Here is a 115,343-nt window from a genome sequence, read left to right on the forward strand (position 1 = left end):
TCGCAATTGTCTCCTGAACGCGCTGATAGTAAAACGGCTTGATAACCGTTTCGGACAGGCGCAGCAGATCGTTACGTTTAATCATCTCGCACATCATCGCCGGTCCCATCCCGCCAGGTGCAAGGCTGATGATGCCGTTCATATTGGTAATCGCAGTGATGATTTTTTCATTCGCGATAATGATACCGCAGCGGGAACCTGGCAGACCCAGCTTGGAAAGGCTCATGCACAACACAATGTTGGGGTTCCACAACGGGCGTGCTTCGCTAAAGATAATGCCTGGGAATGGTACGCCATAGGCGTTATCAATCACCAGCGGGATCCCATGCTGGTTGGCCAGCCGGTCCAGCTTCATCAGCTCGTCGTCGGTGATCACGTTGCCTGTCGGGTTAGTGGGGCGCGATACGCAGATCATCCCTGTCTCTTCACCGATGTGCAGGTGTTCAAAATCAACGTGATACTTAAACTGGCCTTCCGGTAGCAGCTCAATGTTCGGACGTGCTGAGACGAAGAGATCTTCTTCTAGCCCGGAATCTGCATAGCCAATGTATTCCGGCGCTAACGGGAATAACACTTTTTGCGTTGTTCCGTCAGCGCGGCGTCCGGCGAACAAATTGAATAAGTAGAAAAACGCGCTCTGACTGCCATTTGTCAGTGCAATATTTTGTGGCTCGATATCCCAACCCTGCTTCTCACGTAGCAGTTTCGCCAGTTCAGACAGTAGCTCGGTTTTCCCTTGCGGACCGTCATAATTACAAAGCGCATCAGTGGCTTTGCCGTTTGCCAGCATATCTGTCAGCAGAGACTGGAAGTAATTTTGCATCTCTGGAATTTGCGCCGGATTACCACCGCCGAGCATGATGGCGCCTGGGGTGCGTAAACCGTCGTTGAGGTCCTCCATCAGGCGGGTGATGCCTGAATGGCGGGTAAATTTGTCGCCAAAAAGTGAGAATGTCATAGCAGGGGGTCTGTCGAACTGAGTAGTAAAGTGGCTAACCATAGCGCTACCTATGGCAGGGTGCAAATCAGGGGGAGCGGGCTGGATTGATGTTTTGTGCTACAGATGTTTGCCTGGCTGGTTTTTTATTTTGTGTTGGGCTTCCCGCTGTATGCACAGCGAGAAGCCTGTTGGGATCAGGGCTGACCGGCCCACACCACCATCACCTTATCGTCGCCATGCTCGCGGATAAATCCGTATCCCTGCTTCAATGTCAGCGTGGTCTGTTTACCAGCACCGATGGCGGGATGTCTGGCCCGGAACTGACTGATGCGCTGCCAGTGAGTGACGCTGGCGGCAGATTCCCCGGCCACATCCGGCCAGTTCATTTCTGAGCGCGTACCCTGCAATGGGTCTGAACCTGTTGGTCCAAAGGGCCGGGCCGACTCGTCTCCGTAAAAGAGTTGTACCGCGCCTGGCGCCAGCAGCAATAGCTCGGCGGCTTTGTCTCCACCTTCGCGGAACAGACGCGTATCGTGCGAGGAAAGATAGCTCAGAACGTTGAAATCCTGTAGTTTTTCAGCCATTTGTTGCCAGATGACATCCATATTTGCCAGACAATCGACGGCCTTTGCCGCCTGCTCCTGATAGTCGAAATTGATCATCGCATCAAAGCCGTGAAGGTAATAGTCGCTTTGCATCACGCCGTGACCCCAGGCCTCGCCGGTCATCCAGAAAGGTTTGTCATCCAGCGCTTTATCCGGGTTCGCTTTCTTCCATTCAACCAGCGCCGCGCTGGCCTGTGTTTTTAACTGCTGCCAGGCGGGAAGTTCGACGTGTTTGGCGGTATCGACCCGAAATCCGTCAATCCCGTAATCACGCACCCACTGGCTGAGCCAGTGGGTCAGATAATCTCGGGGCGTGTAACCAGCAATAGCTTTAGCGTGCGTATCTGGTTTGTGTAGATAAAAGTTTGGCAGCCCGGAAGGCGTGGTGGATTCGGTTTTCAGATCGGGCAGGAAAGCCAGTGACATGGTCAGGTCGTCAAAACCCGGATTGTCGTAATCGCCAATATCGGTGCGGATCCAGTTTTTCCCCCACCATTTTTCCCAGCCTGCTTTATCGCTGAAGTTGATGTAATCATTAAAGCTGTGCCAGCTTTGCCCGGCGGCTGGCTTCCAGTCCGTCCAGCGTTCACCGAGCGTGTTTTTCAGTTCATCGCCCGACAAGTACAGGGCCCCAAACTGATACTCCTGCATATCCGCCAGCGTGGCGTAGCCGGTATGATTCATGACGACATCAAACAGGATGCGAATGCCGCGCTGGTGCGCGCCGTCAACCAGCGCACGCAGGTCAGCTTCATTACCCATATTCGCGTCGAGGGTGGTCCAGTCCTGAGTGTAATAGCCGTGGTAAGCATAATGGGGGAAATCACCTTTGGTGCCACCGCCGACCCAGCCGTGAATTTGCTCAAACGGCGCACTGATCCACAGGGCGTTGATGCCTAACTGTTGTAGATAGTCGAGTTTGCTGACCAGACCGCGCAAATCGCCCCCGTGGAAAGTACCAATTTCCTGCATGCCGTCGTTGCGACGCCCGTAGCTGTGGTCGTTGCTTGGGTCACCATTTACAAAGCGATCCGTCAGGACGAAATACACCGTAGCGTTATGCCAGTCGAAAGCGGCCGGGGCATCGGTTTCCGCCCGTTCCAGCAGCAACAGTCCGTTACTGGCTGCGGCAGGCTGTAGGGTAATCGACCCATTTTTTACCGTTGCCGTTTGCTGGCTGTAGAAATCACGCACCACGGCACCTTCCGGAAAGGTCTGGCTCACATCCAGTGTTAACGGCGAACCATCCCATTTCGGGCACTGGCGAATCTGGGTCGTGACAGGGTCTGCGGCGCTTTTTACCGAGAGCATCAACGTTGGCGTTCCGGAGCGGGTATCCACTTCCAGCGTGTAATCGCCGTCTTTGAATAAGCGCCATTGCGGCGGGGCGCCTTCACACGGTTTTAGCGACAGCATCTGGTTGAGTTTTATCGCATCAGCAGGCTGCCAGCACTGTTGGTCAAAATTTAGGATTAAAGGACGCGTACCCTTCGTCAACGCTGCATGGCTGACGAATTTACCCGTACCTTCCGCTTCGAAGATGGGGAGTCCCTGAGAAGTCCATGATGAGGCGATGGCAATGCCGGGCATGAGCGCCAGCGCAACGGCGGCAAGTTTCATAATGCTGTCCTTGGTGCTGCGATTTTCGCCAGTTTGCCAGTGAAATCAGGCCGGAAACTCCTCCTTTGAGTCGATTCCGCCAGGAGGAGAAGTGAGGGTGAGCGATCGCGCGCAAAAAATGAACTTATTTTGCGATAACCTCCACATTTTCTTCGAATTAATAGCATCCTGAACCGTTAATGCGTGACATAGTTTCAGAATTGGACTATTCCTTTGGGTGCTCTTGACGGCTATTTTTGATATGATTTGAGATTCATCTCTCATTTTTGTGAAAAATATAAGGTGTTGGAATGTATAAATCCGACCAGGAGACCTAATGATATTGACTCCCATTCGACGATATGGGGCAATGATTCTTATGTTACTCACCGTTGCATTTTCGGGTGAGGTGCTGGCAAAGACACACACGGCGACAACGAGTCACAAGCCCCAGGTAATCAAGACAAGTAATACACAGGTAAGCAGTAAACAAGAGTATTCTCGCAATAGTGCAAAGAGTAGTTCACTTCCTGATTTGCGAAAATACCCTTCCGGAACACCAAGGAAAAAAGCGTTTCTCCGGACGGTTATGCCTTATATTACCAGTCAAAATGCTGCCATTACGGCGGATCGTAACTGGCTGATTTCAAAACAGTACCAGAACCGCTGGTCACCGACTGAGCGTACGCGTATGAAAGACATCGCGAAGCGCTACAAGGTGAGCTGGTCTGGCAACACGCGTAAAATCCCATGGAATACGCTGCTTGAGCGCGTAGACATTATCCCGACCAGTATGGTGGCAACCATGGCTGCGGCTGAAAGTGGCTGGGGTACGTCGAAGCTGGCGCGTAGCAACAACAACCTGTTTGGCATGAAATGTGGCAAAGGTCGTTGTAACAATGCCCCGGGTAAGGTGAAAGGCTACTCACAGTTTGAATCGGTGAAAGAGTCGGTGAATGCTTACGTCATCAACCTGAACACGCATCCGGCTTACTCTTCATTCCGTAAGTCACGTGCGCAGCTGCGTAAAGCCGATCAGGAAGTCACCGCTACCGCGATGATTCATAAGCTGAAGGGTTATTCCACTAAAGGACAGAGCTACAACAACTATCTGTTCGCAATGTATCAGGATAACCAGCGTTTAATCGCCGCGCATATGTAATTCTGTGTGCCGGATGGCGGCTTCGCCGCATCCGGCAATAATCCTCACAGCAACACTTCGCTGTTCACATCGCGATACTCTTTGGGCGTCGTGTCATACTCTTTCTTAAAGACCGAATAAAAGTATTGCAGAGATGGATAGCCGCACATCTGTGAGATTTCGTTGATTGAAAGCGTGGTAGATATCAACAGGCTGCGCGCTTTTTCCAGCTTTTCGGCATGAATCACGGCGTGGATAGTCTCTCCAACTTCTTCTTTAAAACGCTTCTCCAGATTCGAACGAGAAATCCCCACTGAATCCAGCACTTGTTCAACCTTAATACCTTTACAGGCATGGTTGCGGATAAAGTGCATCGCCTGAATCACCGCCGGATCGGTTAATGAACGGTAGTCGGTTGAGCGGCGTTCAATGACGCGCACCGGAGGAACCAGTGTACGTTGCAGCGGCAGCTCTTCATTTGCCAGTAAACGATGTAAGAGCTTAGCGGCCTGATACCCCATCTGCCTGGCTCCCTGAGCCACGGATGAAAGCGCCACCCGCGACAGATAGCGGGTCAGTTCTTCGTTGTCGATCCCAATCACACACAGCTTTTCCGGAACCGGAATATGCAGGTGTTCGCAAACTTGCAGGACGTGTCGTGCCCGTGCATCGGTAACGGCGATAATACCGGTTTGCGGCGGTAGTGTTTGTAGCCAGTCCGCCAGACGATTTTGCGCGTGCTGCCAGTTTTCCGGTGCGGTTTCCAGCCCCTGATAGACAACGCCGCGGTACTTCTCTTTGGCAACCAACTGGCAAAACGCATATTCACGTTCCGCGGCCCAGCGTTTGCCGCTTGACGATGGCAGACCATAGAATGCAAAGCGGTTAACCCCTTTTTCCTTCAGGTGCAGGAAAGCGCTTTCTACCAACGCATGGTTGTCGGTGGCGATGTAATGTACCGGTGGATAATCTTGCTCCAGATGGTAGGAGCCTCCAACGCCGATGATGGGAACTTCAACATCGGCAAGTAATTGCGCAATATCATCATCGTCATAATCAGCAATAACGCCGTCGCCTAACCAGTCTTTAATATTATCGATACGGGCGCGGAAATCTTCCTCAATGAATATATCCCACTCGGATTGCGATGCCTGTAAATATTCACCCACACCTTCTACCACCTGGCGGTCGTAGGCTTTATTGGCATTAAATAGCAGAGTGATGCGGTGACGTTTATCAAACATAAGAACCTGTCCTGGAAAGGTTAACGTGGGCCTGTCGATACTAGCAAAACCGCAGGTACGACTGCTTGATGAAGCGTGACAAAATTCCTGATTGCCTGAGGCTACGCAAAATTTACATACTGGTCGCGGGATGACAATTGTCATTTTTTATCTGCGCATTACGGTTTTTTGTTTAATGACTAACCTTCGATCGCGATCGCTTTTTTATTTCTTTATTTAGCGCGTTTTTTTGGGAGCCAGCGCACGTTTGGGTATTCTCTTAATGGCGGTGTGAAATAACGTAATTGAGCAATAAATCAGGAAATTCCAGTATAGCCATATCGCAGTTTACTTGCCGTATTACCTGATTATGGAGCTTATTATGCCGGCTTATTTTGACCAACTCGATCGTGTTCGTTTCGAAGGCACTCAATCCACCAACCCGCTCGCATTTCGCCATTACAACCCTGACGAAATCGTATTGGGCAAGCGCATGGAAGATCATCTGCGTTTTGCGGCCTGCTACTGGCATACCTTCTGCTGGAACGGGGCGGATATGTTCGGTATGGGCGCTTTCGATCGTCCATGGCAGCAGCCTGGTGAAGCTCTGGCACTGGCGAAACGCAAAGCGGATGTGGCATTTGAGTTTTTCCACAAGCTGAACGTGCCTTACTACTGCTTCCATGACGTGGATGTTTCGCCGGAAGGCGCGTCTTTGAAAGAGTACAAAAACAACTTTGCGCAGATGGTTGATGTGCTGGCGGCAAAACAGGAACAGAGCGGCGTGAAGCTGCTGTGGGGTACAGCAAACTGCTTCACTAACCCACGCTACGGTGCGGGTGCGGCCACAAACCCAGATCCAGAAGTGTTCAGCTGGGCCGCCACGCAGGTGGTTACGGCCATGGATGCCACGCACAAGTTAGGTGGTGAAAACTACGTTCTGTGGGGCGGCCGTGAAGGTTATGAAACACTGCTGAATACCGATCTGCGTCAGGAACGTGAGCAGATTGGTCGTTTCATGCAATTAGTCGTGGAACACAAACACAAAACCGGTTTCCAGGGCACTTTGCTTATCGAGCCGAAACCGCAGGAACCGACCAAGCACCAGTACGACTACGATGCGGCAACCGTGTACGGATTCCTCAAGCAGTTCGGTCTGGAAAAAGAGATCAAACTGAATATCGAAGCCAACCACGCTACGCTTGCAGGCCATTCGTTCCATCACGAAATCGCCACCGCTATCGCGCTGGGTCTGTTTGGCTCTGTCGATGCCAACCGCGGCGACGCACAGCTGGGCTGGGATACCGACCAGTTCCCGAACAGCGTAGAAGAGAATGCCTTGGTGATGTACGAAATCCTTAAAGCGGGCGGCTTCACTACCGGCGGTCTGAACTTTGATGCCAAAGTACGTCGCCAGAGTACCGATAAATACGATCTGTTCTATGGTCATATTGGCGCGATGGATACCATGGCGCTGTCCCTGAAAATTGCGGCCCGTATGATTGAAGACGGTGGCCTGGATCAGCGTGTGGCTAAACGTTATGCCGGTTGGAATGGTGAGCTGGGCCAGCAAATTCTGAAAGGCCAGATGACGCTGACAGAAATTGCGCAGTACGCTGAACAACACAATCTGGCGCCAGTGCACCAGAGCGGTCATCAGGAATTGCTGGAAAATCTGGTAAACCATTATTTGTTCGACAAATAACGGGTCTCTGAGAACGTCCGTAAGCCCGGTCAGCTAGCGCTACCGGGCCTTTCTTTAAGGAACGATGCCTTATGTATATCGGGATAGATCTTGGCACATCAGGCGTAAAGGCCATTCTGCTCAATGAGCAGGGCGATGTGGTGGCTTCAAAAACGGAGAAACTCACCGTCTCGCGCCCGCACCCGTTATGGTCAGAACAAGACCCAGAGCAGTGGTGGCTGGCAACGGATCGCGCGGTAAAAGCACTGGGTCAGCAGCATTCACTCCGCGAGGTGAAAGCGTTAGGGATTGCCGGGCAGATGCACGGCGCTACGCTACTGGATGAACAACAGAAGGTATTGCGTCCGGCTATCTTATGGAACGACGGTCGCTGTGCTGAAGAGTGCGTGATGCTGGAGAGTCAGGTTCCGCAGTCTCGTGCCATCACCGGCAACCTGATGATGCCTGGCTTTACCGCGCCAAAACTGCTGTGGGTGCAACGCCACGAGCCGGAGATTTTCAACAAGATTGATAAAGTCCTGCTGCCGAAAGATTACCTGCGTTTGCGCATGACCGGTGATTTTGCCAGCGATATGTCTGATGCGGCAGGGACAATGTGGCTGGATGTCGCGAAGCGTGACTGGAGCGATGTCATGCTGGCTGCCTGTAAACTGGCTCGCGCACATATGCCTGCGCTCTATGAAGGCAGCGAGATTACCGGAACCTTATTGCCAGACGTCGCTAAAGCCTGGGGAATGCAGGAGGTTGCGGTTGTTGCCGGAGGTGGTGATAACGCGGCGGGCGCGGTTGGCGTAGGCATGATGAATGCCGGTCAGGCGATGCTTTCGCTGGGGACATCCGGCGTCTATTTTGCGGTGAGTGATGGTTTCCTTAGCAAACCGGAAAGTGCGGTTCACAGTTTTTGCCATGCTTTGCCTGAGCGATGGCATCTGATGTCTGTAATGTTAAGTGCGGCATCGTGTCTGGACTGGGCGGCAAAATTAACCGGACTGGCGAGCGTTCCTGCGTTGATTGACGCTGCGCAACAGGCGGATGAACACGCGGAGCCGGTCTGGTTTTTACCTTATTTGTCCGGCGAGCGTACGCCGCACAACAATCCGCAGGCCAAGGGCGTATTTTTCGGTCTGACGCATCAGCATGGTCCGGCAGAACTGGCACAGGCGGTGCTGGAAGGTGTGGGGTTTGCGCTGGCTGACGGTATGGACGTGGTACATGCCTGTGGCATTCAGCCCGCCAGCATTACGCTGATCGGCGGTGGGGCGCGTAGTGAATACTGGCGTCAGATGCTATCTGACATCAGCGGATTGCAGCTGGATTACCGTACCGGCGGTGACGTTGGTCCTGCACTCGGCGCGGCGCGCCTGGCGCAAGTTGCCATGAATCTGCAAACGTCGTTATCAGAGTTACTGCCTCAGCTTACGCTGGAGCAGGCGCATTATCCTGACGCGGAGCGTCATGCTCGTTATCAACAGCGTCGAGAAACTTTCCGTCGTATCTATCAGCAATTACAACCGCTGATGTCCTGACCACTTTCCCCTCTGGCTAGCAGAGGGGAATTTGCCGAATATATATATCCACGAAAATAATAAGTTACACGTATGGATGTATTCTGAAAGTCCTGTGTAGTCGCTTTTTTCTGTGTTGTCTTTAGCGGGTTATTCATATTGTATCCATGATGGATAAGGAGATCCCAATGAAGACAACCAGGCTGTTGCCATGGATATTATTCCTCTCAGGCATACTGACTTACAGTATCGGTTTATGGCGCGCATGCCCGTTATTGAGCGGCAAGGGGTATTTTTTGGGGGCGCTGATGACGGGGATGTTCGTAACGTATGCCTATCAGCGCGCAGTAAATCTCAATCAAAACGATGAACGCTTCGCTTCCGTTTGTCAGATGGTGGCGCTCATCACGGCAGGGCTGTTGCTGGTGGGGGTGTGGAATGCCCCGTTGGCGCCCTTCGAAATAGGGTTATACCCGGCAGCATTCTTCGTGTGTTTGGCCGGACAAGTTTTACTCCTGCGTCCAGGGCCGAATGAACAAAAGGGTGAGTCTTAACTCACCAACCTGCGCGTATCGATACGCTGCAAGAGTATGGACAACAGCAGGCTACCCGCCAGCGTGGCGCTGAAAATCCACAGTATATCCAGCGGTGGCCAGTTTTTGAGTTCAATTCCGTTGGTACGTAGTGCGTGAATGATCAGCGCATGAAAACCATAAATGCCCAATGAATGGCGAGAAATAAGGCCCAGTAGCGGCAGAGTACGTGCGCTGAGCGTATTTTTGACCAGCGTCAGGAGCGAGGCGGCGCAAATAAATACCGCTGGGCCGCAGTAGAGGTACCAGGTGTCGGCAAAATTGCCTCGCCAGCGCAGTTCATGCAATGTGCCACGAGAAATAATAAATACTGCGGTAATGAATAACGCCGCACAGAGCCAGCTGAGTGCACGCTTTTGCGTATCCATCATGCCAATCGCCCGGCCCAGCATGCCGTACAGGATGTAATAGAAAGTATCGCCACTGATGTACAGGTTGACTGGGAGCCACTCAAAGCCGCCGATTTTTTGCGAGACGGTGTTGGGATTGGCAATCACCCCAATGACAACCATGAGCGCCAGTAGCATCTTGCCGCTGATATTTTTCACCTGTATCAGCGGAGAAACCAGGTAGATGACGGCGATCGCGAAGAAAAACCACAGGTGATAGAACACCGGCTTTTGCAGCAGGTTCTTCAGCGACAGCTCAGCGTTGATCGAGGTAAACAGCAGGATATAGGCCAGCGCCACGCTGCTGTAAAACAGAATGCAAAGTGCGATGCGCAGGAAATGGCGCGGTTTGGCGCTACGCTCACCAAAGAACAGATAGCCCGAAATCATAAAGAACAGCGGAACGCTGACGCGAGAGGCTGAATTGAGCACGTTAGCCAGATCCCAATTCAACGGGCTGACGCTTTGCGCATTGGTGATGTACCAGGTTGTGGTGTGGATCATCACGACCATTAAACAGGCTATCCCGCGCAGGTTATCAATCCAGAAAATTTTGGGCTGCATCAGTTCCTCTGTGTCCATTAAAAAAAGTCTGACCGATATTTTGCGAACGTAGCTCACTGGAATAATCCGAGTTCTTACGCTAAAGCTTGAGATGGTCTGATGAGATTCTCAAAATAGGATCTGTTTCCAGACACTAATAATAAGACTGACCAGCAAACCAGGCGGTAATAAAATGATGATGAAGTATTTCTTTCCCGCGATCGCTGCCCTTTTGCTGGTAGCGTGCGCTGACACACAATCGTCTGCACCTGCGCAGAAAGCGCAAAAGGTTAAGGTCAGTGCCACACGTTCGCTGGATATGGAGTCATTGTGCAAAAATGAGGCGGCGCAACGCTACAACACTGGCGCGCAGAAAATTGATATCTCCGGCCTGGAGCAATTCCAGGGTAGCTATGAGATGCGTGGTTCTACCTTCCGTAAAGAGAGTTTTGTCTGCTCTTTTGATGCAGACGGGCAGTTTTTGCACCTTTCCATGCGCTAAGTTCCCCCTTTTTCCCGTTTCGTACTGTATATCTTGCAGCCAGCGGGTATACTGACCGCTTCCTTTAAATCCACACGTATCCAGCACGAAATAATATGCAAAAGTTTGATACCAGGACCTTCCAGGGCTTGATCCTGACCTTACAGGATTACTGGGCTCGCCAGGGCTGCACCATCGTTCAACCATTGGACATGGAAGTCGGCGCGGGAACATCTCACCCAATGACCTGCCTGCGTGCGCTGGGGCCGGAGCCGATGGCGACTGCTTATGTGCAGCCTTCTCGTCGTCCGACCGATGGCCGCTATGGCGAAAACCCGAACCGCTTACAGCACTACTATCAGTTCCAGGTAGTGATTAAGCCGTCTCCGGACAACATTCAGGAGCTGTACCTGGGTTCTCTGAAAGAACTGGGTATGGACCCGACCATTCACGATATCCGTTTCGTGGAAGATAACTGGGAAAACCCGACGCTGGGTGCCTGGGGTCTGGGTTGGGAAGTGTGGCTGAACGGCATGGAAGTGACGCAGTTCACCTACTTCCAGCAGGTTGGTGGCCTGGAATGTAAACCAGTAACCGGGGAAATTACTTACGGTCTGGAACGTCTGGCCATGTACATTCAGGGCGTAGACAGCGTTTACGACCTGGTCTGGAGCGACGGCCCGCTGGGTAAAACCACTTACGGCGACGTGTTCCATCAGAACGAAGTGGAGCAATCCACCTACAACTTTGAATACGCCGACGTGGACTTCCTGTTCACCTGCTTCGAGCAGTACGAGAAAGAGGCGCAGCAGCTGCTGGCGCTGGAAAATCCGCTGCCGCTGCCTGCGTATGAACGCATTCTGAAAGCCGCCCATAGCTTCAACCTGCTGGATGCGCGTAAAGCCATCTCCGTCACTGAGCGTCAGCGCTATATCCTGCGAATTCGCACCCTGACCAAAGCAGTGGCAGAAGCTTACTACGCTTCCCGTGAAGCCCTTGGCTTCCCGATGTGCAACAAAGACAAATAAGAGGCGGCCATGTCTGAGAAAACTTTTCTGGTGGAAATCGGCACTGAAGAGCTGCCACCAAAAGCACTGCGCAGCCTGGCTGAGTCCTTTGCTGCAAACTTTACCGCGGAGCTGGATAACGCTGGCATCGCGCACGGCAACGTTGAGTGGTTCGCCGCGCCGCGTCGTCTGGCGCTGAAAGTCGCGAATCTGGCGGAATCTCAACCCGATCGCGAAGTTGAAAAACGCGGTCCGGCCATTGCCCAGGCGTTTGACGCTGAAGGTAAACCGAGCAAAGCGGCAGAAGGTTGGGCACGTGGCTGCGGCATCACGGTTGATCAGGCTGAGCGTCTGACTACCGACAAAGGCGAATGGCTGTTGTACCGTGCGCATGTGAAAGGCGAAAGCGCTGAAACGCTGCTGCCGAACATGATCGCCACGTCACTGGCGAAGCTGCCGATCCCGAAACTGATGCGCTGGGGCGCGTCTGACGTCCACTTCGTGCGTCCGGTTCACACCGTGACTCTGTTGCTGGGAGACAAAGTGATTCCGGCAACGATTCTGGGCATTCAGTCCGATCGCGTGATCCGCGGACACCGCTTTATGGGCGAGCCGGAATTCACCATCGATTCTGCCGATCAGTACCCGGAAATCCTGCGTGAGCGCGGCAAAGTAATTGCGGATTACGCTGAGCGTAAAGCGAAAATCAAAGCCGATGCTGAAGAAGCGGCGCGTAAGATTGGCGGTAACGCTGACCTGAGCGAAAGCCTGCTGGAAGAAGTTACCTCGCTGGTGGAATGGCCGGTAGTGCTGACTGCGAAGTTCGAAGAGAAATTCCTCGCTGTTCCGTCTGAAGCGCTGGTACACACCATGAAAGGTGACCAGAAGTACTTCCCGGTATACGCGAACGACGGCAAACTGCTGCCGAACTTTATCTTCGTTGCCAACATCGAATCGAAAGATCCGATCCAGATTATCTCTGGTAACGAGAAAGTCGTTCGTCCGCGTCTGGCGGATGCCGAGTTCTTCTTCAATACCGACCGTAAAAAACGTCTGGAAGACCATCTGCCGCGTCTGCAAACCGTGCTGTTCCAACAGCAACTGGGTACGCTGCGCGACAAGACTGATCGTATCCAGGCGCTGGCGGGCTGGATTGCTGGTCAGATTGGCGCTGATGTTAACCACGCAACGCGTGCTGGCCTGCTGTCCAAGTGCGATCTGATGACCAACATGGTCTTCGAATTCACCGACACCCAGGGTGTGATGGGCATGCACTATGCGCGTCACGATGGCGAAGCGGAAGATGTAGCTGTTGCGCTGAACGAGCAGTATCAGCCGCGTTTTGCTGGTGATGACCTGCCGTCGAACCCGGTAGCTTGTGCCGTGGCGATTGCTGACAAGATGGACACCCTGGCGGGTATCTTCGGTATCGGTCAGCATCCGAAAGGCGACAAAGACCCGTTTGCGCTGCGTCGTGCTGCGCTGGGTGTGCTGCGTATTATCGTTGAGAAGAACCTGAATCTGGATCTGCAAACGCTGACCGAAGAAGCGGTTCGTCTGTATGGTGACAAGCTGACCAACGCCAACGTGGTGGATGACGTTATCGACTTTATGCTCGGTCGCTTCCGCGCCTGGTATCAGGACGAAGGTTATACCGTCGACACCATTCAGGCCGTACTGGCACGTCGTCCGACTCGTCCGGCTGATTTTGACGCACGTATGAAGGCGGTTTCGCACTTCCGTACGCTGGAAGCCGCGTCCGCGTTGGCTGCCGCGAACAAGCGTGTATCGAACATCCTGGCGAAGTCTGAAGAGACGCTGAATGACCGCGTGAATGCGGCAACGCTGAAAGAGCCGGAAGAAATTGCGCTGGCGATGCAGGTGGTTGTGCTGCGCGATAAGCTGGAGCCTGTCTTCGCTGCCGGTCGTTACCAGGAAGCGCTGGTTGAGTTGGCGGAACTGCGTGAACCGGTTGATGCGTTCTTCGAGAAAGTGATGGTCAACGTAGAAGATAAAGATCTGCGTATTAACCGTCTGTCTATGCTCGAAAAACTGCGCGAGCTGTTCTTGCGCGTGGCTGATATTTCTCTGCTGCAGTAACGACCCTGCGCTGACTTAGAAAATGCCGGATGGCGGCTTCGCCTTATCCGGCATTTTTTTATGTTGTTAGCGCAACTGCAATTTTGTCAGACAGGTCTGGCTGTCTTCCATCGTCTTAATAGGATACTCCGCTGTTTTACCGTTGTAGCTCACTGCGATGGTGCCTTCCATATTGCGCGGTAGCCATACCCCGACAAAGCCATTTCGGCCGCTCTTCATCGCTTTTTGTACCACCACATCACCCTTGTTATCCGTCACTTTGACATTGAATGTCTTCTCCGGCATTTCGCCCTGGCAGCCAGAAAGGCTGTGGTTGAAACAAGGATGTGTTTGCCATTCATACGGGGCAAACGACAGATAGAACTTGTCACCGAGCGGCAGGGTATAAACCTGATCGCCCGAAGAGAGCTTCAACGCGGTGCTGGTGATGGACGCTGAGTACGGCAGCGGGCGGCTCTGCGGTGATTGATCAATCGTCTCTACGATTTGTTCGACGGATTTCCCGCTAAGCCCGTGTTCGGCCAGAAAAGTAGCTTCCGGCGTTGCCGCGAACGCAGTACCAGTGGTGAGCAAACCTAAAATCAGCAGCAGTGAGGATTTCGACATAGCTTCAATTCCTTGTGAAAATTGTGGAATATAGACTGGCTCACTATAAAGCTTGCCCTTAGGGAAAGGTCAAAGGGACGACGGGTAAAGTAATGCAAAGAAGCGTTGGGGAGGGGAGACTTACAAAATACAGATAAAAAAATCCCCGCCGTTTGGCAGGGATTCAGAATTTTGAGCTTTTTAAGCTTACAGGCTGGTTACGTTGCCAGCTGCCGGGCCTTTAGCGCCGCTTTCGATGGTGAAGGAAACTTTCTGACCTTCGTCCAGAGATTTGTAGCCATCGTTCTGGATAGCAGAGAAGTGTACGAACACGTCTTTAGAGCCATCGTCAGGAGTGATGAAGCCGAAACCTTTGTCAGCGTTGAACCATTTTACGATACCAGTCATTTTACCGGACATAGTGTATTACCTTTTAAAAAATAAGTGTGCCTTTCGGCGATATGGCGTGCTTTACAGATTTTTTAACAGTAAAGGAAATGCTCACTACGAAGGGTATCAACGATAACTCTTGAAGGGACTTGCCTTACTAACTGCTGTAATGGTCTGTACGTCAAACCGTTGAGGGCATTAACTCATTTTACGCATGTGGATGCAACTACTATTTTCTTTTTTGTGGATAACCTTCGTAAGAGAACGGCCCTGTTACAGGACCGTTCTTGAGCAAAATTGAAAAATAGTTCAATCCATCAGTTGCTTACTTAACCTAGGGTCTGCCTGAATCAGGCGCATTAACTTCAATTCGGTAGTGGAAGGCTTTACGCGTTTAGACTCCCATTCATGAACCATCGCGACCGTCACGCCCATCACTCGGGCAAAATCGTCTGTTTTTAAACCTGTCCCTCGTCGTAGCTGTTCAAATTCGGTGAAAGGGTTGGTTTTTTGCGGCAGAGTGACCGTCTGCGATACATCTTTAAAAACAATCTGCTCCAGACTGCTTAGCAGTTCAAACATAGGATCTTTGTATTCCATTGAGAACTCCTACAAATCACACAGCGGGATCGTGAATTTCTTCGAAGCTCATTAAGAGTAGTCGGAAAAAATGAAGCCGGATTTAAGGTTTGCGTGATGGATTCGTTTCAGCGGATCGCAGGTGACAATCTATTGCTGGCTAACGAACTGATAAAGGTCAGGATCTCCGAACGATCGATTCCGATTGTAAAGATGACTAAAATATGACGCCGAGTGGTAAATGCAGCATTGTTTAGCAAAACGAACGGTGGCGGGAACGGTTATTTTCCCCCACAAGATTACGCGGAAAGGGTATCTTGCGGGGCTGACCTGGACTATCCTTGTCAACGTCAGGCACGCGGGTGTCGTTGTGCGCATTTTTGGGTGAAAGGAGTATTAAAATGGCGACAGGTAAGTCCTGCTCTCGCTGGTTTGCGCCTGTTTTGGCGCTCTTAATGGTAGTTGGCCTGAGTGGGTGTTTTGATAAAGAAGGCGATCAACGCAAAGCGTTTATCGATTTTCTGCAGAATACTGCAATGCGTAGCGGAGAGCGTTTACCAACGCTGACCGCCGATCAGAAAAAACAGTTTGGCCCGTTTGTGTCCGATTACGCGATTCTGTATGGCTATTCGCAGCAGGTTAATCAGGCGATGGACTCCGGTCTGCGCCCGGTGGTTGATAGCGTAAATGCGATTCGTGTTCCTCAGGATTATGTGACTCAGCGTGAGCCGCTGCGTCAGGCAAATGGTGCGCTAGGTGTATTAGGGCAACAGTTGCAGAATGCGAAACTACAGGCAGATGCTGCGCATGGCGCGCTGAAGCAGGGCGAAGATCTGAAGCCGGTCTTTGATCAGGTGTACAACAAAGTTGTTACTGCACCAGCAGAGGCCTTACAGCCGCTGATCCCTGCCGCGCAAATTTTCACGCAGCAGTTGGTGCAGGTTGGTGATTTTGTGGCGCAGCAGGATACACAGGTGAGCTTTGTCGCCAACGGTATCCAGTTCCCAACGTCACAGCAGGCAAGTCAGTACAATACGCTGATTGGCCCGTTGGCTGCTCAGCATCAGGCATTTAATCAGGCCTGGACTGCTGCGGTGAATGCCGCTCAGTAATTAAGATACGGTAATGCATGAAAGGCCGGGTGAGCGTAAGCGCTACCCGGCCTTTTGTTTATGATGCGACCTGCGGGTTTACGCAGTTCTTCTCAACGCGTCCTTGCAGCGCATCGATTAAGTTATCCACCGCACAGGCCGCCATGTTGTAGCGCGTTTCGTGTGTGGCTGAACCAATGTGCGGTACGGCCACCACGTTGGGCAGTGACAGTAGCGGTGAGTCTACCGATAATGGCTCTTGCTCAAATACATCCAGGCCAGCGGCATGAATCTCGCCTTTTTGCAGGGCAGCAATCAACGCTTTTTCATCGACCACCGGGCCACGTCCGGCGTTAATAAAAATGGCGGAAGACTTCATTTTGGCAAACTGCTCGGTGCTGAACAGATGATGCGTTTCGTCGGTTAACGGCAGGATCAGGCAGACAAAATCAGACTCCTGCAACAGCGTATCGAGGTCGCAGTAACGTGCATTGAAGCGTTCTTCTGCTTCCTGATGGTGACGGCGCGCATTATAGAGAATCGGCATGCTAAAGCCGAAATGCGCACGTTGTGCCAGCGCCAGCCCAATGCGGCCCATACCGACAATCCCCAGCGTTTTGTGGTGTACATCGGTACCAAACCAGTCCGGTCCGATACTTTTGGTCCATTCGCCAACCTTTACCCGTTCGGCAACTTCCACTACGCGGCGTGCGGTGCTTAACACCAGCGCCATTACCGTATCGGCGACGGTTTCCGTCAGCACGGTTGGCGTGTGCATCAACAGCACCTTACGCGCGTTGAGGGCATCGACGTCGAAGTTGTCATAGCCTACGGAAACCGTGGATGTCGCACGCAGCCTGGGCATTTTCTCCAGCAGAGCGGTATTGACGGCTTCACTGGAGCCCAGCAGACCTTCTGCATTGGCAAAAGCGTCGGCGTGCTGTGCGACCGTTTCCGGGCGCAGGTTAGGCACCTGAGTCACAGTAAAATGTTCTTCCAGGCGATGCAGTAAATCGTCAGGTAACGCTTTATAGAGAATAATGGACGGCTTCATGCGAATCTCCGTAAGTTAAAATTTAAGCGTGGCGTGCGCCAACCGGAATTTGGGAATTATTAGCAGGCTTAACAATTAAAGTTAGCCACACTGAGACAAAAAGCGCTACCCCCATAAAAATGTACGAGGCGGACGGGCTGCCGGTAGCGCCATTGAGGTAGCCGACAAACCATGAACCAAAGAATGAACCTAGCGCGCCCATGCTGTTGATCAGCGCCATTGCTCCACCGGCGACGTTGCGCGGCAGCATTTCCGGGATGATGGCGAAGAAGGGACCATAGGGGGCATACATTGCCGCGCCTGCAATAACCAGCAGCGTGTAAGAAATCCAGAAGTGGTCTGCGCCTACGGCCCAGGAGCCGATAAACGCGAAAGCGGCTATTAATAACAGTGGCCAGACAAACAGCTTACGGTTTTGCAGCTTATCGGACGCCCAGGAGACGAGGATCATCGCCGCCGTTGCCGCCAGATACGGTACGGATGACAGCCAACCAACTTCCACCATCCCCAGATTTGCACCGCCGTTGCGGATAATCGACGGCAGCCACAGGACAAAACCATAGACGCCAATACTCCAGGCGAAATACTGCATACACAGCAGGATGACGTTACGTGAGCGGAAAGCCTCGCTATAGTTACGTACGGCTTTGATGCCTTGCTGCTCTTTTTCCAGTTGTGCCTGAAGCGCGGCTTTTTCAGATTCTGACAGCCAACCGACCTGAGACGGTTTGTCTTTTACCAGCACCCACCAGCAGAACGCCCAGATGATGGCCGGGAAGCCCTCGATGATGAACATTTCTCGCCAGCCCAGCGCCTGAATCAGGTAACCGGAAACCACGGACATCCACAGAACGGTGACCGGATTACCGAGGATCAGGAAAGTGTTTGCGCGCGAGCGTTCAGATTTCGTAAACCAGTTGCTGATATAAATCAGCATTGCCGGCATCACGGCGGCTTCAACGACGCCAAGAATAAAGCGGATGGCGGCAAGCATTGGAATATTGCTGACCATGCCGGTTAACGACGCGCATGCGCCCCAGAGGATCAGACAGACAAAAATCAGTTTTCGTACGCTGCGTCGTTCAGCGTAAATTGCGCCCGGGATCTGAAAGAAGAAATAGCCGAGGAAAAACAGCGCGCCCAGCAGGGAAGAGATCCCCTTGGTAATGCCGAGGTCTTCGTTGATACCGGCGGCGGAGGCGAAGCTGAAGTTCGCGCGATCAAGGTACGCCAGGCTATACGTGATAAACACGATTGGCATGATGTACCACCAGCGTTTTGCTGCATTAGTTGAGCTATTCATAGACTGCCCTCTGGTTATGCTGATACGCCGCCTCTGTATGTAGGGTACAGAGTTGGCCGGGAGTTTATTCCCCTAATTGTTCACGTGTGGGTAATCCTTCGCTGTCGCCCTGAACCTGAATGGCCAGTGCGCCAATTTTATTGCCGCGTGTCACCGCCTGATGCACCGAGTGGCCTTCCAGCAGGGCGCTAATAACGCCCACGGCAAAGCCATCGCCTGCGCCGACCGTATCGACCACGTTGTCGACTTTTACCGGTGCCACGCAGCCTTGTTCGCCGCTGGCGGTTTTGTACCAGGCGCCATCAGCCCCGGTTTTGACGATCACAGCCTTCACCCCATGGCGCAGATAAAAGTCGGCGATGGCTTCAGGCGTCTGCTGACCGGTTAAAATCATGCCCTCTTTTAACCCAGGTAAAACCCAGTCAGCCTGAAATGCCAGGCGGTTCAGTTTTTCCACCATTTCGGCTTCGCTTTTCCACAATACCGGGCGCAAATTTGGGTCAAAGGAGATGGTTTTCCCTTGGGCTTTCAGCGTGCGGGCGGTATGCGCCAGAAGTTCATAGGAGCTGGCAGAAAGCGCGGCTGCCACGCCGCTCAGGTGCAAGTGACGTGCGCTGGCAAAATAGTTCTCGTGGTAATCCTCAATGCTGAGGTGGCTGGCAGCGGAACCTTTACGGAAATATTCCACAATGGGATCGGTTCCATTTTCGACCTTAGATTTAAGCTGAAAGCCAGTAGCGTAACGCCCGTCCTGGGTGACTCCCTGCGCATCAATCCCTTCTTTTTCCAGCGACTTAACGATAAAACGTCCAAAACTGTCGTTGCCTACACGGCTCACCCAACCGACCTTCAGGCCCAGACGGGCAAGACCGGTCGCCACGTTGAGCTCCGCGCCTGCAACGCGCTTGATAAACTGCTCCACATCCGCCAGTTCGCCGGTTTGCGTGGCGACAAACATCGCCATCGCTTCACCAATAGTGACCACATCCAGTGAATTTTTCATGTGTTACTCCTCGCGTAACAGCTCGACGTAGCGGCGGGTAACCGCCACCAAATCCTGCCCTTCCAGGGGGAACTCAATGCCGCGTGGGACATCGTTGGGCAGCGTTTTTAGCAGCGCCAGCCAGCGCGGATCGGCGGTATCTGGCGGTACGGCGCGGTAGCTGTCGCGATGTGCAACTGCGGCTTTAACATGGATATACCCAACGGTTGACGCCAGGTTCTGCGCCGCCAGTTCCGGGGAGTCGCCCACCCACAGCCAGTTCCCCATATCGAAGGTTAAAGATATCGGCAGGTTTTGCGCCTGACAGGCTTCGTTAAAGCGCTGCATCGGCTGCAGGCGTCCGCAGTCGGTCTGATCGTTCTCGACAACCAGCTCCATTCCGCTGTTGTCCAGCCATTGGCGTAGAACGTCGAACTGTTCGGTATGGGAAAAATGGCCGAGGGAGACTTTTAACCACAGTGCCTGCAAGGCCTGCGCTTCCTCAAGTAGTTCTGGAAGACGGGGGTTGAGGCTACCGTCCTCAAGGAACAACGGTTCAGGCGCAGAGTAACAGGCCAGCAGGCCGAAGATTTCGATCGCAGAGGCCATCGTGGACAGCGTCTTCAGCTCAACGTCGGTTAATAGCTCGCGGCGGATTTCGACGCCGTCAGCACCGGCTTCAGCGATGATGGGCAGCATTGCCGTTTGCCCGCCTGCGGCCCGTACCTGGTCGTGCCCATAAGCGGCGGTGACCACCATAATTTTTCTTTTCATGGAAACTCCAGACTAGCGTTCTTGTTATAACGCTAGATGGAACCGGTTCCAAAGAAAAGCCTATGATGTCGAATTTATGATCACCATCACGAAGGTAATTTAACGGCAGGTAGAGCCGCGCACGATCAGCTCGCCGGAGAAGACCTGCTCCTGAATGGCCGCAGAGCCGCCATCGATCCGGCGCACAACCTGCTCAACGGCGGTGTAACCAATCTGCCAGGTGGGTTGTTTCAATGTGGTAATACCAACGCCCGCCAGCTCGGCCCATTCCAGCTCGTCAAAACCGAGTAGGCCAATGTCGCTCCCCCAGTTGAGGCCAATGCGTTTCAGGGCGCGGGCTACTTGTAGCGTGAGGGCACCGTTGGCAGAGATAACGGCTTTGCGCATTCCACGATGCTGCTGGTGAAACTGGCGCAGGGTGTCGTCCAGTTGCGTATTGTCCGTGAGCGGGACTTCGGCATTTTGCGCGATCACGCCGGGGTATTGCGCGAGCGTGGCACGAAAAGCGCTCAGGCGTTCGCGGCGGGTATTCACCATGCCGAGTGGTTCGCTGAGGAACAGGATGGCTTCAAAACCTTGTTCGACCAGATGTTCGGTGGCAACCGTTGCCGCCTGGGTGTTATCCAGCCCGACCATATCACAGGCGAAATCGGGAATTTTACGGTCAATCAGCACCATCGGCAGCGCAGACTGTTGCAGGCGGTTCAGCCCCTCTTCGCGCATCCCGACGGCGTTGACCACAATCCCTTCGACCTGGTAGCTGCGCAGCAGGTCGAGATAATGCAGTTCCTGATCCACTTCGTTGTTGGTGTTACACACCAGCGGGGTAAAGCCTTTATCGCGACAGGCAGCTTCAATACCACTTAGCACGTTGACGGAGTAGGGATTAGTAATATCGGCGATGATCAGGCCAATCAGGCGGGTACGACCATGTTTCAGGCCTCTTGCCATCAGGCTGGGACGGTAGTCGAGATCGGCAATGGCTTGTTCAATGCGGGCCAGCAGCGCGTCGGAAAGCAGGTGCTTTTCACCGTTGAGATAACGTGAAATGCTGGTCTTGCCGGTTTTTGCAGCTTTCGCCACATCGCTGATGGTTGCCCGTGTTGATTTGCTCATCGCTGATTTCCCTGAATTTGGTGACAACACCTTAACGCGAAAATCAACGATGGCAAGTGCTTCATGCCGGATGGATACGGTCTGCTTCCATCCGGCACAAAACGTTACTGGATCGGGCTTAAGGTAATTTCTACGCGGCGGTTTTGCGCTTTACCTTCCGTTGTGCTGTTGCTGGCGATCGGATTTGCCGGGCCCATACCCTGAGTGCGGATGCGGTTAGCTGCGACCCCTTGAGTGATCAAGGCGCTGGCTACGGAGTCTGCGCGCTGCTGTGACAGACGCATATTCAGATCCTGGCTGCCGGTGCTGTCGGTGAAGCCCAGCACGTTGACGGCGGTTTTATTGTACTCTTTCAGTACCATCGCCACGCCGGTCAGGGTGTTAGCACCCGCAGGCTTCAGGTTGGCACTGCTGCTGTCGAAGGTGACGTTGTTTGGCATGTTCAGAATGATGTTATCGCCACTGCGCGTCACGCTGACGCCCGTTCCCTGCATTTTTTCGCGCAGTTTCGCTTCCTGCACGTCCATGTAATAGCCGATACCACCGCCAACGGCCGCGCCAGCCGCTGCGCCAATCAGTGCGCCTTTGCCGCGATCTTTCTTCGAAGAAGAGAGTGCGCCAATGCCCGCGCCGACCAGAGAGCCAATACCTGCGCCAATGCCGGATTTACCCGCTTCGCGTTCGCCGGTGTAAGGGTTTGTTGTGCAGCCAGAAACCGCCAGGGCGCCGCTCACGATGGCAGCAATAACAAATACACGTTTCTTCATCTTAATTCCTTAATGACTTTTTCTTCTTTGCCACAGCGACCGTGGCGGTTGATTATGACGTGTGAACATGAAGAAAATTCCAGGGAAGACTCTGAAATTTGTAAGTAACATTGAACGGCATAATAAATAATCCGTCACATCGCATTCAGGAGCGCCATCTTGGCTAATTCACCCGCACATTACTCGGTGTTAACCGCCGCCCACTGGGGACCAATCCTCGTCGACACTGATGGTGAGACGGTTTTCTCCTCGCGTGGCGCGCTGCCCACCGCTCATCCCAACTCTTTGCAAACCGTGGTGCGCGACCAGGTTCACAGTAAAACGCGGGTACGTTTTCCGATGGTGCGTAAAGGGTTTCTCGCCTCGCCGGAAAACCCACAGGGCGTACGTGGGCAGGATGAGTTTGTTCGTGTCAGTTGGGACGACGCGCTGAATCTTATCCATACGCAGCATAAACGCATCCGTGACAGCTACGGCCCGGCCTCAATTTTTGCCGGTTCGTACGGCTGGCGTTCCAACGGCGTGTTACACAAAGCGGCGACCCTGTTACAGCGTTATATGGCGCTGGCGGGCGGTTATACCGGGCATCTGGGGGATTACTCGACGGGGGCTGCGCAAGCGATCATGCCGTACGTGGTGGGCGGGAACGAAGTTTACCAGCAGCAAACCAGCTGGCCGGTGGTGCTGGAGAACAGCGAGGTGGTGGTGTTGTGGAGCGCCAATCCGCTGAATACCCTGAAGATTGCCTGGAACGCGTCCGATGAGCAGGGCCTCGCGTACTTTGAGGCATTGCGCGACAGCGGTAAACGGTTGATCTGTATCGATCCGATGCGATCGGAAAGCGTCGATTTCTTTGGCGATAAGATGGAATGGATTGCCCCGCATATGGGGACCGACGTAGCGCTGATGCTGGGCATCGCGCATACGCTGGTGGAAAACGGCTGGCATGACGAGGACTTTCTCTCCCGGTGTACTACCGGATATGACCGTTTTGCCGACTATCTGCTGGGTAAATCTGACGATGTTGCAAAAACGGCAAAATGGGCGGCAGAGATTTGTGGTATTCCGGCCGCGAAGATACGCGAACTTGCAGCGATATTTCACCAAAATACCACCATGCTGATGGCCGGATGGGGCATGCAGCGCCAACAGTATGGCGAGCAGAAACACTGGATGATTGTCACCCTGGCCGCCATGCTCGGACAAATCGGGACGCCAGGCGGCGGTTTTGGGCTGTCGTACCATTTTGCCAACGGCGGCAACCCAACGCGCCGGGCTGCGGTGCTGGCTTCAATGCAGGGCAGCGTTAAAGGCGGCACCGACGCGGTAGATAAAATCCCGGTGGCGCGAATTGTCGAAGCGCTGGAAAATCCCGGCGGTTTTTACCAGCACAACGGCATGGACCGCCATTTCCCGGACATCCGTATGCTGTGGTGGGCGGGTGGCGCTAACTTCACCCATCATCAGGACACTAACCGTTTAATTCGCGCCTGGCAAAAACCGGAGCTGGTGGTCATCTCGGAGTGTTTCTGGACCGCAGCAGCAAAGCATGCTGATATCGTGCTGCCAGCAACCACCTCCTTTGAGCGTAATGATTTGACCATGACTGGCGATTACAGCAACCAGCACCTGGTGCCGATGAAGCAGGTCGTACCGCCGCAGGACGAAGCGCGAAATGATTTTGATGTCTTTGCCGAGCTGAGTGAGCGCTGGGAAAAGGGCGGATATGAACGGTTCACCGAAGGTAAAAGCGAACTGGCGTGGCTGGAGACTTTTTACAATATTGCCGGGCAACGTGGGGCCAGTCAGCAGGTGACATTGCCGCCTTTCGCCGAGTTTTGGCAGCGCAACGCCCTGATCGAAATGCCGGAAAACGCCGCCAGCGCACAGTTTATCCGTTTTGCGGATTTTCGCCGCGACCCGCAGGCGCATCCGCTGAAAACGGACAGCGGCAAAATTGAAATCTACTCCGCGAGGATTGCAGGTTACGGCTACGCGGACTGCGCGGGACACCCGATGTGGCTGGAGCCGGATGAGTGGTTCGGTAACGCTGAACCGGACCAGCTACAGCTACTTTCCGCCCACCCGGCGCACCGTTTGCATAGTCAGCTTAACTACAGTGCGCTACGGGAGCAGTACGCGGTAGCGGATCGTGAGCCGATAACGATTCATCCGCAGGACGCCCACGCGCGCGGCATTGCGGATGGCGATACGGTCAGGGTGTGGAACCAGCGCGGGCAAGTTCTGGCGGGCGCGGTGGTGACGGCGGGTATTAAACCCGGCGTCATCTGTATTCATGAAGGCGCCTGGCCTGATTTGGATCTCGCAGCGAACGGTATTTGTAAAAATGGCGCCGTCAACGTGCTGACCAAAGATCTCCCCAGCTCGAAGCTGGGGAATGGCTGCGCGGGCAACACCGCGCTGGCGTGGCTTGAAAAATATAGCGGACCAACGTTGGCGCTTACGGCGTTTGATCCGCCTGCCAGCCCATAATCCACGTGGGGTGGTGAGTCTCTTCCTGCCATGCGCCGTCTTCAATACGAAAACCCAGCGCATGGTAGAAGTTCACCGCTGATTGATTCTTCTGGTATACCTCAAGGCTGAGTATTGAAAAGCGCTGCTGGACATGCTGCACCAGCGCTTTGCCGATCCCGCTTCTGATGGCGGCAGGTGCGACAAACAGCGCGCCGAGAAAGCGGTCGTCAATCACGCTGGCAAAGCCTTTGAGCTCGCCTTCTTCTTCCCAAACCCAGGTTTGCGCGGCTGGCAGATAAACATCCCGCACCACGGATTCACTTTCGCGCCAGTAGCGCTCTTCGATAAATGGATGGGCATGGATTGTGCTTTCCATCCACAGCGCCAAAATTGACGGCAGATCTTCAGCCTTGGATTCACGAATCATGTTGTTCTCCCGGATAAAAGATGCAGCTGGTGACATGGTCGTTGACCAGGCCGCACGCCTGCATAAAGGAGTAACAAATGGTGGTGCCGACAAACTTAAATCCGCGTTTTTTTAATGCTTTAGACAGCGCGTCTGACGCAGGCGTGGAGGTGGGAATATCGCTCAGATTGGCGGCGTGAGTCACTTGCGGTTGGTTATCAACAAATGACCAGACGAATTCGCTAAACGACTCTCCGTTTTGCGCCATCGTCAGAAAAGCGCGAGCGTTGCCGATAATGGCCTGAATTTTTCCGCGATGACGAATAATGCCGGCATCCAGTACCAGCCTTTCCACATCCTCTTCGGTCATGGCCGCCACTTTTTCCGGGTCAAAATGGTGGAAGGCGTGGCGATAGTTTTCCCGTTTCTTGAGCACGGTAATCCACGATAACCCGGCCTGCTGGCCCTCAAGGCAGATCATTTCGAACAGCTTTTTACCATCGGTTTCGGGGACGCCCCATTCCTTGTCGTGGTAGGCAATGTAAAGTGGGTCCTGGCTGACCCATCCGCAACGCTGCATATTCTTCCTCGCTGTTTTTACTGGCGTAAAAATTTCATTCGGCCCGCCTTGACGCGCCAGCTAAAAAGACAATATTTAATACAGGGCCTGATGGGCCCAATATCCTTCACTCAATGACAATAATATCGCCGAATTCGGCTCTTTTCTGGAGTCGCGTTGATGATTATAAGAAACAGTAGTGGTCGCCAAAGGTTAACTCTGGCGAGCGTCGTAGTTTGTGCGCTGTCCATCAATACAGCATATGGCTGGCAACAAGAATATATCGTTGATGCGATGTCAGGGCATACGGCTGAACGTTATACATGGGACAGCGATCACCAACCACGTTATAACGACATTCTGGAAGAACGTATTCGTTCCACTCAGAACGTGGCGGGTCCCGTGGTGAATCTGGCGGATGAGACGCCTATGGATGCGACCAGCGGCATGAGTATGGGCTGGAACTTCCCGCTTTCAAGGCAGGTGACAACTGGTCCGGTTGCCGCGCTGCATTATGACGGTTCAACCACATCTACTTACAACGAATTTGGCGATAGCGCGACGTCGGTAACGCAGAACGATCCGCTGTGGCATGCCAGCGTGAGTTCGTTGGGTTGGCGAGTCAATTCGCAGTTCGGTGATGTGCGTCCGTGGGCGCAAATCAGCTATAACCAGCAGTTTGGCGAGAATATCTGGAAGGCGCAGTCGGGTCTCAGTCGCATGTCAGCAGCGGGTCAGGATGGTAACTGGGTGGATGTCACCGTCGGTGCAGATATGCTGTTGAACCCGCACATGGCGGCTTACGCGGCGCTTTCGCAGGCGGAAAACAGTACCAACAACAGCGACTATATGTACACCATGGGAGTGAGCGCCAAATTTTAACGTAAGTAATCAGCATATAAACATCTTGATTACATGTTGAGATCAACAATCACACGCACTCCAGCGATAGCGTGTACTAACTCATGCGATAAAATTCAGTAACCCGACTTTTTGTCTCGTCATTCATTCCGCATTCCAGGCATTTCATTCCGTCCTGGCGGCATTTCATGCCGTTTTCTCCTGCTCATAAAAGCGCTTCGGTATGGTTGTTGGCAGAGAATTTCCCATTTTGTTTATGCAGGAAGACTGCCATGAAAACTTCTGATTATCAGCGTACCCGCTGGCTGACACTGATCGGCACCATCATTACCCAATTTGCTTTAGGTTCTGTTTATACCTGGAGCCTGTTTAACGGTGCGCTCTCTTCTAAGCTTGATGCGCCGGTGAGTCAGGTTGCCTTTTCCTTTGGCCTGCTGAGCCTCGGGCTGGCAATTTCTTCTTCCGTCGCCGGGAAACTGCAGGAACGTTTTGGCGTGAAACGCGTCACCATGGCCTCCGGTATTTTACTGGGTGTCGGCTTCTTCTTAACCGCCCACTCTGACAGCCTGATTATGCTGTGGCTGAGCGCCGGTGTATTGGTCGGTCTGGCGGATGGCGCAGGTTACCTGTTAACACTTTCCAACTGTGTAAAATGGTTCCCTGAGCGTAAAGGGCTGATTTCCGCCTTTGCCATCGGTTCTTACGGTCTTGGCAGCCTCGGTTTTAAATTCATCGACAGCCAACTGTTGAGCACTGTGGGTCTGGAAAAAACCTTCATGATTTGGGGCGCGATTGTGCTGGTGATGATCGTCTTTGGCTCCACGCTGATGAAAGACGCGCCGAATCAGGAAGTGAAAACGAAAAATGGCGTGGTTGAGAATGACTACACCCTGGCGCAGTCCATGCGTAAACCGCAGTACTGGATGCTGGCAGTGATGTTCCTGACGGCGTGTATGAGTGGGCTATATGTGATTGGCGTGGCGAAAGATATTGCACAAAGCCTGGCGCATATGGATGTGGCAACGGCGGCAAATGCGGTTACCGTCATTTCTATCGCTAACCTGTCAGGTCGTCTGGTTCTGGGGATTCTGTCCGACAAAATCTCTCGTATTCGCGTTATCACCATTGGGCAGGTCGTTTCGCTGGTCGGTATGGCGGCACTGCTGTTCGCCCCGCTGAATGATGCGACCTTCTTCGCGGCGATTGCCTGTGTAGCATTTAACTTTGGCGGTACCATCACCGTGTTCCCGTCACTGGTGAGCGAGTTCTTCGGTTTGAACAATCTGGCTAAAAACTATGGTGTCATTTACTTAGGTTTCGGTATCGGCAGCATTTGTGGTTCCATTATCGCCTCGCTGTTCGGCGGTTTCTATGTGACCTTCTGCGTTATCTTTGCGCTGTTAATTATCTCGCTGGCACTCTCCACCACCATCCGCCAGCCACAGCGTAGCGTATATGCCGAGGCGCACGCCTAAACCTATTAGTAGTCTGATTAATACCTGGCGCATATATTTACAAAAATATATGCGTCATTTGCATTCTCTATAAGCACTTTTTCCCCCTCCTGTGGTCTACTTACCCGCGCCCGTAGACATTTCACTTCTGCTGTTGTCGCATTTTCCCCTGCCTGGTCTGTTTGACTACTGCTCAGGGTGTTTTAATCCCGATTCCCAGGGTTTGTTTGCATGAGATATATTAAGTCGATGACGCAGCAGAAACTCAGTTTCCTGCTGGCAATCTATATCGGTTTGTTTATGAACTGTGCTGTATTTTTCCGGCGCTTTAGCGGATATGCACACGAGTTTACCGTCTGGAAAGGACTCTCTGCGGTTGTTGAATTAGCCGGCACTGTGCTGGTGACCTTCTTTTTACTACGACTTCTCTCTTTATTTGGTCGGCGCGCCTGGCGTGTCCTGACAACGTTAGTGGTGCTGTGTTCTGCCGGTGCCAGCTATTACATGACCTTCCTGAACGTGGTAATTGGTTACGGTATTATTGCCTCCGTAATGACCACGGATATTGATTTATCGAAAGAAGTGGTTGGCTGGCATTTTGTCGTGTGGCTGGTTTCGGTCAGCATTTTACCGTTGGTTCTGATTTGGAGTAATCGCTGCCGCTATACCCTGATGAAACAGATCCGTACGCCTGGCATGAGATGGCGTAGCGTGGCGGTGGTATTGTTGGCTGGCTTGATGGTATGGGTGCCGATTCGCCTGCTGAGTATGCAACAGAGAAGCGTTGAGCGAGCAACGGGGATCGATTTGCCCAGCTATGGCGGGGTAGTGGCGAATTCCTATCTGCCGTCAAACTGGCTCTCCGCGCTGGGTCTGTACGCCTGGGCACAGGTGGATGAATCCTCAGACAACAAATCGTTGATGAACCCGGCGAAGAAGTTTACCTATGTTGCCCCCAAAAACCTCGACGACACCTATGTGGTCTTTATTATCGGCGAAACGACCCGCTGGGATCATATGGGGATTTTTGGCTATGAGCGTAATACCACGCCAAGGCTCGCCCAGGAGAAAAATCTGGCCGCCTTCCGTGGATATTCCTGTGATACGGCAACCAAACTTTCGCTGCGTTGCATGTTTGTGCGTGAGGGTGGGGCAGAAGAAAACCCGCAGCGTACTCTGAAAGAACAAAACGTCTTCTCCGTGCTCGGCCAGTTAGGGTTCAAGACCGATCTTTACGCGATGCAAAGCGAGATGTGGTTCTACAGTAACACCATGGCGGAGAACATCGCCTATCGTGAGCAGATTGGCGCAGAGCCGCGCAACCGTGGCAAGAACGTTGACGATATGCTGTTGATTACCGAGATGCAGCAGTCTCTGCAAAATAATGAAGATGGTGGCAAGCATCTAATTATTCTGCATACCAAGGGCTCGCATTTTAACTACACCCAGCGCTATACCCGTGATTATGCGCAGTGGAAGCCGGAATGTGTCAATGTTGATAGCGGTTGCTCGAAAGCTGAGATGATCAACTCATTCGATAACTCGGTAACCTATGTTGATCACTTTATTACCAAAGTATTTGATCAACTACGTGATAAGAAAGCGATCGTGTTTTACGCCGCCGATCACGGTGAGTCGATTAACGAGCGCGAGCACCTGCACGGTACGCCGCGTAAAATGGCGCCACCTGAGCAGTTCCGCGTTCCTATGATGGTGTGGATGTCTGACAAATATCTGGAAGACCCCGACCATGCGAAGGCGTTTGCACACCTTAAGCAAGAAGCTGATATGAAGGTGCCGCGTCGTCATGTGGAACTGTACGACACCATTTTGGGTTGCCTCGGTTATACCTCGCCAAATGGCGGTATTAACGAGAATAATAACTGGTGCCGTATCCCGGACGCGAATAAGGCGACAGCCCAGTAACTGAGCTGCTGACTTTCTCGCCGATCAAATGGCATTTTGATACTAAGGGATTGACGGGCGCGCAGCTGAGCAGTAAGATGCGCCCCGCATTCGGTGATTGGCGCAGCCTGGTAGCGCACTTCGTTCGGGACGAAGGGGTCGGAGGTTCGAATCCTCTATCACCGACCAAATTAGAAAAGCCCGCTCTCTGAGCGGGCTTTTTGCTTTCCGGAATCCACGAGGATGAGAACCTCCGGGGGCAAGGGGGTCGACTCGAGCGTAGCGAGAGAACGTTGCGTCAGCAACGGCCCGCAGGGCGAGCCACGCAGTGGCGAGTAATCCTCTATCACCGACCAAATTAGAAAAGCCCGCTCTCTGAGCGGGTTTTTTGCATTTGTGGCTTTTGTAGGCCTGATAAGCGAAGCGCCATCAGGCAAAACATCACGCTATAACAGACATTGCCGGATGCGGCGCAAGCGCCTTATCCGGCCTACAGGCGAAGCGCTGGCAGGGCGTATTTTTTGTTTTTCCGACCCCACGTTTGACCTTCATTTTATCTGCAAAAATTGTGCACCACTTCCCACTGACTGTTAACGATTCTGTGACATATTCCATTGCCTTTTTTTATATTTGCTTGAAACTTTTTTTGCGCTACTTATGGCTGAAGCTGGCATTTTCCGCTGTGCGCTTTAACGTTCATGGTATTAATCGCTCAGATATGCAGCATTAATTTAGAAAGTTTGAATAAATTGCATAAATGTTAATCACCAAATGTTGCGAAATATGAAGATGTTTATTCTGGCATAGTACGCGTAGCACAAATTTCCCTGCTGAAAATGTCCTTCCGCACTTTTTTTAATCTTTGTTTGTGAATTCTCACCGTTGGCGTAAATCACGGTGACCTGTATTGACGTTTTCACATTCTGTTGACAGATTGTAGGGTATGAGGGGCATTTCATGGAGAATCCGCACTGCAACTCAGTCGCTTATGTGAACGGAATCCCCATCCTCTTAACGCCGACCCGGCCGGGTAAAAAACAAAAAAGGCCAGGCGGTGCAAACCCACTGCAAAGGGTAAAACAACAAACATCACATTGGAGCAGAAGAATGAGTATTTCCTTGAAGAAGTCAGGGATGCTGAAGCTTGGTCTGAGCCTGGTGGCTATGACCGTCGCAGCAAGCGTACAGGCTAAAACTCTGGTTTATTGTTCAGAAGGATCTCCTGAAGGCTTTAACCCGCAGCTTTTCACCTCTGGCACCACCTATGATGCCAGCTCCGTACCGATCTATAACCGCCTGGTCGAGTTCAAAACCGGTACGACTGAAGTGATCCCGGGCCTTGCTGAGAAGTGGGAAATCAGCGAAGACGGCAAAACCTACACCTTCCACCTGCGTCAGGGCGTGAAGTGGCAGGACAACAAAGAATTTAAACCGACGCGCGATTTTAACGCCGATGACGTGGTGTTCTCTTTCGATCGTCAGAAAAATACCCAGAACCCGTACCATAAAGTCTCTGGCGGCAGCTATGAATACTTCGAAGGGATGGGTCTGCCGGATCTGATCTCCGAAGTGAAAAAAGTGGACGATAAAACCGTTCAGTTCGTGCTGACTCGCCCGGAAGCGCCGTTCCTGGCTGACCTGGCGATGGACTTCGCTTCTATTCTTTCCAAAGAATATGCTGACAACATGCTGAAAGCCGGTTCTCCGGAGAAAGTGGATCTGAACCCAATTGGTACCGGTCCGTTCCAGCTGCAGCAGTACCAGAAAGACTCCCGTATTCTGTATAAAGCATTCGAAGGTTACTGGGGCACCAAGCCGCAGATCGACCGTCTGGTCTTCTCCATTACGCCTGACGCTTCCGTGCGTTACGCCAAACTGCAGAAGAACGAGTGCCAGGTGATGCCGTACCCGAACCCGGCAGACATCGCGCGCATGAAGCAGGATAAAAACATCAACCTGATGGAGCAGGCGGGTCTGAACGTGGGCTACCTCTCTTTCAACACCGAGAAGAAACCGTTTGATGACGTGAAAGTCCGTCAGGCGCTGACCTACGCGGTAAACAAAGAAGCGATCATCAAAGCGGTTTATCAGGGCGCTGGCGTTGCCGCGAAAAACCTGATCCCGCCGACCATGTGGGGCTATAACGACGACGTTAAAGACTACACCTACGATCCTGAGAAGGCCAAAGCGCTGCTGAAGGAAGCTGGTCAGGACAAAGGCTTTACCGTTGAGCTGTGGGCTATGCCGGTACAGCGTCCATATAACCCGAACGCACGTCGTATGGCAGAAATGGTTCAGGCTGACTGGGCGAAAATTGGCGTTCAGGCCAAGATTGTGACCTACGAGTGGGGCGAGTATCTGAAACGCGCCAAAGCGGGTGAGCATCAGGCGGTGATGATGGGCTGGACCGGTGATAACGGGGATCCGGACAACTTCTTCGCGACCTTGTTCAGCTGTGCGGCAGCGAAAGACGGTTCCAACTACTCTCGCTGGTGCTACAAGCCGTTTGAAGACCTGATCCAGCCGGCGCGTGCGACCGACGATCACAACAAACGTATTGAACTGTACAAGCAAGCTCAGGTTGTTATGCACGACCAGGCTCCGGCTCTGATTGTTGCTCACTCCACCGTGTACGAACCAGTGCGTAAAGAAGTGAAAGGCTATGTGGTTGATCCATTAGGCAAACACCACTTCGAAAACGTCTCTGTCGAATAATTAAAAGCAATTAAGGAAGCGCTGCGCCCCGGTATTGTGTAGGCCGGATAAGCGCAGCGCCCTCCGGCGTAATGCTTTACCCGCGATGCAGTTTGCGTGGGATAAGATTTGTGAGCAATACAGACTCACGGTTCCAGGCCGTGCGTCATTAGAGAGAATCCGGGTTATGTTGCAGTTCATTCTCCGACGTTTGGGACTCGTCATCCCCACGTTTATCGGTATCACTCTTCTCACCTTTGCCTTTGTCCATATGATCCCCGGCGATCCGGTTATGATCATGGCGGGTGAACGTGGGATCTCCCCTGAGCGTCATGCTCAACTGTTGGCTGAACTCGGTCTGGATAAGCCGATGTGGCAGCAGTACCTCCACTATATCTGGGGGGTTATGCATGGTGATCTAGGTATCTCACTGAAAAGCCGCTTACCGGTGTGGGAAGAGTTCGTACCTCGCTTCAAAGCAACGCTGGAACTCGGCGTCTGCGCGATGATTTTCGCCGTCGCAGTGGGTATCCCAGTGGGTGTACTTGCTGCCGTTAAGCGCGGCTCCATTTTCGATCACACGGCAGTTGGCCTGGCGCTGACCGGTTACTCTATGCCGATTTTCTGGTGGGGCATGATGCTGATCATGCTGGTTTCCGTGCAGTTGAACCTGACGCCAGTTTCTGGGCGGGTGAGCGACATGGTGTTCCTTGATGATTCCAATCCGCTAACCGGCTTTATGCTGATCGACACCGCCATCTGGGGTGAAGAGGGCAACTTTATTGATGCGTTGGCGCATATGATCCTGCCTGCGATGGTGCTGGGTACCATTCCTCTGGCGGTCATTGTGCGTATGACCCGTTCATCGATGCTGGAAGTGCTGGGTGAAGATTACATCCGTACCGCGCGCGCCAAAGGCCTGACCCGTATGCGCGTCATCATTATTCACGCTCTGCGTAACGCGATGCTGCCCGTGGTGACCGTTATCGGCCTGCAGGTTGGTACGCTGCTGGCCGGGGCGATTCTGACCGAGACCATCTTCTCGTGGCCGGGGCTGGGGCGCTGGCTGATCGATGCGCTGCAACGCCGCGATTATCCGGTGGTGCAGGGCGGGGTGCTGCTGGTCGCGACGATGATTATTCTCGTCAACCTGCTGGTAGACCTGCTGTACGGCGTGGTGAACCCGCGTATTCGGCATAAGAAGTAAGGGGCCATCATGTCACAGGTTACTGAAAATAAAGTTATTGCTGCACCGGTGCCGATGACTCCGTTGCAGGAGTTCTGGCACTATTTTAAACGCAACAAAGGTGCGGTTGTTGGGCTGGTGTACGTTGTGGTGATGATCCTGATTGCGGTCTTTGCCAACGTCCTCGCACCCTACAACCCGGCAGACCAGTTCCGCGATACGCTGCTGGCTCCTCCCGCGTGGCAGGACGGCGGTACCATGGCGCATCTGTTTGGTACTGATGATGTAGGCCGCGACGTGTTGTCCCGCCTGATGTACGGTGCGCGTCTGTCGCTGTTGGTCGGCTGTCTGGTGGTAGTACTCTCCCTGCTGATGGGCGTGGTTCTTGGGCTGATCGCCGGTTACTTTGGCGGGATTGTTGATAACGTCATCATGCGTGTGGTCGATATCATGCTGGCATTGCCGAGCCTGTTGCTGGCGCTGGTGCTGGTGGCGGTATTTGGCCCCTCGATTGGCAACGCCGCGCTGGCGCTGACGTTCGTGGCATTGCCGCACTATGTCCGTTTGACGCGCGCCGCCGTGCTGGTGGAGGTTAACCGCGACTACGTCACAGCATCTCGCGTGGCGGGAGCCGGCGCGATGCGCCAGATGTTCGTCAACATTCTTCCTAACTGTCTTGCGCCGCTGATTGTTCAGGCGTCGCTTGGCTTCTCTAACGCCATTCTCGATATGGCTGCCCTCGGCTTCTTGGGGATGGGCGCACAGCCGCCTACGCCGGAATGGGGCACCATGCTCTCTGACGTTCTGCAGTTTGCCCAAAGCGCCTGGTGGGTTGTGACCTTCCCGGGGCTGGCGATCCTGTTGACGGTGCTGGCATTTAACCTGATGGGTGACGGTCTGCGTGACGCGCTCGATCCCAAACTGAAGCAGTAAGAGGTTCGAGATGGCGTTATTAAATGTAGATAAATTATCGGTGCATTTCGGCGACGTAGGTTCCGAATTCCGCGCCGTAGACCGCATTAGCTACAGTGTGAATCAGGGTGAAGTGGTTGGCATTGTAGGAGAGTCCGGCTCTGGTAAGTCCGTCAGTTCGCTGGCGATTATGGGACTGATTGACTACCCAGGCCGCGTTATGGCCGAAAATCTGGAGTTTAATGGTCGCGACCTGAAGCGCATCTCTGAGAAAGAGCGTCGCCAGTTAGTGGGCGCGGAAGTGGCGATGATCTTCCAGGACCCGATGACCAGCCTTAACCCCTGCTACACCGTCGGCTACCAGATTATGGAAGCTATTAAAGTGCACCAGGGCGGCAACAAAAAAACGCGTATTCAGCGGGCAATAGACCTGCTGACGCTGGTGGGTATCCCCGATCCGGCCTCACGTCTGGATGTATATCCTCACCAGTTGTCCGGTGGGATGAGCCAGCGCGTGATGATCGCGATGGCGATAGCCTGTCGTCCGAAACTGCTGATTGCCGACGAACCGACAACGGCGCTGGATGTGACTATTCAGGCGCAGATCATCGAGCTACTGCTGGAATTGCAGCAAAAAGAGAACATGGCGCTGGTCTTAATCACGCACGATCTGGCGCTGGTGGCTGAAGCGGCACACAAAATCATCGTGATGTACGCCGGCCAGGTGGTAGAAACCGGAGCCGCGCAGGATATTTTCCGCGCGCCACGTCATCCTTACACCCAGGCGCTGCTGCGCGCGCTGCCTGAGTTTGCTCAGGATAAAGCACGTCTGGCCTCGCTGCCGGGCGTGGTTCCCGGGAAATATGACCGCCCGAGCGGCTGTTTGCTGAACCCACGCTGCCCCTATGCGACCGACAAATGCCGCGCTGAAGAACCTGAACTGAACCTGCTGGAAGGCGGTCGTCAGTCGAAATGCCACTACCCACTTGATGATGCCGGGAGGCCTGGGCTATGAGTACGCAAAAGGCCGCTTTGCCACAGCCGCTGTTGCAGGCTATTGATCTGAAAAAACACTACCCGGTGAAAAAGGGCATGTTCGCCCCGGAGCGCCTGGTGAAAGCGCTGGACGGCGTCTCCTTTACCTTAGAGCGTGGTAAAACGCTGGCGGTGGTAGGCGAGTCGGGCTGTGGGAAATCCACCCTTGGCCGCCTGCTGACGATGATTGAAGTCCCGACCGGCGGTGAGCTGTATTACCAGGGACAGGATCTGCTTAAGCACGACCCGCAGGCGCAAAAGCTGCGTCGGCAGAAAATCCAGATTGTATTCCAGAACCCGTACGGTTCCCTGAACCCGCGTAAAAAAGTGGGACAGATTCTGGAAGAGCCGCTGCTGATCAACTCCACGCTCAGCAAAGAGGAACGTCGTGAAAAAGCGCTGGCGATGATGGCGAAAGTGGGGCTGAAAACCGAACACTACGACCGCTATCCGCATATGTTCTCCGGCGGTCAGCGTCAGCGTATTGCCATCGCTCGCGGTCTGATGCTTGATCCGGACGTGGTGATTGCCGATGAACCGGTCTCAGCGCTGGACGTTTCGGTGCGTGCGCAGGTGCTGAATCTGATGATGGATTTGCAGCAGGAACTGGGGCTGTCATACGTCTTTATCTCGCACGACCTGTCGGTGGTCGAGCACATTGCCGATGAAGTGATGGTGATGTATTTAGGCCGCTGCGTGGAGAAAGGGACGAAGGACCAAATCTTCAATAATCCGCGTCATCCGTACACGCAAGCGCTGCTCTCCGCAACGCCGCGTCTGAACCCGGACGATCGCCGTGAGCGTATCAAGCTGACCGGTGAACTGCCAAGCCCGCTGAATCCGCCGCCGGGCTGCGCGTTTAACGCCCGCTGCCGTCGTCGCTTTGGTCCGTGTACCCAGCTTCAGCCGCAGTTGAAAGATTACGGCGGTCAACTGGTGGCGTGTTTTGCCGTTGACCAGGATGAGAACCCACAGCAATAAACCTGGGTTATGACCCGATAACCGGAGCCTTGTGCTCCGGTTTTTTTATATTTTCTCTTTACGTCCACAATGTGAGTCCTTTGGCAGAACATTATTCCACAGCGTCTAGAATGTAGTCAGATTCCCTCTAGTCACAGAAATATCTATTTCGCAGTTGCTAACTACCAGGAGCAAATGTGGTCACGATACGCTGGGATATTAAAACAATTGATCGTCTGTCGATGGTTGAGGATGTCCTGAAGGAGTTTTCCTGCTGTGATATCAATATTATCTCCATGAAAGTCACGCCTGGGCGGATCCTGATTAAATCCTGGTGCCGCCAGCTACAGGATATTTCCTGTGTGCAATCCTGTTTAAGCCAGCGCGCCGATATTATTCATGTCGCTTACCTCTGTGAGGAGATAAGTGAGCTGTCAACGCCGGAGCCGGAACGGCCGCGCTATTTCTCTGACATTATTTGCAGCAGCCAGAGCATGCACGCGCTTATCGAAAAGGCGATTAAAATTGCCGACAGCAAATATACCGTTCTGATCCGTGGCGATACGGGGACCGGTAAAGAGCTACTGGCCCGGGCTATCCATAATTCCGGGCAGCGACGTTTTTATCCGTTTATTCCGGTCAACTGCTCTGCGCTACCTGAGTCGCTAATGGAGAGTGAATTCTTTGGCTATGAGAAAGGGGCTTTCAGCGGCGCGGATTGTAAAGGCAAAAAAGGGCTGTTTGAAATGGCCGATAAAGGCACCCTTTTTCTCGATGAGTTTGGCGAAATGTCGCTGAGCTTACAGGCTAAACTCCTGCGCGTGCTTCAGGATGGCGGGATTCGGCGCGTTGGCGGAGCGCATATTATTCCGGTCAATGTGCGCATTATTGTGGCAACCAATGCCAATCTGGAAGAGATGGTGGAACAACGTCTGCTGCGCGCCGATCTCTATTACCGCATCAACGTGCTTTCACTGACCATTCCACCTTTGCGCGAGCGCCCACAGGATATCAGCCTGCTGATTCGCCACTTTGTGCAGAAATACGCGAAGGAATTCCAGCGGCGGATCATTCTGGATAAAGCCTGTTTTGATGCCCTGCACCATCACACCTGGCCGGGAAACGTGCGCGAACTGGAAAATACCATTATTCGCCTGATGCTGATGGCGGAATCCGATGTTATTACGCGGGAAGAATTAGGGATGGTGAATTTGCCTGCCGTTGAGCGGGGCGCGACAGAACGTCCTTTTAAAGAGCAGGTTCTCTGCGCTGAACGCCAGCTCATTGAACAGATGGTGGAAGATAATGTGTCGTCACGGCATATCGCCAAAGCGCTGGGTGTGTCGCACACCACGGTGCTGAATAAAATTCGCGGCTATCAGCTGGAGAGTGTGGGTTAAGCGCCGCCAGCGTCTGACGGCGCGATATACATGGGTTATTCAATCAGCTTCAATAAGGGCGACAGGCACAGCAGAATTCCGTACAGCAGGATCAACCAGGTTTTCAGTCCGCGCAGTTTTTCCAGTTGCGTTACTTTATAGATCAGGAAGAACGGAATAATACACGACACAATCCCGTAAAGCGGGCTACCTAACTGGAAGAACACCAGTACCGATACGCGAAATGACACCCAAATGACCAGGGTGATAACAATAAAGGTGCAAATACCCAGCGTAAGCACCAACGGATTAATTTTCTCAACGTCAATGACGCGGCTCAGAACGTTGAGAATAATACCTTTGATCGCTTCGTGGAATCCCAGATAAATACCAAAGAACGCGGTTAATACGGCGAAGATATTTAATACCGTTGAGGTGATATGAATAATCTGCCCAGGAATGACCTGAGCCGCCAGCGCCAGTGCTGAAATATTTTGTTCGAAAGCCGAAACGGCCTCTTCATGGCTAATGGAAAAGGTAAAAGAGAAGGAGAAAAACAGAATGACAGCAATCAGAGTAATGTAACTGATGCGATGCGTACGGATTGCCATACGCGTAGCCAGCACCCGGTCTGCCACCCGTTTGCGGTAGGCGATGTTCATTGGGTTCAACACCTGAATAAACACCGCTGAGAAGAAGCAAAACGGGATGGTTAGCAGTACATCACGAAAGAAGACCGATGCTTCAGGGAAGGCGCTGATATTAGCGAAGTTCCAGTGCGGAACCATCGCAAAACCAAATACGATGATGATACCCACTTTGACCACCACCATCGGGCCGGAGATTTTGAACAGCAGCTTTTCTCCCCCGGAAGCAATGGCGACCAGCACGGCAAAAATAGCCACTTTGTAGATTATCGATTGTGAAAGATCGGCCTCGGTCAAGCCGAAGGTTTTAATATATGAGGCGCTGTCAAAAACCACGGATAAGGAATAAATAAATATGCCGTGAATAATCATCAGAAAATAGATGACGCCAAGAAATACGCCCCAGTTTTTTCCCAAGTAATGACTTATAATATCCGTGTAGTCATTACAGGTTTCGCTTTCTGATAATGTTTTTAAATAAATATCCTGCACAATATAAGTTGCCGGATAAGCAATAATAAAGGCAACGATAAATACCCAAATGCCTGTTAAGCCAATTTGTACCGGCATCAGTACCGTTCCGGCACCAATGGCCATGCCGATACACAGTAATACCCAGCCAAAATCGTATTTCGTAAACGGTATTTTTTTTGAGAATGGTACGGCGGTTGCTGTATTGTTGCTTAATTGTAATGTGTTGTCCTGCATAGAACCCCCTGCCCAAAATACACGTTCTCCCCGAAAGAGGATCGCGTGTATTGCCAGACTGTTGTGCCTTGATTCTCAACAACCTGAACCGAACGGCGTCGGTTCAGGCCATATTGGTCAGAATGTTGCCTTTCTGATGGCGTGTTCAAGGTCGTTAATAATATCTTCTGGATCTTCAAGACCCACAGAAAGACGGATAAGCCCGTCGGTAATACCTGCTTTGAGCCGTTCCTCAGGTGCAACGGGCGAATGTGTCATAGACGCTGGGTGCTGAATGAGGGTTTCGGTATCACCGAGACTGACCGCGAGGAGGCACAATTCTACAGAATTGATCATCCGCCTACCAGCCTCGAGGCCGCCGGCGATTTCGAAGCTGATAATTCCACCTGGCAGGCTCATTTGCCGCTGGCCCAACTCATACTGTGGATGCGAAGTCAGGCCAGGATAATACACCCGAGTAATAGATGGATGCCCTTCGAGGAAGCGGGCGATTTTCAGCGCATTTTCACAGTGGCGTTCCATACGAATGCCCAGCGTTTTAACGCCGCGCAGTGTTAACCACGCATTGAAAGGACTCATGCAGCCGCCGGTGATATCTTTCAGGCCTACAAACCGCGCCTGGTCGATAAACTCCTGCTTACCAACAATGATGCCGCCAATCACATCCCCGTGACCGTTGATATATTTGGTGACGCTGTGAACCACAATATCCGCACCCAGTTGCAAAGGCTGCTGACAGTACGGCGACATAAAGGTGTTATCCACCACCAGCAATGCGCCCTGTTGATGGGCGATACCGGCCACCGTTTCAATGTCGACCAGCGACAGCGTTGGGTTGGCGGGCGTTTCGATATACACAACTTTGGTTTCTGGTCGCATGGCGGCGCGGATTTCTTCAGGCTTTGCCGCGTCGACAAAGCTGACGTTAATCCCAAACTTCGGCATGCTGTGCGACAAAAACGCGTGGGTGCAGCCGTAAATCGCGCTGGCGGAAACGATATGGTCACCCTGCTGGCAAAGCGTCAACAGCGTTGTGGTGATAGCAGAAATACCGGACGCGGTTGCCAACCCGGCTTCACCTCTTTCCAGTACCGCCAGCTTTTTCTCCAGCGCATCGGTGGTGGGGTTACCCAAGCGGGTGTAAATGTACCCGGACTCTTCGAGCGCAAAGCGAGCGGCACCTTGTTCGGCGCTGTCAAAAACAAACGTTGAGGTCTGGAAAATAGGCGTACTAAGCGCGCCAGTTGAAGGGTCGGGTTGTTGCCCCGCGTGAACGATCTGGGTGTTGAATCCGTAAGTACGACAGTCAGACATGATATCTCCTTTAATTCGGAACAGAACAGCTCACAGTCAAATAGCAATCGCTGTGCCAGAAAATGAACTGATAGATATCAATGTGTTATGTTTTTGTCTGAACTAATGGTCGGCAGAAATGTTGCCAACTGGAAAGAATCTTTCCAGCGTGCTGGTGAGAAAATGGGTGAATTGCGAGGCGCTACGCAGAGCGCAATATTGCGCAGTGATATGGCAAGTGGGCTGCCGTAGAATCAGCGGCAAGCCGGGAATTCCCGGTGAGGCGCAATGTTGCGGGGGCTTGATCCCCGGCGGCATCGGTTGCTGGAAAGAGAAAACCCCCGCACGTTGTTCGGTATAAACCTGGGCAACAAAACGGGGGCTGACTTGAACCTGAACAACTCAAGGATAGCCGTGAACAGTTGCCATTGCAACACAGGCGGCTATATGACGCTCGCACAGTTAGGCGTGACCTTCTGGCACGATTTAGCGGCTCCAATCATCGCTGGCACCATTGCCAGCCTGATTGTGAGCTGGCTGCGTAACAGGAAGTAATGCGCTTTGTGGGCGTCTGCCTGCCGTGATGGCAACATGCGCCCGAACCAGGCCGCAGGGGGCGACCTTGCGGCCTTTTTCGGCTTAAATGCAGATAAATCTCGTCGCCAGGTGCCTATCCTGTCGCGATAATGCACGCTGGGAAGTTTTCAGATACCGCCTCTCTTAATACCGCTACGATCGGGTATACTCTGACGGCAGTTTCGTCTATCCGTGGAGAGTCAGTTTGCGTGTCAGTCGCTCGTTAACAATTAAGCAGATGGCAATGGTTGCGGCCGTTGTTATGGTGTTCGTTTTTATTTTTTGCACCGTTTTGTTGTTCCATCTGGTCCAGCAAAACCGCTATAACACGGCTACGCAACTGGAAAGTATCGCTCGCTCCGTCCGTGAGCCTCTGTCGGACACTATCCTGAAAGGGGATATTCCCGAAGCGGAAGCCATTTTAAAAAGTATTCGGCCAGCGGGCGTGGTAAGTCGCGCCGATGTGGTGCTGCCCAATCAGTTTCAGGCGTTGCGGATGAGCTTTATCCCTGAACGCCCCGTTCCTGTTACGGTGACTCGCCTGTTTGAGCTTCCGGTACAAATTTCGCTGCCGATCTATTCTCTTGAGCGTTCAGCTAACCCGCAACCGCTGGCGTATCTGGTACTGCAGGCGGATTCGTACCGCATGTACAAATTCGTGATGAGTACGCTCTCGACGTTAGTGACCATTTACTTACTTTTGTCGTTAATACTGACCGTCGCCATCTCCTGGTGCATTAACCGCTTGATTGTGCACCCCTTACGTAAAATTGCCCGTGAGCTGAACGACATCCAACAGCAGGATCTGATTGGCTATCAACTGGCATTGCCGCGTCTACATCAGGATGATGAGATTGGTATGCTGGTGCGTAGCTACAATCTTAATCAGCAGTTGATTCAGCGACATAGCGAAGAGCAAAGCGACTTTGCAATGCGTTTCCCGGTTTCCGAACTGCCCAATAAGTCGTTTTTAATGGGGCTGCTGGAGCAGGTTGTTACCCGCCAGCAGACGACGGCGCTGATGATTGTCACCTGCGAAACCCTACGTGACACCGCGGGTGTGTTAACCGAAACTCAGCGGGAAATCCTGCTGCTTACGCTGGTCGAAAAACTCAAGTCGGTATTAGCCCCCAGGATGGTGCTTTCCCAGGTGAGTGGCTATGACTTCGCCATCATCGCCCATGGCGTAAAAGAACCCTGGCACGCTATTACTTTAGGTCAGCAAGTACTTACTATCGTTAACGAGCGATTACCTATTCAGGGTATTCAACTGCGTCCTACCTGCAACATTGGGGTAGCAATGTTCTATGGTGATTTGACCGCAGAGCAGCTATACCGCCGCGCCCTGTCGGCCGTGTTAACCTCGCGCCATAAGGGTAAAAATCAAATTCAGTTCTTTGATCCGTTACAGATGGAAGAGGCGCAGCAGCGTTTGACGGAAGAGAACGATATTCTTACCGCGCTGGATAATCGTCAGTTCGCGCTCTGGATGCAGCCGCAGGTGGAAATGTCCAGCGGTAAGGTATTGAGCGCAGAAGCATTATTGCGGATGCAGCAGCCGGACGGAAGCTGGGAGTTGCCCGAAGGGTTAATCGACAGGATTGAGTCCTGCGGCCTGATGGTGACGGTTGGTTACTGGGTGCTGGAAGAGACGTGCCGCCAGCTGTCAGCGTGGCAGGAACGGGGTCTGATGCTGCCGCTGTCGGTGAATTTGTCCGCACTACAGCTGATGCACCCGAGTATGGTCTCGGACCTGCTGGAGTTGTTAAACCGCTATCGCATCAAGCCTGGTACGTTGATCCTGGAAGTGACTGAAAGCCGACATATCGATGATCCCCACGCCGCGGTGGCCATTTTGCGCCCATTGCGTAATGCGGGAGTACGTATCGCACTGGATGACTTTGGCATGGGGTATGCGGGCCTGCGACAGCTGCAGCACATGAAGTCGCTACCGGTGGATGTCCTCAAAATCGATAAGATGTTTGTCGATGGGGTACCTGAGGATTGCAGCATGATCTCCGCCATCATTCAGTTGGCCCACAGCCTTAATTTGCAGATGATCGCCGAAGGTGTCGAAACCGAAGCGCAGCGTGAATGGCTATCACATGCCGGGGTGGAAGTGGCACAAGGGTTCCTGTTTGCCCGACCGGTTCCGGCAAATATCTTCGAAGAACGTTATCTGGCGCCGGAAAGCGCTGATTACAAAAGTTAAAAAAGGTCTCGCTTGTGCGAGCCAGCTCAAAATTTTTAACATTTTTGTATCAATTATGATCCAGGTACATTTCTGTCAAGTTGTGTGGGTGTTACTTTAAGGCCGCAGGTTAAACAAAACCTTACAAGACCTGTGGTTTTTACTTTAAGGACACCCTATGAAAACCTCTATATTCAAAAGCCTTTACTTTCAGGTCCTGACAGCGATTGCCATTGGTATTCTCCTTGGCCATTACTACCCTGAATTAGGCGCCCAAATGAAACCGCTTGGTGATGCCTTCGTTAAGCTCATCAAGATGGTCATCGCACCTGTCATCTTCTGTACTGTCGTTACCGGCATTGCAGGCATGGAAAGTATGAAAGCTGTAGGCCGCACCGGTGCGGTTGCACTGCTTTATTTTGAAGTGGTCAGTACGATTGCGCTGATCATCGGTCTTATCATTGTTAACGTGGTGCAACCCGGTGCCGGGATGAACGTCGATCCGGCGACGCTGGATGCCAAAGCGGTTGCGATTTACGCCGAACAGGCAAAAGACCAGGGGATCGTAGGTTTCCTGATGGATATTATCCCGGCGAGCGTCATTGGCGCGTTTGCCAGCGGTAACATCCTGCAGGTATTGCTGTTTGCAGTAATGTTTGGTTTTGCGCTGCATCGTCTGGGCAGCAAGGGCCAGATGATTTTCAACGTGATTGAAAGTTTCTCGCAGGTTATTTTCGGCATCATCAATATGATCATGCGCCTGGCGCCTATCGGTGCTTTCGGTGCTATGGCCTTTACCATCGGTAAATATGGCGTCGGAACGCTGGTGCAACTGGGTCAGCTAATCATCTGCTTCTACATCACCTGTATTCTGTTTGTGGTGCTGGTGCTGGGTTCAATTGCGCGCGCAACCGGCTTCAGTATCTTTAAATTCATCCGCTATATCCGTGAAGAGCTGCTGATCGTTCTGGGTACTTCTTCTTCCGAGTCTGCGCTGCCGCGTATGCTCGATAAGATGGAAAAACTGGGCTGTCGGAAGTCGGTTGTCGGATTGGTTATACCCACGGGCTACTCGTTTAACCTTGATGGGACATCAATCTATCTGACGATGGCGGCGGTGTTTATCGCTCAGGCGACCAACAGCCACATGGATATCTTCCATCAGATAACCCTGTTGGTGGTGCTCCTGCTCTCCTCAAAAGGTGCAGCGGGTGTGACCGGGAGTGGCTTCATTGTTCTGGCCGCGACTATCTCTGCGGTGGGGCATTTACCGGTTGCAGGCCTGGCACTGATTCTTGGTATTGACCGCTTCATGTCTGAAGCCCGTGCGCTGACCAACCTGATTGGTAACGGTGTTGCAACTGTCGTTGTGGCTAAATGGGTGAAAGAATTGGATACCAAAAAGCTGGATGACACGCTGAATAATCGTGCGCCGGATGGCAAAACGCACGATTTATCCTCTTAATCTCGTCACTTATGCCCGTAGTCCCTTCCAGGACTGCGGGCGTTTGCGCATAATTACCCCCTGTGCCTGAAACCGTCGATTCGGCGGCTCGGGATTTTTTCACTTCTTCCGTGACATTTTTATGTTCTCGCGGTCTAACACGAAGTGTTTTTAACGTCATATTCAGAGAGTCCTTTCGAGGGCTGTCTTTTTATTTCCAGGATAGTTGATCAGGGGTTCACATGCAGGGCACAAAAATTCGACTTTTAGCGGGCGGCTTGCTGATGATGGCCACTGCCGGCTATGTGCAGGCAGATGCGCTCCAGCCTGATCCAGCGTGGCAACAGGGCACGCTGGCAAATGGTTTACAGTGGCAAGTGTTAGCCACTCCCCAGCGTCCGAGCGACCGTATTGAGGTTCGCCTGCTGGTCAATACCGGTTCACTCACCGAAAGTGCGCAACAGAGTGGTTTCAGCCATGCGATCCCGCGTATCGCGCTGACGCAAAGCGGTGGCCTCGATGCCACGCAAGCCCGTTCACTGTGGCAGCAGGGGTTCGATCCCAAACGTCCCATGCCGCCGGTTATCGTTTCCTATGATTCCACGCTGTATAACCTCAGTCTGCCTAACAGCCGTAACGACCTACTGAAAGAGTCACTTTCTTATCTGGCGAATATCTCCGGTAAACTGAGCATCACCTCTGAAACGGTCAATCATGCGCTGAATAGCGAAGATATGGTTGCAACCTGGCCATCAGATACCAAAGAAGGGTGGTGGCGTTACCGTCTGAAGGGATCGACCCTGTTGGGGCACGATCCCGCCGATCCGCTGAAAACGCCGGTAGACGCGTCGAAAATTCAGTCTTTCTACCAGAAATGGTATACCCCGGACGCGATGACGCTGATCATCGTCGGTAACGTTGATGCACGCAGCGTAGCTGAGCAAATCAATAAAACCTTTGGCGAGTTAAAAGGAAAACGCGAAACGCCTGCACCGGTTCCCACGCTCTCTCCGCTGCGAGCTGAAGCCGTGAGTATTATGACCGATGCGGTACGCCAGGATCGCCTGTCTATTATGTGGGATACGCCGTGGCAGCCGATCCGTGAATCTGCCGCGCTGTTACGTTACTGGCGCGCTGATTTAGCTCGTGAGGCGCTGTTCTGGCACATTCAGCAAGAGCTAACCAAAAACAATGCCAAAGACATTGGCCTCGGATTTGACTGCCGGGTGCTGTTCCTGCGCGCGCAGTGCGCGATTAACGTTGAGTCGCCGAACGATAAGCTGAACGCCAATCTGGGTACGGTTGCGCGTGAGCTGGCGAAAGTGCGTGATAAGGGACTGCCGGAAGAAGAGTTCAATGCGCTGGTAGCGCAAAAGAATCTGGAACTGCAGAAGCTGTTTGCCACCTATGGTCGTACCGATACCGATATTTTGATCAGCCAGCGTTTGCGCTCGCTGCAAAATCAGGTGGTGGATATTGCGCCTGAACAGTACCAGCGTTTACGCCAGAGCTTCCTCAACAGCCTGAGCGTTGAGATGCTGAATCAGGACCTGCGTCAGCAGCTGTCGCAAGATATGGCGTTAATTCTGCTGCAGCCGAAGGGTGAACCTGAATTCAATATGAAGGATCTGCAGGCGACGTGGGATAGCATTATGGCGCCCGTTACCGCAGCGGCAACGTCTGTTGAAACGGATGAATCACACCCTGAAGTGACGGATATCCCGCCTGTACAGTAAAGGGTATCGTAACCTGTAAGCCGGGCAAGTGAAGCGCTCCCGGCTTACCCAGTGCCGGATGCGGCGTTAACGCCTTATCCGGCCTACAGGAACAATAAATTATTGCGGCATGGCGTCGCGGGGGATAATCGCCCCACGATGCTGAATGACGGTGCTTGCCGTCAGGTGGCCGCGTTTTGCGGCTTCGGCGGCATCGCCACCGGTCAGACGGACCGCCAGATACCCGGCGCTGAAGGAGTCTCCGGCCGCAGTGGTATCGATCACTTTCTCTTTCGGCAATTTAACGGCCGGAACGTCGATCAGTTCTTCGCCTGCAATGGAAACCAGGCAAGAGTCTGCGCCGCGCTTCACTACCACTTCCTGAACGCCAGCTGCGTGAGTACGGGCAATCACCTCGGCAACGGGTTTTTCACCCCACAGTGCGTCTTCATCGTCCAGCGTCAGGAATGCGATATTGGTGCATTCCAACATCTGCTGATACACCTGCTGGGTTTCTTCTTTGCTGCTCCACAGACGTGGGCGGTAGTTATTGTCAAAAATGACCTTTCCGCCGTTGGCACGGCATTCACGCAGCAATGACAGCAGCTTGTCACGGCTTGCCGGGCTTAAAATCGCCAGGCTGATTCCGCTCAGATACAAGTAGTCAAATGTCGCCAGCTCTTCGCAAATCACGGCAGACTGATCGCTCTCCAGCCAGAATTTTGCGGCGGCTTCATTACGCCAGTAATAGAAGGTGCGCTCGCCAGTGCTGTCGGTCTCAATGTAGTAGAGACCCGGCAGGCGGTTTTCCATGCGTTGGATTAATGAGGTATCTACGTTTTCACCCTGCCAGGACTCCAGCATTTGTTGGCTAAAACTGTCGGTACCCAGTGCAGTCACATAGTGTACGGAAAGTGCCGCCGCATCGACCTGACGGGCGATATAAACGGATGTATTCAACGTGTCGCCACCGAATCCGCGCTGAACGTCAGCGCCTTTCTGTGACAGCTCAATCATGCATTCGCCAATCACGGCAATCTTTCTGGACATAGTCGTAACCTGCTCTGAAAAAAATTAGCGTTAGTGTGCGCTGTGGGTGTTAAGTGGTCAACTATATTAAAACATCGTTCCATTATTTTTTTGAGCCAGCACGTGTTCTGCGTTGTTTTTGCCGCTTAGTTTTTATTTTTGCGCACAGCTGAACGTAAAGTTCTTCGTCTGAGCGCCGATAACCTTTGACGAGTCCGGTCAGTCACACTCTTATTTACAGGACATCTCAGATGATAAAGCAGGTTACCCAGCAGCTCATTACGCCCGATGCGAGTATTGAAAGCTTGCTGGAAAGACGCTATTGGCTGCAGTGCGAGCGTGCTTACACCTACCAGCCAATTTACCAGACCAACGGACGGCTGATGGCCGTTGAACTGCTGACCGTCGTGAGCCATCCTGATAACCCTTCCCAACGTATTGCACCAGACCGCTATTTTGCTGAAGTGGCTGTACGGCATCGTGTTGATGTAGTGAAAGAGCAACTTCTGCAGCTTGAGCTGAAAGGGGGCTTTTTCAGAGCCAACAACCTGCTGGCTTCAGTGAATGTCGATGGACCAACACTCATTGCGATGCGTCAGGATCCCGAAATCCTGAAAATCATTGAAGGCCTGCCGTGGCTGCGTTTTGAGCTGGTGGAACATATCCGCTTGCCGAAGGGGTCGTCGTTCGCCTCAATGTGCGAGTTCGGCCCGCTCTGGCTGGATGACTTTGGTACCGGAATGGCGAACTTCTCGGCGCTTAGTGAAGTGAGTTATGACTATATCAAAGTGGCGCGGGATCTGTTCGTCATGCTGCGCAAGACGCCGGAGGGACGTAATCTCTTCACACTACTATTGCAGCTCATGAACCGCTATTGCCGCGGTGTCATTGTCGAAGGCGTTGAAACGCTGGAAGAGTGGCGCGATGTGCAAAACTCACCGGCTTTCGCTGCGCAAGGCTATTTTCTCTCTCGTCCAGTGCCTCTGGATACGCTTGAAGAGGTGATCCTGTCGCTTTGATGAGGGCGTAGCGCACCTCCTTTTCATCCTGCTGGACTATCTTTAGGACAGGCAAGGAAGGAAGTAAGGAGGTTAGACATGACGAAAACAGGTAAAATAACCACTTCAGTAATAGGGGTTTTCTTGTTGTTGATCGTCGTACTCATTATTGTGATTGCGACATTTGACTGGAACCGGCTCAAACCGACCATCAACCAGAAAGTCTCTACAGAACTCAACCGGCCCTTTGCTATACGGGGTGACCTGGGCGTGGTTTGGGAACGCCAGAAGCAGGAAACTGGCTGGCGTAGCTGGGTTCCGTGGCCGCATGTTCATGCTGAAGATATCATCCTCGGCAACCCGCCGGACATTCCCGACGTCACCATGGTGCATCTCCCGCGCGTTGAAGCTACGCTCGCCCCGCTGGCACTGCTGACAAAAACCGTCTGGCTCCCGTGGGTCAAGCTGGTCAAACCCGATGCGCGGCTGATCCGCCTGTCGGAGAAAAACAATAACTGGACCTTTAACTTAGCTGGGGACGAAAACCGCGATCCTGATGCGCCGCCATCCGCATGGTCTTTCCGGCTGGATAACATTCTGTTCGACCAGGGACGTATCGCCATTAACGATAAGGTGACGAAGTCGGAGATTGAGATCCTGGTCGATCCGCTGGGTAAACCGTTGCCCTTTAGCGAAGTGACCGGCGCAAAAGGTAAAGAGAGCAACGCCCGCGTCGAGGACTACGTGTTTGGGCTGAAAGCGCAAGGGCGATATAACGGCGAACCGCTGAGTGGTAGCGGAAAAATAGGCGGGATGCTGGCGCTGCGTGGCGAAGATACGCCTTTCCCGATTCAGGCTGATTTCCGTTCGGGCAATACGCGCGTAGCGTTTATCGGCACGATAAACGATCCGATGAATATGGGCGGGGCGGATCTGCGGCTTAAATTCTCGGGAGATTCGCTAGGGGATTTGTACGATTTGACCGGCGTACTGCTCCCGGATACGCCGCCGTTTGAAACCGACGGACGTCTGGTGGCGAAAATTGACCCGGAAAAATCCTCTGTTTTTGATTATCGCGATTTCAATGGTCGTATTGGCGACAGCGATATTCACGGAACGCTGGCCTACACCACCGGTAAGCCGCGACCCATGCTGAAGGGTGATGTGGAATCACGCCAGCTGAGGTTGGCCGATTTGGGGCCGCTGATCGGGGTGGATTCAGGCAAAGGGGCGGAACGGGCAAAACAATCTGAACAACGCAAAGGTGAGAAGAGCGTTCAGCCTGCGGACAAGGTCTTGCCGTATGACCGTTTTGAAACCGATAAATGGAACGTGATGGACGCTGACGTGCGTTTCAAAGGACGGCGTATTGAGCATGGCAGTAGTCTGCCGATCAGCGATCTCTCCACTCATATCATCCTGAAAAATGCCGACCTGCGCCTGCAACCGCTGAAATTTGGTCTTGCGGGAGGCAGCATTGTCTCCAGCATCCATCTGGAAGGGGATAAAAAGCCGATGCGGGGACAGGCGGATATTCAGGCGCGGCGGCTGAAGCTAAAAGCGCTGATGCCCGATGTGGAACTGATGCAGAAAACGCTCGGTGAAATGAACGGGGACGCTCGGTTTAGCGGAAGTGGAAACTCGGTAGCGGCGCTGCTGGGTAACAGCAATGGCAACCTGAAACTGCTGATGAATGACGGCTTGATCAGCCGGAATCTGATGGAAATTGTGGGCTTGAATCTGGGGAACTATCTTGTCGGGCAGATATTTGGTGATGACGAAGTGCGGGTGAACTGCGCGGCGGCGAATCTGGATATTGTTAACGGCGTGGCGCGTCCGCAGATTTTTGCTTTCGACACGGAAAACGCAGTCATTAATGTCACTGGTACGGCGAGCTTTGCGTCGGAGCAACTGGATTTAACCATCGATCCGGAGAGCAAAGGGATTCGTATTATTACTCTGCGTTCGCCGCTGTATGTTCGCGGCACCTTTAAGAATCCGCAGGCTGGCGTGAAGGCCGGACCGCTGATTGCGCGCGGTGCGGTTGCTGCCGCATTAGCCACGTTAGTCACTCCTGCGGCAGCCTTGTTGGCACTGATTTCGCCGTCAGAGGGTGACGCGAATCAGTGCCGGACGATCCTGTCACAGATGAAGAAGTGATGTCTGGCCGGATGTTTATCCGGCCTGGATTTCATGTTCAACCCAGGCCGGATAAGGTGGTTACGCCGCATCCGGCAAAAGAATTACAACGACTGATGGCGGGTTTCGTGGGTCAACAGCAGTGCAATCAGCGTCAATGCCGCCATCGATGCCAGATACGTACCAACAGCCGCCAGACCATAATTTGCCTGCAACCATGCAGCGATGTATGGGGCAACTGATGCGCCGAGAATCGACGAAACGTTGTACGAGAACGACGCCCCCGTGTAGCGCACTTCGGTCGGGAACAGCTCCGGAAGCAGTGCGCCCATTGGGCCAAATGTCAGACCCATCAGGCTTAAGCCCAGCAACAGGAAGGCGAACACCAGCACCGGATTGCCAGAGCCGAGCAGCGGTTTAAAGGCAAACAGCGCAAACAGAATGATCAGCGTGGTGATGATAAGCATGCTCTTGCGGCGACCAAACGCATCGGCCAGCAGGCCCGCCACCGGTACCATGACGCCAAAACCAATAACCGCCATCATCAGCATCCACAACACTTCATTACGCGGCAGGCCAAGCCCTACGGGCGCTGCGGCGGTACTGAACGTCATCGAATAGACGGTCATGATATAGAACAACGTATAGGTCGCCAGCATGATGAACGTGCCGAGGATCGTCACGCGAACATGTTTTGTCAGTAGAGTACCCAGCGGGATTTTCACCTGTTTTTTCGCCGCGGCTACTTTGGCGAAGACCGGGGATTCATGCAACGAAACGCGGACGTACAGACCGATAATCACCAGCACCGCGGAGAAGATGAACGGTACGCGCCAGCCCCAGCTCATGAACTGTTCGTCGGTCAGCAGCCAGGAGAGCAGCAGAAAGGTACCGTTGGCGAAGAAGAAACCGATAGGCGCGCCCAACTGCGGAAATGATCCGTACAGCGCGCGTTTGCGCGGTGGCGCGTTTTCCGTCGCCAGCAACGCTGCGCCGCCCCATTCACCGCCCAGACCTAAACCCTGACCAAAACGCGCCAGCGCCAGCAGCAGTGGGGCGAAAATGCCGATAGTTTCATAGCCCGGCAGCAGGCCAATGACGACTGTTGAGATCCCCATGGTAAGCAGTGAAGCAACCAGCGTGACTTTACGGCCGACGCGATCGCCGAAATGTCCGAACACCGCGGAACCGATTGGTCGGGCCACAAAGGCGATAGCAAAAGTGGCGAGGGACTGTAGCGTAGCCGCGGTCGGATCCCCCTGCGGGAAGAAGATATGCGGGAACACGATCACCGCGGCGGTGGCGTAAATATAGAAGTCGAAGAACTCAATGGCGGTGCCAATGAGCGAGGCGACGACAACTTTATTGCGCGAGTTGACCGGGGTGTGTTCCTGTTCGTTGTCGAGTGTTGTGGCTGTTGCTTGCATAATATTTTCTTATTTTTGGCCGAACGAAAGGTCATATTACGCACAGCAAAAGAGACATTTCAATCTGTAACAAACTTTGAGATTGGTCAAAAACAGAGCAAAAAGGGGATAATTTTTAGGCTTGAGATTTCACTTCCATGAAATGCTTCACACAATTTAAAACTTGGATGATAAAACTGGTTTTTGGTTAAATAAAAGTTACGGGTTGGATTTATTCACTAAATCAGTGAGAGCGGGCGGCATTATAATTGCCGGATGGGGCTGCGCTTATCCGGCCAACAATACTCTCCCGTAGGCCAGATCGGCGCAGCCCAATCCGGCCAGTTAACAAAGATTAGCGGTGTGTTTTCCCCGGCATACGCGGGTCGTCTTTGTATTCCGCCGTGGCAATCCAGGCTGCGCAAAACAGGGTCAGACGAGCGAAGAAGTAGAAGAACGCCATCAGTCCAAGCACGGAACCAAATGCCGCGCCCGACGGCGACTGCACCAGTGATGGCAGCGTATACGTCATGATCATTTTGATGACTTCAAACCCCAGCGCCGCGATAAAGGTACCGCGTATGAGCGCTTTCTTACGCGGTCGGTGACGCGGTAGCCGCCAAAAAATCCAGAAGAACAGCAGGTAGTTGGCGAAAATAGAGATGGTCAGGCCGATCAGTCGCCAGGCGGGCTTCAGCCATTCGATACCGTCGAGATACAGCGCAGAGATAATCATCTGCTGGGCGGAACCGGCGATAGAGGTAATGGACAGAGTAACAATCAGCGCAACCAGTAAGCCAATCAAGGAAACAAAATCACGCAGATATTTGACCCAAATTTTTTCCTGATCCTGCGGCGTACGTTCCCAAACATCCCGCGACTGGGCACGAATCGCTTCGCGCAGGTTCCCCATCCAGTTAATGCCGGAATAGAGCGCGATACCCAGCCCAACCAAACCTACGGTCGTACGCTGCTGAACGGCGGTATTGATGGTGTTTTTAAGCGTAGAGGCGAGCGTCGGATCGCTGACGTTCAGCAGAATCTTGCTGAAGATATCCTGCAACAGCGTAGGGTGCGAAGCGAGAATAAAACCCGCGGCGGCAAACGACACCATCAGGATTGGGATCATCGACAGAAACGAGAAGTAGGTAATGGCGGCGCCAAACTGATTTCCCATACGATCGTTAAACCGCTCTGCGGCACGAATAAGATGGGCGATGATGGGCTGGCGTTGAATTTTATCAGCGAAGGTCAGCGCGGTTTTCAGCGCCTGGTTCGCTTTAGCGTTTTTCTCCGGCGCGGCGGAGGCTGATTTATGTTCTGGCGTAGGGTGTTTTGCGTCTTGTTCCTGCGTCATCCGATCGGTTGTCCTTATTTTGTTCACTCATGACATTATAGCCTGCTCAGGGGCGCATCCTGAAAAATGGACTAATCCACATAGTCTTTCATCACGCCAGTCAGCCATTCCATAAACAGATGTATCCGGCGGGAGAGGTTGCGCCGATGCGGATAAAGCAAAGAGACTGGCATTGGCTCGGCGCGATATTGCGGCAACACTTCGACCAGCGTACCGGCGCGCAGGGCATCACGCACGCCAACGCGCGGCACCTGAATAATGCCCAGACCGGCAAGGCATGCTGCGTGATAGGTTTCGGTACTGTTTACCGTTAGCATGCCGCCGGTTTTAACCCATTGCGTGCCGTTTTCTGTCGCCACTTCGAAACCTTGCGCACGCGTTCCCAAATTGACCGAGTAATGCACCACTGCATGCGAGGCAAGATCCTCCAGATTTTCCGGATAACCAAAGCGGGCGAGGTATTGCGGGCTGGCGCAGTTAATCTGCGTGAGTTTCCCCAGCGGGCGCGCAATCAGCCCTGAATCTTTCAGCGTACCTACGCGTACCACACAGTCGAAACCTTCGCGGACCAAATCCACCAGGCGGTCGCTGCTGCTGAGTTCGAGTTCCAGGCCCGGATACTGATGCAAAAAGCTCGGTAAGCGGGGCATCACCAGGTTTCTTGCTACACCGACCGGCATATCAACGCGCAGCTTGCCGCTGATGCTGGACGGATCGTGATGGAACAGCCCATCCAGCTCATCCAGATTACTCAACAGATCTTTCGCGCGTTCGTAATAGATCATGCCGTCTTGCGTGAGCTGAACGCGGCGTGTTGTGCGGTGCAACAATTGCGTGCCCAGATGATTTTCCAGAGCCTGGATCTGGCGCGATACGCTACCTTTAGGAAGTCCGAGGGTGTCTGCCGCGCGCGAAAAGCTCTCCAGTTCTGCGACGCGGATGAACAACTGCATTGCGTGAATTTTATCCATTCTCATGCCCTATTGTTGTTCTAAATGAAACAGTAATGCGCAGTTAGCAGTATTTATTGTTCTTCTATCACCTAATAAGCTTTGTCTCAATCTTCACAACACCTGAAATGAGGTTTCTTATGACGCAACGTATCGCATTGGTGACTGGCGGCGGCCGTGGACTCGGTAAGAACGCGGCGCTGAAGCTGGCGAGTAAAGGAATCGGTATTATCCTGACGTGGAACAGCAATGAAAAAGAAGCGCAGCAGGTTGTGGATGAAATACGCCAATCTGGCGGTAAAGCGGCGGCATTACCGTTGAATGTCGGTGATATTTCTACATTCCCTCAGTTTGTTCAACAGGTGCAGGGAACGTTACAAACGCAGTGGCAAAGTAACGCATTTGATTATTTATTGAACAATGCCGGGATCGGCATTAACGCACCGTATCCGGCATTTACTGAAGCGCAATTTGACCAACTTTTGAACATCCATTTTAAGGGCCCCTTTTTCCTGACGCAGAGCTTGCTACCGCTGATGAATAAAGGTGGTCGCATCCTCAATGTCTCGACCGGGCTTGCCCGCTTTGCGCTACCGGGTTACAGCGCATACGCAGCCATGAAAGGTGCGATGGAAGTGTTAACCCGTTATCAGGCAAAAGAGCTGGGAGAGCGCGGCATAACGGCGAATATTATTGCGCCAGGCGCAATAGAAACGGATTTTAGCGGCGGAAATGTGCGGGATAATGCGCAATTGAATGCGTACATTGCATCGCAAACGGCGCTGGGACGCGTTGGTTTGCCGGATGATATCGGCGATGCAATTGCTGCGCTGCTTAGCGATGAACTGGCCTGGATGACGGCACAGCGTATCGAGGTATCCGGCGGAATGTTCCTGTAAACCCATAAGGTGCTTATTCAACAGGTCACGGCATGCGTTGAATAAGCACTTAATGCTAGATTGTATTTTGTAACAGATTTATCCATTGTCGTAGATATCTTATTTTTAGCTAAAAATATAAAATCATATTAATTAATATTCATTGTCTTATCATGAGCGTCGAATATTAAGACTTTCCCTAATTTTCGAACCTGTTTTTGTTCCTTTGTATGATCCTTCGGGTTGAGCTGTAACTATTCATAACTTCTGCTTCTTTCTTCCCCATCTATCGGTAAAATGGCCCCCCGCCAAATGGTGACTTCTTATTTTACCCTATGGGTAATACCCTTCCGCATGTTAAGGCTAATATCCTATTCGGATGGAGATAAATAATGCAGGTAGTAATGTTTGACAGGCAGTCAATATTTATTCATGGAATGAATGTAAGTTTGCAGCAACGTATTCCAGGAGTGGATGTTCAGGGTGTCAGTCAGGCAGATGAACTTTGGCTGACGCTGGAAGATAAACCCGAGGCATTAGTTATATTGGATGGCGACCTTGATGCTGAGTTCTGCTGTAGCTTGCTGCAACAGATAGCAGAGCGCTTTGCGATGGTGAAGGTGCTGGTGACCGCAACGGACTGCCGTAAAAAATGGCTGCAAGAGGTCACTAAACTGAACGTGCTGGCCATTGTTCCGCGCGATTCTGACGCGGAAACCTTTACGCTGGCCCTCAATAGCGTCGCGATGGGTATGATGTTTATCCCCAGAGACTGCATAACCGCTACCGAAAGCGGTGGGCAAAATATCAGATTGCTCAGCGCGCGTCAGCGGGAGATTTTGACCATGCTGGCCGCCGGAGAATCTAATAAACAAATTGGTCGACTGTTAAATATCAGTACCGGAACGGTAAAAGCCCATCTTGAATCGTTGTACCAGCGCCTGGAGGTAAAAAACCGTACGCAGGCGGCAATGATGTTAAACAACACCATTTACTAGGAACATATTTCACAGTCAGAATATTTCTGGCTGTGAAATAAACACCGGCCAGATATTTTTAGCGCAAAATTGGGTAATTCCCACACTGAATATCCACGTAATTAATGCTTCCAGCTGAAACCTGTCTTTTATTTGCGTCATTTCCTTATGGATGAATGCCTCGCAGATCCTCATATCTGCGAGCAGCAATGTTTCTGCCTGCATCACCGTAATTGGGGTATCAAAGGATTCATTGGCGGTGATTTCGTGTCCGTAGCCAATGACCCAGATGCCTTTTTTGTCCTGATACTTTTCCAGCGACAGGCCCTGCCATTGCTTAATAAATGCAATACAAGCGGGCGTGAAATGCGTCGAACGCAGCGGCATAATAGTCTCTGTGCAAAGAGACCTATTCTAAAAAAAACACGCCGTTACGCTAGTTGCCTGACAGCCAGTATTTACCGCAAAACGACCTATGCCGTGGGCGGCTGATATTCCTGTTTTAACAGACCAAAAATCCAGTCATCGTGCCAGGTATGATGTAGCCAGTAGCTTGCGCGTAGCGTGCCTTCATGAATGAACCCGACCTTTTCCAACAGACGCCGTGAGGCTTCGTTTCCTGCGGTGACACAGGCGGTCAGTCGCCGCAGACCGCCGCTGGCAAATGCGTATTCACACACGGCATGCAGAGATTCAGCGCCATACCCTTTACCCTGCGCCTCTGGGGCGAGCAGAAAGCCAACCTCGGCACATTCATTGCTCTCCTGAATGTATCCGGTCACGCCAAGCGGTGCTCCCGATGTCTTATCGCACAGGAGCAGACATAGCCAGTGCGGGCTGCCGGGAAACCATTCAGGCAGGCGGGAGTCGAAGGCTGTCCGTATTTCCTCTTCAGTACGTGCGTCAGCGACAAAACGCATCACATCTGGGTTCTGCTGTAGCGTTAAGAAGAACGTCCAGTCATTTTCTGTCAGTGGGCGGCAGAGCAGACGTGATGTTTGCAGTACAGGCACAGGCTTATCTCCAGAATAATTTTCAATGATTGTGCGGAAGTCACTGTAAAACTTATTTATTTGCTATATGAATGTGTTCTAGTCTACATCGGCACAACGTTGCGTTTAAAAAAGATAATTACATACCATTGTGAGGCCGCACGTTTTGGGTCCTTTTAGGGAAGATGATGACCAATAGCGCGTTACAAGCGACATGTACACCCTTTGAACATTGTCTGGGGATTATCCGCCAGGCGTCGGTAGAAATATTACTGCTGCTAGGCGTACATGCAGCAGAAGGCAAAGACCCACGGTGGTTTCTCGAGCAACTGGATCAGGCACGACTGAATCTGGGCGGCTGGGGGGCTGTCGCCAGACGGTTGCAGATGAATGATGCGCAATTGAGCCAGTTCACTCTGCGGCTACGTCATCTTCAACAGAGTGTACCCCAATATGAAAATGGCCAGGACGTCAGTGAAAACCAGCTGATTTCAGCGCTGCGCTTTGTGGCTTCTCTGGAACAATTACGCCAGCAACAGCCCATCCTGAAGTATCAAACCGAAATTGCGCCTGTGGAGCCGGATGCTCAGATGCGGGCGCAGCGTCAACTTCGCGCAATAGAATTAACCCTCAAATCTCTGATTGCACGGGTATGGCCGGATCAACATCCTCTCAACAGCTTTCTGAAACAGCACTTTGGTGGTGAACGTCTGCGTCGCTGGCTAAAGTTGGGCGAAGGACGAGATGCGCTGGACGGTATGATGTTTAGCGAGCTGGCGCTGATGGTCGTCGATAAGAAATTATTCGTTCGCCACTTTACGCAGATTTTTAACGATACCTCAGTGCTCATGTCATTTGTTGAGCCGCGTATCACGCTACGCATGTTTTTGGATGATTGCCGCCTGGCTCGTAACTGCGTTATCGCGCAGCAGCCGCTGACGTCGGTACAACTGATGTTGCTGGACTACCAGTACCGACAGATAACTCATCCTGTGCAACGGGCATTTGAAGAACGGCGTACGCGCATTAATCCTGCGTCGTATCTGGAATCTGATGAGGCCATGGTCCGCCAGTTTTGGGAAACAGCAAAGCAAAAAGACGAGCAAGCGGGAGGCGATAAGCATGAAATCGCAGACAGTATTGATCCGCCGGAAAAGCGGGCCAAGCGCACTGCGGAAGAACGTGAACAGCTGATTTCCGGTATGTTGTGGGTAGCGGTCGGCGTGATGGTGCTGGCGATTTCGCTGGGTGCGTTCTGGTTATTCACTTCGCCAGCGCCACAGGCGTCTTCCGGACAATCCGTTGAAATTGTGCAGGAGGAACCGCGACGTGATGCCCCTAGCGCACGGGAGGCGGTGACCCGAATGGGCATCACCTGGGATGCCTTTAACATGCGGGCGGCTATCGATCGCAATGACACCCGCGTGACGTCACTGTTCCTACAGGGCGGGATGGACTGGAAGCTGGCGTGGACGGAGCAGGCGTTTTCGGCGGGCAATACAGAGGTGTTGAGACTGCTGCTGCGTTACCCTTCGCAGATGGATGAAAGCAAACCATGCCGACAGTTTATGACTACGCTCAGCCATGCGATGTCGAATGGGGCATCGCTCACTTCGCTGCATAAAAGTTATCTGCAAAGTTTTTGTTCCGTGCCTGCGGTCGTTGCGCGTCAGCAATATGATCTTGAGCAGGCCGAGCTGCGTGTTCGCGCCCAGCCAAGCCCTGAGAACAAGAAATGGCAGAAAATTCACGCCGAGCTGTACGATGCGATTAACTAAAAGCCTGATGACTCAGACCGTCAGCTGCTAGGGTTCGCCATACAAACCGATGAGTCGGCGCACCACGCCATTGGTCCAGCCAAAGCCGTCCTGCAACGGATATTCCCCACCGCCGCCTTCGCGCGGCGCTGCGTCGGCTATGTGGTATTTTTCGATAAGTTTGTGGTGTTCCTGATAAAAGAGATTCACCGTTTTCAACCAGTTACGGGCAATTTCATCCCCGAGATGGTCGTCACCGTACAGTTTGAAGCCCTGGATCGCCATCCACTGCAGCGGCGCCCAGCCGTTGGGTTTATCCCATTGTTCCCCGGTTTCATGCTCCGTGGCTAAAATGCCACCGGGCGTGAGCAGGCGACTGCGAACTGCGTTAGCAAGCCGATCGGCTTGTTCATGCGTTGCCATACCGACATACAGCGGCACAATACTGGCGGCAGAAAACAGGGCCATTTGTTCGCGCCGCCAGTCGTAATCGCGATAGCAGCCGTTTTCATCGTCCCAGAGATAGCGGTTTACCGCATCACGACGATCGCTGGCTTTCTGGCGAAACAGCGCTTCCGTTTCTTTGTCACCTTTCAGCGCGGAAATATTGGCGATAGTGCTTTCCAGCTTGTAGAGGAATGCGTTCAGGTCAATTGGGATGAACTGCGTGGTGCGTATGCTGGCAAGGCGGCCTGCGTCGCGCAGCCAGCGCGATGAATAATCCCAGCCAGAAGCCGCGCCCGCGCGTAAATCCCGATACACTTCATTGGGCGGGCGACCCGAATGCTTGGCGGTCTCGACGTCTTCAAGCCATGACTCATCGCGCGGCGTATCACGATCGTCCCAATAGCGGTTAAGTAGAGAGCCGTCCGACATTCTGATCACGTGGCGGTAGGCCTGGTTGAGTACCAGGGAATCGGCGCCATCCATCCAGAACGCGTACTCCATTTTTAGATGATCAAGGTAACGACGCGCGCCGCGTACGCCATCTTCTTCAAACAGCTCCACCATCAGGGCAAAAACGGGTGGCTGTGAGCGGCTCAGATAGTAAGTACGGTTGCCGTTCGGGATGTGACCATAGTTTTCAATCATCCAGGCAAAGTTATCTGCCATACATTTCAGCAGATCTTCGCGGCCGCTCTCTGCCAGACCCAGCATGGTAAAGTAGGAATCCCAGTAGTAGGTTTCGCTAAAACGCCCGCCTGGCACAATGTATGACTGCGGTAACGCCAGCAGCGAGGACCAGGGAATGTGATCCTGCGGCTCGCGCGTCAGCACCGGCCACAGTTGATCAATATGTTCTTTCAGCGAACTTTCCGGGTCAGAAACGTATTCGCTGGAGGGCGTTTCCGGGAGCCAGAAATGGTTCTCGACGAAGCGTCGCAGATCGAAGTCCCGATGGCGTTTAACCTTGCGATAGCGAATTAAAATATCGAGCGGGTCCATTTTGGGCGCACAATCTGGGAAGGTTTTACTATCCGCAAACAGTTTGGATGACTGGACGTGTTCGAACAGTTCGAGATAACGATCGGCAGGAGTTAACGCATCTGAAGCGGGAAGCCCTTCAATCATCTCCGGCTCAGGCTCCGCCTCAATCATTTCATCCAGCTTTAACTCGCACGGATCCATTTCATAAAGCAGATCGATGTCGATCGTCATTTCTTCAGAAGGGGCGTGGGGTAGTTTCTGGTTGAGCATAATGAGAAAGACCTCCGATGGACGTTGAAAGATTAAGGCTATTGCCCGGTCGTCAGTTAAGCGTAGACACTCGCTTCGGTGTCGGGTGAGTAAAGCGTGCGGTTGATCACGTTTTAATGCTGAGCAAAATTTAAAGAATCAGACTATCCCAATGAAAATAATGGATAATTCAAAGTTCTGCATGATCTGAATATATTCCATTTTCAGAGCATTCGATTGCAACGAGGTGTGAACAAAGACAGGTAGCGCCTTATCTCTATAATAGGCGCAGGCTATTCTATTGATAGTTCTCCTCCATGTAATTGCTTGATACTTATCAAAATAGTAATCCCCTTATTTCCTATGATGGTCAGGTCTGACAAAGACTGTGCATTAATTATTCTAATTTTTCTGGGTCACAATAACTCACAACGGTGAGGGTAAAATAATGAAAATCATTACCCGTCTTACCGCGATTGCCATAGCTGGCGTCGTGATTTGTTATTTTGGATTATCCGGTTATGTGTGGTATCACGATAATCAACGTAGCAAACAGGCTGATGTTCAGGCCTCTACGCTGGAAGAAAATAATAAGGTATTAGGATTTTTACGCGAAAAAGGATGCGATTATTGTCACACGCCTTCAGCTGAATTACCTTTCTATTCTTCTTTTCCTGTCGCTAAGCAGTTGATGAATTATGATATTCAACTGGGATACAAATCATTCAATCTTGAAGCCGTTCGTGCGGCGCTGGTCGCAGATAAACCCGTTTCGCAAAGCGACCTGAATAAAATTGAATGGGTGATGCAGTACGACACCATGCCGCCAACGCGATATACCGCGCTGCACTGGGCCGGGAAGGTCAGCGATACGGAGCGAGCCGACATCCTGGGCTGGATTGCGAAACAGCGTGAGCAGTATTACGCCAGTAACGATACCGCCGCGCAGCATCGTAATGAACCGGTACAACCGATACCAGAAAGTATCCCGACTGATGCCCGCAAAGTAGCGCTTGGCTTTACGCTTTACCACGACCCGCGTATTTCAGGCGACAGCACGATTTCTTGCGCGCATTGCCACGCCCTGAATGCAGGCGGCGTGGATGGCCGGAAAACGTCGATCGGCGTAGGCGGCGCCGTTGGCCCGATTAATGCGCCGACGGTGTTTAACTCGGTCTTCAACGTTGAACAATTCTGGGATGGTCGTGCGCCAACATTGCAGGCGCAGGCAGGCGGCCCGCCGTTGAACCCTATCGAAATGGCGTCTAAATCCTGGGATGAAATTATCCAGAAACTGGATAAAGATCCGCAATTGAAGCAAGAGTTTATCGCGGTTTATCCGCAGGGATTCAGCGGGGATAATATTACCGATGCGATTGCTGAGTTTGAGAAAACGCTAATTACGCCAAATTCGCCGTTTGATAAATGGCTACGCGGCGATGAAGCGGCGTTAACTGCTCAGCAGAAACATGGCTATCAATTGTTTAAAGATAATAAGTGTGCGACCTGTCATGGCGGTATTATTTTAGGCGGGCGCTCATTTGAGCCATTGGGTTTGAAAAAGGACTTTAATTTCGGTGAGGTCACTGCCGCAGATATTGGCCGCATGAACGTCACTAATGAATTACGTGACAAGCTGCGTCAAAAAGTCCCGGGCTTGCGTAATGTTGCGCTGACCGCACCTTATTTCCATCGCGGTGATGTGCCTACGCTCGATGGCGCGGTAAAACTGATGCTGCGTTATCAGGTGGGTAAAGAACTGCCGCAGGAAGATATCGACGATATCGTGGCGTTCCTCGAAAGCTTAAACGGCGTGTATACGCCATATATGCAGGGTAAATAACCTCTGGCGTTATCCAGCCTGACGCGTTTTGCAGGCTGGATGATTTTTCTCCATGAACCGGTATAACATGCCTGCTCGGTTACAACAGCACGTCGATATCGGGTGATGAGTTAAGCAATGTATTCCTCTTCTTCCTGCACATAGTTTGCTTGTGCTTGCGCAAATATTTCTTCAGAGGAAACGAGAGCATGGTACCCCTGACCTTCAGGTTGAATAACAATCTTCAACGATTGATAAAGGGGAACGCTGTTGTCTTTTTTGTTCTGGCCGATGACGGCACCGGGCGCAAAAGGCGCAACTGCACAAGCGAAAGCCTGAACCATTTTCTCGCGACTCGCGTAATGTGACTTCTTAATGCTGAGGGCGTTACTGATGATAGCGCTGTCAATCATTGTTCCGGTCAACCAGTCACATGATGAAGAGTAACCTGCACACCAGCGCAAACCACTTCCCTGAGTGTACTCTTTCAACAGCTGAGTTTTGGTTCCTGCAAAACACGATCCCAGCATCAACCCACTGATGTTATTGTCTGCGGCTTTTTCACTGACTGCTTTTAGAATATCTTTCAGCAAAATGCCGCCAATGTGTGATTCGCTACCATGCGCTGCGACGTAAACAATTGTATTGCGAAAAACCTGCATACACAGGCACTCAAGGGCAATTTCGAAACTCTTCTTATTGTAGAAATTCAGAAAATAGACCTCAGTGTCGCCCTGGAGTCTGGCGATTCCTTGAATAAATGGAACGACCGAAGAACGATTGGAATCATGGTCATCCAGTTTCCAAGGGGATTCAATGACCAGGATACAATTACTGCTTTTACTTTTTGGCATGAAATATACACCTAAGTGAAATTATTCTTTTTTGTTTGTGTAATAACTGTGTTTTTGAACTTTTATATCGTTACGCAACTCTGCAAATAACTGGATAAAAACGGTCTTGTTTCCAGGTAGCTAAACAGGTCATTTAAAGGTCCCTCTTATTTGTTATCTGTCCGGATAACGTCACAATTATTGGAATCTTTATGAACCTTAACGCTAAGCGTCAGGGGATTACCCCTTTGTGTTTGCAAAATACTCGTGAGAAGAATACTTTGCAACATCAAGGAGATAAATCCACGCAATTTGCTGTGAATGGCTTGCAAGAACACCAGCAATTCATAGATCAGCATATTCAGAGTCAGCCTGTAAAAGCGATATTCTTTCGCAGTAATTTAATTAATAGTAGTTTTAATAATATTCTTTTCGCAAATTTAACTCTGAATTGTTGTTATCTTGAAAATCTTATTTTTGAAGATTGTGTCATGCGAAATGTTTGGTTTTCATACTGCGTGATCGTACAGCCTGTGGTTCTACGACGGTGCAATGTGGCGGGAATGCGTCTACTGAATGTGCATCGGAGGATGTTTGTTTTTGAAGAGTGTACCGGTGTCGGGGAATTACTCATTTCCTGACACCGGTCATTCAGATTAACGCATGGTAACGAATTCTTCTGCCGCAGTCGGGTGAATAGCGACGGTGTTATCGAAGTCTTTCTTAGTCGCGCCCATTTTCAGCGCCACCGCGAAGCCTTGCAGCATTTCGTCCATGCCAAAACCGATGCCATGAATACCAACAATCTTCTCTTCCGGACCCACGCAAACCAGCTTCATACGGCACGGCTGACGATGTGAGGTGACAGCGGTATACATCGCGGTAAACGAGGATTTATACACTTTCACTTGGTCATCGCCGTGCTGTTCGCGAGCCTGCTGCTCGGTCAAGCCCACGGTGCCAATCGGCGGGTGGCTGAAGACCACGGTCGGGATGTTGTTGTAGTCCAGATGCTCGTCCGGCTTGTTGTTAAACAGACGCTCGGACAGACGACGGCCCGCGGCAACGGCAACCGGCGTCAGCTCAACGGCACCGGTGTTATCGCCAACGGCATAAATCCCCGGTACGCTGGTGTTTTGGAATTTATCAACGACGATGTAGCCTTTTTCGTTGGTTTTCACGCCAGTAACGGCCAGGTTAAAGTTATCGGTGGCTGGTTCACGACCGATCGCCCAAATCAGGCAATCCACCGTTTCGCTACGGCCATCTTCCAGTTGCAGAGTCAGACTGCCGTCGGCGTTTTTAATGACCGCTTGCGGAATCGCATGAGTATGCAGGGTCGGGCCTTCGGTGTTCATCACCTCAACCAGCGTCTCGACAATCATCGGATCAAAGCTACGCAGCGGCGCGTGTTTACGTACGAACAGGTGCGTTTGGGCACCCAGGCCGTTAATTACGCCTGCCAGTTCAACGGCGATGTAGCCTGCGCCAACAACGGCTACACGTTTTGGTAACGCTGGCAGCTCAAAGAAACCATCGGAGTCGATACCGTATTCCACGCCTGGAATGTTCGGATGGCTCGGGCGCCCGCCGGTGGCGATCAAAATATGATCGGCAGTAATGGTTTCACCGTTCACTTCAATGGTTTTGGCATCAACGAAGCGCGCAAAACCTTTAATCACATCGACATTATTTTTGCCCAGCACGTTGTCGTACGAGGTATGAATGCGATCGATATAAGCGGTACGGCTGGCAATCAGTTTATCCCAGTCGAACTTATTGATGGTGGTGTCGAAACCGTAATCCGGCCCGTACATATGGATCGCTTCGCGGACCTGTGCGGCATGCCACATCACTTTCTTCGGTACGCAGCCAACGTTAACGCAGGTGCCGCCTAACTCTTTGGCTTCAATCAGTGCGCATTTTTGACCGTACATTGCTGCACGGTTAATGGAGGCAATACCGCCGCTGCCGCCGCCAATAGCGATGTAATCGTAATGCCTGGTCATGGCTTTTCCTTTAACTGTTCTGTGAATGATTACCTGACAATATCGTGCTTATCAGGACTAACAAACATCGTCGGTGATGGCCGTAATTGTATGACACCGCCTGATAGGTTCCACTGATATTTGTGATTACTCAGGGACGATCCAGTTGACTGAAGTATGACCGGTTCCTGTTGGAACCAGTTTGCTGTGTAACCACGGCAGGACGTTGTTCATCTGCTGCTCCAGCTTCCACGGCGGGTTAATCACAATCATGCCGGATGCCGTCATGCCACGCTGATCGCTGTCCGGGCGTACTGCCAGCTCAATTTGCAGAATTTTGCGGATGCCGGTGTCTTCCAGGTCGTGGATCATGCGCTTGATTTGCTGGCGCAGAACCACCGGATACCACAGCGCATAGGTGCCGGTCGCGAAACGTTTGTAGCCTTCGTTAATACCGGCCACTACTGCCTGGTAGTCGCTTTTGATTTCGTATGGCGGATCGATAAGGATCAACCCACGACGGGAAACCGGCGGTAATTTTGCTTTCAGCTGCTGATAACCATCGGCTTTGGCCACGCGAGCGCGCTCATCTTTCTGGAATTCGCCGCGCAGCAGAGGGAAGTCGCTCGGGTGCAGTTCAGTTAATTGCAGACTGTCCTGTTCGCGCAGCAGCTGGCGAGCAATTAACGGAGAGCCCGGGTAGTAGCGCAACTGACCGCTACGGTTGAAGTGCTGCACTACGCCAATGTAGGGTTCCAGTTCGGCAGGCAAATCGTCCTGCTGCCAGATACGGGCGATACCTTCAAGGTATTCACCGGTACGTTCGGCATGCTCACTGCTCAGCTGATAACGGCCTGCGCCAGCATGGGTGTCCAGATAGAGAAACGGTTTTTCTTTCTCTTTGAGCGACTCGATGATCAGGCTCTGAACGGTATGTTTAAGGACGTCGGCGTGGTTGCCTGCGTGATAACTGTGGCGATAACTGAGCATGGGTAATGAAATTCCGCTGAAATGACGATTTGCCACAGTTTACAGCAGATCGGCACAGATTACCCGTAGGCCCGGTAAGCGCAGCGCCACCGGGCGTCTTTCCATCACGGTTAGCATTGAAATCCTCTACACTTAACCCCATTGTACAAATTAATATGCACAGCGCCGGATACGCGCTTCATTCACTCTTTTCAACAGGACCGCGCTAATGACCAATCCATTGCTGACTCCCTTCGAACTGCCGCCGTTTTCTAAAATTCAGCCAGAGCACGTTGTGCCTGCCGTCACTAAGGCACTGAACGACTGTCGCGAGAATGTGGAGCGCGTAGTCGCACAGGGCGCGCCGTATAGCTGGGAAAACCTCTGCCAGCCGCTGGCGGAAGTCGACGATGTGCTGGGGCGTATTTTCTCTCCGGTTAGTCACCTGAATTCGGTGAAAAACAGCCCGGAACTGCGTGAAGCCTACGAACAAACGCTGCCGCTGCTGTCTGAATACAGTACCTGGGTTGGACAACATGAAGGCCTGTACAAAGCGTACCGTGACCTGCGTGATGGCGATCATTACGCCACCCTGAACACCGCACAGAAAAAAGCGGTTGATAACGCGCTGCGCGATTTTGAGCTTTCTGGTATTGGTCTGCCGAAGGAAAAACAGCAGCGCTATGGTGAGATTGCCACCCGCTTGTCTGAGCTTGGTAACCTGTATAGCAATAACGTCCTCGATGCTACGATGGGCTGGACCAAGCTGGTGACCGACGACGCGGAACTTGCCGGGATGCCGGAAAGCGCGCTGGCCGCCGCAAAAGCGCAGGCTGAAGCCAAAGAGCAGGAAGGCTATCTGTTAACCCTGGATATCCCAAGCTACCTGCCGGTGATGACCTACTGTGATAACCAGGGGCTGCGTGAAGAGATGTATCGCGCATACTCCACCCGCGCCTCCGATCAGGGGCCGAACGCGGGCAAGTGGGACAACAGCCCGATAATGGAAGAGATCCTCGCGCTGCGCCACGAACTGGCACAACTGCTGGGCTTTGAAAGCTACGCCTTTAAATCTCTGGCTACCAAAATGGCGGAGAACCCGCAGCAGGTACTCGACTTCCTGACTGACCTGGCGAAACGTGCCCGTCCGCAGGGTGAGAAAGAGCTGGCTCAGCTGCGCGCCTTCGCGAAAGCGGAATTTGGTGTTGATGAGCTACAGCCGTGGGATATCGCTTACTACAGCGAGAAACAAAAACAGCACCTCTACAGCATCAGCGACGAGCAGCTGCGTCCTTACTTCCCGGAAAACAAAGCCGTTAACGGTCTGTTTGAAGTGGTTAAACGTATTTATGGCATCACCGCCAAAGAGCGCACCGATGTTGACGTCTGGCATCCGGAAGTTCGTTTCTTCGAGCTGTACGACGAAAACAACGAGCTGCGCGGCAGCTTCTATCTTGATCTGTATGCCCGTGAACACAAACGCGGTGGGGCGTGGATGGACGACTGTGTCGGCCAGATGCGCAAGACAGACGGCACATTGCAAAAGCCGGTCGCTTACCTGACCTGTAACTTTAACCGTCCGGTGAACGGTAAACCTGCGCTGTTTACCCACGATGAAGTGATCACCCTGTTCCACGAGTTCGGCCATGGTCTGCACCATATGCTGACTCGTATTGAAACCGCGGGCGTTTCCGGTATCAACGGTGTGCCATGGGATGCGGTCGAACTGCCGAGCCAGTTTATGGAGAACTGGTGTTGGGAGCCGGAAGCGTTGGCGTTTATCTCTGGTCACTTTGAGACCGGTGAGCCGCTGCCGAAGGAACTGCTGGATAAAATGCTGGCGGCGAAAAACTACCAGGCAGCGCTGTTTATTCTGCGTCAACTGGAGTTCGGTCTATTTGATTTCCGTCTGCACGCGGAGTTTAACCCGCAGCAAGGGGCTAAAATCCTCGAGACGCTGGCGGAAATTAAAAAACAGGTCGCCGTGGTGCCGGGCCCAACGTGGGGCCGCTTCCCGCATGCCTTCAGCCACATTTTTGCTGGTGGCTACGCAGCGGGTTACTACAGCTATCTGTGGGCAGACGTACTGGCGGCAGATGCCTTCTCTCGCTTCGAAGATGAAGGGATTTTCAACCGTCAAACCGGACAATCGTTCCTCGATAACATCCTCACCCGTGGCGGTTCTGAAGAGCCGATGGAACTGTTCAAGCGCTTCCGTGGCCGTGAGCCACAGCTGGATGCAATGCTGGAGCATTACGGGATCAAAGGCTGATTATTCACGTGAAAATCTGCTTAGTAGATGAAACAGGCGCCGGAGACGGCGCCTTATCTGTTCTTGCCGCCCGCTGGGGACTGGAACACGATGAAGATAACCTGATGGCGCTGGTGATGACGCCGGAACATCTGGAACTGCGCAAACGTGATGAACCCAAACTCGGCGGTATCTTCGTGGATTTCGTGGGCGGTGCGATGGCCCATCGGCGCAAATTTGGCGGTGGACGCGGTGAAGCGGTGGCGAAGGCTGTTGGCATTAAAGGCGATTACCTGCCGGATGTGGTCGATGCGACAGCTGGGCTGGGGCGCGATGCGTTTGTACTGGCCTCGGTAGGCTGCCGCGTACGAATGCTGGAACGTAATCCGGTAGTGGCGGCGCTGCTTGATGATGGCCTGGCGCGCGGCTATGCCGACCCGGAAATCGGTCCGTGGCTGCAGGAACGTTTACAGCTGATCCATGCGTCGAGTCTGACGGCGTTAATCGATATTACGCCGCGCCCGCAGGTGGTGTACCTCGATCCGATGTTTCCACATAAGCAGAAAAGCGCGCTGGTGAAAAAAGAGATGCGGGTGTTTCAGTCGCTGGTGGGGCCGGATTTAGATGCGGATGGGCTGCTGGAGCCTGCGCGTCAGTTGGCCACCAAACGTGTGGTGGTGAAGCGCCCAGACTACGCGCCGCCGCTGGCGGATGTCGCTACGCCGAATGCGGTAGTCACGAAAGGACATCGGTTTGATATCTACGCTGGGACAGCATAGTTTGTAGGCCGGATAAGGCGTTAGCCGCATCCGGCTTGGGGCGCTGAACTGCCTGATGCGCTGCGCTTATCAGGCCTACGGCAGCGTGTCTTTGTAGGCCGGATAAGGCGTTAGCCGCATCCGGCTTGGTGCGCTGTGTTGCCTGATGCGCTGCGCTTATCAGGCCTACGGCAGCGTGTGGTTTGTAGGCCGGATAAGGTGTTAGCCGCATCCGGCTTGGTGCGCTGTGCTGCCTGATGCGCTACGCTTATCAGGCCTACGGCAGCGTGTGGTTTGTAGGCCGGATAAGGCGTTAGCCGCATCCGGCATAACCTATTAAACAAACGGTGCCAGCGGGTCGGCAATCTCAAATGCTACTGCTCGGTCTGCTTTCGGTGGGTAAATCAGCTCGCTGACAATCGACACCTTCAGCTTCTTCGCTTCTGCGCGCGTCAGTTTCACCTGCTGATCCCATCCTTCGCTATACACCGCACCCCAGGCACCAAGATCCAGGCAGGTGACGTAGTTTTCCTGACGATATGGCAATGGTGTTACGTCCAACAGGTTCGCCGCGGCGTTATTACCGGCAAATTTACCCAACAAAATCGCGTGCTGACAGGTCATTAACGCATGGTTGCCTTTGTCGTCGGTGGCGGCATAGGCCACATCGCCAGTGGCGTAGATATCATCGTGACCCACAACCTGCAGATTGGCATTCACATGCAGACGGCCCTGCCGATCGCGCGGGGCGTTAATCTGTGCTGCCAGGCTATTAGCCTGCACGCCGACGGTCCAGATAACCGTCTGAGAGGCAATCACCTGCCCATCTTTCAGCGTGACGCCGGAGGCATCCACGCACTCTACTTCCGCATTGACCAGCCACTCGACGCCTAGTTCAGCAGAGGCTTCGATAATCACGTCACGTAATTCCTGGCTCCAGCGTCCGCCTGGCTGAGCACCACGTTCAACTACGACAACTCTGGTCTTAGCATCAGCGCCCAATATTTCGCGCAAACGACCCGGTAATTCCAGCGCCATCTCTATCCCGGTGAAACCACCACCACAGACCACCACGGTATTACGAGCCTCACTTTCCGGTTGTAATGCCAGATTATTAATGTGCTGCTCCAGTACGGCGGCGCTCTCGAGTTGGTCGAGGTCAAACGCGTGCTCGGCGGCACCGGCGACGGCGTCGCGGTTTACGTGACTTCCGCTGGCGAGCACCAGGCGGTCATAGCGACGCAGATGAGTGTCACCGTTGGCATCTTTCCAGCTCACCTCTTTAGAGTCCGGGAGGATTTGCTCGACGTGACCTTGCAGGAAGTTGACGCCGGTAACGTCAAACAACGGTTGCAGTGGTGCGACCAGCGTATGAACGGCGCTTTCATAAAAGCGTGGGCGGACACGCAGCTCCGGCTGTGGCGCAATTACTGTAATATCAATTGCCTGCTGATGTTTATCCGCCAGTCGTGCGGCGCTTAATGCTGCCCACATACCGGCAAAGCCGGCGCCCACGATCAGAATTTGTTTACGCATTGGGGTTTTCTCACTGGTGACTACGAATTATTTACTCGGATTTTATTTGTCGTAGTTATGAATTGCAATGCGATCGAGCTCCTTTTTGCCTTAAAGGGTGGTATTTCTTGATTATCTGTTTGATAAATATGTATTTAAAGTTCTGTTGTGAAAAGGGGTTACTTTGCTGTCTGGAATGAATGAGATGAAAAAGCTACAATAAACTCAGATTCATTTTGGCTGAGATAAGAAAATGGCATTCTACAGTTCGGGAGTTGAGTACGGCATTCATAGCCTGATGTGTATGGTCGACAGTAAGGGCGACGCGCGGGATATGAGCGTGCGGGAAATAGCCGAACTGCAAAGCGTACCGTATGACTATCTGGCAAAAATTTTCACCCGTCTGTCCAAAGCGGGTCTGGTGCGCAGCATTGAAGGCAAAGGTGGCGGTTTCCAGTTAGCTAAACCCGCTGAACACATCACGGTGCTGGATGTGGTGAATGCTATTGATGGCGATAAGCGCATCTTTGAATGTCGTGAAATTCGCCAGCGGCTGGCGGTATTTGAGGAGCATCCACCCGAGTGGGCCTGTGAAGGCATTTGTGGCGTGCGTTCGGTAATGGACATGGCCCAGCAGCGAATGGAAGAAGCGCTCGGTCAGCATACGATTCTGGACTTGGCGCGCAAAATGTACCGTAAAGCGCCGGACACTTTTGTGGTGGAAGTTCAGGAGTGGATAGACGCGCGTAAAGGGTAGTGAGTGAAAATGCCCGATAGCGCAAGGTGACCGGGCATGTTGAATGTAGACCGGATAGGGGCAATAGCCGCCATCCGGCACTGAAGGTTATTGCTCGGTGCTCGGCGTATTAATCATGCGGTTCAGCCATGGCACCATAATCGCCATAACAACCGTTACGGCCAGGGTGACAAGGCCAATCTTACTGAAGACGTTGGTATAGATAGGCAGCGTTTGCAGCGGGTCGGTGATGTTCTCTGGTACGGCGGTGAACGTGGCGACATAACCCCCCATCAGGAAGGCCGCGGCCTGCGTCAGGAACCACATCCCAAGAATGAAGCCCATCAGGTGTTGTGGCACGAGAGCGGCGACCATAGCCAGTCCCAGGGCGCTAATCAGCAGTTCACCCAGGCTCTGGAACAGATACACCAGCACGATAAACCACGGCGACGTCAGCCCTTGTGCATCGGCAAACCACATCCCGGCAGCGGCGGCCGTCAGGAAGCCCAATGAGCACAGGAACATACCGAGCGTAAATTTCATCGGCATGGTCAGATCTTTGCCTTTGTTGCCCAGACGGGTATAGATTGCGGCCAGTACCGGACTCGCCAGTACCACCCAGAACGGGTTCAGCGCCTGGAAGCTCACCGGGTTGATGGCGAAACCAAGAATTTCATGGTGTACGTTATTGATCGCAAAGAAGTTTAGCGATGTCGGCATCTGCGCGTACAGCACGTAGAACACCACCGCTTCCAGCATCAGGATAAAGGCCACGAACATCTTGTTGCGCCCGGTTTTATCCAGTTTGAATGCCTGACGGAAGAAGATGATGGTCACGGCAATCGACAGGACGATCAGCACCAGGTTGGCAATCTGCACGTTGTGCATCAGCCAGGCGCAGATAAATACCATCACTACCGTACCGGCCAGCACGTACAGCAGGTTACGGAAGTTCAGCGGCTTATGGTCTGGCTCAGAGCCGATATTTTTCACCATTCCGCGGCAGGCAAAGTATACCAACAGCGCGACGATTAGTCCGGCTCCGCACAGGTTGTAAGTCACAGCGTAGCCAAACTTATCGGCAATCACCGGCGCCAGCGACAGTGACAGTAGCGAACCGATGTTAATCGACATATAAAACAGGGTGAAAGCACCGTCCAGACGGGCGTCTTTCGGGGGATAACATTTTGACAGCAGGCTTGCCGGGTTGGCTTTAAATAGCCCGTTACCAACGGCAATGGTACCCAAAGCAATAAAGATCAGATCCGGCTTAAGCAGCGACATCCCGGTCATGAAGTAGCCGATTGCCAGCACAATGGCACCGAGTACCAGCGTGCGCTTGGTGCCTAACAGATGGTCGCCGACGTAGCCGCCGATCGAGATCAGGCCGTAAACCAGTGCGGCAAAGGCACCAAAGGTGACAAATGCCTGTTCTTGTGAAAATCCGAGCTGCTTAACAAAAAATACCGCCAGGATGCCCTGTACGCCGTAATAGCCAAATCGTTCCCATAATTCCACAAAGAAGATCATGAAGAACGGACGAGGTTGCTGCAGCAAGCCCGTAGGTGCAGTTTTATTCATATTCCATCGCCTTTCAAAGCCATCCCGAAAAGTATGAACGCGTATGCTTAAACGCGCCGAAAAAGTCTTATTTTGTTATAGACTGCGGTTATTGGCCGCAAGGGTAGAGTATTATAGAGATAGTTTTCGATCCAATTAGTTGATCACACTAATTATGATTTGTTTGTTGGATTGATGTACTAATTGTGACCGAATGATAAAAACAAAAACGCCCGCGAAGGCGGGCGTTTACAGGCTTAACGACTTGCAGTGGGCCGGGTTAACTTCCGGCGGCAAGCATTTTATGCTTCTTCGTCGTCACGCAGCGGAACAATCAACATGTCGACGTGGACGGTGTTGATCAGTTGGCGCGCGGAGGACATCAGTTTGCTCCAGAAATCCTGGTGGTGACCACAGACGACCAGATCCATGTCGTATTTTTTGATGGCATCAACCAGAACCTGACCCAGGTCGCCGCTACCGCTCAGGGTTTCGGTGATAGGGTAGCCTGCATTGGTGGACAGCTCGGTTAACGCGTGGTGGGTTTCTTCAGAAATGCGTTTCTGCATGTCGCCCAGATTCACGTCGATGAGCCCGGTGTACAGGTCGGAATAGTTTACGTCAACGTGGATAAGGGAGACTTTAGCATTGTAAGGTCGCGCCATAGAAACCGCTTTTTCAACCAGAACTTTGCTTTCCGGAGAAAGATCAACCGCGATAAGAATGTGTTTATAAGCCATAGTGTTACTCCTTCCATAAGTTGTCGATGACTAGCCTGCTGGCGTTATATGCCGCCGCGTCATCCGCGTCCTGCGAACCTTGTGCGCGGGGCTAGCCCAGTCGTAAAAACGTACCATATAAGGACTATCCTTACATTATAGCGACCAGGATAATCCGTCAATCCGCCTTGCTTGCCAAATAGTTAAACAAATTTTTTAGTTAATTGCATTGATAGCGATTAACCTTATGGCAAAAAAATTAACTAATCTCCTACACTATCTAAAGAGGCGTTCGGATGCGTGATACTAACACGAACGGTTTCGGCTGCACTCTTCATTGAATGGTTTGGCAGGGTATCGGGGAGCGGTAGTCCCGGAAAGGAGTTCCGTGGGCGGGTCGCCGGGGAGGAGGTATGATAAGCACCATTGCATTATTCTGGGCTTTATGTGTCGTTTGCATTGTTAATATGGCGCGCTATTTTTCTTCGCTACGCGCACTGTTAGTGGTACTTCGTGGTTGCGATCCATTACTTTACCAGTATGTAGATGGAGGGGGCTTTTTTACCTCGCATGGGCAACCGAACAAGCAGATGCGTCTGGTGTGGTATATCTACGCTCAGCGTTACCGCGATCATCATGATGATGAATTTATTCGCCGCTGTGAGCGGGTTCGCGGTCAGTTCATTCTCACCAGCGCGCTATGCGGCCTGGTGCTAATCAGCATGGTTGCGCTGATTATCTGGCACTGATGCCAACAACAGATACAAAAAAAGCGGGTCAGCTTCCTGACCCGCTTTTTTACCGTGCATTCGCTTAGATAAGCTTCAGGGAGAGCCAGTACAGCACCCCGGAAAGAATAATCGCAGCTGGCAGGGTGAAGACCCAGGCCATCAGAATGCTGGTTACCGTTTTACGCTGCAATCCGCCGCCATCAACAACCATCGTCCCCGCAACGGAAGAAGAGAGAACGTGGGTGGTGGAAACGGGCATACCGGTGTAGCTGGCGAGACCGATAGAGACTGCGGCGGTCATCTGCGCCGACATCCCCTGGGCATAAGTCATGCCTTTCTTACCGATTTTCTCGCCGATGGTGGTGGCAACGCGACGCCAGCCAATCATCGTACCAATACCCAGCGCCAGTGCGACGGCCATAATGATCCAGATAGGCGCGTACTCAATGGTGCTCAGCATGTCGGCTTTCAGTTTTTTCAGCAGACGCTGATCGTCAGCGCTTACGCCAGGCAGCTTAACCACTTTATCGGTGGTATCAGAGATGCACAGCATAATACGGCGCAGCTGACCACGCTGTTCGACGCTTAACTTGTCGTAGGTTTCCAGGTTCGCCAGCATACCTTTCGCACGTTCCAGCGCGTTGATGGTATTCGCCGGGTGGCAATGGAACTCTGTCGTCGTCGCGGGTGCCGCATCCGTCGGGGACGGAATCAGCTGGTCTACGCCTGTGGCCTGTTTAAGCAGGTCAGGGCGCTGCTGGAAGAAAACTTCGACGTTATTGATTGCATCACGGGTACGGGTAATCTCGTAACCGGAAGCATTCATATTCACCACGAAGCCTGCAGGCGCTACGCCAATCAGCACCAGCATCACCAGACCAATGCCTTTCTGCCCGTCGTTAGCGCCATGAGAGAACGCTACGCCGATAGCGGAGAGGATCAGTGCAATACGGGTCCAGAACGGCGGCTTTTTCTTGCCATCTTTCTTTTCACGTTCTGCTGGCGTCAGGTGGATACGGGCACGTTTTTTTGTACCGCTCCAGTAACGACGCAGAATGAAAATAAGACCGCCTGCAACCACCAGACCAACAATTGGCGAGATGATAAGCGAAGCAAAAATACCGATAACTTTCGGAATGTTAAGTGCGTCCACCACCGAGGTGCCGGTCATCAGTGCATTGGTTAAACCAATACCGATAATGGCGCCAATCAGCGTGTGGGAGCTGGATGCAGGTAAACCAAAGTACCAGGTACCCAGGTTCCAGATAATTGCCGCCAGCAGCATGGAGAACACCATGGCAAGGCCATGTGACGATCCCATATTAAGCAGCAGATCCGTTGGTAGCATATGCACGATGGCATACGCCACGCTGAGACCACCCAGCAAAACACCAAAGAAGTTGAACAACGCAGCCATGACCACCGCCAATTGCGAACGCATTGCACGGGTATAGATCACGGTTGCGACAGCATTGGCTGTGTCATGGAAGCCGTTAATTGCTTCGTAGAACAGCACAAAAGCCAGAGCAAGCAATAGTAAAAGCCCGGTATGTAAATCCAGGCCAGCAAACAAATGTAGCATAGGACGTTACGCCATTTTGAGGACATGAACGCGGCGCATTATCAGTGACTTTGGCGGCGCGGGCAAAGTGAAATATAGAGTTTTTTTGATTTGTCTCCTGCTTTGTTTTACACCACTAAAGAATTATCCTATATATTTCAGTTAAATACCCTTTATCGGTAGTTTGGTGCTGGTGCGACCACTGAGGAATCTTTACAATTCACACCCGCTTTTTAGAGAGGATCGCAACGTGGAAAGGTTTGATACCGTTATTATAGGCGCTGGCGCAGCGGGTATGTTTTGTGCCGCGCAGGCAGGACAAGCAGGTAGTCGAGTACTGCTTATTGATAATGGTAAAAAGCCAGGACGCAAGATTCTCATGTCTGGCGGGGGACGCTGCAACTTTACCAATCTTTATGTCGAACCGGCCGCCTATTTGAGCCAAAACCCCCATTTTTGCAAATCGGCACTGGCACGCTATACGCAGTGGGATTTTATCGACCTGGTGGGCAAACACGGTATTGCCTGGCACGAAAAAACGCTGGGTCAGCTGTTCTGCGATGATTCCGCTCAGCAAATTGTCGATATGCTGGTAGACGAGTGTGAAAAAGGTAACGTAACTATGCGGTTACGGAGCGAAGTCCTGAGCGTGGTGCAGGATGATGAAGGTTTCACCCTCGAACTGAACGGCATGATGGTCGGCACGAAAAAACTGGTTATCGCTTCCGGTGGGCTTTCCATGCCGGGTCTGGGGGCAACGCCGTTTGGTTATAAAATTGCCGAACAGTTCGGACTGAAGGTGTTGCCAACGCGCGCGGGACTGGTGCCCTTTACATTGCATAAGCCACTGCTGGAGCAGCTTCAGGTGCTCTCTGGCGTGTCGGTCTCCTCCGTTATCACTGCCGAGGATGGCACCGTATTTCGCGAAAATCTGCTCTTTACACACCGAGGACTTTCGGGCCCAGCTGTTTTGCAGATTTCCAGTTTTTGGCAGCCAGGCGAATTTGTCAGTATTAATTTGTTGCCGGATGTTGACCTTGCGAGCTTCCTCGACGAACAACGTAGCGCACACCCTAACCAGAGCTTAAAGAACACCTTAGCAATGCAGTTGCCAAAGCGTCTGGTGGAATGCCTGCAGCAGTTAGGGCAAATTCCTGACGTATCTCTGAAGCAGCTTAACGTGCGCGATCAACAGACGCTGGTTGAAACGCTGACCGAGTGGCGGGTGCAGCCGAACGGTACGGAAGGGTATCGTACCGCTGAAGTCACGTTGGGCGGCGTCGATACCAACGAGCTGTCATCGCGCACGATGGAAGCCCGCAAAGTGCCAGGGCTCTACTTTATCGGCGAAGTGATGGACGTCACCGGCTGGTTGGGAGGCTATAACTTCCAGTGGGCATGGTCGAGCGCCTGGGCATGCGCGCAGGATTTGGTGTTGTCCGAGGACAATAAAGTTGTACACAAAGCACTAAAGTTGTAACCATTCTCAAAAAACGACGCTAATGTTGTATACTTACTGAATGTGTGGTTATAGGGTTGGAGACTATAAAATGCACATATAGGTACGTATCAATGTCGTTTTTAGGGTACGATCATGGCTAGGGGTAGGCGTCTCAAATCCTATTTGGATTATGAAAATGCGCTAGGTGACGGCATAGGAGTGGGCTATGGCCAAAGTTATCAGCCCTGGCTTAGAGCTCAGGACGTTAAATCCCGTGGAAACCGTTCGATAGTCTTTGGCCTTAAGACGTTTCGAAACCATCATCTCCTTTCTTCTGTCGAAAGTAACTTTTTCTATCTGGCTGAGTTTAATGACTCGGTGATTGATATCCGGGAACAATTCCCACTCTTTCCTCTCCGGCTTACCCAACAAATAGCAAATCATCTACATTTTCAACATCCTATGGTGAGGGGAGTAAGAGGAGTACCTGTCGAAGTTCTGAATGTTATGACAACCGATTTTTTACTGACCTTGAGAACTCCTGAAGGCGGACTTCGATACAAAGCTATAGCAGTAAAACATAACGAGAGCATACCTGAACGCGAAGCCCAAAAACTTGAAATAGAGAGGATGTTTTGGCAGTTGATTGATGTTGAGTTTCAAATTTATGTTGGCTCGGAACTCAATAACGTCGTCGGTAAAAACATTTGCTGGGCTACTTCTGTATTAAGAGATGGTTCTGAATTTTATGATAAATATCCTCTTGATAAAATCCTATGGAAGCTTAAACCAGATGTTTATCCCATAGTAGGACTACGTGCAATGATTTCATCAATCTTTGGGGTAGATGCACAAGAAGCGATGATGTTATTGCAGGCAATGATTGGATTAAAAATGATAAATGTTGATTTATCATATCCAATACTCGAAACCGGTCTGATAAAGATAATTTCCAATGACCACTATATAGGACTGAACGCAAATGGATATTATTAGGAATTCAGTCTGGCTCTCTCAAGGCACTGATTTGCTTGCAGAGGGACTTTACCGTGTTTTGGATTTTGACAGAAAGGTCGATTTGTTAATTTTGTTTAAAATAAAATCAGAAAGAACGGGTAAGCCAATCCCTTTCTCATTTTCAATGTTTAAATATTATATTGAATCAAATAGCATAACTTGTAAAGATTATATATATCCTTCATATATGTTAGTAGATGAGAAAGAATTAACAGATAAAGACAGAGGAAGGCGAGATGAAAATTACAATATCATTAAAGATCTTGTAGATGACAGAATGTTTCTGTTCGACTATGCATTACATAAAAAGTCGCACCTTTTAATGGATTACTCAAGAAATAAAAAAATATCACAATATACTATCAGAACGCTTCTGGCGTTGTATTGGCGACATGGGCAGGATATTTATGCATTGCTACCCGCATTCTCGAACTGTGGCGCCGCTGGGAAAAGTAGAATCAAACATGAAATTAAACTTGGGAATTCCAAAAAAAAACAGAGCATTACCTAATGAACGATCACGTGTTTTCATTCTTAATGAAAGAGATATAAATAATATTAGAAAATCTCTCATTACGTATCATTATAAAGTTAACGGAGATACGATAAAGAAAACATTAGAGAGACATATTGATTTGTATTTTAGGGATGAAATTAAAACAGCAAACCTAGAAAATAGAGCTCCATATGTTCCTTCTTTAAAACAATTTTCATACTGGAATAAAAAACTCTTCACTAAAGATTTCTCGATAAATAAGAAGAACACGAAAAAAGAAATAGACCTCAAAATGCGGGCGCTTTTAGGTAGTGTGGCTAATACAACTGTTTTGCCGGGTGATGTTTTCGAAATAGACTCAACTGTCGCTGATGTACATCTTATTTCGAGTTTAAACAGACGAAAAGTCATTGGGCGTCCTACTATTTATACAGTGGTGGATCGTGCAACAAGAATGATTGTTGGCCTTCATGTTTCTTTATACCATGCTTCATGGCGAGCCGCCCGACAAGCGTTAGCAAATTGCTTTATGCCAAAAAAAGAATATTGTAGATTATTTGGAATCTCTATTACTGATGATGATTGGCCTTGTTCTCACATTCCATTAACATTGATGTGTGACAACGGGGAGATGATTGGTCTTAAACCTCAGGAAGAGATGACCCCCCTGACAAAACTTGAGTTTGCGCCAGTCGGTAGAGGCGACAGAAAAAGCATTGTTGAACGCTGTTTCGGCATTCTGAATGATGAGGTTATTCATAGGCTTATTGGAACAACACGAAGGGGAAAGATTGTTAAAGGAGAGCCAACACCGCAATCCAGGGCTTGTTTAACGATTCAGGAGGTCACGTCTTTACTGATTCGGGAGATACTTGCACATAATCAGAGAACGTATGAGGAACTGGCTTATATCAATCCCTTACTGATTGAAAATGATCTCGTAATATCACCAAAAAATAGTTGGATGATAAGCTTAAAGCACGGGAGATTCAGCGCAAGAGCCGTTGGGGCCGACGAAGTGATCGCACGATTGTTAATCCCTGTGAACGCTAACATTACCGCCGGTGGGATTCAGTACAATAATCTTTTTTATGAATGTGATCCTGAAATTGCATCAGGTGTCAGAGTATTTGGAAGAACCACTTGTGAAGCAAGAATAGATGACAATTGCGTAGATTATATATATGTAAGATTTGACAAAAATAGCATTTTCAAAAAACATTACCTACTTAAGAAAAGAGATGTATTTAAAGGGAAAGCTCATCTTGATACAGATGTAATGGCTGATTGGGTAGATACTCAAAAAGAAATTAATTTATTTACTCTGGATTCGCTCAGCAATATCAATAATAAAGATGAATTTAACAGGAAAGGTAACGAAAGATTAAATGAAATATACGAATCTCGCCGGGTACATGGTAAAAATATTAAAAAGAACAGGAAAAATGAACTTGATTCATTAGGGCGAACTCATGTTGCTAATGGAAGATCTGAACCCCTACTTCCTTCATCCAGTAATGTTCTGCTTTTGCCTGGCCGGGAGGAGAAACAAAGATGGTTAAAAGGTAAGAAGAAGACTGAGGACGCAGAATAATGAATCTTATACGGCGCGTTTCAGCGATATATAAAGAACAGGAGTTACCTGAGTATCGTGGCAATCCCTTAATTGAAGCACTTCCTGAAGCGCTTACGGAAGATGAAGTACTTCTGGAAATGAGTTATTTCCCCGAAATTGACGAAAAAATCCGCTGGACTGCCCCGGCGAATGTTAGAGAGCAGTATGTCGAACGTATAAAGAAATTCCGTTGCCCTCAAACCAATCTTATCCAGGCTTATAAGATGATCTTACGGGCACTTAGGGAAAGCTATGCAGCTCGTAATCCTTTAAAAAGCGGAACAATTCAATATCTTCATTACTATGGAAATGAGCGTCCTGATATTGAGCCAGAAAGTGGATATTTTAAATCCCAGGCTGAAACTATTACGATAGTTGGAATGAGTGGTTCTGGAAAAACTACCATGATTGAGCAAGTCATGGATCATTTCCCTCAGATTATAGAACACAGCAGCTATAAAGGAGTTTTTCCCGGCTTCAGTAAGCAAATTGTATGGGTAAAGATTAATTGTCCATACAATTCAAGTGTGAGAGACCTTTGTGAAGAGATTTTACAAAAATTAGATGATGCAATTGGTATTGAACGAACTACACCTGAGATTAGAAATGGTGCTCTGGCTCGCCAGATTGCACAAAGAATTAAATCATCATTTTTGGGTATCCTTGTTATTGATGAAATGCAGAGGCTTAAATTTTCAAGAACCGGGGGTGAGAGTAAGTTGATTGATTTTTTACATGAAATTGTAGATTCCATGGGGGTATCTATGGTTTTTTGTGGAAATCATCCTTTTGACGAGACGCTGACAAAGAAAATGAGAATTGCCAGGCGGGCAGAGTCTGGTGGTTACATGAAAATTAAGAATGTTAGATACGATTCACAAGACTGGCAATCGTTTATTCATTATTTATGGCCATTACAATGGACAAATGTTGAAACTCCATTAAATGATGAGTTAAACGAAAAATTATTCATTTTATCTAAAGGCAATATTGGATTGGCTCAGATGATTTATCGGGGGGCACAATTAAAGGTTATCGGTAGCGGCAATGAAATCATCACTGGCGCAGTCTTGTCGGCCTCTGTACCGGTACTCGTGAGTCATACGGAGGAATATAAGGATACTCCACTCCCGGGGGCCGCGACTGAAGATGAGGAAGCTAAATGGCTCTCTGCATCTAATGAGGGTGATGCTTCGGCTAAAATCATGGCAGAGAAGTCCCTAAAGTCTTTGATCCCTGGGGATATAGACAGGCCACAGCACAAGGAATTCGTAGGAAAAATAGACGAGGTTTTGCGCAATTTCGACGAGAAAATACTGTCTCTTGACCACGATCTTGTTATCAACAGAACAGCTGAAAAGAAAAATACCTACGATGCTCTTCAGCGTTGCGGGCTTATAAATATAGATCCACTTAATAAATTGTAATGAGGTAACAGTTCGTAACGGTCAAAGAGAGGTGTGGGAAATGAGAATGTTGCCTGTTTTGCCTGATGAATCCTTGTTCAGCCGGTTTTGTCGGACAACTACCGTGTACGGTATGTCCCCATCTTCTCTGTTAACGATCATTTTCAACAAACCTGATATGAACGTCCATCCAATTCTCAATTCAGGATTAAAGGCTATTTCTCTTCATACATCCGAAAGTGCAGATCAGCTCTGGCATGAACAGACTTTACTCCCTCTTTTTGCCTGGGCACTACCAATCAGTCGTAATGAAATTATGGATTTCAACACGACCCCTGCCAGGCTTAATCGATTGTGCCGCCTTAGTAATTTTTCACTAGGGCAGCGCACACTATTGAAGTTTTGCCCGGTTTGCGCTCGTGAAGATACTTTTCATTATGGTGTTACTTATTGGCATCTGGCGCATCAGCTTCATGGGGTTACAACCTGCCATCGGCATCCGGTAGCGCTTGAAAGCATCCATGTCCCTTCTTCACCGCACATACGTATTGGACTGATGCCTCCTGTTTCGTATACAGAACAACTTAGCAATGAGATAGACTTCGATTTTGCTAAGTTTTGTTATGAGTCCCTAAATATAATCAGAAGAAAAGATATTACACACCCCAATTACATGGATGTACTTAAAAAGTTGAATTTATTATCATTGGATGGAAATTTAAAGAAAAATGTATTCTACGCACATGTTTATGCTAAGTGCCAGTTATTTGGGGAGGGTTCATCGGGACTTATACCAACATCCCTAACTGATTATCATTACTGGGAGCCTATACTCAAAGACAAATGTTGTCAGCATCCCACAAAGCATCTTTTGCTTTGTTATTGTTTGTTAAATACTTGCTGGCCAACGTATGCAGGAAGTCGTACTAATAAAAAGAAAGAAATCTTTAAAAGTCATAAGAAATACAGTTTTCATATAGTTGAAAATAATACTAGTGTTAGCAACCTTGGGAAGGAATTTAGTCGCAGCAGATGTTACATTAAAACACTTATTTATAAAAAATACCTGAGGGCGTTTAAGCGAAACACAAAAATTAATATATTCACTGAATTGCTTATCAAGTCTATGGCTGTAAGGGGGTTTAGTCTGGCATCCATAGCTGAGAAAAACTCATTATCGGAAGGAGCTGTATCCTCTGTAATTTCATCTTGTTACGGTTTATGCTCATGGCGTAAAAAATGTAAAAAAGATTCTTTAAGACGGCGTCATAAGCAGAAAATATTAAGATTTATACATAATCAATCCGTTTCTATAACACGAAAGTTAGTCAAAGAAAGTTGTTATGCAAGTTTCTATTGGCTAAATAAACATGAATGTGACTGGCTTAATTCCTGTCTTCCTAAAACAATACGATGCTATAAAAATAAAAGAGTAGACTGGAGCGAGAGAGATATTATCTCATCATCATTAATAAATGATGTTTTATCTCAGGGGCAGTACTCGATGTCACTTACAAGTCTAGATGCTTTACTGGGAGGGCATGGCTGGCTTTTGAAATACAGAGATAAACTACCAATGACAATGATACTTCTCAGAAAAATGGAACTAATTAAATAAGAGGGAGTTATATGGTTTACGAAAATGAATTGTGGCACAGTTTTCTTCTGCGTTCACAGATAATGTATAACTTATCCAATTGCAGGAACATAATATCAAAGCATGGCGCACTAAGGTACGATGCCTTTCCTCGTTTCGAACTGATTGATATGTACAAATTGCATAGCTTGCAGGATATATATGACATTCTTGCCACTAGAAATGGTTATATACTAACTTCCAATATAGTGTCGTTATCTTCTGGTGTTTACGGGTATTTTAACGCTGTTGAAGATGCCTGTCGGAAAAATTTTCACATAACTAATTCATATCCATTGGTAAACATCTCAAACATTCGTTACTGTCACAAATGTATTGTTGAAGATATACACTCTAAAGGCATTGGTTATCTGCGTCATAGATGGTTGTTTGAATCTAAATGTGCAGTTCATAGTACCAGTTTATATGAGGTTTGTTTTGATAACTATTTGAATGCAGTGAAAGGACTTAGTGACTTAATTATAAGTGGAATAAATCCTCATGGTTATTGTTCCCTTGTGGTTGACGTTTCAAACCCTTTCAAAAATCCAGTGTATATATTACCATGTGCACGTAATAAAATTTTAAAATGGATTTCGGACAATAAAAATATGCTGATTTACTTTCTCTTTGATCTCTTCAAATGTAAGTCGCATTCAAGTTTATCTAAGGTTATCGAAGTCAAGATAATGCATGATAGATATATTTCTGCGGTGTTCAAGATGTTAAGTGAAGTTAATTTTTGTAATTTCAACTCATTTATTTCTGATATTTTTGAGGACGTAAGTTATGCCTCTATCGGACTTGATGATTATTCTGTTAATGTGCATTTTCTCAGGCTAAGGGCTGCAGATTGTAAATTTTGCCAGTTGAATGGTAAATATTTTTGCTCACTTTACAATGTAAAACTTCTTCGCTAATTTCACTTCATTTATAAAATACTAAGAAAGCTAGTTAGATAAGGTTTTATATTTTGACTGGGACAGGAATAAATTATCACTCATAGAGTTTCCCTGGGGGTTACTACCTGTGTATGATGCCGGTTAGCAACAACGTCTAAAAGACCTGCGATCACGTGGGTCCCTCTCCAGCAAAGGGGCAAGGGGTGCTATATAACGGTGTACTGCTTACCCAATACGGCCTTGTATTTGAAAGATGCCGCATCTTGGCAGGATTCGTATTACAGCCTATAGTCTGTTAATGAGCATTACAGCCTATATGCTGTAAATCCCTGCGTTATGCTTGTTAACTCGTCGATACGGAAGGTCACTTATGAACACTCAATACGCTTTGAAGACTTTGAATCAGTTACGTCCTGTTTTAATCGGCTTTCGCAAAGCCAATGGACTGACGCAAAAAGATGTTTCTGAACGTTTGGGTATAACACAGCAAACTTATGCCCGACTAGAGGCCAACCCTGCAAGTGCGGGTTTTGAGCGTTTGTTTAGGGTGTTCAGCGTCCTTGGAGTGGAGATCGTACTTTCATCCAGGGAACCATTGTCAGATGCAAAGCCCGAATACGGAGCTATGCACAATTATTCTTCACTTCCAGCCAGGCGGGAGAAATGGTGACGCCTGGCGCTTCCCGGTCTAATTTTTCTTCAACAAGATTAACCCCTTAGCGGCCTGAAGTATCAGGTTGCGATAGAGCCTTTCATTTCTTCTGTTATGTTAAATACACCATTTTGAGCTATTTCGCTCGGCCTTAAATTATCTCTTCATTCTTCAGTGAAAATTTTATGTCGATCACATTATCGATGAATTTAGGAAATAATCCGTAAATGAAAATCTATCTTCTTTTAAATTCATCAGTGTCAGTAGCAAATATTACGCATAAAAGAATGGTTATTATTATCATTTAAATTATAAAGCTCATGAGTCAATTCCAAAAAATATAATAAGCATTGAAATCATTACCCGTGATTCTGGAGTTTTAACTTTGCCATGTAACCAACCACAAGTTAGTTTCCGGTGTTTTGAGGGGCAGTAAAGTTCTGAAAGCGCGACCAGATCATAATCCCGAAATGTCGTTAAGATATTCTGAATAACGGTTATCCCTGCTTGTTGGCAGGCATTTGAAAATATATTTTGTATTCAGGTTGCAGCAAAACGCTTTCTTACACACAGGACTTCATATGCGGCTCAGAAAATTAAAACTGAAAAACTTCAGAGGCTACAGAAACTCTACTGAAATCATTATTGATGAAAGCATGACGGGTATTGTCGGTCGTAATGACTTTGGGAAATCAACGCTTATGGAAGCGCTGGCTATTTTTTTTGAAACAGAAGGAATGAAGGCTGACAAGAATGACATGAACTGTTTCAGCCTAAGAGAAGGGGACGGCCGTTTTGAAATAGCCTGTGAATTTGATGACCTGCCCGATTTTATCATGATCGACGACAGGGTGCAGACCACGCTCGCCTCAGAACATCTGCTGAATGAGGACGGCAATTTTGAAATCGTCAAAACGTTTAAAGCAACGACCTCAGGAAAACCGGAGCAGACCTGCATCCGCTGCATCCACCCGGATGAGGAGCCCCTGAGAAATTTACTGGGCATGAAAATTTCTGAGCTCAAGGCGGTGGGAAAAGAAGTTGAAAAAAATGTGGCGGATAAACGCACTGCATCGTTATGGCGTCAGGCCATCAGGGAAGCCGCAGCCCCCTATACCTGTTCGGAAATTATGCTGGATGTCGATAAAGAGTTCGGAACCGACACAAAATCATTATGGGGTAAGATCCTCGATTTGCTGCCCACGTATGCGATTTTCAAAGCCGACAGGGAAAGCAGCGACGGGGATTCCGAAGCTAAAAACCCCTTACAGCAGGCCGTAAAAGACGCTCAGGCTGCGCTGCAGGACAAAATTACAGCGCTGGAAAATGAGATTCAGGACAGCGTCCTGGATGTCGCACAGAGAACGCTGGATAAATTACGTGAAATGGCCCCCGAACTCGCCAGTGAACTGACTCCACGATTTAAGGAGAAACCCAAGTGGACCTTCAATTTCACCCTGGACGGGGAAAATGGCATCCCCATCAATAAGCGCGGCAGCGGGATAAGGAGGCTTATCCTGTTGAATTTTTTTCGGGCTGAGGCTGAAAAGAATGTCGCGGGGACGCCCAGAAATGTGATTTATGCCATAGAGGAGCCTGAAACGTCACAGCATCCGAACTATCAGATGATGCTGATGAAAGCGTTACTGGCACTGGCAGGCCAGCCGCACCGTCAGATTATCGTCACCACCCATGTCCCGGCGCTGGCCGGATTAATCCCTGTCGAAGGCGTACGTTATGTTACCCGAAATGAGGCGGGTGAACCCGTAGTAAAAATGCCGGATGACGCAGTGCTGAAGGAAGCCACTGAAAGCCTGGGGGTGCTGCCAGAGACCGGTATGGAAAGGGCGCAGGGGATTGTTCTGGTAGAGGGAAAGTCGGATGTTACTTTCCTGAGGCATGCGGCCAGTTCATTAAAACAGTCAGGTGCGCTGCCAGCCTCTCTGGAGGACGTGAAAATAGTGCCAGTCCTCATAGGAGGGTGTGGTAGCGTCAAACACTGGGTTACATTGAATCTGGCCAAAGATCTGGGGCTTCCCTGGTGCGTATTTCTGGACTCCGATATTGGGGGAGACCCTGCACAGGTTCTGTCCATCCAGAAGCGTAAAAAAGAAGTAGAGGAGGCCGGTAAGGTATTTTTCGCTACGCGCAAACGTGAGATAGAAAACTATCTGTGCCCGGATCTTATCGAGGAAATTACTGGTGTAGCCGTCACGTTTACGGACACCTGTGACGCTAAAAAAATAATCGGCCGGGCTGTGGGAATGAAACCCGATAATGTACTAGATAAATTCTGGCCTCAGATGACATCAGAAAGAATCATCTCAAGATCAACCTATCATGACGGAACGCAGGAGAGAAGCGAGCTGGTTGAGATCCTGAGCGACATTGTATCCATGACGAGATAATGTATTAAATAAGCATCTCAGGTGCATATATTCCGGTCCTCAACAAAGGACCGGAGTACAGAGTAGTAAAAACCCGAAATTAATCGGGTTTGAATTATATAAAGATTAACCGACTCCCGCGCCCAGGAACGATGTAAAATCACGCTTGTCGTGACATTTCTACAATGTTTACTTTTGACTATCAAGCCATTTATTCATCTGCTCAATTTCACCTTTTTGAGCTTTAATGATGTCCTGCGCGAGCTTTCTCATTTTCGGATCTTTTCCGTATTTGAGCTCGGTCTCAGCCATTGCTATTGCCCCTTCATGGTGCGCTACCATGCCTTTCGCAAAAGCCTTGTCGGGATCGGACTCATTTACGGCAGCCATCATTTTGTCATGCATGTCTTTCATGCCAGCCATATATTCCTGTGACGAAGCCGAGGTAGACATATCAGTCATTTTCATTTCTGAATGTTCTGCTGAAATCGCTGGCAGGGATAACATTAATACTGCAAATAAAGTGTTTCTGGCTTTCATAAAAAATATCCTTTTAGCGTTGATGCCCGTTAACTGTAGCAGAATCTGATAAAAATGCCCCCTGTAGGGGGCAAAGATGTTGCCATATATCCGGTTACGGAAAAATCTATCAAGGAAATAAGGACAGCACAGATACTTCCCTCGCCGTCAGCCTGCACTGAGCATGCGACGATGCGCTTCGGCCATGGCCTGATGTGGGCCAGACTGACCGTTATTCATAAATTCATGGGCAACTGCAGCTCTTTCATGCTCATTCATTGCCGCTAATGACTTCGACGGCCCGGTAGGGGAAACGGTCTGACTTCCCATCATCCTCTGATGACTTTCCACCATTTTCTGGTGCGCATCCGCCGACCCGTTCGTCATGGTTTCATGAGCAATAATGGCCTGTTCATGCTGGTCCATACCGGCCATACGAGGTGCAGTCCCCTGGATCCCGACAGGAGCCGCAGCAGACTGCATCTGGTGAGCAGGTGCCTGTGCATTGTTGACCCGCTCATGGATATTCACGGTTTCAGTGGCCCAGGCCGAAGAAATTAAGCCAAAGCCCAGCAAGGATGCTAATACGATATTTTTCATGATAACTCTCCATTTCTTAATTAGTGATGTCCGGGGGAGTACAACCGGTGTTTTCAGTTCCATAACTGAAACAGGTTCGGAAGTGTTTATTTCTCCGGGAGGGGACTGGATATTCATTTCCTGGCGTCCACTGACGCCGGATATTGATAAAGCAATCCAGCCTTCCTGATAAGTTGCACTAATTATATCGAATGGCTTCTGTTTGCTGCATGACAGGCTAATGACATCTTTGTCATTTAAATCTTTATTCCCAGCACTGGGTGTCCGGAATCATTTTCTCCAGTCTGGGCACGGATAAGATAAAACGCGTTGAGTGTACGTCCGATTCCACCTGCACTCTTCCGTGATGTGCTTCCACGATTGACTTCACAATCGCAAGGCCGATGCCGCTGCCTTCTCCTTTTCGTTGTCTGGACGGATCCACCCGATAAAAACGGTCAAACAACCTTGATAAATGCTCTTCAGGGATTGGTTTCCCCGGATTTTCAATCACAAGGTCAAAAAAGCTCTCCTGCTCTCTTATTGAGACGGTGATTGCCTGTCCCTCCGGGGTATAACGCAGGGCATTGGATAACAGATTATTGATCGCCCTTCTGAACATTTGTGGATCTCCCTCAACCAGGCAGGGCATCCCGTTAAATTTGAGCGTGATATTGCGTTCTTCGGCCCAGGCTTCGAAAAACTCGAAGACTTTCATGACTTCCGCTCTGAGGTCAAACATGACCCTGTCAGGTATCAGCTGATTATTATCTGCCTGTGCTAGGAACAGCATATCGCTGACCATTTTGGTCATCCGGTTATACTCTTCAAGACTGGAATAGAGGACATCCTCAAGTTCCCTCTGTGTTCGATCCTGACTCAGTGCGATTTCAGTCTGCGTCACCAGATTGGTGATGGGCGTTCTGATCTCATGCGCGATATCGGCAGAGAAATTGGCCTGGCGGGTAAAGACATCCTCAATCTTTCCAATCATATGATTGAACGAGATAACCAGTTGCTCCAGCTCAATGGGAACGCGTGTCGGTTCCAGTCGCGCATCAAGATTCTCGGAGGTGATGTTTTTAATGGCATTGCTGACATTACGAAGGGGCAGGTGCCCCTGACGGACAGCGATTCGAATGATCAGAACAATCAACAGGCTTATCACGACGGCAATCGCAATCAGGTTCTTTTTCAGCGCATCGAGGTAATGGAGATGGAAATTAATGGATAGGCCAGTCAGCATGACATAGTTCTGCTGTTTGCCCTGAAATATCGCCTGACCAGAGGAGGCGATAATCCTGTATGTTTCCATCTTCATTTCGGACCCGGTATCCATCGGTCCCGCAGGATCCTCCACCGTCCAGAGAAAGACATCCCGTGCGCGGCTGTGCTCGCTAAAATCTGCTGAATTCACTGCCGGGCGTAGTGCCGCCCCCTGAGCTGAGCTAAAGAGCACTTCCCCCCTGGGATTGAGGAGCAAAAGGGCAACGTTGCGGTAGCTGGCAATTGATTCCTTTATTTTGCTTATTTTTTTATCATCCGGATCCACCGGGGACTGCAGTATACGGTTCAGTGTGGTGCTGATTTGTTGAAGATCGCTGACATCCTGCTCGGCAAAATGATTTTCAACAGAATGCAGCATAAACCAGGTGAATGCGATAAAAGCCAGTATCGTGGACAGGCTGATAAAAAAGGTCAGCCGCAGAGCGAGTGAGAAAGGGCGTCTGGAAGGTTTGCTATGCATCCGGGACCTCCAGCATGTAGCCCACGCCCCGGACTGTCTGGATCAGCTTTGTCTCGTAATCGTTGTCTATTTTAGCGCGGAGTCGCTTTACTGCGACATCGATCGCATTAGTGTCGCTGTCAAAATTCATGTCCCAGACCTGAGAGGCAATCAGGGAGCGGGGAAGAACCTCTCCCTGATGGCGAATGAAGAATTCCAGCAGGCTGAACTCTTTACTGGTGAGCACAATGCGGTTTCCGGCGCGACTGACTTTTCTGGATACGAGATCAATCGAGAGGTCAGCCACCTTAAACTGGCTTTCCGTGATCATCGTGTTTCCCCGCCTCAGAAGGGTTCTCACCCGGGCGAGCAGTTCGGCAAACGCAAAGGGTTTAACCAGATAATCGTCCGCACCCAGTTCCAGTCCTTTGACCCTATGTTCGATCGTGCCGAGGGCTGTCAGCAGTAAGACCGGCATACCCTTTCCGGCAGTGCGCAGCATGCGGATGATATCCCAGCCGTTCACATCAGGTAGCATGATATCCAGAATGACTAAATCATACTCGGCTGTCATGGCGAGATGATATCCGGTAAGACCATTATCAGCGTGATCCACTACGAACCCTGCCTCTGTAAGCCCTTTGCTGAGATATTCACCTGTTTTAATTTCGTCTTCGACGATCAATATTTTCATCTTGCTCCCCGGCTGGCTGCTAATGTCATTCTATTGCGCCCACGATCGTTATCAACGGATTACAGCAAAAATGACAACATTGTCATTATCCTGTCACCCGGCAAACAGAGAGCGTTAGGTAAAGTACCCCTATCAATACTCTGGACTTCATTTGAACCATTTACCAGGTCTGCCTGGACGAGAAGCGTTATGTTCAAATTAAAATTACTCAGCATTAGCACGATATTCATCCTGGCAGGCTGCGTGTCGCTTGCGCCTGAATATCAGCGGCCCGCAGCACCGGTACCCCAGCAGTTTTCACTGTCCCATAACAGCCTGACGCCAGCGGTAAATGGCTATCAGGATACGGGCTGGCGTAACTTTTTTGTCGATCCCCAGGTTACCCGGTTGATCGGTGAAGCTCTGACTAATAACCGTGATTTGAGAATGGCTGCCCTGAAGGTTGAAGAGGCCCGAGCCCAGTTCAACGTCACGGATGCAGATCGTTATCCCCAGCTGAATGCCTCATCCGGGATAACATACAGCGGTGGTCTGAAAGGTGACAAGCCGACCACACAGGAGTACGACGCGAGACTGGAGCTCAGCTATGAGCTCGATTTTTTCGGCAAACTTAAGAACATGAGTGATGCTGATCGCCAGAACTACTTTGCCAGCGAAGAAGCCCGTCGGGCCGTACACATCCTGCTGGTATCCAACGTTTCACAAAGCTATTTCAGCCAGCAACTGGCGTACGAACAACTTCGTATTGCGCGGGAAACGCTGAAAAATTATCAACAGTCCTATGCTTTCGTTGAGCAGCAGCTCGTGACCGGGAGTACGAACGTTCTGGCACTTGAACAGGCGCGAGGACAAATCGAAAGTACCCGCGCCGAAATAGCCAAACGAGAAGGCGATCTGGCTCAGGCAAACAATGCCCTGCAACTGGTGCTGGGAACGTACCGCGCACTTCCGTCAGAAAAAGGGATGAAAGGCGGGGAGATAGCCCCAGTAAAATTGCCACCAAATCTGTCTTCACAAATTTTGCTGCAGCGACCGGATATTATGGAAGCGGAATATCAGCTGAAAGCGGCTGATGCCAATATTGGCGCAGCGCGAGCGGCCTTTTTCCCCTCAATTACCCTGACCAGTGGTCTTTCCGCAAGCAGTACGGAGCTGTCCAGCCTGTTTACGTCAGGAAGTGGAATGTGGAATTTTATCCCTAAAATTGAAATTCCTATATTTAATGCTGGCAGGAATAAAGCCAATCTGAAGCTGGCTGAAATTCGCCAGCAACAGTCGGTGGTTAATTACGAACAAAAAATTCAGTCAGCCTTTAAGGATGTTTCCGACACGCTTGCGCTGCGCGACAGCCTTAGCCAGCAACTTGAGTCACAGCAGCGTTATCTTGATTCACTTCAGATAACTCTCCAGCGTGCCAGAGGATTGTATGCAAGTGGTGCTGTCAGTTACATCGAAGTGCTGGATGCAGAACGTTCCCTCTTCGCTACCCAGCAAACCATTCTCGATCTTACCTATTCCCGGCAGGTTAACGAAATTAATCTGTTTACCGCGCTGGGTGGCGGTTGGGTAGAGTAAATTTATTTAATTAATCAGGAAATTAAAATGCGTAATTCACTTAAAGCCGTTTTATTTGGTGCCTTCTCTGTCATGTTTTCTGCCGGCCTTCATGCTGAAACACATCAGCATGGCGATATGAATACTGCCAGTGATGCTTCGGTACAGCAAGTTATCAAGGGCACCGGTGTCGTTAAAGACATTGATATGAATACTAAGAAAATCACCATTTCGCATGAAGCAATTCCAGCGGTGGGCTGGCCTGCAATGACCATGCGCTTTACTTTTGTTAATGCAGACGATGCTATTAATGCCCTGAAAACAGGCAACCATGTCGATTTCTCGTTTATTCAGCAGGGCAATATCTCCTTACTCAAAAGCATTAACGTGACGCAGTCCTGATTGGCTGTCCGGAGCGATTACATCCTGTGCGCCTGTACATTCACATAGGTATATGTGTGAGTTAACCGTCAGGCGCATATGCCAGGTGTTTTGATTTTTTAGCGGAAAATTGTATGGCTTCTTTAAAGATAAAATATGCTGCAATAATTATCAGCAGCCTCATAGCAGGGGGGCTGATATCGGTTACTGCCTGGCAGTATGTAAACTCAGCACAAAAGACAGAAAAAACAGAACAAAAGGCACCGGAACGAAAGGTGCTTTTCTGGTATGACCCAATGAAACCGGATACCAAATTTGATAAACCCGGAAAATCGCCCTTTATGGATATGGACCTGGTGCCAAAATATGCTGATGACAGTGGCGATAAAAGCAGTGGCGGGATCCGTATCGACCCAACCCAGGTTCAGAATCTGGGATTAAAAACGCAAAAAGTCACGCGAGGAATGCTGAATTATTCTCAGACAATCCCGGCTAATGTCAGCTATAACGAGTATCAGTTTGTTATTGTGCAGGCGCGTTCTGACGGGTTTGTCGAAAAAGTCTACCCCATGACGATTGGCGATCATGTGAAGAAGGGGACGCCACTTATCGATATTACCATTCCGGACTGGGTGGAAGCACAGAGTGAATTCCTTCTGTTATCCAGCACCGGTGGTACTTCCACGCAAATTAAAGGCGTTCTGGAACGGCTTCGCCTGGCAGGTATGCCGGAAGAGGATATTCAGAGACTGCGTTCTACCCGGAGCATTCAGACCCGTTTTACCATTAAAGCACCTATTGATGGTGTCATTACTGCATTTGACCTGCGCACCGGCATGAATATTTCGAAAGATAAGGTGGTGGCTCAGATTCAGGGAATGGACCCGGTCTGGATCAGCGCTGCAGTGCCAGAATCTATCGCCTATCTGCTGAAAGATACGTCGCAGTTTGAAATTTCGGTACCGGCTTATCCGGATAAAACATTCCATGTCGAAAAATGGAATATTCTTCCCAGCGTGGATCAGACAACCCGTACGCTTCAGGTCCGTCTCCAGGTTTCTAATAAGGATGAGTTTCTCAAGCCGGGCATGAATGCCTATCTGAAACTGAATACCAGAAGCCAGGAGATGCTGCTGATACCAAGCCAGGCCGTTATCGATACCGGCAAAGAACAGCGCGTGATTACTGTTGATGATGAAGGCAAGTTTGTGCCGAAACAGATCCACGTTCTGCATGAGTCACAGCAACAGTCCGGCATCGGCTCCGGCCTGAATGAAGGCGATACCGTGGTGGTCAGTGGCCTGTTCCTCATTGACTCTGAAGCCAATATTACGGGCGCACTGGAACGTATGCGCCACCCTGAAAAAACAGAAAGCAGTATGCCAGCAATGTCTGACCAGCCTGTAAATATGCATTCAGGGCACTGAGGAGACGACGATGATTGAATGGATTATCCGGCGCTCTGTCGCCAACCGTTTCCTGGTCATGATGGGGGCCCTGTTTCTCAGCATCTGGGGCACATGGACGATTATTAACACGCCTGTCGATGCCTTGCCTGACCTGTCAGATGTGCAGGTCATTATCAAAACCAGCTATCCCGGCCAGGCCCCGCAGATTGTAGAAAACCAGGTCACCTATCCACTTACCACCACCATGCTGTCCGTGCCTGGCGCAAAAACCGTGCGTGGTTTTTCACAGTTCGGTGATTCGTATGTGTATGTCATTTTTGAAGACGGCACCGATCTGTACTGGGCCCGTTCCCGCGTGCTGGAGTACCTGAACCAGGTACAGGGAAAACTGCCCGCCGGTGTGAGTTCTGAAATCGGTCCGGACGCCACGGGGGTGGGCTGGATATTTGAATATGCCCTTGTCGATCGCAGCGGAAAACACGACCTTTCAGAACTGCGTTCTCTGCAGGACTGGTTCCTGAAATTTGAGCTGAAAACCATCCCGAACGTGGCTGAGGTCGCTTCGGTTGGCGGCGTGGTGAAACAGTACCAGATTCAGGTCAATCCGGTAAAATTGTCTCAGTATGGTATCAGCCTGCCCGAAGTGAAACAGGCCCTTGAATCGTCTAACCAGGAGGCCGGTGGCTCATCCGTTGAAATGGCCGAAGCTGAGTATATGGTCCGTGCCAGCGGTTATCTTCAGAGCATTGATGATTTTAATAACATCGTCCTGAAAACAGGCGAGAACGGCGTGCCGGTTTATCTGCGGGATGTTGCCCGCGTGCAGACCGGGCCTGAAATGCGGCGTGGTATTGCCGAGCTGAACGGCCAGGGCGAAGTCGCTGGCGGCGTGGTGATCCTGCGGTCGGGTAAAAATGCACGCGACGTTATCACGGCAGTGAGGGATAAACTTGAGACGCTGAAGGCCAGCCTGCCGGAAGGCGTTGAAATCGTGACCACCTACGATCGCAGCCAGCTCATCGACCGGGCGATTGATAACCTCAGTTCCAAACTTCTGGAAGAGTTTATCGTGGTGGCCATCGTCTGTGCCCTGTTCCTGTGGCACGTACGTTCTGCCCTGGTGGCGATTATCTCTCTGCCGCTTGGTCTGTGTATCGCCTTTATCGTCATGCACTTCCAGGGACTGAACGCCAATATCATGTCGCTGGGAGGGATAGCGATTGCCGTCGGTGCGATGGTGGATGCCGCCATTGTGATGATTGAGAATGCGCATAAGCGGCTTGAGGAGTGGGATCATCAGCATCCGGGTGAGCAGATTGACAACGCCACCCGCTGGAAGGTGATTACCGATGCCTCCGTTGAAGTGGGACCCGCACTGTTTATCAGCCTGCTGATCATCACCCTGTCCTTTATTCCTATCTTTACCCTGGAAGGTCAGGAAGGACGTCTGTTTGGCCCGCTGGCATTCACGAAAACGTACTCCATGGCGGGCGCGGCCGCGCTGGCCATCATCGTCATTCCGATTCTGATGGGATTCTGGATCCGGGGGAAAATTCCTGCAGAGACCAGTAACCCCCTGAACCGGGTACTGATCAAAGCGTATCATCCATTGCTGTTGCGGGTTCTCCACTGGCCAAAAACAACCCTGCTGGTTGCGGCCTTGTCCATTTTCACCGTTATCTGGCCGCTGAGCCAGGTGGGCGGTGAGTTTCTGCCGAAGATTAACGAGGGCGACCTGTTGTATATGCCGTCGACCCTGCCGGGTGTCTCTCCGGCTGAAGCTGCAGCGCTCCTGCAGACGACGGACAAGTTAATCAAAAGCGTTCCTGAAGTGGCCTCTGTATTTGGCAAGACCGGTAAAGCAGAGACCGCCACGGATTCCGCACCGCTCGAAATGGTTGAAACCACGATCCAGCTCAAACCTGAGGATCAGTGGCGTCCAGGCATGACGATTGACAAGATTATTGAAGAACTCGACAGGACCGTCCGTTTACCGGGGCTGGCAAACCTCTGGGTGCCGCCAATCCGTAACCGTATTGATATGCTCTCAACCGGGATCAAAAGCCCGATAGGTATCAAGGTGTCCGGAACGGTTCTGTCCGATATCGATGCAACGGCGCAGAGTATCGAAGCGGTCGCCAAAACCGTACCCGGCGTAGTGTCTGCTCTCGCAGAGCGACTGGAAGGCGGGCGCTACATTGATGTGGATATCAACCGGGAAAAAGCCTCCCGCTACGGAATGACGGTGGGCGATGTGCAGCTGTTCATCTCATCAGCCATCGGCGGCGCGACGGTAGGGGAAACGGTTGAAGGCGTGGCCCGGTACCCGATTAATATCCGCTATCCGCAGGATTACCGGAACAGCCCGCAGGCCCTGAAACAGATGCCGATCCTGACCCCGATGAAGCAGCAGATCACGCTGGGCGATGTTGCGGATATTAAGGTCGTTTCCGGGCCGACTATGCTGAAAACGGAAAATGCCCGTCCAGCCAGCTGGATTTACATTGACGCGCGCGGCAGGGATATGGTGTCGGTGGTTAATGACATTAAAACGGCGATCAGTCAGAAAGTGAAACTGAGACCGGGTACCAGCGTGTCATTCTCCGGACAGTTTGAACTGCTTGAGCATGCCAACAAGAAACTGAAGCTGATGGTGCCGATGACGGTGATGATCATCTTCATCCTGTTGTATCTGGCATTCCGCCGGGTTGATGAAGCCCTGCTGATCCTGATGAGCCTGCCGTTCGCCCTGGTTGGCGGGATATGGTTCCTGTACTGGCAGGGCTTCCATATGTCTGTCGCAACCGGAACGGGGTTTATCGCTCTGGCCGGGGTGGCAGCAGAGTTTGGCGTGGTCATGCTGATGTATCTGCGTCATGCCATTGAAGCGCACCCGGAATTGTCCCGTAAAGAGACGTTCACACCGGAAGGCCTTGATGAAGCCCTCTATCATGGTGCCGTACTGCGTGTCCGGCCGAAAGCCATGACCGTGGCGGTGATCATTGCGGGTCTGCTGCCAATACTCTGGGGAACCGGTGCAGGTTCAGAAGTCATGAGCCGTATCGCGGCACCCATGATTGGTGGGATGATCACGGCTCCGCTGCTGTCCCTGTTCATTATTCCTGCCGCCTACAAATTAATCTGGCTGCGCAGACATAAAAAAAGCGTGTCCTGAACCTGAAAGGGCACCCCCTGTGGGTGTCCTTCTTTACTGATTCACCCTGACGTCAGGGTTTAAATCGATAATATACAGAGGTGAGTATGAAAAAAGTGGTTCTGATGGCGCTGGCTCTCGGCCTTTCACTGCCCGCGATGGCGAGTGAAAAAGTGATTGATATGTACAAATCTGAAAACTGTGGCTGTTGTTCCCTGTGGGGCAAGGCGATGGAAAAAGACGGGTTTGAAGTACGAACTCACGTCATGAATGATCAGGCGCTGTCAGCCCTGAAAGAAAAGCATGCTATTCCTGCAGGACTGCGAAGTTGTCATACCGCGGTTGCCGGTAATTTGATCATTGAAGGCCATGTGCCTGCGACAACGATACATAAGGCAATGCAGTCTGGTTCAGGTATATACGGTCTCGCCACCCCCGGTATGCCAGCAGGAAGTCCTGGAATGGAGATGGGAGCCCGAAAAGAGGCTTACGATGTTATCGCATTCTCACCGGATGGAAGTAAAAAAGTCTTCCAGCGAATCGAATAGTCAGCGGAACGGCTGATAACGGGACGCCGGTAGCAGGCACTCCTGTGCCGGCGATATTCGTGGTAATCGCATCCATGACATACCCTGAAGACAGAAGATGCTTCGGTATGCATAAGGAGAGTTACTGTGAAAAATGACAATGCAGTGCAACACAACAACCAGACTGCTTCTGAGCAGACATTATCCCCGGACGAGGGCCACGTATTGCATAAGGTGAGAGATCCCGTGTGCGGGATGGCCATCCTGCCCGACAGGGCGCACAGCAGCATTCGATACCAGGACCATCAACTTTATTTCTGCTCCGCCAGCTGTGAGAGTAAATTTAAAGCCCATCCCGATCGTTATCTTACCGAAGATGCCAGTGAACATTCCCATCACCATCACCACGATCATCACGAAGTCAGCCCTGATCAGATAAAACAGCCTCACCACCAGGCGGAAAAAGAGAATTCTGAAGGTGTGTGGACATGTCCGATGCACCCGGAGATACGCCGCAGTGGTCCCGGAAGCTGTCCTGTCTGTGGAATGGCACTGGAGCCGCTCGTAGCTACGGCATCCACGGGGCCGAGTGATGAACTTCACGACATGACAAGACGCTTCTGGCTGGGGTTGTTGCTGGCGTTTCCGGTTCTGGTACTCGAAATGGGATCTCATCTGTTTCCCGAGTTGAGGAATACAGTACCGCCACAGTACAACACATGGCTGCAGCTGCTTCTGGCCTCCCCTGTCGTGTTGTGGTGTGGCTGGCCATTCTTCGCCCGGGCCGGAATGTCGTTACGTAACCGCTCCCTGAATATGTTTACCCTTGTTGCAATGGGGACCGGCGTAGCCTGGGTTTACAGCGTCATTGCAACCGTCTTCCCCTCCTGGTTTCCTGCATCGTTCAGAAACATGGATGGCCTGGTGGCCGTTTATTTTGAAGCCGCAGCAGTTATTACGGTGCTTGTTCTGCTGGGACAGGTTCTTGAGCTGCGGGCACGGGAACAAACCTCAGGCGCCATTACTGCGCTTCTGAACCTTGCCCCCAAAACCGCCAGACGGCTGGATCATGACGGTCATGAAACGGATATTAATGCGGAAGATGTCCTGCCTGGCGATAAGCTCCGCATCAGACCTGGAGAGAGTATTCCGGTCGACGGTATCGTGATCGAAGGCAAAACAACCGTTGATGAATCGATGGTGACCGGGGAATCTATGCCGGTTACCAAAACGGAGGGTGACCCTGTCATCGGGGGGACCATTAATCAGACAGGGAGTCTCATCATCCGTGCAGAGAAAGTCGGTGATGAAACAATGCTCTCACGAATTGTTCAGATGGTCGCTGATGCACAGCGTTCGCGTGCCCCCATCCAGAGAATGGCTGACAGCGTTTCAGGCTGGTTTGTTCCTCTGGTGATACTTATCGCGGTTGTTGCTTTCGTGATCTGGTCTGTCTGGGGGCCCGAGCCCAGGATGGCGCACGGTCTCATTGCGGCTGTGTCGGTCCTGATTATTGCCTGTCCCTGCGCGCTGGGGCTGGCCACGCCGATGTCGATAATGGTGGGGGTGGGCAAAGGAGCCCAGGCCGGGGTGTTAATCAGGAATGCCGAAGCCCTTGAGCGTCTTGAAAAAGTGGACACGCTGGTTGTCGACAAAACAGGCACGCTCACGGAAGGTTCGCCTACGGTGACAGGGATTATCAGTCTCAATCCGGGTGGGGAAACATCTCTTTTGCGTGTAACAGCCGCAGTGGAAAAAGGCTCGCAGCATCCGCTGGGTATGGCAGTAGTTAAAGCAGCACAGGAAAAGGGGATCGCAATACCCGCAGTCACTCATTTCGATGCACCGTCGGGTAAAGGTGTCTCAGGCGATGTCGAAGGTCAACGGGTTGTTATTGGTAATGAACTGGCTATGCAGGAAAACAGTATAGTTATTGATAATCAAAAGGCCGTTGCGGATACGTTGCGGATGGAAGGCGCTACCGTTATCTATGTGGCCACAGACGGGGACCTTGCAGGCCTGATAGCTATCTCGGATCCCGTGAAAACAACCACGCCGGATGCGCTTAAAGCTTTGCGTCAGGCGGGGATCCGCATCGTTATGCTCACCGGGGATAACCAGCTTACTGCTGAAGCAGTCGCACGGAAACTGGGAATAGATGAGGTTGAAGCCGGAATTCTGCCGGATGGCAAAAAAGCAGTGATAACCCGACTGAAAGAGTCTGGCCATGTGGTTGCGATGGCCGGAGACGGTGTGAATGATGCCCCGGCGCTGGCAGCGGCTGACGTGGGTATAGCCATGGGAACGGGTACAGATGTGGCAATTGAAAGTGCCGGAGTCACCCTTCTCAAAGGCGACTTGATGATACTGAACAGGGCCCGTCATCTGTCAGAGATCACCATGAAAAATATCCGTCAGAATCTGTTTTTTGCATTTATCTACAACGCACTTGGCGTGCCTGTGGCTGCAGGTCTGCTTTATCCTGTGTATGGAATACTGCTGTCGCCAGTTATTGCGGCGGCGGCCATGGCTCTTTCCTCCGTCAGCGTCATTGTGAATGCGTTGCGTCTGAAAAGTGTCAGGCTCGGGAAATAACACTGAGTGAAGGGTCAGTTACGAACAGAAGGAGTCCAGTATGAAAAGTACCACCTATGCGCTTATTGCTGTCGCCGCGATCGCGGCATTTGCCCTCCTGCGCGAACACTGGTCACATGTGGCAGGTTACTGGCCATATCTGTTATTGCTGGTCTGCCCGCTAATGCATCTTTTCCACGGCCACGGAGGGCATGGAGATCATCAACATCACGGAAGTGAAAACGATAAAAAAAATTAATCCGGCAGACGGGGCCGCGTCGCGGTCCCGTTATCAGTCCAGGTATCGTTCGTAGTCTCTGGCATGCGCAAAGGCATGCTGTTCGAGTTTGTTATCAGCGGGTGCCGCTGCCCGGAACGCCAGAGAGTTAACAGGGTTGTTATTGATGACCAGCTCGTAATGCAGATGAGGACCGGATGAACGTCCGCTGTTACCGGATAACGCAATAGCACCTCCCCGTGTAACCCTGGCCCCTTTAGTAACGAGTATTTTATTGAGGTGGAGATAGCGAGTTTTAACACCGGCTTTTCCCGTTACTTCAACAAAATATCCCATGGTACTGTTGTATTCGGCCCGGGTGATTTTTCCGTCGATGACGCTGACTATTTTCGTGTTCATGGGCATGGAATAATCAATGCCATTATGGGGACTCACTTTTCCCGATACCGGGTTAAGTCTTGCAGGATTGAAAGGCGAACTGAGTCTTGCTGTGGCCGGTAACGGATAATCGAGACTGCCTTTCCCGGAAGTATCGGAAAGGTTATAGAACTTTTTATCTGATATACGATACGCCGTGTAATTAAATGAACCGGACGTAAATTTATAGGCCACGACACGTGATTTTCCCGCTTTCTTTTGCAGTACGAGTTTTAATGATTCATTTTTTTTCAAATGCCGCAGATTAAACCGGGAAGGCAAGGAGCGCTGAAGAGTAGCGATCTCGTTCGATTCCAGCCCCGAGCGGGTGGCTGAAAGGTAGGCATTTTCTTTTACGACATCGGTAGAATACATTTACTGGAATTCGCCGTTAGCATGAACACTGCGGCGTATGCTAGGGGTTTTCAGGAGGCGTGTCATCTGTCAGTTAATCGGGAGCACCGTTGATGGTCGTCATTTTTGTAACATATCTTGTTTCCCGTTTGCTCCTGAAGCTCTGGGAACTGTATGACCAGCCCGACGGTGATGATTAACGGGACTGAAACAGGTTACGGCAGAGCAATATGGGGCTCATGTCCTGCTACGTAACCCGTCAGTAAAGCCCTGCTGCGCACCTGACGCTAAGCACTAACCCGCCTGCAGTTACCTGGTCGAATACAGCCCGCGAAGCTTTCTTGCCTGCGTCTGATGTGCTTCCGCACCGGCATTATTGACCTGCTCATGCACGAGAGCGGCTTTTTCTCCGGCATTCAGTTCGTTAAAAGAAGAAGACGAGGTCTTTGAATTTGCATCACTGCCGGACAGCATTTTTTTATGTTCCTCAATCATTTTCTGATGCGCATAGGACGCGCTGTTGTTCATAAATGAATGAGCAACAATGGCCCTTTCATGTTCATTCATTTCAGAGAATGAGGGCGTGTTGTTTTTATTAACCCTGTCCGGTAAGTTTTCATGCGTCGAGGAATTCACATGACTGACGGCTGAGGCATTATTAACAAATCGATGTGCTTCATGGGCAATATCACTGGACTGAGCAAAAGCTGCCCCACAAAATAAAGCTGTAAACGCAGTGGTCGTGATTAATATATTCATGTGTAATTACCTTCTGAGGTACATAAAAGATGTCCTTATGATCATATATAAAAATAATCAACCTGTGGGGAAGATGACGTAAATGTAATACAGCTATGTACATTACACGATTGTAATGAATTTGTTTCTTAAGGTGTGCTAGATTCATTTCATTGTAAGTGGATGAACCAGTAATTTAATTTAAATCGGTTCTCGAATTCTGTCAGTAACCATACTTTAAATAAGGGAATGCGCATGCTGTTGAAAACGTCTCGACGAACTTTCCTGAAGGGGTTAACCCTCTCTGGCGTAGCCGGAAGTCTTGGCGTATGGAGTTTCAATGCGCGTTCCAGTCTGAGCCTGCCAGTTGCCGCATCCCTGCAGGGTACTCAGTTTGACCTGACCATTGGTGAAACGGCCGTCAATATCACGGGCAGTGAGCGTCAGGCCAAAACAATCAATGGAGGCCTGCCGGGGCCCGTTCTTCGCTGGAAAGAAGGTGACACCATTACCCTGAAGGTCAAAAACCGTCTTAATGAACAGACGTCCATTCACTGGCACGGCATTATTCTTCCGGCCAATATGGATGGTGTTCCGGGGCTGAGTTTTATGGGCATAGAGCCTGATGATACCTACGTTTACACCTTTAAGGTTAAGCAGAACGGGACTTACTGGTACCACAGCCATTCCGGTCTGCAGGAACAGGAGGGGGTATACGGTGCCATTATCATCGATGCCGGGGAGCCAGAACCGTTTACTTACGATCGTGAGCATGTGGTCATGTTGTCTGACTGGACCGATGAAAATCCTCACAGCCTGCTGAAAAAATTAAAAAAACAGTCGGATTACTACAATTTCAATAAACCAACCGTTGGCTCTTTTTTCCGCGACGTGAATACCAGGGGGCTGTCAGCCACCATTGCCGATCGGAAAATGTGGGCTGAAATGAAAATGAATCCGACTGACCTCGCGGATGTCAGTGGCTACACCTACACCTATCTCATGAACGGGCAGGCCCCGCTGAAAAACTGGACCGGACTGTTCCGTCCCGGTGAAAAGATACGCTTACGGTTTATCAACGGCTCGGCAATGACCTATTTCGATATCCGTATCCCCGGGCTGAAAATGACGGTCGTGGCTGCAGATGGCCAGTATGTAAACCCGGTTACCGTTGACGAATTCAGGATTGCCGTTGCCGAAACCTATGATGTCATTGTGGAGCCTCAGGGTGAGGCCTATACCATCTTCGCACAATCCATGGACAGGACCGGTTACGCTCGAGGGACACTGGCCACGAGAGAGGGGTTAAGTGCTGCCGTTCCCCCCCTCGATCCCCGTCCTCTGTTGACCATGGAAGATATGGGTATGGGGGGAATGGGACATGATATGGCAGGAATGGACCACAGCCAGATGGGAGGCATGGATAACAGCGGAGAGATGATGTCTATGGACGGTGCTGACCTTCCGGATAGCGGGACATCCTCCGCGCCCATGGATCACAGCAGCATGGCCGGTATGGATCATTCCCGGATGGCCGGAATGCCGGGTATGCAAAGTCATCCTGCGTCAGAAACGGATAACCCACTGGTTGATATGCAGGCGATGAGCGTCTCTCCGAAATTAAATGATCCGGGTATTGGTCTTCGAAATAACGGAAGAAAGGTTCTCACGTACGCGGATTTGAAAAGCCGCTTTGAGGATCCTGACGGACGTGAACCTGGCCGTACCATAGAACTGCATTTAACCGGCCACATGGAAAAGTTTGCCTGGTCATTTAACGGAATCAAGTTTTCAGATGCCGCACCGGTGCTGCTGAAATACGGTGAGCGGCTCAGGATCACGCTGATCAACGATACCATGATGACTCACCCCATTCACCTGCATGGTATGTGGAGCGATCTGGAAGATGAAAACGGTAATTTCATGGTTCGTAAACACACAATAGATGTTCCCCCTGGTACAAAACGCAGTTACAGAGTGACAGCAGATGCGCTTGGCCGCTGGGCGTATCACTGCCATTTGCTCTATCACATGGAAATGGGAATGTTTCGTGAAGTCCGGGTGGAGGAATGATGCGAATGAAGAGAAATTTGAAGGCCATACCTGTTCTGGTCGCCGGTTTGTTTACCTCACAGCTTTCTATTGCGGCGGGCTCCGTCTCTGCAGATCCCCACGCCGGGCACGACATGTCTGCCATGCAGATGCCAGCAGATGAGAATTTCACTGAGATGACGTCAATGGAGCCCATTGTAACTGAGAGCAGAACGCCAATTCCGCCTGTTACCGATGCCGACCGGAAGGCTGCATTCGGCAATTTACAGGGGCATGCGATTCACGACAGTGCGATTAATTATCTGGTTCTGCTGGATCAACTGGAATGGCAACGGTCGGATAACACCAACAATTTCAGCTGGAGTGTTAACAGCTGGATTGGAGGCGACACAGATCGGATTTGGCTAAAGAGTGAAGGTGAACGAAGCAATGGGGAAACGGAGGCGGCTGAAGCGCAGTTACTCTGGGGACATGCGGTTGGCCCATGGTGGGATTTGGTTGCGGGTGTCAGGCAGGATTTCAGACCTGCTTCTGCCCGGACCTGGGCTGCTGTCGGTTTTCAGGGGCTGGCACTCTATAATTTTGAGTCTGAAATTACGGGTTTTGTCAGTAATGGCGGAAAAGCAGCCCTTCGTCTGGGAGGAGAATACGACGTTTTACTGACTAACCGGCTCATACTCCAGCCATCCTATGAGGTGAATTTCTACAGTCAGGATGATGAATCGCGGGGTCGCGGCAGGGGACTGACTGACACAGAGCTGGGGCTCCGGCTGCGCTATGAAATACGCCGTGAGTTTGCACCCTATATAGGCGTTTCCTGGAATCAACTTTACGGGAAAACATCCGATATGGCGAAAAGAGAAGGTGAGAAAGACCATCAGGTAGTATTCCTGGCGGGAGCCAGAATCTGGTTTTAACGCACTGATATAAAACACTCAACTAAACAGGTAAATAAAATGTCGATTTTAAATAAAGCCATTCTTACAGGTGGCCTCGTTATGGGCGTTGCTTTCTCTGCTATGGCCCATCCGGAATTAAAAAGCTCTGTGCCACAGGCTGATTCAGCCGTAGCGGCCCCGGAAAAGATTCAGCTTAATTTCTCGGAAAATCTGACCGTGAAATTCTCAGGTGCAAAATTAACGATGACGGGTATGAAAGGCATGTCATCACATTCTCCGATGCCGGTCGCGGCAAAAGTGGCGCCAGGCGCTGACCCTAAATCGATGGTCATTATTCCGCGAGAGCCTTTACCCGCTGGCACTTATCGTGTTGACTGGCGCGCGGTTTCTTCAGATACGCACCCTATTACCGGTAATTACACCTTTACAGTGAAGTAATATTATGAACGACCTGATTATGATTGTTATTCGTTTTCTTCTTTATCTGGATTTGATGGTAATATTTGGATTGCCATTTTTTCAGATATATGGAATAAGCGGTGTCAGACATGAAACCTATAACCTGACTAATTTCAGGTCGTTTATAACTTTTGCTGTTGTTACAGGCATCATTCTTACTGGCATTAATATGCTCCTGGTATCTAATGCCATGAGTGGAGTAACTGACCTCAGAGAATTATCCATCCATGTTATCGAGATGGTGATAGAAGAAACTGATGTGGGTATTAGCTGGATTGTCAGGCTCTGTGCCCTGTTTACCACACTCGGTGCTTTGTTCCTTTACACTAATAAGAGAGTATTGTCCTGCCTGCTGATGACGATGAGTGGGGGCGTGGCGCTGGCTACACTTGCCTGGGGAGGACACGCCGTTATGCATGACGGTCTGCATTACTATCTCCATTTACTGAGCGATCTGACCCATCTCGGCGCTGCAGGTGCCTGGACAGGTGCTCTGGTTGCATTTGCTATCCTGCTGATGCGCAGAAACGAGCATAATGCACAGAGCGTCATTGTGATATCTGACTCCCTGGCAAAATTTGCCACGGCAGGAACGGTGATTGTTGTAGCCCTGATCCTGAGTGCGCTGGTCAACTATCTGTATATTGCTGAGGGTAACTTAACTCCCTTATTCAACAGTTCCTGGGGGAGGATATTGCTTGCCAAGACGGCTCTGTTTGTTCTGATGCTTCTTCTGGCTGCAGCAAACCGGTTTCACCTGGGTCCCCGGCTTGAAGTTATGGTCAGGGAAGGGAATTATGATCGCAGCGTTGCCCTGATGCGAAACAGCATCCTGACAGAATTCGTTGTTGCGATTATCATTCTGGGCGCCGTAGCGTGGCTCGGAATGCTTGCTCCGTCTCAGGTCAGCTAGGGGACAGCCAAAGCTCATGCGTGAGATTTTTACTTTCATATCAGCGAGTTGACCATGCAGCGTATTTTAATCGTTGAAGACGAACAAAAAACAGGTCGTTACCTGCAGCAGGGACTGGTTGAGGAAGGCTATCAGGCCGATCTCTTTAATAATGGCCGCGATGGTCTCGGGGCCGCGTCGAAGGGACAGTATGATTTGATAATACTGGACGTGATGCTGCCTTTCCTCGACGGGTGGCAAATCATCAGCGCACTGAGGGAGTCCGGGCACGAAGAACCGGTCCTGTTTTTAACCGCAAAGGACAACGTGCGGGACAAAGTGAAAGGACTGGAGCTTGGCGCAGATGACTACCTGATTAAGCCCTTTGATTTTACGGAGCTGGTTGCACGTGTAAGAACCCTACTGCGCCGGGCACGCTCGCAGGCCGCAACAGTCTGCACCATCGCCGATATGACCGTTGATATGGTGCGCCGGACCGTGATCCGTTCGGGGAAGAAGATCCATCTCACCGGTAAAGAATACGTTCTGCTTGAGTTGCTGCTGCAACGCACCGGAGAAGTGTTACCCAGGAGTCTTATCTCGTCCCTGGTCTGGAACATGAATTTTGACAGTGATACGAATGTGATTGATGTCGCCGTGAGACGTCTGAGAAGTAAAATTGATGATGACTTTGAGCCAAAACTGATCCATACCGTTCGCGGTGCCGGATATGTCCTGGAGATCAGAGAAGAGTGAGGTTCAAAATTTCCCTGACCACACGCCTGAGCCTGATTTTTTCTGCGGTGATGCTTACGGTATGGTGGTTATCAAGTTTTATCCTGATTAGCACCCTTAATGGCTATTTCGATAATCAGGACCGCGATTTTCTGACAGGTAAACTTCAGCTCACCGAAGAGTTTCTTAAAACAGAGACGTTCAGGAACAAAACGGATATTAAGTCATTATCAGAAAAAATAAACGATGCGATGGTGGGGCACAATGGCTTATTCATTTCTATAAAAAACATGGAAAATGAAAAAATTGTTGAACTCTATGCCAAAAATTCTGTTGTTCCAGCGGTCCTGCTTAATAAGTCGGGTGATATTCTCGACTATATGATCCAGACGGAAGAAAATAACACCGTGTACCGCAGTATCTCGCGGCGGGTTGCCGTGACGCCGGAACAGGGTAAAAGCAAACATGTCATCATTACGGTTGCCACGGATACTGGGTATCACACCCTGTTTATGGACAAACTCAGTACCTGGCTGTTCTGGTTCAATATCGGTCTGGTCTTTATTTCTGTTTTTCTGGGCTGGCTGACCACACGTATTGGTCTGAAACCGCTACGGGAAATGACCAGTCTGGCTTCCTCCATGACCGTACACAGCCTGGATCAGCGTCTAAATCCCGATCTGGCTCCGCCGGAAATCTCTGAGACCATGCAGGAGTTCAATAATATGTTTGATCGCCTGGAGGGGGCATTCCGGAAACTGTCAGATTTCTCGTCTGACATCGCGCATGAGCTGCGCACACCAGTCAGTAATCTGATGATGCAGACGCAGTTTGCACTGGCTAAGGAAAGGGATGTTTCGCATTACCGCGAAATTTTATTCGCTAACCTGGAAGAACTGAAAAGGTTGTCACGAATGACCAGTGACATGCTTTTTCTGGCACGTTCAGAGCATGGTCTGCTGCGGCTGGATAAACATGATGTGGATCTGGCAGCCGAACTGAATGAATTACGTGAGTTGTTCGAGCCCCTGGCAGACGAAACAGGAAAGACAATCACGGTTGAAGGAGAGGGCGTTGTTGCCGGAGACAGCGATATGCTCCGACGTGCTTTCAGTAACCTGCTTTCCAATGCAATCAAGTATTCTCCCGATAACACCTGTACAGCGATACACCTTGAGCGTGACAGTGACTGTGTGAACGTGATGATTACGAATACGATGTCCGGCCAGGTTCCCGCTAATCTGGAACGTTTGTTTGACCGGTTCTATCGCGCAGACTCATCAAGGTTCTACAACACGGAAGGCGCGGGGCTGGGATTATCAATTACAAGGTCGATCATTCATGCTCACGGCGGCGAGCTGTCAGCAGAACAGCAGGGGCGTGAAATTGTGTTCAAAGTGCGCCTGTTAATGGATTAATCCCGTTGTTCAGGAGAAACCTGGAAGGTGACAAAATTGTCATCATTCAGTCACGCGATAAACAGAGGCGGTTTTTTATAATTATTCATAAATCAGGAGCAGCGTGATAACACAATCACCTGGTTCCTGGAGTGATGATTAACCCGCCCTGAGATCAACTGCTTTCTCTGTTATAAGCCATTGATTGTTTGGGTATGTAAACACCGGAGACCCAACCATGAAAAAGATTCTCGTATCATTTGTTGCCATTATGGCTGCCGCTTCATCTGCCATGGCTGCAGAGACAATGAACATGCATGACCAGGTAAATAATGCACAGGCACCTGCCCACCAGATGCAGTCATCTGCTGAAAAAAGTGCAATTCAGGGAGACAGCATGACAATGATGGATATGAGCAGTCACGATCAGGCCGCAATGTCCCATGACATGATGCAAAACAGCAATTCTGCTGCCCACCAGGACATGGCTGAAATGCATAAAAAAATGATGAAAGCTAAACCCGGAGCTACCAACGAAACAGCAAAGTCATTTTCTGAAATGAGCGAGCATGAGAAGGCCGCAGCTGTACATGAGAAGGCGAATAATGGTCAGTCTTCCGTTGTTCACCAGCAGCAGGCTGATAAGCATCGCAGTCAGATCACCCAGAATTAACCCGCAGCTCCACTTGTTAGACCCTCATTTGACGCCGAAGTCACTGGCTTACGCTCCCGTCCGGGAGCGTTTTTTTTCCCATATATCAAACTTTAACTCTGAAGAGGTGGAAGTATCTGACCAACACTGTCACGTAACGCCAGATAACTACAAAAACACCTTTTTCCTCCTGTAAATTGCAGTTCCTGCAAGAACATCAAGGCATAATGTTGGAACAGCGTGTGATACACACTTAGCATCATGTTTTGTATGTGTTTTTTTAAAACTTTACAACTTTAAAGTCTTTTTCAGGTTAAAGGATACAACTTTAATGTCTCTACACAGGTGTCTGAATAAGCGAAGACGATACGTTGAGCGTGGACCCGCTGCGTTTTACATAAAGCTCACTTGTGAAATTTGCCCGGTAAATGGATTGCCGGGCACGGTTTTTTGCCTGCAACATACCTGCTACAACCGAATAGACATATTGAATCCAGGTGTTAGTATTCAATAGACAGCAGTAATGAGTATGCGTGTTTCATTTCCGGCCAGGAACGCTGATGATGACAACATTACTACCCGATATCACAGCATTTTCATCATTCACTTCCTTCGCGGCGCAGGTTGCTTACATGCCTGTCTGCTCTCTGGCCATTGTTTCTCATTCCTTCTTATCCCGGATGGAATCTCCCGCTGAATAGCTGTTCAGTGGGCTTTGTGACACGCATCGTTTGATAACAGGGATTACGGCGGGTCGAATATGGATAAGTTTAAACGTCATATGATGTGGTGGGTGGCGGGCATTCTGGTCGTGGTGGCCGCGATAGCATGGTGGGTGCTTCGTCCTGCGGGAATACCGGAGGGGTTTGCAGCCAGCAATGGCAGAATTGAAGCTACCGAAGTGGATATTGCCACCAAGATTGCCGGGCGAATTGACACGATCCTCGTGTCGGAAGGGCAGTTCGTTCGCCAGGGCGAAGTGCTGGCGAAAATGGATACCCGCGTGCTGCAGGAGCAGCGGCTGGAAGCGGTAGCCCAAATCAAAGAGGCCGAAAGTGCGGTGGCGGCAGCGCGGGCGTTGTTAGAGCAGCGGCAAAGTGAAATGCGCGCCGCGCAGTCGGTGGTAAAACAGCGTGAGGCGGAACTGCAGTCGGTCTCTAAACGCCACGTCCGCTCCCGTTCGCTATCTCAGCGTGGGGCGGTGTCTGAGCAACAGCTGGATGACGACAGGGCTGCGGCAGAAAGCGCACGCGCTGCACTGGAATCCGCAAAGGCGCAGGTCTCTGCGGCAAAAGCCGCCATTGAAGCCGCTCGCACCAGTATCATTCAGGCGCAAACCCGCGTAGAAGCCGCGCAGGCTACCGAACGTCGTATTGCGGCTGATATTGATGACAGCGAGTTGAAAGCCCCGCGCGATGGCCGCGTACAGTACCGCGTAGCTGAACCGGGCGAGGTGCTTTCCGCAGGCGGTCGCGTGCTGAATATGGTCGATCTCAGCGATGTCTACATGACGTTCTTCTTGCCAACCGAACAGGCTGGTTTACTGAAGATTGGTGGAGAAGCGCGGCTGGTGCTGGATGCTGCGCCGGATCTGCGTATTCCGGCGACCATCAGCTTTGTGGCTAGCGTCGCGCAGTTCACGCCGAAAACGGTCGAAACCAGCGATGAACGGCTGAAACTGATGTTTCGCGTCAAAGCGCGTATCCCGCCAGAGCTGTTACAGCAGCATTTGGAGTACGTGAAAACCGGTCTGCCGGGCATGGCGTGGGTGCGTGTTGATGAAAGTCGCGCCTGGCCTGACGACCTGGTGGTGAGGTTGCCGCAATGACGCATCTGGCGCTGGTTCCCGTTCCTCCCGTGGCGCACCTTGACGGCGTGAGTCAGCATTACGGGAAAACGGTAGCGCTGAACAATATCACGCTGGATATCCCTGCCCGCTGTATGGTGGGGTTGATTGGCCCGGATGGTGTCGGAAAATCGAGCCTGCTGTCGCTCATCTCCGGCGCGCGGGTCATTGAACACGGCAACGTGATGGTGTTGGGTGGCGATATGCGCGACCCAAAACATCGCCGGGATGTCTGCCCGCGCATTGCCTGGATGCCGCAGGGGCTGGGGAAAAACCTGTATCACACGCTGTCGGTATATGAGAACGTCGATTTCTTTGCCCGCTTGTTTGGGCATGACAAAGCGGAGCGTGAGGCGCGGATTACCGAGCTGCTGAATAGCACCGGACTGGCACCGTTTCGCGACCGTCCTGCCGGGAAACTCTCGGGCGGGATGAAGCAAAAGCTGGGGCTGTGCTGCGCGTTAATCCACGACCCGGAACTGTTAATTCTCGATGAACCCACCACCGGGGTCGACCCGCTGTCCCGCGCCCAGTTCTGGGATCTGATTAACAGCATTCGCCAGCGGCAGACCAACCTGAGCGTGCTGGTTGCGACCGCTTATATGGAAGAAGCCGAGCGCTTTGACTGGCTGGTGGCGATGAACGCCGGGGAGGTGTTAGCCACCGGGAGCGCGCAGCAGCTACGTGAGCAAACCAACAGCAACACGCTGGAGCAGGCGTTTATCGCGCTGTTACCTGAAGCCCAGCGCCAGGCGCATAAACCGGTAGTGATCCCGCCGTATCACGCTGAGCAGGAAGAGATTGCCATCGAGGCGAAAAACCTGACCATGCGCTTCGGTAAATTTGTGGCGGTGGACCACGTTAACTTCCGCATTCCGCGCGGGGAAATCTTCGGTTTTCTCGGCTCCAACGGCTGCGGTAAATCCACCACCATGAAAATGCTCACCGGACTGCTGCCCGCAAGCGAAGGCGAGGCGTGGCTGTTTGGGCAAGCGGTTGATCCGAAAAATATCGATACCCGCCGCCGGGTAGGCTATATGTCGCAGGCATTTTCGCTCTACAGCGAGCTGACCGTCCGGCAAAACCTCGAACTACATGCGCGGCTGTTCCATATCCCCGAAGCAGAAATCCCTGGGCGGGTGCAGGAGATGAGCGAGCGCTTTTCGCTGACCGATGTCGAAGATGCGCTGCCCGGTGCGCTGCCGTTGGGGATCCGTCAACGCCTGTCGCTGGCGGTGGCGGTGATCCATCGCCCGGAGATGCTCATTCTTGATGAACCGACCTCCGGGGTCGATCCGGTTGCGAGGGATATGTTCTGGCAACTGATGGTCGACCTGTCGCGCCAGGACAAAGTGACCATTTTTATCTCCACCCACTTTATGAACGAAGCGGAGCGCTGCGACCGCATGTCGCTGATGCACGCCGGAAAAGTACTGGCCAGCGGTACGCCGCAGGAACTGGTGAAACAGCGTGGAGCTGCCAGTCTGGAAGAGGCGTTTATCTCCTGGTTGCAGGAAGCGGCAGGCCCGGCGCCGGAAACTCAGTTAGCGCCAGCCAATGTCCCGAAAGTGCATGAAAACAGTAAGCCGCCGCGGCAAGGCTTTAGCCTGCGGCGCTTATTCAGCTACAGCCGCCGTGAAGCGCTGGAACTACGGCGCGATCCGGTACGCTCCACGCTGGCGCTGATGGGCACGGTGATCCTGATGCTTATCATGGGCTACGGCATCAGCATGGATGTGGAAAACCTGCGTTTTTCGGTGCTCGACCGCGACCAGACCGTCAGCAGCCAGGCGTGGACGCTGAATCTGGCGGGATCGCGCTATTTTATCGAACAACCGCCGCTCACCAGTTATGACGAGCTGGACAAACGGATGCGTTCTGGCGAAGTTGCGGTAGCAATTGAAATTCCGCCAAATTTTGGCCGCGACATCGCGCGTGGAACGCCGGTGAAGATTGGCGTCTGGGTCGATGGCGCAATGCCAAGCCGCGCTGAAACGGTCAGGGGTTACGTGCAGGCGATGCACCAGACCTGGCTGCAGGATGTGATGGCGCGCCAGCCAAATGCCAGCGGGCAAAACGGGCTGATGACCATTGAAACTCGCTATCGTTACAACCCGGATGTGAAGAGCCTGCCGGCGATTGTTCCGGCAGTGATCCCACTGCTGTTGATGATGATCCCCTCCATGCTCAGCGCCCTCAGCGTGGTGCGTGAGAAAGAGCTGGGGTCGATTATCAATCTGTACGTTACGCCCACGACCCGCAGCGAGTTTTTACTCGGCAAACAGTTGCCGTACATCGTGCTGGGCATGCTGAATTTCCTGCTGTTGTGCGCGCTGTCGGTGTTTGTATTCGGCGTTCCGCATAAGGGGAGCTTTGTGACCCTGACGCTGGCTGCGCTGCTGTACGTCACCATTGCCACCGGGCTGGGGCTGTTAATCTCCACGTTTATGAAAAGCCAGATCGCGGCCATTTTTGGTACGGCGATTATTACATTGATCCCGGCGACGCAGTTTTCCGGAATGATCGATCCAGTTGCCTCGCTGGAAGGGCCGGGCCGGTGGATTGGTGAAATTTATCCGACCAGCCATTTTCTGACCATCGCGCGCGGAACGTTCTCTAAAGCGTTGGATCTGACCGATCTCTGGCAGCTGTTTATTCCGCTGGCGGTAGCCATTCCGGTGGTGATTGGTCTGAGCGTATTACTGCTGAAAAAACAGGAGGGGTGATGCGCCGATTACGCAATATTTATAACCTCGGCATCAAAGAGTTGCGCAGCCTGCTGGGTGACAAAGCGATGCTGACGCTGATCGTCTTCGCCTTCACGATTTCGGTTTATTCTTCCGCGACCGTCCTGCCGGGTTCGCTGCATCTGGCACCGATTGCTATTGCCGATATGGACCAGTCGCAGTTGTCGAATCGGATTGTGAACAGCTTTTATCGCCCGTGGTTTTTACCGCCGGAGATGATCACTGCCGATGAAATGGATGCCGGGCTGGACGCCGGGCGCTATACCTTCGCCGTAAACATTCCGCCTGATTTTCAGCGTGATGTGCTGGCCGGACGACAACCGGATATACAGGTTAACGTCGATGCCACGCGCATGAGCCAGGCGTTTACCGGCAACAGCTATATCCAGAATATCATCAGCGGCGAGGTGAACAGCTTTGTGGCGCGTTACCGCGATAACAATGAGCCGCCGGTGGCGCTGGAAATGCGCATGCGCTTTAACCCTAATCTGGAACCCGCCCGCTTTGGCGCGGTGATGGCGATTATCAACAACATCACTATGTTGGCGATTGTGCTGACCGGTTCGGCGTTGATCCGCGAACGCGAGCACGGGACCATTGAACATCTGCTGGTGATGCCGGTGACGCCGTTTGAGATCATGATGGCAAAAATCTGGTCGATGGGGCTGGTGGTGCTGGTGGTTTCCGGTCTGTCGCTGATGCTGATGGTAAAAGGCGTGCTCGGGGTGCCGATTGAAGGTTCGATACCGTTGTTTATGCTGGGCGTGGCGCTG

At 51.1% G+C, this 115,343-nt stretch carries 94 protein-coding genes, 1 tRNA gene, 1 other RNA gene and 1 pseudogene (2 of these 97 running past the window's edge); 60 read left to right on the top strand and 37 right to left on the bottom strand.

The annotated features are described in order from the left end of the window. Positions 1-958, bottom strand: partial view of a valine--pyruvate transaminase gene (gene avtA / locus SK35_RS00820; protein ID WP_003837697.1) — the 5' portion only. 293 nt of this gene lie to the left of the window's left edge; only the first 958 of its 1,251 coding nucleotides appear in the window; its start codon is at positions 956-958; its stop codon lies beyond the left edge, outside the window. Between the two features lie 176 nt (positions 959-1,134). Then, positions 1,135-3,165, bottom strand: coding sequence for an alpha-amylase (gene malS / locus SK35_RS00825; RefSeq protein ID WP_048215324.1), 2,031 nt, complete (start codon positions 3,163-3,165; stop codon positions 1,135-1,137). Between the two features lie 316 nt (positions 3,166-3,481). On the opposite strand from malS, the gene SK35_RS00830 reads away from it, so the two are divergent. Further along, a complete protein-coding gene (locus SK35_RS00830) occupies positions 3,482-4,306 on the top strand; it encodes a protein bax (RefSeq protein WP_008786441.1) in 825 nt (274 codons plus the stop codon). A 44-nt stretch (positions 4,307-4,350) separates the two neighbouring features. Here SK35_RS00830 and xylR read toward each other — a convergent pair whose 3' ends face one another. Next, positions 4,351-5,529, bottom strand: coding sequence for a D-xylose utilization transcriptional activator XylR (gene xylR / locus SK35_RS00835; RefSeq protein ID WP_003827365.1), 1,179 nt, complete (start codon positions 5,527-5,529; stop codon positions 4,351-4,353). Between the two features lie 361 nt (positions 5,530-5,890). Between xylR and xylA the strand changes: the two genes are divergently transcribed. From xylA to yiaB, 3 genes are all read left to right on the top strand, one after another. After that, positions 5,891-7,213 carry a xylose isomerase gene (gene xylA / locus SK35_RS00840; protein ID WP_003024252.1) on the top strand — a complete coding sequence of 441 codons (1,323 nt, stop codon included), beginning with the start codon at positions 5,891-5,893 and terminating at the stop codon, positions 7,211-7,213. A gap of 71 nt (positions 7,214-7,284) precedes the next feature. Further along, positions 7,285-8,739 carry a xylulokinase gene (gene xylB, locus SK35_RS00845; protein ID WP_048215325.1) on the top strand — a complete coding sequence of 485 codons (1,455 nt, stop codon included), beginning with the start codon at positions 7,285-7,287 and terminating at the stop codon, positions 8,737-8,739. 167 nt (positions 8,740-8,906) lie between these two features. Then, positions 8,907-9,272 carry an inner membrane protein YiaB gene (gene yiaB / locus SK35_RS00850; protein ID WP_048215326.1) on the top strand — a complete coding sequence of 122 codons (366 nt, stop codon included), beginning with the start codon at positions 8,907-8,909 and terminating at the stop codon, positions 9,270-9,272. Here yiaB and SK35_RS00855 read toward each other — a convergent pair. Next, positions 9,269-10,264 (bottom strand): acyltransferase, encoded by a 996-nt coding sequence (locus SK35_RS00855; protein WP_048216379.1) that lies wholly within the window; start codon positions 10,262-10,264, stop codon positions 9,269-9,271. The genes yiaB and SK35_RS00855 overlap by 4 nt on opposite strands. 172 nt (positions 10,265-10,436) lie before the next feature. Between SK35_RS00855 and SK35_RS00860 the strand changes: the two genes are divergently transcribed. The 3 genes from SK35_RS00860 (at position 10,437) to glyS (ending at position 13,831) form a co-directional block, all read left to right on the top strand. Further along, positions 10,437-10,745: a YsaB family lipoprotein gene (locus tag SK35_RS00860; protein ID WP_020996059.1), complete on the top strand. Its 309-nt coding sequence runs from the start codon at positions 10,437-10,439 to the stop codon at positions 10,743-10,745. Positions 10,746-10,840: 95 nt separating this feature from the next. Continuing rightward, positions 10,841-11,752 carry a glycine--tRNA ligase subunit alpha gene (glyQ, locus tag SK35_RS00865; RefSeq protein ID WP_001168551.1) on the top strand — a complete coding sequence of 304 codons (912 nt, stop codon included), beginning with the start codon at positions 10,841-10,843 and terminating at the stop codon, positions 11,750-11,752. A gap of 9 nt (positions 11,753-11,761) precedes the next feature. Next, a complete protein-coding gene (gene glyS, locus SK35_RS00870) occupies positions 11,762-13,831 on the top strand; it encodes a glycine--tRNA ligase subunit beta (RefSeq protein ID WP_008786433.1) in 2,070 nt (689 codons plus the stop codon). Positions 13,832-13,897: 66 nt separating this feature from the next. Here glyS and cueP read toward each other — a convergent pair whose 3' ends face one another. The 3 genes from cueP to SK35_RS00885 form a co-directional block, all read right to left on the bottom strand. Continuing rightward, the gene (gene cueP, locus SK35_RS00875; RefSeq protein ID WP_032945331.1) at positions 13,898-14,437 is read right to left on the bottom strand and encodes a copper-binding periplasmic metallochaperone CueP; all 540 of its coding nucleotides are present in this window, start codon (positions 14,435-14,437) and stop codon (positions 13,898-13,900) included. Between the two features lie 186 nt (positions 14,438-14,623). After that, a complete protein-coding gene (gene cspE, locus SK35_RS00880) occupies positions 14,624-14,836 on the bottom strand; it encodes a transcription antiterminator/RNA stability regulator CspE (RefSeq protein ID WP_000014594.1) in 213 nt (70 codons plus the stop codon). A 279-nt stretch (positions 14,837-15,115) separates the two neighbouring features. Next, positions 15,116-15,406 (bottom strand): HTH-type transcriptional regulator, encoded by a 291-nt coding sequence (locus SK35_RS00885; RefSeq protein ID WP_003827383.1) that lies wholly within the window; start codon positions 15,404-15,406, stop codon positions 15,116-15,118. Between the two features lie 380 nt (positions 15,407-15,786). Here SK35_RS00885 and SK35_RS00890 point away from each other — a divergent pair, with 380 nt between their 5' ends. Continuing rightward, a complete protein-coding gene (locus SK35_RS00890; protein WP_003827386.1) occupies positions 15,787-16,497 on the top strand; it encodes a DUF3053 domain-containing protein in 711 nt (236 codons plus the stop codon). Between the two features lie 58 nt (positions 16,498-16,555). Here SK35_RS00890 and ghrB read toward each other — a convergent pair whose 3' ends face one another. From ghrB to SK35_RS00920, 6 genes are all read right to left on the bottom strand, one after another. Then, on the bottom strand, positions 16,556-17,530 hold the full coding sequence (gene ghrB / locus SK35_RS00895; RefSeq protein ID WP_048215327.1) for a glyoxylate/hydroxypyruvate reductase GhrB: 975 nt from the start codon (positions 17,528-17,530) through the stop codon (positions 16,556-16,558). A 22-nt stretch (positions 17,531-17,552) separates the two neighbouring features. After that, positions 17,553-18,833: an MFS transporter gene (locus SK35_RS00900; RefSeq protein WP_048215328.1), complete on the bottom strand. Its 1,281-nt coding sequence runs from the start codon at positions 18,831-18,833 to the stop codon at positions 17,553-17,555. Positions 18,834-18,897: 64 nt separating this feature from the next. Further along, positions 18,898-19,836 (bottom strand): sugar kinase, encoded by a 939-nt coding sequence (locus tag SK35_RS00905; protein WP_048215329.1) that lies wholly within the window; start codon positions 19,834-19,836, stop codon positions 18,898-18,900. A 3-nt stretch (positions 19,837-19,839) separates the two neighbouring features. Next, positions 19,840-20,589, bottom strand: coding sequence for a sugar phosphate isomerase/epimerase family protein (locus SK35_RS00910; protein ID WP_048215330.1), 750 nt, complete (start codon positions 20,587-20,589; stop codon positions 19,840-19,842). A gap of 99 nt (positions 20,590-20,688) precedes the next feature. Next, positions 20,689-21,705 carry a LacI family DNA-binding transcriptional regulator gene (locus tag SK35_RS00915; protein WP_048215331.1) on the bottom strand — a complete coding sequence of 339 codons (1,017 nt, stop codon included), beginning with the start codon at positions 21,703-21,705 and terminating at the stop codon, positions 20,689-20,691. A 104-nt stretch (positions 21,706-21,809) separates the two neighbouring features. Next, positions 21,810-22,472, bottom strand: coding sequence for an OmpA family lipoprotein (locus tag SK35_RS00920; protein WP_048215332.1), 663 nt, complete (start codon positions 22,470-22,472; stop codon positions 21,810-21,812). Between the two features lie 159 nt (positions 22,473-22,631). Between SK35_RS00920 and SK35_RS00925 the strand changes: the two genes are divergently transcribed. Beyond that, on the top strand, positions 22,632-24,965 hold the full coding sequence (locus SK35_RS00925) for a molybdopterin guanine dinucleotide-containing S/N-oxide reductase (RefSeq protein ID WP_048215333.1): 2,334 nt from the start codon (positions 22,632-22,634) through the stop codon (positions 24,963-24,965). Here SK35_RS00925 and SK35_RS00930 read toward each other — a convergent pair. Both SK35_RS00930 and tag read right to left on the bottom strand, forming a co-directional pair. Continuing rightward, a complete protein-coding gene (locus SK35_RS00930) occupies positions 24,934-25,374 on the bottom strand; it encodes an N-acetyltransferase (RefSeq protein ID WP_003827401.1) in 441 nt (146 codons plus the stop codon). The two genes, SK35_RS00925 and SK35_RS00930, sit on opposite strands and share 32 nt — an antisense overlap. Beyond that, entirely contained in the window at positions 25,364-25,933 is a 570-nt protein-coding gene (gene tag / locus SK35_RS00935; protein WP_048215334.1) for a DNA-3-methyladenine glycosylase I, read from the bottom strand. Before tag ends, SK35_RS00930 begins: the two co-directional genes overlap by 11 nt. Positions 25,934-26,092: 159 nt before the next feature. Here tag and SK35_RS00940 point away from each other — a divergent pair, with 159 nt between their 5' ends. The 11 genes from SK35_RS00940 to SK35_RS00990 all read left to right on the top strand — a co-directional run bounded on the left by SK35_RS00940 (position 26,093) and on the right by SK35_RS00990 (position 38,319). After that, entirely contained in the window at positions 26,093-26,794 is a 702-nt protein-coding gene (locus SK35_RS00940) for an autotransporter outer membrane beta-barrel domain-containing protein (protein WP_003827405.1), read from the top strand. Positions 26,795-27,045: 251 nt separating this feature from the next. Then, entirely contained in the window at positions 27,046-28,248 is a 1,203-nt protein-coding gene (locus SK35_RS00945) for an L-lactate MFS transporter (RefSeq protein WP_048215335.1), read from the top strand. Between the two features lie 210 nt (positions 28,249-28,458). Further along, positions 28,459-30,153 (top strand): kdo(2)-lipid A phosphoethanolamine 7''-transferase, encoded by a 1,695-nt coding sequence (gene eptB / locus SK35_RS00950; RefSeq protein WP_032945323.1) that lies wholly within the window; start codon positions 28,459-28,461, stop codon positions 30,151-30,153. Between the two features lie 91 nt (positions 30,154-30,244). Continuing rightward, positions 30,245-30,321: transfer RNA gene (locus tag SK35_RS00955), tRNA-Pro, on the top strand. Positions 30,322-30,355: 34 nt separating this feature from the next. Continuing rightward, a non-coding RNA gene (locus SK35_RS00960) (RtT sRNA) lies at positions 30,356-30,488 on the top strand. A 751-nt stretch (positions 30,489-31,239) separates the two neighbouring features. Continuing rightward, positions 31,240-32,847, top strand: coding sequence for a dipeptide ABC transporter periplasmic-binding protein DppA (dppA, locus tag SK35_RS00965; protein ID WP_048215337.1), 1,608 nt, complete (start codon positions 31,240-31,242; stop codon positions 32,845-32,847). Between the two features lie 166 nt (positions 32,848-33,013). Continuing rightward, positions 33,014-34,033 (top strand): dipeptide ABC transporter permease DppB, encoded by a 1,020-nt coding sequence (gene dppB / locus SK35_RS00970; protein WP_032945322.1) that lies wholly within the window; start codon positions 33,014-33,016, stop codon positions 34,031-34,033. Positions 34,034-34,042: 9 nt separating this feature from the next. Next, the gene (gene dppC / locus SK35_RS00975; RefSeq protein ID WP_048215338.1) at positions 34,043-34,945 is read left to right on the top strand and encodes a dipeptide ABC transporter permease DppC; all 903 of its coding nucleotides are present in this window, start codon (positions 34,043-34,045) and stop codon (positions 34,943-34,945) included. 10 nt (positions 34,946-34,955) lie between these two features. Further along, positions 34,956-35,939, top strand: a complete 984-nt coding sequence (gene dppD / locus SK35_RS00980) for a dipeptide ABC transporter ATP-binding protein (protein WP_003024317.1) — start codon at positions 34,956-34,958, stop codon at positions 35,937-35,939. Beyond that, on the top strand, positions 35,936-36,940 hold the full coding sequence (gene dppF, locus SK35_RS00985; RefSeq protein ID WP_003827418.1) for a dipeptide ABC transporter ATP-binding subunit DppF: 1,005 nt from the start codon (positions 35,936-35,938) through the stop codon (positions 36,938-36,940). Before dppD ends, dppF begins: the two co-directional genes overlap by 4 nt. A gap of 176 nt (positions 36,941-37,116) precedes the next feature. After that, entirely contained in the window at positions 37,117-38,319 is a 1,203-nt protein-coding gene (locus tag SK35_RS00990; RefSeq protein ID WP_048215339.1) for a sigma-54 interaction domain-containing protein, read from the top strand. Positions 38,320-38,354: 35 nt separating this feature from the next. On the opposite strand, the gene SK35_RS00995 is transcribed toward SK35_RS00990, so the two are convergent. Further along, positions 38,355-39,653, bottom strand: coding sequence for an aromatic amino acid transport family protein (locus SK35_RS00995; protein WP_043018665.1), 1,299 nt, complete (start codon positions 39,651-39,653; stop codon positions 38,355-38,357). Positions 39,654-39,770: 117 nt separating this feature from the next. After that, the gene (gene megL, locus SK35_RS01000; RefSeq protein WP_008786414.1) at positions 39,771-40,967 is read right to left on the bottom strand and encodes a methionine gamma-lyase; all 1,197 of its coding nucleotides are present in this window, start codon (positions 40,965-40,967) and stop codon (positions 39,771-39,773) included. A gap of 426 nt (positions 40,968-41,393) precedes the next feature. Here megL and SK35_RS01005 point away from each other — a divergent pair, with 426 nt between their 5' ends. The 4 genes from SK35_RS01005 to SK35_RS01020 all read left to right on the top strand — a co-directional run bounded on the left by SK35_RS01005 (position 41,394) and on the right by SK35_RS01020 (position 46,893). Beyond that, positions 41,394-41,501: a type I toxin-antitoxin system toxin Ldr family protein gene (locus SK35_RS01005; protein ID WP_048215340.1), complete on the top strand. Its 108-nt coding sequence runs from the start codon at positions 41,394-41,396 to the stop codon at positions 41,499-41,501. Between the two features lie 226 nt (positions 41,502-41,727). After that, on the top strand, positions 41,728-43,734 hold the full coding sequence (gene hmsP, locus SK35_RS01010) for a biofilm formation regulator HmsP (RefSeq protein WP_075551226.1): 2,007 nt from the start codon (positions 41,728-41,730) through the stop codon (positions 43,732-43,734). A 157-nt stretch (positions 43,735-43,891) separates the two neighbouring features. Continuing rightward, a complete protein-coding gene (gene dctA / locus SK35_RS01015; RefSeq protein ID WP_008786411.1) occupies positions 43,892-45,178 on the top strand; it encodes a C4-dicarboxylate transporter DctC in 1,287 nt (428 codons plus the stop codon). A gap of 221 nt (positions 45,179-45,399) precedes the next feature. Beyond that, positions 45,400-46,893 carry a M16 family metallopeptidase gene (locus SK35_RS01020; protein WP_032945317.1) on the top strand — a complete coding sequence of 498 codons (1,494 nt, stop codon included), beginning with the start codon at positions 45,400-45,402 and terminating at the stop codon, positions 46,891-46,893. A 99-nt stretch (positions 46,894-46,992) separates the two neighbouring features. Here the strand turns inward: SK35_RS01020 and SK35_RS01025 are convergent, their stop codons facing one another. Next, a complete protein-coding gene (locus tag SK35_RS01025; protein WP_048215342.1) occupies positions 46,993-47,922 on the bottom strand; it encodes a sugar kinase in 930 nt (309 codons plus the stop codon). A 230-nt stretch (positions 47,923-48,152) separates the two neighbouring features. Between SK35_RS01025 and pdeH the strand changes: the two genes are divergently transcribed. Beyond that, positions 48,153-48,920, top strand: a complete 768-nt coding sequence (gene pdeH / locus SK35_RS01030; RefSeq protein ID WP_008786408.1) for a cyclic-guanylate-specific phosphodiesterase — start codon at positions 48,153-48,155, stop codon at positions 48,918-48,920. 78 nt (positions 48,921-48,998) lie between these two features. Beyond that, positions 48,999-51,059, top strand: a complete 2,061-nt coding sequence (locus SK35_RS01035) for an AsmA family protein (protein WP_048215343.1) — start codon at positions 48,999-49,001, stop codon at positions 51,057-51,059. Positions 51,060-51,142: 83 nt separating this feature from the next. Here the strand turns inward: SK35_RS01035 and SK35_RS01040 are convergent, their stop codons facing one another. From SK35_RS01040 to SK35_RS01050, 3 genes are all read right to left on the bottom strand, one after another. Next, positions 51,143-52,465, bottom strand: a complete 1,323-nt coding sequence (locus tag SK35_RS01040; RefSeq protein WP_003023312.1) for an MFS transporter — start codon at positions 52,463-52,465, stop codon at positions 51,143-51,145. Positions 52,466-52,799: 334 nt separating this feature from the next. After that, positions 52,800-53,801: an inner membrane protein YhjD gene (yhjD, locus tag SK35_RS01045; protein ID WP_048215344.1), complete on the bottom strand. Its 1,002-nt coding sequence runs from the start codon at positions 53,799-53,801 to the stop codon at positions 52,800-52,802. 71 nt (positions 53,802-53,872) lie between these two features. Next, positions 53,873-54,772, bottom strand: a complete 900-nt coding sequence (locus SK35_RS01050) for a LysR family transcriptional regulator (protein WP_048215345.1) — start codon at positions 54,770-54,772, stop codon at positions 53,873-53,875. Between the two features lie 119 nt (positions 54,773-54,891). Here SK35_RS01050 and SK35_RS01055 point away from each other — a divergent pair, with 119 nt between their 5' ends. Together SK35_RS01055 and SK35_RS01060 are read left to right on the top strand one after the other, a co-directional pair. Continuing rightward, complete coding sequence (locus tag SK35_RS01055; protein WP_048215346.1) at positions 54,892-55,650, top strand: SDR family NAD(P)-dependent oxidoreductase; 759 nt, start codon at positions 54,892-54,894, stop codon at positions 55,648-55,650. Positions 55,651-56,021: 371 nt separating this feature from the next. Further along, complete coding sequence (locus SK35_RS01060; protein WP_003827446.1) at positions 56,022-56,627, top strand: helix-turn-helix transcriptional regulator; 606 nt, start codon at positions 56,022-56,024, stop codon at positions 56,625-56,627. Between the two features lie 15 nt (positions 56,628-56,642). On the opposite strand, the gene SK35_RS01065 is transcribed toward SK35_RS01060, so the two are convergent. Both SK35_RS01065 and SK35_RS01070 read right to left on the bottom strand, forming a co-directional pair. Continuing rightward, positions 56,643-56,993, bottom strand: a complete 351-nt coding sequence (locus SK35_RS01065; protein WP_048215347.1) for a glycoside hydrolase family protein — start codon at positions 56,991-56,993, stop codon at positions 56,643-56,645. Positions 56,994-57,079: 86 nt separating this feature from the next. Continuing rightward, positions 57,080-57,619 (bottom strand): GNAT family N-acetyltransferase, encoded by a 540-nt coding sequence (locus SK35_RS01070; RefSeq protein ID WP_048215348.1) that lies wholly within the window; start codon positions 57,617-57,619, stop codon positions 57,080-57,082. Positions 57,620-57,786: 167 nt separating this feature from the next. Here SK35_RS01070 and SK35_RS01075 point away from each other — a divergent pair, with 167 nt between their 5' ends. Continuing rightward, on the top strand, positions 57,787-59,376 hold the full coding sequence (locus SK35_RS01075) for an STY4199 family HEPN domain-containing protein (protein ID WP_032945303.1): 1,590 nt from the start codon (positions 57,787-57,789) through the stop codon (positions 59,374-59,376). A 27-nt stretch (positions 59,377-59,403) separates the two neighbouring features. On the opposite strand, the gene SK35_RS01080 is transcribed toward SK35_RS01075, so the two are convergent. After that, positions 59,404-61,053, bottom strand: coding sequence for an alpha,alpha-trehalase (locus SK35_RS01080; RefSeq protein WP_003827453.1), 1,650 nt, complete (start codon positions 61,051-61,053; stop codon positions 59,404-59,406). A 427-nt stretch (positions 61,054-61,480) separates the two neighbouring features. Between SK35_RS01080 and SK35_RS01085 the strand changes: the two genes are divergently transcribed. Further along, a complete protein-coding gene (locus tag SK35_RS01085; protein ID WP_048215349.1) occupies positions 61,481-62,875 on the top strand; it encodes a cytochrome-c peroxidase in 1,395 nt (464 codons plus the stop codon). A 110-nt stretch (positions 62,876-62,985) separates the two neighbouring features. Here the strand turns inward: SK35_RS01085 and SK35_RS01090 are convergent, their stop codons facing one another. Continuing rightward, positions 62,986-63,708: a hypothetical protein gene (locus tag SK35_RS01090; RefSeq protein WP_048215350.1), complete on the bottom strand. Its 723-nt coding sequence runs from the start codon at positions 63,706-63,708 to the stop codon at positions 62,986-62,988. A 191-nt stretch (positions 63,709-63,899) separates the two neighbouring features. Between SK35_RS01090 and SK35_RS01095 the strand changes: the two genes are divergently transcribed. Continuing rightward, a complete protein-coding gene (locus SK35_RS01095; protein WP_048215351.1) occupies positions 63,900-64,328 on the top strand; it encodes a hypothetical protein in 429 nt (142 codons plus the stop codon). A 15-nt stretch (positions 64,329-64,343) separates the two neighbouring features. Here SK35_RS01095 and gorA read toward each other — a convergent pair whose 3' ends face one another. Then, a complete protein-coding gene (gene gorA, locus SK35_RS01100; RefSeq protein WP_048215352.1) occupies positions 64,344-65,696 on the bottom strand; it encodes a glutathione-disulfide reductase in 1,353 nt (450 codons plus the stop codon). Between the two features lie 126 nt (positions 65,697-65,822). Then, a complete protein-coding gene (locus SK35_RS01105) occupies positions 65,823-66,665 on the bottom strand; it encodes a 23S rRNA (adenine(2030)-N(6))-methyltransferase RlmJ (RefSeq protein WP_048215353.1) in 843 nt (280 codons plus the stop codon). A 208-nt stretch (positions 66,666-66,873) separates the two neighbouring features. On the opposite strand from SK35_RS01105, the gene prlC reads away from it, so the two are divergent. Then, the gene (gene prlC / locus SK35_RS01110) at positions 66,874-68,916 is read left to right on the top strand and encodes an oligopeptidase A (RefSeq protein ID WP_048215354.1); all 2,043 of its coding nucleotides are present in this window, start codon (positions 66,874-66,876) and stop codon (positions 68,914-68,916) included. A gap of 8 nt (positions 68,917-68,924) precedes the next feature. Continuing rightward, complete coding sequence (gene rsmJ, locus SK35_RS01115) at positions 68,925-69,674, top strand: 16S rRNA (guanine(1516)-N(2))-methyltransferase RsmJ (RefSeq protein ID WP_048215355.1); 750 nt, start codon at positions 68,925-68,927, stop codon at positions 69,672-69,674. Between the two features lie 315 nt (positions 69,675-69,989). On the opposite strand, the gene SK35_RS01120 is transcribed toward rsmJ, so the two are convergent. Then, entirely contained in the window at positions 69,990-71,189 is a 1,200-nt protein-coding gene (locus tag SK35_RS01120; protein WP_048215356.1) for an NAD(P)/FAD-dependent oxidoreductase, read from the bottom strand. Positions 71,190-71,421: 232 nt separating this feature from the next. On the opposite strand from SK35_RS01120, the gene SK35_RS01125 reads away from it, so the two are divergent. After that, a complete protein-coding gene (locus SK35_RS01125) occupies positions 71,422-71,925 on the top strand; it encodes an RrF2 family transcriptional regulator (protein WP_003023361.1) in 504 nt (167 codons plus the stop codon). Between the two features lie 87 nt (positions 71,926-72,012). On the opposite strand, the gene dtpB is transcribed toward SK35_RS01125, so the two are convergent. Beyond that, on the bottom strand, positions 72,013-73,485 hold the full coding sequence (dtpB, locus tag SK35_RS01130) for a dipeptide/tripeptide permease DtpB (protein ID WP_048215357.1): 1,473 nt from the start codon (positions 73,483-73,485) through the stop codon (positions 72,013-72,015). A gap of 281 nt (positions 73,486-73,766) precedes the next feature. Next, a complete protein-coding gene (uspA, locus tag SK35_RS01135; RefSeq protein ID WP_003023368.1) occupies positions 73,767-74,204 on the bottom strand; it encodes a universal stress protein UspA in 438 nt (145 codons plus the stop codon). Between the two features lie 392 nt (positions 74,205-74,596). On the opposite strand from uspA, the gene uspB reads away from it, so the two are divergent. Next, positions 74,597-74,932: a universal stress protein UspB gene (gene uspB, locus SK35_RS01140; protein ID WP_003023371.1), complete on the top strand. Its 336-nt coding sequence runs from the start codon at positions 74,597-74,599 to the stop codon at positions 74,930-74,932. A gap of 64 nt (positions 74,933-74,996) precedes the next feature. Here the strand turns inward: uspB and pitA are convergent, their stop codons facing one another. Further along, positions 74,997-76,496, bottom strand: a complete 1,500-nt coding sequence (gene pitA, locus SK35_RS01145) for an inorganic phosphate transporter PitA (RefSeq protein WP_003827471.1) — start codon at positions 76,494-76,496, stop codon at positions 74,997-74,999. Between the two features lie 229 nt (positions 76,497-76,725). Here pitA and SK35_RS01150 point away from each other — a divergent pair, with 229 nt between their 5' ends. The 8 genes and pseudogenes from SK35_RS01150 to SK35_RS01185 all read left to right on the top strand — a co-directional run bounded on the left by SK35_RS01150 (position 76,726) and on the right by SK35_RS01185 (position 88,048). Beyond that, positions 76,726-77,955, top strand: a complete 1,230-nt coding sequence (locus SK35_RS01150; protein ID WP_048215358.1) for an NAD(P)/FAD-dependent oxidoreductase — start codon at positions 76,726-76,728, stop codon at positions 77,953-77,955. Positions 77,956-78,069: 114 nt separating this feature from the next. Then, the gene (locus tag SK35_RS01155) at positions 78,070-78,912 is read left to right on the top strand and encodes a TnsA endonuclease N-terminal domain-containing protein (protein WP_000090707.1); all 843 of its coding nucleotides are present in this window, start codon (positions 78,070-78,072) and stop codon (positions 78,910-78,912) included. Continuing rightward, positions 78,899-81,023 (top strand): annotated as a pseudogene (locus tag SK35_RS01160) (transposase). The gene SK35_RS01155 and the pseudogene SK35_RS01160 overlap by 14 nt, the downstream one beginning before the upstream one ends. Beyond that, positions 81,023-82,471, top strand: a complete 1,449-nt coding sequence (locus SK35_RS01165; RefSeq protein ID WP_001049180.1) for an ATP-binding protein — start codon at positions 81,023-81,025, stop codon at positions 82,469-82,471. The pseudogene SK35_RS01160 and the gene SK35_RS01165 overlap by 1 nt, the downstream one beginning before the upstream one ends. A 40-nt stretch (positions 82,472-82,511) precedes the next feature. Further along, positions 82,512-84,068: a TnsD family Tn7-like transposition protein gene (locus SK35_RS01170; RefSeq protein ID WP_001324699.1), complete on the top strand. Its 1,557-nt coding sequence runs from the start codon at positions 82,512-82,514 to the stop codon at positions 84,066-84,068. Positions 84,069-84,079: 11 nt separating this feature from the next. Further along, on the top strand, positions 84,080-85,006 hold the full coding sequence (locus SK35_RS01175; RefSeq protein WP_000262423.1) for a hypothetical protein: 927 nt from the start codon (positions 84,080-84,082) through the stop codon (positions 85,004-85,006). A 352-nt stretch (positions 85,007-85,358) separates the two neighbouring features. Then, positions 85,359-85,658 carry a helix-turn-helix domain-containing protein gene (locus tag SK35_RS01180; RefSeq protein ID WP_001097216.1) on the top strand — a complete coding sequence of 100 codons (300 nt, stop codon included), beginning with the start codon at positions 85,359-85,361 and terminating at the stop codon, positions 85,656-85,658. Between the two features lie 563 nt (positions 85,659-86,221). Continuing rightward, complete coding sequence (locus SK35_RS01185; protein WP_048215359.1) at positions 86,222-88,048, top strand: AAA family ATPase; 1,827 nt, start codon at positions 86,222-86,224, stop codon at positions 88,046-88,048. 168 nt (positions 88,049-88,216) lie between these two features. Here the strand turns inward: SK35_RS01185 and copM are convergent, their stop codons facing one another. From copM to silR, 4 genes are all read right to left on the bottom strand, one after another. Further along, entirely contained in the window at positions 88,217-88,567 is a 351-nt protein-coding gene (gene copM, locus SK35_RS01190; protein ID WP_000647571.1) for a CopM family metallochaperone, read from the bottom strand. Between the two features lie 147 nt (positions 88,568-88,714). Beyond that, positions 88,715-89,146 (bottom strand): silver-binding protein SilE, encoded by a 432-nt coding sequence (gene silE, locus SK35_RS01195; protein ID WP_000790485.1) that lies wholly within the window; start codon positions 89,144-89,146, stop codon positions 88,715-88,717. 244 nt (positions 89,147-89,390) lie between these two features. After that, positions 89,391-90,872 carry a copper/silver sensor histidine kinase SilS gene (gene silS, locus SK35_RS01200; RefSeq protein ID WP_000555736.1) on the bottom strand — a complete coding sequence of 494 codons (1,482 nt, stop codon included), beginning with the start codon at positions 90,870-90,872 and terminating at the stop codon, positions 89,391-89,393. Further along, a complete protein-coding gene (silR, locus tag SK35_RS01205; protein WP_000697968.1) occupies positions 90,865-91,545 on the bottom strand; it encodes a copper/silver response regulator transcription factor SilR in 681 nt (226 codons plus the stop codon). Before silR ends, silS begins: the two co-directional genes overlap by 8 nt. A gap of 189 nt (positions 91,546-91,734) precedes the next feature. On the opposite strand from silR, the gene silC reads away from it, so the two are divergent. The 7 genes from silC to SK35_RS01240 all read left to right on the top strand — a co-directional run bounded on the left by silC (position 91,735) and on the right by SK35_RS01240 (position 101,403). Next, positions 91,735-93,120 carry a Cu(+)/Ag(+) efflux RND transporter outer membrane channel SilC gene (gene silC / locus SK35_RS01210; protein ID WP_000475506.1) on the top strand — a complete coding sequence of 462 codons (1,386 nt, stop codon included), beginning with the start codon at positions 91,735-91,737 and terminating at the stop codon, positions 93,118-93,120. 27 nt (positions 93,121-93,147) lie between these two features. Then, positions 93,148-93,501 (top strand): cation efflux system protein CusF, encoded by a 354-nt coding sequence (cusF, locus tag SK35_RS01215; RefSeq protein WP_001246155.1) that lies wholly within the window; start codon positions 93,148-93,150, stop codon positions 93,499-93,501. A 113-nt stretch (positions 93,502-93,614) separates the two neighbouring features. Continuing rightward, the gene (gene silB / locus SK35_RS01220; protein ID WP_000157620.1) at positions 93,615-94,907 is read left to right on the top strand and encodes a Cu(+)/Ag(+) efflux RND transporter periplasmic adaptor subunit SilB; all 1,293 of its coding nucleotides are present in this window, start codon (positions 93,615-93,617) and stop codon (positions 94,905-94,907) included. A gap of 10 nt (positions 94,908-94,917) precedes the next feature. Continuing rightward, entirely contained in the window at positions 94,918-98,064 is a 3,147-nt protein-coding gene (silA, locus tag SK35_RS01225) for a Cu(+)/Ag(+) efflux RND transporter permease subunit SilA (protein ID WP_000574029.1), read from the top strand. Between the two features lie 86 nt (positions 98,065-98,150). Further along, complete coding sequence (locus tag SK35_RS01230) at positions 98,151-98,591, top strand: DUF411 domain-containing protein (protein ID WP_000758228.1); 441 nt, start codon at positions 98,151-98,153, stop codon at positions 98,589-98,591. Between the two features lie 126 nt (positions 98,592-98,717). Next, positions 98,718-101,165, top strand: coding sequence for an Ag(+)-translocating P-type ATPase SilP (gene silP, locus SK35_RS01235; RefSeq protein ID WP_001353604.1), 2,448 nt, complete (start codon positions 98,718-98,720; stop codon positions 101,163-101,165). 40 nt (positions 101,166-101,205) lie between these two features. Next, on the top strand, positions 101,206-101,403 hold the full coding sequence (locus SK35_RS01240; protein WP_000843494.1) for a DUF2933 domain-containing protein: 198 nt from the start codon (positions 101,206-101,208) through the stop codon (positions 101,401-101,403). Between the two features lie 33 nt (positions 101,404-101,436). On the opposite strand, the gene SK35_RS01245 is transcribed toward SK35_RS01240, so the two are convergent. Further along, entirely contained in the window at positions 101,437-102,174 is a 738-nt protein-coding gene (locus SK35_RS01245) for a peptidoglycan DD-metalloendopeptidase family protein (protein WP_000287501.1), read from the bottom strand. Positions 102,175-102,462: 288 nt separating this feature from the next. Beyond that, entirely contained in the window at positions 102,463-102,912 is a 450-nt protein-coding gene (locus tag SK35_RS01250) for a copper resistance protein (RefSeq protein WP_001023257.1), read from the bottom strand. 234 nt (positions 102,913-103,146) lie between these two features. Between SK35_RS01250 and pcoA the strand changes: the two genes are divergently transcribed. From pcoA to SK35_RS01300, 10 genes are all read left to right on the top strand, one after another. Continuing rightward, a complete protein-coding gene (pcoA, locus tag SK35_RS01255) occupies positions 103,147-104,964 on the top strand; it encodes a multicopper oxidase PcoA (protein WP_000925240.1) in 1,818 nt (605 codons plus the stop codon). 5 nt (positions 104,965-104,969) lie between these two features. Then, positions 104,970-105,860, top strand: a complete 891-nt coding sequence (gene pcoB / locus SK35_RS01260; protein ID WP_001378118.1) for a copper resistance outer membrane transporter PcoB — start codon at positions 104,970-104,972, stop codon at positions 105,858-105,860. Positions 105,861-105,899: 39 nt separating this feature from the next. After that, positions 105,900-106,280 (top strand): copper resistance system metallochaperone PcoC, encoded by a 381-nt coding sequence (gene pcoC / locus SK35_RS01265; protein ID WP_000025662.1) that lies wholly within the window; start codon positions 105,900-105,902, stop codon positions 106,278-106,280. A gap of 55 nt (positions 106,281-106,335) precedes the next feature. Continuing rightward, positions 106,336-107,214 (top strand): copper resistance inner membrane protein PcoD, encoded by an 879-nt coding sequence (gene pcoD, locus SK35_RS01270; protein WP_229692861.1) that lies wholly within the window; start codon positions 106,336-106,338, stop codon positions 107,212-107,214. A gap of 54 nt (positions 107,215-107,268) precedes the next feature. Continuing rightward, positions 107,269-107,949, top strand: coding sequence for a copper response regulator transcription factor PcoR (gene pcoR / locus SK35_RS01275; protein WP_001188930.1), 681 nt, complete (start codon positions 107,269-107,271; stop codon positions 107,947-107,949). After that, on the top strand, positions 107,946-109,346 hold the full coding sequence (gene pcoS / locus SK35_RS01280; RefSeq protein ID WP_001211180.1) for a copper resistance membrane spanning protein PcoS: 1,401 nt from the start codon (positions 107,946-107,948) through the stop codon (positions 109,344-109,346). Before pcoR ends, pcoS begins: the two co-directional genes overlap by 4 nt. A 217-nt stretch (positions 109,347-109,563) precedes the next feature. Further along, complete coding sequence (pcoE, locus tag SK35_RS01285; RefSeq protein WP_000723069.1) at positions 109,564-109,998, top strand: copper resistance system metallochaperone PcoE; 435 nt, start codon at positions 109,564-109,566, stop codon at positions 109,996-109,998. A gap of 739 nt (positions 109,999-110,737) precedes the next feature. Then, positions 110,738-111,805, top strand: a complete 1,068-nt coding sequence (locus SK35_RS01290; RefSeq protein WP_048215360.1) for an HlyD family secretion protein — start codon at positions 110,738-110,740, stop codon at positions 111,803-111,805. Further along, entirely contained in the window at positions 111,802-114,549 is a 2,748-nt protein-coding gene (gene rbbA / locus SK35_RS01295; RefSeq protein WP_048215361.1) for a ribosome-associated ATPase/putative transporter RbbA, read from the top strand. Before SK35_RS01290 ends, rbbA begins: the two co-directional genes overlap by 4 nt. Continuing rightward, positions 114,549-115,343, top strand: partial view of an ABC transporter permease gene (locus SK35_RS01300; protein WP_020996068.1) — the 5' portion only. It continues 330 nt past the right edge of the window; 795 of the gene's 1,125 nt are visible here — the first part of the coding sequence; it begins with the start codon at positions 114,549-114,551; the stop codon falls past the right edge of the window. Before rbbA ends, SK35_RS01300 begins: the two co-directional genes overlap by 1 nt.

Source organism: Citrobacter sp. MGH105 (assembly GCF_001037485.2).
GTDB classification, from domain to species: Bacteria; Pseudomonadota; Gammaproteobacteria; order Enterobacterales; family Enterobacteriaceae; genus Citrobacter; species Citrobacter portucalensis.

What these genes read in the sequence shown, in the direction of transcription:
- pcoR (WP_001188930.1), top strand. Translation starts at nt 107,269, where the DNA reads ATGCAGCGTATTTTAATCGTTGAAGACGAACAAAAAACAGGTCGTTAC.
- SK35_RS01165 (WP_001049180.1), top strand. Translation starts at nt 81,023, where the DNA reads ATGAATCTTATACGGCGCGTTTCAGCGATATATAAAGAACAGGAGTTA.
- SK35_RS01050 (WP_048215345.1), bottom strand. Translation starts at nt 54,772, where the DNA reads ATGGATAAAATTCACGCAATGCAGTTGTTCATCCGCGTCGCAGAACTG.
- SK35_RS01170 (WP_001324699.1), top strand. Translation starts at nt 82,512, where the DNA reads ATGAGAATGTTGCCTGTTTTGCCTGATGAATCCTTGTTCAGCCGGTTT.
- SK35_RS01085 (WP_048215349.1), top strand. Translation starts at nt 61,481, where the DNA reads ATGAAAATCATTACCCGTCTTACCGCGATTGCCATAGCTGGCGTCGTG.
- dppF (WP_003827418.1), top strand. Translation starts at nt 35,936, where the DNA reads ATGAGTACGCAAAAGGCCGCTTTGCCACAGCCGCTGTTGCAGGCTATT.
- SK35_RS01055 (WP_048215346.1), top strand. Translation starts at nt 54,892, where the DNA reads ATGACGCAACGTATCGCATTGGTGACTGGCGGCGGCCGTGGACTCGGT.
- silS (WP_000555736.1), bottom strand. Translation starts at nt 90,872, where the DNA reads ATGCATAGCAAACCTTCCAGACGCCCTTTCTCACTCGCTCTGCGGCTG.
- malS (WP_048215324.1), bottom strand. Translation starts at nt 3,165, where the DNA reads ATGAAACTTGCCGCCGTTGCGCTGGCGCTCATGCCCGGCATTGCCATC.
- SK35_RS01105 (WP_048215353.1), bottom strand. Translation starts at nt 66,665, where the DNA reads ATGCTCAGTTATCGCCACAGTTATCACGCAGGCAACCACGCCGACGTC.
- SK35_RS01080 (WP_003827453.1), bottom strand. Translation starts at nt 61,053, where the DNA reads ATGCTCAACCAGAAACTACCCCACGCCCCTTCTGAAGAAATGACGATC.
- silB (WP_000157620.1), top strand. Translation starts at nt 93,615, where the DNA reads ATGGCTTCTTTAAAGATAAAATATGCTGCAATAATTATCAGCAGCCTC.
- copM (WP_000647571.1), bottom strand. Translation starts at nt 88,567, where the DNA reads ATGAAAGCCAGAAACACTTTATTTGCAGTATTAATGTTATCCCTGCCA.
- SK35_RS01120 (WP_048215356.1), bottom strand. Translation starts at nt 71,189, where the DNA reads ATGCGTAAACAAATTCTGATCGTGGGCGCCGGCTTTGCCGGTATGTGG.
- SK35_RS01245 (WP_000287501.1), bottom strand. Translation starts at nt 102,174, where the DNA reads ATGTATTCTACCGATGTCGTAAAAGAAAATGCCTACCTTTCAGCCACC.
- SK35_RS00830 (WP_008786441.1), top strand. Translation starts at nt 3,482, where the DNA reads ATGATATTGACTCCCATTCGACGATATGGGGCAATGATTCTTATGTTA.
- SK35_RS00910 (WP_048215330.1), bottom strand. Translation starts at nt 20,589, where the DNA reads ATGAAAAGAAAAATTATGGTGGTCACCGCCGCTTATGGGCACGACCAG.
- dtpB (WP_048215357.1), bottom strand. Translation starts at nt 73,485, where the DNA reads ATGAATAAAACTGCACCTACGGGCTTGCTGCAGCAACCTCGTCCGTTC.
- pitA (WP_003827471.1), bottom strand. Translation starts at nt 76,496, where the DNA reads ATGCTACATTTGTTTGCTGGCCTGGATTTACATACCGGGCTTTTACTA.
- pcoA (WP_000925240.1), top strand. Translation starts at nt 103,147, where the DNA reads ATGCTGTTGAAAACGTCTCGACGAACTTTCCTGAAGGGGTTAACCCTC.
- SK35_RS00920 (WP_048215332.1), bottom strand. Translation starts at nt 22,472, where the DNA reads ATGAAGAAACGTGTATTTGTTATTGCTGCCATCGTGAGCGGCGCCCTG.
- SK35_RS01040 (WP_003023312.1), bottom strand. Translation starts at nt 52,465, where the DNA reads ATGCAAGCAACAGCCACAACACTCGACAACGAACAGGAACACACCCCG.
- gorA (WP_048215352.1), bottom strand. Translation starts at nt 65,696, where the DNA reads ATGACCAGGCATTACGATTACATCGCTATTGGCGGCGGCAGCGGCGGT.
- pcoE (WP_000723069.1), top strand. Translation starts at nt 109,564, where the DNA reads ATGAAAAAGATTCTCGTATCATTTGTTGCCATTATGGCTGCCGCTTCA.
- silC (WP_000475506.1), top strand. Translation starts at nt 91,735, where the DNA reads ATGTTCAAATTAAAATTACTCAGCATTAGCACGATATTCATCCTGGCA.
- SK35_RS00900 (WP_048215328.1), bottom strand. Translation starts at nt 18,833, where the DNA reads ATGAATAGCTCAACTAATGCAGCAAAACGCTGGTGGTACATCATGCCA.
- silR (WP_000697968.1), bottom strand. Translation starts at nt 91,545, where the DNA reads ATGAAAATATTGATCGTCGAAGACGAAATTAAAACAGGTGAATATCTC.
- SK35_RS01020 (WP_032945317.1), top strand. Translation starts at nt 45,400, where the DNA reads ATGCAGGGCACAAAAATTCGACTTTTAGCGGGCGGCTTGCTGATGATG.
- SK35_RS00930 (WP_003827401.1), bottom strand. Translation starts at nt 25,374, where the DNA reads ATGATTCGTGAATCCAAGGCTGAAGATCTGCCGTCAATTTTGGCGCTG.
- xylB (WP_048215325.1), top strand. Translation starts at nt 7,285, where the DNA reads ATGTATATCGGGATAGATCTTGGCACATCAGGCGTAAAGGCCATTCTG.
- uspB (WP_003023371.1), top strand. Translation starts at nt 74,597, where the DNA reads ATGATAAGCACCATTGCATTATTCTGGGCTTTATGTGTCGTTTGCATT.
- SK35_RS00885 (WP_003827383.1), bottom strand. Translation starts at nt 15,406, where the DNA reads ATGGAATACAAAGATCCTATGTTTGAACTGCTAAGCAGTCTGGAGCAG.
- dppC (WP_048215338.1), top strand. Translation starts at nt 34,043, where the DNA reads ATGTCACAGGTTACTGAAAATAAAGTTATTGCTGCACCGGTGCCGATG.
- rbbA (WP_048215361.1), top strand. Translation starts at nt 111,802, where the DNA reads ATGACGCATCTGGCGCTGGTTCCCGTTCCTCCCGTGGCGCACCTTGAC.
- glyS (WP_008786433.1), top strand. Translation starts at nt 11,762, where the DNA reads ATGTCTGAGAAAACTTTTCTGGTGGAAATCGGCACTGAAGAGCTGCCA.
- SK35_RS00855 (WP_048216379.1), bottom strand. Translation starts at nt 10,264, where the DNA reads ATGCAGCCCAAAATTTTCTGGATTGATAACCTGCGCGGGATAGCCTGT.
- cusF (WP_001246155.1), top strand. Translation starts at nt 93,148, where the DNA reads ATGCGTAATTCACTTAAAGCCGTTTTATTTGGTGCCTTCTCTGTCATG.
- megL (WP_008786414.1), bottom strand. Translation starts at nt 40,967, where the DNA reads ATGTCTGACTGTCGTACTTACGGATTCAACACCCAGATCGTTCACGCG.
- glyQ (WP_001168551.1), top strand. Translation starts at nt 10,841, where the DNA reads ATGCAAAAGTTTGATACCAGGACCTTCCAGGGCTTGATCCTGACCTTA.
- dppA (WP_048215337.1), top strand. Translation starts at nt 31,240, where the DNA reads ATGAGTATTTCCTTGAAGAAGTCAGGGATGCTGAAGCTTGGTCTGAGC.
- SK35_RS01060 (WP_003827446.1), top strand. Translation starts at nt 56,022, where the DNA reads ATGCAGGTAGTAATGTTTGACAGGCAGTCAATATTTATTCATGGAATG.
- SK35_RS01125 (WP_003023361.1), top strand. Translation starts at nt 71,422, where the DNA reads ATGGCATTCTACAGTTCGGGAGTTGAGTACGGCATTCATAGCCTGATG.
- SK35_RS01005 (WP_048215340.1), top strand. Translation starts at nt 41,394, where the DNA reads ATGACGCTCGCACAGTTAGGCGTGACCTTCTGGCACGATTTAGCGGCT.
- SK35_RS00915 (WP_048215331.1), bottom strand. Translation starts at nt 21,705, where the DNA reads ATGAGCAAATCAACACGGGCAACCATCAGCGATGTGGCGAAAGCTGCA.
- SK35_RS00860 (WP_020996059.1), top strand. Translation starts at nt 10,437, where the DNA reads ATGATGATGAAGTATTTCTTTCCCGCGATCGCTGCCCTTTTGCTGGTA.
- SK35_RS01065 (WP_048215347.1), bottom strand. Translation starts at nt 56,993, where the DNA reads ATGCCGCTGCGTTCGACGCATTTCACGCCCGCTTGTATTGCATTTATT.
- SK35_RS01250 (WP_001023257.1), bottom strand. Translation starts at nt 102,912, where the DNA reads ATGAATATATTAATCACGACCACTGCGTTTACAGCTTTATTTTGTGGG.
- SK35_RS01035 (WP_048215343.1), top strand. Translation starts at nt 48,999, where the DNA reads ATGACGAAAACAGGTAAAATAACCACTTCAGTAATAGGGGTTTTCTTG.
- dppD (WP_003024317.1), top strand. Translation starts at nt 34,956, where the DNA reads ATGGCGTTATTAAATGTAGATAAATTATCGGTGCATTTCGGCGACGTA.
- yiaB (WP_048215326.1), top strand. Translation starts at nt 8,907, where the DNA reads ATGAAGACAACCAGGCTGTTGCCATGGATATTATTCCTCTCAGGCATA.
- SK35_RS01175 (WP_000262423.1), top strand. Translation starts at nt 84,080, where the DNA reads ATGGTTTACGAAAATGAATTGTGGCACAGTTTTCTTCTGCGTTCACAG.
- SK35_RS00905 (WP_048215329.1), bottom strand. Translation starts at nt 19,836, where the DNA reads ATGAAAAATTCACTGGATGTGGTCACTATTGGTGAAGCGATGGCGATG.
- uspA (WP_003023368.1), bottom strand. Translation starts at nt 74,204, where the DNA reads ATGGCTTATAAACACATTCTTATCGCGGTTGATCTTTCTCCGGAAAGC.
- SK35_RS00890 (WP_003827386.1), top strand. Translation starts at nt 15,787, where the DNA reads ATGGCGACAGGTAAGTCCTGCTCTCGCTGGTTTGCGCCTGTTTTGGCG.
- SK35_RS01155 (WP_000090707.1), top strand. Translation starts at nt 78,070, where the DNA reads ATGGCTAGGGGTAGGCGTCTCAAATCCTATTTGGATTATGAAAATGCG.
- SK35_RS00945 (WP_048215335.1), top strand. Translation starts at nt 27,046, where the DNA reads ATGAAAACTTCTGATTATCAGCGTACCCGCTGGCTGACACTGATCGGC.
- dctA (WP_008786411.1), top strand. Translation starts at nt 43,892, where the DNA reads ATGAAAACCTCTATATTCAAAAGCCTTTACTTTCAGGTCCTGACAGCG.
- dppB (WP_032945322.1), top strand. Translation starts at nt 33,014, where the DNA reads ATGTTGCAGTTCATTCTCCGACGTTTGGGACTCGTCATCCCCACGTTT.
- SK35_RS00995 (WP_043018665.1), bottom strand. Translation starts at nt 39,653, where the DNA reads ATGCAGGACAACACATTACAATTAAGCAACAATACAGCAACCGCCGTA.
- eptB (WP_032945323.1), top strand. Translation starts at nt 28,459, where the DNA reads ATGAGATATATTAAGTCGATGACGCAGCAGAAACTCAGTTTCCTGCTG.
- cspE (WP_000014594.1), bottom strand. Translation starts at nt 14,836, where the DNA reads ATGTCCGGTAAAATGACTGGTATCGTAAAATGGTTCAACGCTGACAAA.
- SK35_RS01230 (WP_000758228.1), top strand. Translation starts at nt 98,151, where the DNA reads ATGAAAAAAGTGGTTCTGATGGCGCTGGCTCTCGGCCTTTCACTGCCC.
- SK35_RS01025 (WP_048215342.1), bottom strand. Translation starts at nt 47,922, where the DNA reads ATGTCCAGAAAGATTGCCGTGATTGGCGAATGCATGATTGAGCTGTCA.
- SK35_RS00940 (WP_003827405.1), top strand. Translation starts at nt 26,093, where the DNA reads ATGATTATAAGAAACAGTAGTGGTCGCCAAAGGTTAACTCTGGCGAGC.
- silE (WP_000790485.1), bottom strand. Translation starts at nt 89,146, where the DNA reads ATGAAAAATATCGTATTAGCATCCTTGCTGGGCTTTGGCTTAATTTCT.
- pcoC (WP_000025662.1), top strand. Translation starts at nt 105,900, where the DNA reads ATGTCGATTTTAAATAAAGCCATTCTTACAGGTGGCCTCGTTATGGGC.
- ghrB (WP_048215327.1), bottom strand. Translation starts at nt 17,530, where the DNA reads ATGAAGCCGTCCATTATTCTCTATAAAGCGTTACCTGACGATTTACTG.
- pcoB (WP_001378118.1), top strand. Translation starts at nt 104,970, where the DNA reads ATGAAGAGAAATTTGAAGGCCATACCTGTTCTGGTCGCCGGTTTGTTT.
- SK35_RS01185 (WP_048215359.1), top strand. Translation starts at nt 86,222, where the DNA reads ATGCGGCTCAGAAAATTAAAACTGAAAAACTTCAGAGGCTACAGAAAC.
- xylA (WP_003024252.1), top strand. Translation starts at nt 5,891, where the DNA reads ATGCCGGCTTATTTTGACCAACTCGATCGTGTTCGTTTCGAAGGCACT.
- SK35_RS01095 (WP_048215351.1), top strand. Translation starts at nt 63,900, where the DNA reads ATGAACCTTAACGCTAAGCGTCAGGGGATTACCCCTTTGTGTTTGCAA.
- tag (WP_048215334.1), bottom strand. Translation starts at nt 25,933, where the DNA reads ATGCAGCGTTGCGGATGGGTCAGCCAGGACCCACTTTACATTGCCTAC.
- SK35_RS01090 (WP_048215350.1), bottom strand. Translation starts at nt 63,708, where the DNA reads ATGCCAAAAAGTAAAAGCAGTAATTGTATCCTGGTCATTGAATCCCCT.
- yhjD (WP_048215344.1), bottom strand. Translation starts at nt 53,801, where the DNA reads ATGACGCAGGAACAAGACGCAAAACACCCTACGCCAGAACATAAATCA.
- SK35_RS01180 (WP_001097216.1), top strand. Translation starts at nt 85,359, where the DNA reads ATGAACACTCAATACGCTTTGAAGACTTTGAATCAGTTACGTCCTGTT.
- prlC (WP_048215354.1), top strand. Translation starts at nt 66,874, where the DNA reads ATGACCAATCCATTGCTGACTCCCTTCGAACTGCCGCCGTTTTCTAAA.
- cueP (WP_032945331.1), bottom strand. Translation starts at nt 14,437, where the DNA reads ATGTCGAAATCCTCACTGCTGCTGATTTTAGGTTTGCTCACCACTGGT.
- SK35_RS01290 (WP_048215360.1), top strand. Translation starts at nt 110,738, where the DNA reads ATGGATAAGTTTAAACGTCATATGATGTGGTGGGTGGCGGGCATTCTG.
- SK35_RS01240 (WP_000843494.1), top strand. Translation starts at nt 101,206, where the DNA reads ATGAAAAGTACCACCTATGCGCTTATTGCTGTCGCCGCGATCGCGGCA.
- pcoD (WP_229692861.1), top strand. Translation starts at nt 106,336, where the DNA reads ATGGTAATATTTGGATTGCCATTTTTTCAGATATATGGAATAAGCGGT.
- SK35_RS01075 (WP_032945303.1), top strand. Translation starts at nt 57,787, where the DNA reads ATGACCAATAGCGCGTTACAAGCGACATGTACACCCTTTGAACATTGT.
- silA (WP_000574029.1), top strand. Translation starts at nt 94,918, where the DNA reads ATGATTGAATGGATTATCCGGCGCTCTGTCGCCAACCGTTTCCTGGTC.
- pdeH (WP_008786408.1), top strand. Translation starts at nt 48,153, where the DNA reads ATGATAAAGCAGGTTACCCAGCAGCTCATTACGCCCGATGCGAGTATT.
- xylR (WP_003827365.1), bottom strand. Translation starts at nt 5,529, where the DNA reads ATGTTTGATAAACGTCACCGCATCACTCTGCTATTTAATGCCAATAAA.